Origin of the sequence: Streptococcus equinus, from assembly GCF_049393735.1 — a bacterium.
GTDB lineage: Bacteria > Bacillota > Bacilli > Lactobacillales > Streptococcaceae > Streptococcus > Streptococcus equinus_G.
Window position 1 is genome coordinate 288,358 of sequence record NZ_CP185946.1, and the last position, 115,343, is coordinate 403,700.

General features: G+C 37.6%; 110 protein-coding genes, 5 tRNA genes and 3 rRNA genes (1 of these 118 running past the window's edge). 102 read left to right on the forward strand and 16 right to left on the reverse strand.

Annotated elements, in window-relative coordinates; all coding sequences use genetic code 11:
- Positions 1-89: 89 nt before the first annotated feature.
- The 15 genes from ACNTMY_RS01560 (at position 90) to ACNTMY_RS01630 (ending at position 14,010) form a co-directional block, all read left to right on the forward strand.
- Positions 90-794, forward strand: a complete 705-nt coding sequence (locus ACNTMY_RS01560; RefSeq protein WP_423216408.1) for a histidine phosphatase family protein — start codon at positions 90-92, stop codon at positions 792-794.
- Complete coding sequence (locus ACNTMY_RS01565; RefSeq protein WP_423216409.1) at positions 778-1,551, forward strand: M15 family metallopeptidase; 774 nt, start codon at positions 778-780, stop codon at positions 1,549-1,551. Before ACNTMY_RS01560 ends, ACNTMY_RS01565 begins: the two co-directional genes overlap by 17 nt.
- Positions 1,548-2,138: a glycoside hydrolase family 73 protein gene (locus tag ACNTMY_RS01570; RefSeq protein ID WP_423216410.1), complete on the forward strand. Its 591-nt coding sequence runs from the start codon at positions 1,548-1,550 to the stop codon at positions 2,136-2,138. The genes ACNTMY_RS01565 and ACNTMY_RS01570 overlap by 4 nt, the downstream gene beginning before the upstream one ends.
- 132 nt (positions 2,139-2,270) lie before the next feature.
- Positions 2,271-3,305, forward strand: a complete 1,035-nt coding sequence (gene hrcA / locus ACNTMY_RS01575; RefSeq protein ID WP_423216411.1) for a heat-inducible transcriptional repressor HrcA — start codon at positions 2,271-2,273, stop codon at positions 3,303-3,305.
- A 45-nt stretch (positions 3,306-3,350) separates the two neighbouring features.
- The gene (gene grpE, locus ACNTMY_RS01580) at positions 3,351-3,890 is read left to right on the forward strand and encodes a nucleotide exchange factor GrpE (protein WP_423216412.1); all 540 of its coding nucleotides are present in this window, start codon (positions 3,351-3,353) and stop codon (positions 3,888-3,890) included.
- 78 nt (positions 3,891-3,968) lie between these two features.
- Positions 3,969-5,801 (forward strand): molecular chaperone DnaK, encoded by a 1,833-nt coding sequence (gene dnaK, locus ACNTMY_RS01585; RefSeq protein ID WP_423216413.1) that lies wholly within the window; start codon positions 3,969-3,971, stop codon positions 5,799-5,801.
- Between the two features lie 314 nt (positions 5,802-6,115).
- Positions 6,116-7,255, forward strand: a complete 1,140-nt coding sequence (gene dnaJ / locus ACNTMY_RS01590) for a molecular chaperone DnaJ (protein ID WP_021141639.1) — start codon at positions 6,116-6,118, stop codon at positions 7,253-7,255.
- Between the two features lie 62 nt (positions 7,256-7,317).
- Positions 7,318-8,088, forward strand: a complete 771-nt coding sequence (locus ACNTMY_RS01595; RefSeq protein ID WP_423216414.1) for an alpha/beta fold hydrolase — start codon at positions 7,318-7,320, stop codon at positions 8,086-8,088.
- Positions 8,089-8,302: 214 nt separating this feature from the next.
- A complete protein-coding gene (locus tag ACNTMY_RS01600) occupies positions 8,303-8,800 on the forward strand; it encodes a hypothetical protein (RefSeq protein WP_420543761.1) in 498 nt (165 codons plus the stop codon).
- Positions 8,801-8,816: 16 nt separating this feature from the next.
- Complete coding sequence (locus tag ACNTMY_RS01605; protein WP_420543762.1) at positions 8,817-9,944, forward strand: hypothetical protein; 1,128 nt, start codon at positions 8,817-8,819, stop codon at positions 9,942-9,944.
- 108 nt (positions 9,945-10,052) lie between these two features.
- Complete coding sequence (locus ACNTMY_RS01610; RefSeq protein ID WP_420543763.1) at positions 10,053-11,321, forward strand: hypothetical protein; 1,269 nt, start codon at positions 10,053-10,055, stop codon at positions 11,319-11,321.
- A 149-nt stretch (positions 11,322-11,470) separates the two neighbouring features.
- Positions 11,471-12,220: a tRNA pseudouridine(38-40) synthase TruA gene (gene truA, locus ACNTMY_RS01615; protein WP_423216415.1), complete on the forward strand. Its 750-nt coding sequence runs from the start codon at positions 11,471-11,473 to the stop codon at positions 12,218-12,220.
- Positions 12,210-12,977 carry a bifunctional hydroxymethylpyrimidine kinase/phosphomethylpyrimidine kinase gene (locus tag ACNTMY_RS01620; RefSeq protein WP_423216416.1) on the forward strand — a complete coding sequence of 256 codons (768 nt, stop codon included), beginning with the start codon at positions 12,210-12,212 and terminating at the stop codon, positions 12,975-12,977. The genes truA and ACNTMY_RS01620 overlap by 11 nt, the downstream gene beginning before the upstream one ends.
- On the forward strand, positions 12,964-13,431 hold the full coding sequence (locus ACNTMY_RS01625) for an ECF transporter S component (RefSeq protein WP_423216417.1): 468 nt from the start codon (positions 12,964-12,966) through the stop codon (positions 13,429-13,431). Before ACNTMY_RS01620 ends, ACNTMY_RS01625 begins: the two co-directional genes overlap by 14 nt.
- A gap of 15 nt (positions 13,432-13,446) precedes the next feature.
- A complete protein-coding gene (locus tag ACNTMY_RS01630) occupies positions 13,447-14,010 on the forward strand; it encodes a TIGR01440 family protein (protein ID WP_423216418.1) in 564 nt (187 codons plus the stop codon).
- Between the two features lie 46 nt (positions 14,011-14,056).
- Here the strand turns inward: ACNTMY_RS01630 and ACNTMY_RS01635 are convergent, their stop codons facing one another.
- The gene (locus ACNTMY_RS01635; RefSeq protein ID WP_027968232.1) at positions 14,057-14,899 is read right to left on the reverse strand and encodes a mechanosensitive ion channel family protein; all 843 of its coding nucleotides are present in this window, start codon (positions 14,897-14,899) and stop codon (positions 14,057-14,059) included.
- 202 nt (positions 14,900-15,101) lie between these two features.
- Between ACNTMY_RS01635 and tig the strand changes: the two genes are divergently transcribed.
- The 16 genes from tig to ACNTMY_RS01715 all read left to right on the forward strand — a co-directional run bounded on the left by tig (position 15,102) and on the right by ACNTMY_RS01715 (position 31,736).
- Positions 15,102-16,385, forward strand: a complete 1,284-nt coding sequence (tig, locus tag ACNTMY_RS01640) for a trigger factor (RefSeq protein WP_021141646.1) — start codon at positions 15,102-15,104, stop codon at positions 16,383-16,385.
- A 193-nt stretch (positions 16,386-16,578) separates the two neighbouring features.
- Positions 16,579-17,151 carry a DNA-directed RNA polymerase subunit delta gene (gene rpoE, locus ACNTMY_RS01645; protein WP_003067620.1) on the forward strand — a complete coding sequence of 191 codons (573 nt, stop codon included), beginning with the start codon at positions 16,579-16,581 and terminating at the stop codon, positions 17,149-17,151.
- A 276-nt stretch (positions 17,152-17,427) separates the two neighbouring features.
- Positions 17,428-19,032: a CTP synthase gene (locus tag ACNTMY_RS01650; RefSeq protein WP_423216419.1), complete on the forward strand. Its 1,605-nt coding sequence runs from the start codon at positions 17,428-17,430 to the stop codon at positions 19,030-19,032.
- A gap of 124 nt (positions 19,033-19,156) precedes the next feature.
- On the forward strand, positions 19,157-20,080 hold the full coding sequence (locus ACNTMY_RS01655) for an alpha/beta hydrolase (protein ID WP_423216850.1): 924 nt from the start codon (positions 19,157-19,159) through the stop codon (positions 20,078-20,080).
- A 59-nt stretch (positions 20,081-20,139) separates the two neighbouring features.
- Positions 20,140-20,225, forward strand: a tRNA-Leu gene (locus tag ACNTMY_RS01660).
- A 199-nt stretch (positions 20,226-20,424) separates the two neighbouring features.
- Positions 20,425-21,306 carry a class II fructose-bisphosphate aldolase gene (locus tag ACNTMY_RS01665; RefSeq protein ID WP_024344752.1) on the forward strand — a complete coding sequence of 294 codons (882 nt, stop codon included), beginning with the start codon at positions 20,425-20,427 and terminating at the stop codon, positions 21,304-21,306.
- Positions 21,307-21,418: 112 nt separating this feature from the next.
- A tRNA-Thr gene (locus ACNTMY_RS01670) sits at positions 21,419-21,491 on the forward strand.
- Positions 21,492-21,696: 205 nt separating this feature from the next.
- The gene (rpmB, locus tag ACNTMY_RS01675) at positions 21,697-21,885 is read left to right on the forward strand and encodes a 50S ribosomal protein L28 (RefSeq protein WP_021141651.1); all 189 of its coding nucleotides are present in this window, start codon (positions 21,697-21,699) and stop codon (positions 21,883-21,885) included.
- A gap of 116 nt (positions 21,886-22,001) precedes the next feature.
- Positions 22,002-22,367: an Asp23/Gls24 family envelope stress response protein gene (locus tag ACNTMY_RS01680; RefSeq protein ID WP_003063261.1), complete on the forward strand. Its 366-nt coding sequence runs from the start codon at positions 22,002-22,004 to the stop codon at positions 22,365-22,367.
- Positions 22,367-24,037: a DAK2 domain-containing protein gene (locus ACNTMY_RS01685; RefSeq protein WP_033152084.1), complete on the forward strand. Its 1,671-nt coding sequence runs from the start codon at positions 22,367-22,369 to the stop codon at positions 24,035-24,037. The genes ACNTMY_RS01680 and ACNTMY_RS01685 overlap by 1 nt, the downstream gene beginning before the upstream one ends.
- A 189-nt stretch (positions 24,038-24,226) precedes the next feature.
- A complete protein-coding gene (ilvD, locus tag ACNTMY_RS01690) occupies positions 24,227-25,948 on the forward strand; it encodes a dihydroxy-acid dehydratase (protein ID WP_074639779.1) in 1,722 nt (573 codons plus the stop codon).
- Between the two features lie 132 nt (positions 25,949-26,080).
- On the forward strand, positions 26,081-27,784 hold the full coding sequence (locus ACNTMY_RS01695) for an acetolactate synthase large subunit (RefSeq protein ID WP_423216420.1): 1,704 nt from the start codon (positions 26,081-26,083) through the stop codon (positions 27,782-27,784).
- On the forward strand, positions 27,777-28,262 hold the full coding sequence (ilvN, locus tag ACNTMY_RS01700; RefSeq protein ID WP_423216421.1) for an acetolactate synthase small subunit: 486 nt from the start codon (positions 27,777-27,779) through the stop codon (positions 28,260-28,262). Before ACNTMY_RS01695 ends, ilvN begins: the two co-directional genes overlap by 8 nt.
- 69 nt (positions 28,263-28,331) lie before the next feature.
- Positions 28,332-29,354, forward strand: coding sequence for a ketol-acid reductoisomerase (ilvC, locus tag ACNTMY_RS01705; RefSeq protein WP_003067603.1), 1,023 nt, complete (start codon positions 28,332-28,334; stop codon positions 29,352-29,354).
- Positions 29,355-29,460: 106 nt separating this feature from the next.
- On the forward strand, positions 29,461-30,711 hold the full coding sequence (gene ilvA, locus ACNTMY_RS01710) for a threonine ammonia-lyase IlvA (protein WP_423215215.1): 1,251 nt from the start codon (positions 29,461-29,463) through the stop codon (positions 30,709-30,711).
- Between the two features lie 140 nt (positions 30,712-30,851).
- On the forward strand, positions 30,852-31,736 hold the full coding sequence (locus tag ACNTMY_RS01715) for an SPFH domain-containing protein (RefSeq protein WP_423215216.1): 885 nt from the start codon (positions 30,852-30,854) through the stop codon (positions 31,734-31,736).
- Positions 31,737-31,780: 44 nt separating this feature from the next.
- Here ACNTMY_RS01715 and ACNTMY_RS01720 read toward each other — a convergent pair whose 3' ends face one another.
- Both ACNTMY_RS01720 and ACNTMY_RS01725 read right to left on the reverse strand, forming a co-directional pair.
- Positions 31,781-32,521 (reverse strand): amino acid ABC transporter ATP-binding protein, encoded by a 741-nt coding sequence (locus tag ACNTMY_RS01720; RefSeq protein ID WP_003067598.1) that lies wholly within the window; start codon positions 32,519-32,521, stop codon positions 31,781-31,783.
- Complete coding sequence (locus ACNTMY_RS01725; protein WP_423215217.1) at positions 32,521-34,092, reverse strand: ABC transporter permease subunit; 1,572 nt, start codon at positions 34,090-34,092, stop codon at positions 32,521-32,523. Before ACNTMY_RS01725 ends, ACNTMY_RS01720 begins: the two co-directional genes overlap by 1 nt.
- Positions 34,093-34,228: 136 nt before the next feature.
- Here ACNTMY_RS01725 and ACNTMY_RS01730 point away from each other — a divergent pair, with 136 nt between their 5' ends.
- The 9 genes from ACNTMY_RS01730 (at position 34,229) to sufB (ending at position 44,363) form a co-directional block, all read left to right on the forward strand.
- A complete protein-coding gene (locus ACNTMY_RS01730) occupies positions 34,229-36,121 on the forward strand; it encodes a DUF2207 family protein (RefSeq protein WP_423216422.1) in 1,893 nt (630 codons plus the stop codon).
- A 51-nt stretch (positions 36,122-36,172) separates the two neighbouring features.
- Positions 36,173-37,012 (forward strand): undecaprenyl-diphosphate phosphatase, encoded by an 840-nt coding sequence (locus ACNTMY_RS01735; protein ID WP_423216423.1) that lies wholly within the window; start codon positions 36,173-36,175, stop codon positions 37,010-37,012.
- 102 nt (positions 37,013-37,114) lie between these two features.
- Positions 37,115-37,876 carry an adaptor protein MecA gene (mecA, locus tag ACNTMY_RS01740; RefSeq protein ID WP_423215219.1) on the forward strand — a complete coding sequence of 254 codons (762 nt, stop codon included), beginning with the start codon at positions 37,115-37,117 and terminating at the stop codon, positions 37,874-37,876.
- Between the two features lies 1 nt (position 37,877).
- Positions 37,878-39,041: a glycosyltransferase family 4 protein gene (locus tag ACNTMY_RS01745; protein ID WP_423216424.1), complete on the forward strand. Its 1,164-nt coding sequence runs from the start codon at positions 37,878-37,880 to the stop codon at positions 39,039-39,041.
- 121 nt (positions 39,042-39,162) lie between these two features.
- Positions 39,163-39,933, forward strand: a complete 771-nt coding sequence (gene sufC / locus ACNTMY_RS01750; RefSeq protein ID WP_423216425.1) for a Fe-S cluster assembly ATPase SufC — start codon at positions 39,163-39,165, stop codon at positions 39,931-39,933.
- Between the two features lie 77 nt (positions 39,934-40,010).
- A complete protein-coding gene (gene sufD, locus ACNTMY_RS01755; protein ID WP_423215222.1) occupies positions 40,011-41,273 on the forward strand; it encodes a Fe-S cluster assembly protein SufD in 1,263 nt (420 codons plus the stop codon).
- 1 nt (position 41,274) lies between these two features.
- Positions 41,275-42,507 (forward strand): cysteine desulfurase, encoded by a 1,233-nt coding sequence (locus ACNTMY_RS01760; protein WP_423216426.1) that lies wholly within the window; start codon positions 41,275-41,277, stop codon positions 42,505-42,507.
- Positions 42,494-42,940, forward strand: coding sequence for a Fe-S cluster assembly sulfur transfer protein SufU (gene sufU / locus ACNTMY_RS01765; protein WP_003067579.1), 447 nt, complete (start codon positions 42,494-42,496; stop codon positions 42,938-42,940). The genes ACNTMY_RS01760 and sufU overlap by 14 nt, the downstream gene beginning before the upstream one ends.
- Positions 42,941-42,944: 4 nt before the next feature.
- Complete coding sequence (sufB, locus tag ACNTMY_RS01770; RefSeq protein WP_003067578.1) at positions 42,945-44,363, forward strand: Fe-S cluster assembly protein SufB; 1,419 nt, start codon at positions 42,945-42,947, stop codon at positions 44,361-44,363.
- Between the two features lie 76 nt (positions 44,364-44,439).
- On the opposite strand, the gene pbp3 is transcribed toward sufB, so the two are convergent.
- Positions 44,440-45,669: a D-alanyl-D-alanine carboxypeptidase PBP3 gene (gene pbp3 / locus ACNTMY_RS01775; protein WP_423216427.1), complete on the reverse strand. Its 1,230-nt coding sequence runs from the start codon at positions 45,667-45,669 to the stop codon at positions 44,440-44,442.
- Positions 45,670-45,868: 199 nt separating this feature from the next.
- On the opposite strand from pbp3, the gene ACNTMY_RS01780 reads away from it, so the two are divergent.
- From ACNTMY_RS01780 to ACNTMY_RS01830, 11 genes are all read left to right on the forward strand, one after another.
- Positions 45,869-47,521 (forward strand): peptide ABC transporter substrate-binding protein, encoded by a 1,653-nt coding sequence (locus tag ACNTMY_RS01780; RefSeq protein WP_423216428.1) that lies wholly within the window; start codon positions 45,869-45,871, stop codon positions 47,519-47,521.
- A 111-nt stretch (positions 47,522-47,632) separates the two neighbouring features.
- Positions 47,633-48,547, forward strand: a complete 915-nt coding sequence (locus tag ACNTMY_RS01785; RefSeq protein ID WP_021141673.1) for an ABC transporter permease — start codon at positions 47,633-47,635, stop codon at positions 48,545-48,547.
- An 11-nt stretch (positions 48,548-48,558) separates the two neighbouring features.
- A complete protein-coding gene (locus ACNTMY_RS01790; protein ID WP_423216429.1) occupies positions 48,559-49,590 on the forward strand; it encodes an ABC transporter permease in 1,032 nt (343 codons plus the stop codon).
- 11 nt (positions 49,591-49,601) lie between these two features.
- Positions 49,602-50,648, forward strand: a complete 1,047-nt coding sequence (locus ACNTMY_RS01795; RefSeq protein ID WP_024344767.1) for an ABC transporter ATP-binding protein — start codon at positions 49,602-49,604, stop codon at positions 50,646-50,648.
- The gene (locus ACNTMY_RS01800; RefSeq protein ID WP_423216430.1) at positions 50,648-51,580 is read left to right on the forward strand and encodes an ABC transporter ATP-binding protein; all 933 of its coding nucleotides are present in this window, start codon (positions 50,648-50,650) and stop codon (positions 51,578-51,580) included. Before ACNTMY_RS01795 ends, ACNTMY_RS01800 begins: the two co-directional genes overlap by 1 nt.
- Positions 51,581-52,059: 479 nt before the next feature.
- Positions 52,060-53,607: ribosomal RNA gene (locus ACNTMY_RS01805) — 16S ribosomal RNA — on the forward strand.
- A gap of 54 nt (positions 53,608-53,661) precedes the next feature.
- Positions 53,662-53,734: transfer RNA gene (locus ACNTMY_RS01810), tRNA-Ala, on the forward strand.
- A gap of 146 nt (positions 53,735-53,880) precedes the next feature.
- A 23S ribosomal RNA gene (locus tag ACNTMY_RS01815) occupies positions 53,881-56,780 on the forward strand.
- Positions 56,781-56,865: 85 nt separating this feature from the next.
- Positions 56,866-56,981 (forward strand): 5S ribosomal RNA (rrf, locus tag ACNTMY_RS01820).
- Together the 16S, 23S and 5S rRNA genes with 2 tRNA genes alongside form the textbook arrangement of a ribosomal RNA operon.
- Before the next feature lie 5 nt (positions 56,982-56,986).
- Positions 56,987-57,060, forward strand: a tRNA-Asn gene (locus ACNTMY_RS01825).
- Positions 57,061-57,207: 147 nt separating this feature from the next.
- On the forward strand, positions 57,208-57,684 hold the full coding sequence (locus ACNTMY_RS01830) for a sigma-70 family RNA polymerase sigma factor (protein WP_423216406.1): 477 nt from the start codon (positions 57,208-57,210) through the stop codon (positions 57,682-57,684).
- A gap of 47 nt (positions 57,685-57,731) precedes the next feature.
- Here the strand turns inward: ACNTMY_RS01830 and ACNTMY_RS01835 are convergent, their stop codons facing one another.
- Complete coding sequence (locus ACNTMY_RS01835) at positions 57,732-59,090, reverse strand: aspartate kinase (protein ID WP_423216431.1); 1,359 nt, start codon at positions 59,088-59,090, stop codon at positions 57,732-57,734.
- A 100-nt stretch (positions 59,091-59,190) separates the two neighbouring features.
- Between ACNTMY_RS01835 and ACNTMY_RS01840 the strand changes: the two genes are divergently transcribed.
- The 14 genes from ACNTMY_RS01840 (at position 59,191) to ACNTMY_RS01905 (ending at position 70,752) form a co-directional block, all read left to right on the forward strand.
- On the forward strand, positions 59,191-59,847 hold the full coding sequence (locus ACNTMY_RS01840; protein ID WP_423216432.1) for an HAD family hydrolase: 657 nt from the start codon (positions 59,191-59,193) through the stop codon (positions 59,845-59,847).
- Between the two features lie 182 nt (positions 59,848-60,029).
- A complete protein-coding gene (locus tag ACNTMY_RS01845) occupies positions 60,030-60,818 on the forward strand; it encodes an enoyl-CoA hydratase (RefSeq protein ID WP_423216433.1) in 789 nt (262 codons plus the stop codon).
- A 115-nt stretch (positions 60,819-60,933) separates the two neighbouring features.
- A complete protein-coding gene (locus tag ACNTMY_RS01850; protein WP_423216434.1) occupies positions 60,934-61,368 on the forward strand; it encodes a MarR family winged helix-turn-helix transcriptional regulator in 435 nt (144 codons plus the stop codon).
- A gap of 2 nt (positions 61,369-61,370) precedes the next feature.
- Positions 61,371-62,345, forward strand: coding sequence for a beta-ketoacyl-ACP synthase III (locus ACNTMY_RS01855; RefSeq protein WP_423216435.1), 975 nt, complete (start codon positions 61,371-61,373; stop codon positions 62,343-62,345).
- A 58-nt stretch (positions 62,346-62,403) separates the two neighbouring features.
- The gene (locus ACNTMY_RS01860) at positions 62,404-62,628 is read left to right on the forward strand and encodes an acyl carrier protein (protein WP_003067534.1); all 225 of its coding nucleotides are present in this window, start codon (positions 62,404-62,406) and stop codon (positions 62,626-62,628) included.
- A gap of 163 nt (positions 62,629-62,791) precedes the next feature.
- Positions 62,792-63,760: an enoyl-[acyl-carrier-protein] reductase FabK gene (gene fabK / locus ACNTMY_RS01865; RefSeq protein ID WP_024344591.1), complete on the forward strand. Its 969-nt coding sequence runs from the start codon at positions 62,792-62,794 to the stop codon at positions 63,758-63,760.
- Positions 63,761-63,800: 40 nt separating this feature from the next.
- Positions 63,801-64,721, forward strand: a complete 921-nt coding sequence (gene fabD / locus ACNTMY_RS01870) for an ACP S-malonyltransferase (RefSeq protein ID WP_134775897.1) — start codon at positions 63,801-63,803, stop codon at positions 64,719-64,721.
- A 9-nt stretch (positions 64,722-64,730) separates the two neighbouring features.
- On the forward strand, positions 64,731-65,462 hold the full coding sequence (fabG, locus tag ACNTMY_RS01875) for a 3-oxoacyl-[acyl-carrier-protein] reductase (RefSeq protein ID WP_423216436.1): 732 nt from the start codon (positions 64,731-64,733) through the stop codon (positions 65,460-65,462).
- A 65-nt stretch (positions 65,463-65,527) separates the two neighbouring features.
- Positions 65,528-66,760, forward strand: a complete 1,233-nt coding sequence (gene fabF, locus ACNTMY_RS01880) for a beta-ketoacyl-ACP synthase II (RefSeq protein WP_021141690.1) — start codon at positions 65,528-65,530, stop codon at positions 66,758-66,760.
- Positions 66,761-66,762: 2 nt separating this feature from the next.
- Positions 66,763-67,239: an acetyl-CoA carboxylase biotin carboxyl carrier protein gene (accB, locus tag ACNTMY_RS01885; RefSeq protein ID WP_423216437.1), complete on the forward strand. Its 477-nt coding sequence runs from the start codon at positions 66,763-66,765 to the stop codon at positions 67,237-67,239.
- Positions 67,236-67,658 (forward strand): 3-hydroxyacyl-ACP dehydratase FabZ, encoded by a 423-nt coding sequence (fabZ, locus tag ACNTMY_RS01890; protein ID WP_420543773.1) that lies wholly within the window; start codon positions 67,236-67,238, stop codon positions 67,656-67,658. Before accB ends, fabZ begins: the two co-directional genes overlap by 4 nt.
- Before the next feature lie 81 nt (positions 67,659-67,739).
- A complete protein-coding gene (locus ACNTMY_RS01895; RefSeq protein ID WP_024344594.1) occupies positions 67,740-69,110 on the forward strand; it encodes an acetyl-CoA carboxylase biotin carboxylase subunit in 1,371 nt (456 codons plus the stop codon).
- Positions 69,111-69,118: 8 nt separating this feature from the next.
- A complete protein-coding gene (gene accD / locus ACNTMY_RS01900) occupies positions 69,119-69,985 on the forward strand; it encodes an acetyl-CoA carboxylase, carboxyltransferase subunit beta (protein WP_423216438.1) in 867 nt (288 codons plus the stop codon).
- Positions 69,982-70,752 carry an acetyl-CoA carboxylase carboxyl transferase subunit alpha gene (locus ACNTMY_RS01905; protein ID WP_423216439.1) on the forward strand — a complete coding sequence of 257 codons (771 nt, stop codon included), beginning with the start codon at positions 69,982-69,984 and terminating at the stop codon, positions 70,750-70,752. Before accD ends, ACNTMY_RS01905 begins: the two co-directional genes overlap by 4 nt.
- A 118-nt stretch (positions 70,753-70,870) precedes the next feature.
- Here ACNTMY_RS01905 and serS read toward each other — a convergent pair whose 3' ends face one another.
- The 6 genes from serS to ACNTMY_RS01935 form a co-directional block, all read right to left on the reverse strand.
- Positions 70,871-72,148: a serine--tRNA ligase gene (gene serS / locus ACNTMY_RS01910; RefSeq protein ID WP_423216440.1), complete on the reverse strand. Its 1,278-nt coding sequence runs from the start codon at positions 72,146-72,148 to the stop codon at positions 70,871-70,873.
- A 246-nt stretch (positions 72,149-72,394) separates the two neighbouring features.
- Positions 72,395-72,766 carry a DUF956 family protein gene (locus tag ACNTMY_RS01915; RefSeq protein WP_024344595.1) on the reverse strand — a complete coding sequence of 124 codons (372 nt, stop codon included), beginning with the start codon at positions 72,764-72,766 and terminating at the stop codon, positions 72,395-72,397.
- Between the two features lie 77 nt (positions 72,767-72,843).
- Positions 72,844-73,755 carry a PTS system mannose/fructose/sorbose family transporter subunit IID gene (locus tag ACNTMY_RS01920; RefSeq protein ID WP_074480759.1) on the reverse strand — a complete coding sequence of 304 codons (912 nt, stop codon included), beginning with the start codon at positions 73,753-73,755 and terminating at the stop codon, positions 72,844-72,846.
- Positions 73,756-73,770: 15 nt separating this feature from the next.
- Positions 73,771-74,574 carry a PTS mannose/fructose/sorbose transporter subunit IIC gene (locus ACNTMY_RS01925; protein WP_423216441.1) on the reverse strand — a complete coding sequence of 268 codons (804 nt, stop codon included), beginning with the start codon at positions 74,572-74,574 and terminating at the stop codon, positions 73,771-73,773.
- Between the two features lie 166 nt (positions 74,575-74,740).
- On the reverse strand, positions 74,741-75,730 hold the full coding sequence (locus ACNTMY_RS01930) for a PTS sugar transporter subunit IIB (protein ID WP_423216442.1): 990 nt from the start codon (positions 75,728-75,730) through the stop codon (positions 74,741-74,743).
- Between the two features lie 328 nt (positions 75,731-76,058).
- Positions 76,059-76,874, reverse strand: coding sequence for an HAD family hydrolase (locus ACNTMY_RS01935; RefSeq protein WP_423216443.1), 816 nt, complete (start codon positions 76,872-76,874; stop codon positions 76,059-76,061).
- 88 nt (positions 76,875-76,962) lie between these two features.
- On the opposite strand from ACNTMY_RS01935, the gene ACNTMY_RS01940 reads away from it, so the two are divergent.
- From ACNTMY_RS01940 to brpA, 6 genes are all read left to right on the forward strand, one after another.
- Positions 76,963-77,547 carry a hypothetical protein gene (locus ACNTMY_RS01940; protein WP_423216444.1) on the forward strand — a complete coding sequence of 195 codons (585 nt, stop codon included), beginning with the start codon at positions 76,963-76,965 and terminating at the stop codon, positions 77,545-77,547.
- A gap of 105 nt (positions 77,548-77,652) precedes the next feature.
- Positions 77,653-78,252, forward strand: coding sequence for a DUF1361 domain-containing protein (locus ACNTMY_RS01945; RefSeq protein ID WP_423216445.1), 600 nt, complete (start codon positions 77,653-77,655; stop codon positions 78,250-78,252).
- Positions 78,253-78,356: 104 nt separating this feature from the next.
- Complete coding sequence (locus ACNTMY_RS01950; protein WP_423216446.1) at positions 78,357-79,778, forward strand: NCS2 family permease; 1,422 nt, start codon at positions 78,357-78,359, stop codon at positions 79,776-79,778.
- A gap of 172 nt (positions 79,779-79,950) precedes the next feature.
- The gene (gene tsaE, locus ACNTMY_RS01955; protein ID WP_423216447.1) at positions 79,951-80,394 is read left to right on the forward strand and encodes a tRNA (adenosine(37)-N6)-threonylcarbamoyltransferase complex ATPase subunit type 1 TsaE; all 444 of its coding nucleotides are present in this window, start codon (positions 79,951-79,953) and stop codon (positions 80,392-80,394) included.
- Positions 80,387-80,899 carry a GNAT family N-acetyltransferase gene (locus tag ACNTMY_RS01960; RefSeq protein WP_423216448.1) on the forward strand — a complete coding sequence of 171 codons (513 nt, stop codon included), beginning with the start codon at positions 80,387-80,389 and terminating at the stop codon, positions 80,897-80,899. The genes tsaE and ACNTMY_RS01960 overlap by 8 nt, the downstream gene beginning before the upstream one ends.
- Before the next feature lie 10 nt (positions 80,900-80,909).
- Positions 80,910-82,076, forward strand: a complete 1,167-nt coding sequence (gene brpA / locus ACNTMY_RS01965) for a biofilm formation/cell division transcriptional regulator BrpA (protein WP_423216449.1) — start codon at positions 80,910-80,912, stop codon at positions 82,074-82,076.
- A 75-nt stretch (positions 82,077-82,151) separates the two neighbouring features.
- Here the strand turns inward: brpA and ACNTMY_RS01970 are convergent, their stop codons facing one another.
- Together ACNTMY_RS01970 and ACNTMY_RS01975 are read right to left on the reverse strand one after the other, a co-directional pair.
- Positions 82,152-82,466 (reverse strand): hypothetical protein, encoded by a 315-nt coding sequence (locus ACNTMY_RS01970; RefSeq protein ID WP_423216450.1) that lies wholly within the window; start codon positions 82,464-82,466, stop codon positions 82,152-82,154.
- Positions 82,463-82,882, reverse strand: coding sequence for an HIT family protein (locus tag ACNTMY_RS01975; protein ID WP_423216451.1), 420 nt, complete (start codon positions 82,880-82,882; stop codon positions 82,463-82,465). Before ACNTMY_RS01975 ends, ACNTMY_RS01970 begins: the two co-directional genes overlap by 4 nt.
- 63 nt (positions 82,883-82,945) lie before the next feature.
- Here ACNTMY_RS01975 and ACNTMY_RS01980 point away from each other — a divergent pair, with 63 nt between their 5' ends.
- The 26 genes from ACNTMY_RS01980 (at position 82,946) to ACNTMY_RS02105 (ending at position 108,076) form a co-directional block, all read left to right on the forward strand.
- Positions 82,946-83,671 carry an ABC transporter ATP-binding protein gene (locus ACNTMY_RS01980; protein ID WP_423216452.1) on the forward strand — a complete coding sequence of 242 codons (726 nt, stop codon included), beginning with the start codon at positions 82,946-82,948 and terminating at the stop codon, positions 83,669-83,671.
- Positions 83,672-83,673: 2 nt separating this feature from the next.
- Positions 83,674-84,708, forward strand: a complete 1,035-nt coding sequence (locus ACNTMY_RS01985; RefSeq protein ID WP_423216453.1) for an ABC transporter permease — start codon at positions 83,674-83,676, stop codon at positions 84,706-84,708.
- A 33-nt stretch (positions 84,709-84,741) separates the two neighbouring features.
- Entirely contained in the window at positions 84,742-85,575 is an 834-nt protein-coding gene (ccrZ, locus tag ACNTMY_RS01990; protein WP_423215237.1) for a cell cycle regulator CcrZ, read from the forward strand.
- A complete protein-coding gene (trmB, locus tag ACNTMY_RS01995; RefSeq protein WP_021141720.1) occupies positions 85,575-86,213 on the forward strand; it encodes a tRNA (guanosine(46)-N7)-methyltransferase TrmB in 639 nt (212 codons plus the stop codon). The genes ccrZ and trmB overlap by 1 nt, the downstream gene beginning before the upstream one ends.
- 39 nt (positions 86,214-86,252) lie before the next feature.
- Positions 86,253-86,317 (forward strand) — tRNA-OTHER (locus ACNTMY_RS02000).
- Between the two features lie 209 nt (positions 86,318-86,526).
- A complete protein-coding gene (locus ACNTMY_RS02005) occupies positions 86,527-87,552 on the forward strand; it encodes a diguanylate cyclase domain-containing protein (RefSeq protein ID WP_423216454.1) in 1,026 nt (341 codons plus the stop codon).
- Positions 87,553-87,557: 5 nt separating this feature from the next.
- The gene (locus tag ACNTMY_RS02010) at positions 87,558-88,625 is read left to right on the forward strand and encodes a glycosyltransferase (protein WP_423216455.1); all 1,068 of its coding nucleotides are present in this window, start codon (positions 87,558-87,560) and stop codon (positions 88,623-88,625) included.
- Positions 88,612-90,843: a glycosyltransferase family 2 protein gene (locus ACNTMY_RS02015; protein WP_423216456.1), complete on the forward strand. Its 2,232-nt coding sequence runs from the start codon at positions 88,612-88,614 to the stop codon at positions 90,841-90,843. The genes ACNTMY_RS02010 and ACNTMY_RS02015 overlap by 14 nt, the downstream gene beginning before the upstream one ends.
- Positions 90,840-92,780 (forward strand): hypothetical protein, encoded by a 1,941-nt coding sequence (locus tag ACNTMY_RS02020; RefSeq protein WP_423216457.1) that lies wholly within the window; start codon positions 90,840-90,842, stop codon positions 92,778-92,780. The genes ACNTMY_RS02015 and ACNTMY_RS02020 overlap by 4 nt, the downstream gene beginning before the upstream one ends.
- Before the next feature lie 205 nt (positions 92,781-92,985).
- A complete protein-coding gene (rimP, locus tag ACNTMY_RS02025) occupies positions 92,986-93,483 on the forward strand; it encodes a ribosome maturation factor RimP (protein ID WP_024344612.1) in 498 nt (165 codons plus the stop codon).
- Between the two features lie 83 nt (positions 93,484-93,566).
- On the forward strand, positions 93,567-94,739 hold the full coding sequence (nusA, locus tag ACNTMY_RS02030; RefSeq protein WP_423216458.1) for a transcription termination factor NusA: 1,173 nt from the start codon (positions 93,567-93,569) through the stop codon (positions 94,737-94,739).
- An 18-nt stretch (positions 94,740-94,757) separates the two neighbouring features.
- Positions 94,758-95,054: an RNase P modulator RnpM gene (gene rnpM, locus ACNTMY_RS02035; protein ID WP_423216459.1), complete on the forward strand. Its 297-nt coding sequence runs from the start codon at positions 94,758-94,760 to the stop codon at positions 95,052-95,054.
- Positions 95,047-95,349: a YlxQ-related RNA-binding protein gene (locus tag ACNTMY_RS02040; RefSeq protein WP_423216460.1), complete on the forward strand. Its 303-nt coding sequence runs from the start codon at positions 95,047-95,049 to the stop codon at positions 95,347-95,349. The genes rnpM and ACNTMY_RS02040 overlap by 8 nt, the downstream gene beginning before the upstream one ends.
- Before the next feature lie 19 nt (positions 95,350-95,368).
- Complete coding sequence (gene infB / locus ACNTMY_RS02045) at positions 95,369-98,095, forward strand: translation initiation factor IF-2 (RefSeq protein WP_423216461.1); 2,727 nt, start codon at positions 95,369-95,371, stop codon at positions 98,093-98,095.
- Between the two features lie 103 nt (positions 98,096-98,198).
- Positions 98,199-98,549 carry a 30S ribosome-binding factor RbfA gene (rbfA, locus tag ACNTMY_RS02050; protein ID WP_003067449.1) on the forward strand — a complete coding sequence of 117 codons (351 nt, stop codon included), beginning with the start codon at positions 98,199-98,201 and terminating at the stop codon, positions 98,547-98,549.
- 166 nt (positions 98,550-98,715) lie between these two features.
- Entirely contained in the window at positions 98,716-99,576 is an 861-nt protein-coding gene (locus tag ACNTMY_RS02055; protein ID WP_423216462.1) for an ABC transporter ATP-binding protein, read from the forward strand.
- A gap of 3 nt (positions 99,577-99,579) precedes the next feature.
- On the forward strand, positions 99,580-100,332 hold the full coding sequence (locus ACNTMY_RS02060) for a hypothetical protein (RefSeq protein WP_423216463.1): 753 nt from the start codon (positions 99,580-99,582) through the stop codon (positions 100,330-100,332).
- 33 nt (positions 100,333-100,365) lie between these two features.
- Positions 100,366-101,094 (forward strand): LytR/AlgR family response regulator transcription factor, encoded by a 729-nt coding sequence (locus ACNTMY_RS02065; protein WP_423216464.1) that lies wholly within the window; start codon positions 100,366-100,368, stop codon positions 101,092-101,094.
- A gap of 5 nt (positions 101,095-101,099) precedes the next feature.
- Positions 101,100-102,353, forward strand: a complete 1,254-nt coding sequence (locus ACNTMY_RS02070; protein WP_423216465.1) for a GHKL domain-containing protein — start codon at positions 101,100-101,102, stop codon at positions 102,351-102,353.
- 69 nt (positions 102,354-102,422) lie between these two features.
- Positions 102,423-102,953, forward strand: a complete 531-nt coding sequence (locus tag ACNTMY_RS02075; RefSeq protein ID WP_423216466.1) for a TIGR00730 family Rossman fold protein — start codon at positions 102,423-102,425, stop codon at positions 102,951-102,953.
- Between the two features lie 11 nt (positions 102,954-102,964).
- A complete protein-coding gene (locus ACNTMY_RS02080) occupies positions 102,965-103,510 on the forward strand; it encodes a nucleotidyltransferase family protein (RefSeq protein WP_423216467.1) in 546 nt (181 codons plus the stop codon).
- Between the two features lie 105 nt (positions 103,511-103,615).
- Positions 103,616-104,047, forward strand: a complete 432-nt coding sequence (locus ACNTMY_RS02085; protein WP_423216468.1) for a CopY/TcrY family copper transport repressor — start codon at positions 103,616-103,618, stop codon at positions 104,045-104,047.
- 36 nt (positions 104,048-104,083) lie between these two features.
- Positions 104,084-106,321, forward strand: coding sequence for a heavy metal translocating P-type ATPase (locus tag ACNTMY_RS02090; RefSeq protein ID WP_423216469.1), 2,238 nt, complete (start codon positions 104,084-104,086; stop codon positions 106,319-106,321).
- An 11-nt stretch (positions 106,322-106,332) separates the two neighbouring features.
- Positions 106,333-106,539 carry a heavy-metal-associated domain-containing protein gene (locus ACNTMY_RS02095; protein ID WP_423216470.1) on the forward strand — a complete coding sequence of 69 codons (207 nt, stop codon included), beginning with the start codon at positions 106,333-106,335 and terminating at the stop codon, positions 106,537-106,539.
- Between the two features lie 102 nt (positions 106,540-106,641).
- The gene (locus ACNTMY_RS02100; RefSeq protein ID WP_423216471.1) at positions 106,642-107,268 is read left to right on the forward strand and encodes a trimeric intracellular cation channel family protein; all 627 of its coding nucleotides are present in this window, start codon (positions 106,642-106,644) and stop codon (positions 107,266-107,268) included.
- A complete protein-coding gene (locus ACNTMY_RS02105; RefSeq protein WP_423216472.1) occupies positions 107,261-108,076 on the forward strand; it encodes a Cof-type HAD-IIB family hydrolase in 816 nt (271 codons plus the stop codon). The genes ACNTMY_RS02100 and ACNTMY_RS02105 overlap by 8 nt, the downstream gene beginning before the upstream one ends.
- A 33-nt stretch (positions 108,077-108,109) precedes the next feature.
- Here ACNTMY_RS02105 and ACNTMY_RS02110 read toward each other — a convergent pair whose 3' ends face one another.
- Complete coding sequence (locus ACNTMY_RS02110; RefSeq protein ID WP_423216473.1) at positions 108,110-108,667, reverse strand: TetR/AcrR family transcriptional regulator; 558 nt, start codon at positions 108,665-108,667, stop codon at positions 108,110-108,112.
- Between the two features lie 132 nt (positions 108,668-108,799).
- On the opposite strand from ACNTMY_RS02110, the gene ACNTMY_RS02115 reads away from it, so the two are divergent.
- Positions 108,800-109,645 (forward strand): DegV family protein, encoded by an 846-nt coding sequence (locus ACNTMY_RS02115; protein ID WP_423216474.1) that lies wholly within the window; start codon positions 108,800-108,802, stop codon positions 109,643-109,645.
- A 23-nt stretch (positions 109,646-109,668) separates the two neighbouring features.
- Here the strand turns inward: ACNTMY_RS02115 and ACNTMY_RS02120 are convergent, their stop codons facing one another.
- Positions 109,669-110,181 (reverse strand): YgjV family protein, encoded by a 513-nt coding sequence (locus ACNTMY_RS02120; protein ID WP_423216851.1) that lies wholly within the window; start codon positions 110,179-110,181, stop codon positions 109,669-109,671.
- A gap of 2 nt (positions 110,182-110,183) precedes the next feature.
- Complete coding sequence (locus tag ACNTMY_RS02125) at positions 110,184-110,795, reverse strand: GA-like domain-containing protein (RefSeq protein WP_423216475.1); 612 nt, start codon at positions 110,793-110,795, stop codon at positions 110,184-110,186.
- 361 nt (positions 110,796-111,156) lie between these two features.
- Between ACNTMY_RS02125 and ACNTMY_RS02130 the strand changes: the two genes are divergently transcribed.
- The 4 genes from ACNTMY_RS02130 to glyS all read left to right on the forward strand — a co-directional run.
- The gene (locus tag ACNTMY_RS02130) at positions 111,157-112,788 is read left to right on the forward strand and encodes a Na/Pi cotransporter family protein (protein ID WP_423216476.1); all 1,632 of its coding nucleotides are present in this window, start codon (positions 111,157-111,159) and stop codon (positions 112,786-112,788) included.
- 133 nt (positions 112,789-112,921) lie between these two features.
- A complete protein-coding gene (gene nagA, locus ACNTMY_RS02135; protein WP_423216477.1) occupies positions 112,922-114,070 on the forward strand; it encodes an N-acetylglucosamine-6-phosphate deacetylase in 1,149 nt (382 codons plus the stop codon).
- A gap of 348 nt (positions 114,071-114,418) precedes the next feature.
- Positions 114,419-115,336: a glycine--tRNA ligase subunit alpha gene (gene glyQ, locus ACNTMY_RS02140; protein WP_006531137.1), complete on the forward strand. Its 918-nt coding sequence runs from the start codon at positions 114,419-114,421 to the stop codon at positions 115,334-115,336.
- Positions 115,336-115,343, forward strand: partial view of a glycine--tRNA ligase subunit beta gene (glyS, locus tag ACNTMY_RS02145; RefSeq protein ID WP_423216478.1) — the beginning only. 2,032 nt of this gene lie beyond the right edge of the window; 8 of the gene's 2,040 nt are visible here — the first part of the coding sequence; it begins with the start codon at positions 115,336-115,338; the stop codon falls past the right edge of the window. Before glyQ ends, glyS begins: the two co-directional genes overlap by 1 nt.

A 115,343-nucleotide genomic window follows, 5' to 3' on the forward strand; every position in this document is an offset into this window, starting at 1 on the left:
ATATAATAAAATGGCATTATAGTCTAAAAACTAATGTTTATTTTGTTAAAGCTATTTCTGTTTGTTTCTGGATTTTTAGGAGGAAGCCAATGGTAAAAACAAGATTGTATATTGCTCGTCATGGTAAGACTATGTTCAACACAATTGGTCGTGCTCAAGGTTGGAGTGATACTCCTTTGACTGATGAAGGTGAACAAGGTATTAAGGAACTTGGTGTTGGCTTGAAAGATGCTGGTTTGGTTTTTAAAGAAGCTTTTTCAAGTGATAGTGGTCGAACTCTGCAGACAATGGAAATCATATTGCGAGAGTGTCAGCAAGAAAATATTCCTTACACTCGTGATAAGCGCATTAGAGAGTGGTGCTTTGGTAGTCTAGATGGAGGCTACGATGGTGAGTTATTCAACGGTGTCTTGCCTCGAGTATTTGATAAGGATATGACAAAGCTAACCTATGAAGAATTGGCTGAAGGAATTTATAAGGTAGATACTGCTGGTTGGGCTGAAACTTGGCCTGTTTTGAGTAAGCGTATTTTAGAGGGATTCACAGCAATTGCTAAAAAGATTGAAGCATCAGGTGGTGGTAATGCCATTGTTGTTAGTCATGGGATGACAATCGGAACTTTCTTGTGGTTAATCGATTCAACTACTCCGCGTGGCTTGGGACTAGATAACGGCAGTATGACAGTTGTTAGCTTTGAAAAGGGAAAATTTACTATTGAGTCTATCGGAGATGTTAGTTACCGTCTTCGTGGTAGACAATTATTAGAAGAAAGAAAAGATGAGAAAAAAGCGTAGTTTACCAACCTTAATTGTAGGGTTACTGATTATTATAATTTTTATTTTTGGAATATTTATTTTTGTCCAAGGCGACCATTTTTCATTGGAAGGAAAAGCTAAGGACGTTTCGGTGAGAAAAGAAACTTCAACAAGTGTTTCTTCATCTGAAAAGACTAAGGCAAAAAATTTGAATTTACCTGATGTTTCAACGAAGGATTGGGAGTTGGTTTTGGTCAATCGTGATAATGTCACTCCAGAAATGAATCCTGATTTGACTCAAATTGATAATATTACTGTAGATTCTCGTATTGCTGATAATGCTCGTAATTTTTTAGCTGCAGCGCAGGCTATTGATGCTAGTGAACATTTAATCTCAGGTTACCGCAGTGTAGCTTACCAAGAAGAGTTATTTAATTCATATGTTTCTCAAGAAATGGCAGCTGATTCAAGCTTGACGCAATCGCAAGCAGAAGACTTGGTAAAAACATATTCACAGCCTGCGGGAGCTAGTGAACATCAGACTGGTTTAGCTATGGATATGAGTACTGTGAATTATCTTAATCAAAGTGATGCTGATGTTGTCGAAAAAGTGTCAGCAATCGCTCCAGAGTACGGATTTGTTCTTCGTTTTCCAAAAGGAAAAATAGATTCAACTGGTGTTGATTATGAAGATTGGCATTTCCGCTATGTTGGTAAGGAATCTGCAAAATATATGACTGAAAACAATTTAAGCCTTGAAGAATATATTGCATTGTTGAAGGAGAACAAGCGATGAAATCTCGATTTTCTCTAGTTCAATTTCTGATTTTTCTTGCTGTTTTGGTATTTGGAATTTTTTCACCACTGTATGCTCATCGTGCTATACCGAATGCTGATAAAGTTGAAAAAGTTTCTTATACTAAGAAAGAATTTTTTGACACAATCGCTCCAAGTGTTCAGGAAGTGGCGAGTGCATATGGTGTTAAACCATCTATAGTGATGGCACAAGCTGCTCTGGAGTCTAATTATGGTCGCTATTTATTAGCGTCAAAGTATCATAATTTATTTGCAGTTGCTGCTCAGCCAGGAGATAAGATAATCACTCTTAAATATAAGCGATATTTTGTCAATGAATGGCAGACTGAAATCGGACAATTTGCGGTTTATAAATCATGGGATGATGCGATTTATGATTACTTTGCTCTTCTAAAGGATGAAAAAATTAGCAATAGCAAAGGGGCTTATGAGCTGATGGTCTCAGATAAAGGGGATAAGAAATTAGCACAGGCATTGCAAGATATGTCCTTCAGTACGGACCCTGATTATGCGGATAAATTGGTTAAAATCATTGAAGAAAACAGCTTAACTTCATATGATAAATAACGAATTAGCACTCTATTTAAAAGAGTGCTAATTTTTTACGCTTTTTCCTTGACACTGTTTTTTAGAGGAGTATAATAGAATTATAAATTAGCAGTCGATGTATATGAGTGCTAAAATGAAAGGGGCGAGGTTATGATAACACAACGTCAAAGTGATATTCTAAACTTAATTGTTGAATTATTTACGCAGACGCATGAACCTATTGGCTCTAAAACTTTGCAAGCGACGATTGATTCAAGTAGTGCAACTATTCGAAATGATATGGCGAAACTTGAAAAACTAGGATTGCTTGAAAAGGCACATACATCAAGTGGGCGTATGCCAAGCGCTGCTGGATTTAAATATTTTGTTGAACATTCATTGACTCTTGATAGTATTGATGAACGTGATATTTATCAGGTTGTTAAGGCTTTTGATTTTGAAGCTTTCAAGCTTGATGATATTTTGCAAAAAGCAAGTCAAGTTTTAGCGGATATGACTGGTTATACATCGGTGATTTTAGATGTTGAGCCAGCTCGACAAAAATTGACAGCTTTTGATATTGTTCAATTATCAAGTCATGATGCTTTAGGTGTTTTAACTTTAGATGAATCAAAACCAGCAACGATTCAGTTTGCTATTCCAAAAAACTTTATGTTGAAGGATTTAGTGACATTGAAGGAAATCGTTGACGAGCGTTTGCTCGGTCGCACGGTGATGGATATTCATTATAAGTTACGAACTGAAATTCCTCAGGTTTTGCAAAAGTATTTTACTGTTACAGACAATGTTTTGGATTTGTTTGATTATATTTTTGCAGAATTGTTTAGAGAACTGGTTTTCGTAGCTGGTAAAGTTAACTCACTTGATTATGCTGATTTGGAAACTTATCGTTTCCTAGATAATGACCAGAGAGTTGCAGTAGCTCTTCGTTCTTCTATGAAAGAAAATGAGGTTGCAAATGTTCAGGTCGCAGATAGTCAAGAACCAGCCTTAGCAGATGTGACTGTTTTGACACATAAGTTTTTGATTCCTTATCGTGGATTTGGGCTTCTTAGCTTGATTGGTCCGATTGATATGGATTATCGCAGAAGTGTTAGCTTGGTTAATGTTATCGGGCGAGTCTTAGCGATGAAACTTGGTGATTACTACCGTTATCTTAATAGTAATCATTACGAAGTCAACTAAGTTTAGTAATTAATTTAATTTGATAAAAAGATAGGGAGGGACACAGTGTCAGAAGAAACTAAAAACGAAGAACTTCAAGAAGAAGTTGAAGCCACTGATGTTGTGACTGAAGAAGAAACAAAAGAACAGCCTCAAGAAGAGGCTCAAAACGAAGAATTGCAAAAAGCACTTGAACGTGCTGAAGATTTTGAAAATAAATATCTTCGAGCACATGCTGAAATGCAAAATATTCAACGTCGTGCTAACGAAGAACGTCAACAATTGCAAAAATATCGTTCACAAGATTTAGCAAAAGCTATCTTGCCAAGTTTAGATAATTTGGAACGTGCACTTGCTGTTGAAGGTTTGACTGATGATGTGAAAAAAGGTCTTGAAATGACACGTGATAGCTTGGTTCGCGCGCTTAACGAAGAGGGTGTTGAAGAAGTTGTCGCTGAAAACTTTGACCACAACTTGCACATGGCTGTTCAAACACTTCCTGCAGATGATGAACATCCAGCAGATAGCATTGCACAAGTTCTTCAAAAAGGTTATAAACTTCACGAACGTCTCTTGCGTCCAGCAATGGTCGTTGTTTACAACTAATTGGCTTGACCGCAATGTCATTAAACTATAACTGAAAGCAAATAAAAGATAAATTCATAATAAAAAGAGGGATAGAACATGTCTAAAATTATTGGTATTGACTTAGGTACAACAAACTCAGCTGTTGCAGTTCTTGAAGGAACTGAATCAAAAATCATTGCTAACCCAGAAGGTAACCGTACAACTCCATCAGTTGTTTCATTCAAAAATGGTGAAATCATTGTTGGTGATGCTGCAAAACGTCAAGCAGTAACAAACCCAGATACAGTTATCTCTATCAAATCTAAAATGGGTACTTCTGAAAAAGTATCTGCAAACGGTAAAGAATACACTCCACAAGAAATCTCAGCAATGATTCTTCAATACCTTAAAGGTTACGCTGAAGATTACCTTGGTGAAAAAGTGACAAAAGCAGTTATCACTGTTCCTGCATACTTCAACGATGCTCAACGTCAAGCAACTAAAGACGCTGGTAAAATCGCTGGTCTTGAAGTAGAACGTATCGTCAACGAACCAACTGCAGCTGCTCTTGCATATGGTCTTGATAAAACTGATAAAGATGAAAAAATCTTGGTATTCGACCTTGGTGGTGGTACATTCGACGTATCAATCCTTGAACTTGGTGATGGTGTCTTCGACGTACTTGCTACAGCAGGTGATAACAAACTTGGTGGTGACGACTTCGACCAAAAAATTATTGATTGGTTAGTTGCTGAATTCAAGAACGAAAACGGTATTGACCTTAGTCAAGATAAAATGGCTCTTCAACGTTTGAAAGATGCTGCTGAAAAAGCTAAAAAAGATCTTTCTGGTGTTACTCAAACACAAATCTCACTTCCATTCATCACTGCAGGAGCTGCTGGACCTCTTCACTTGGAAACAAGCCTTTCACGTGCTAAATTTGATGATTTGACTCGTGACCTTATCGAACGTACTAAAACACCAGTTCGTCAAGCACTTTCAGATGCTGGCCTTTCAATCTCAGAAATTGACGAAGTAATCCTTGTTGGTGGTTCAACTCGTATTCCTGCCGTTGTTGAAGCTGTTAAAGCTGAAACTGGTAAAGAACCAAACAAATCAGTTAACCCTGATGAAGTAGTTGCTATGGGTGCTGCTATCCAAGGTGGTGTCATCACTGGTGATGTTAAAGACGTTGTTCTTCTTGATGTTACTCCATTGTCACTTGGTATTGAAACTATGGGTGGTGTATTTACAAAACTTATTGACCGTAACACTACAATCCCAACTTCTAAATCACAAGTCTTCTCAACAGCTGCTGATAACCAACCAGCTGTAGATATTCACGTTCTTCAAGGTGAACGTCCAATGGCTGCAGATAACAAAACTCTTGGTCGTTTCCAATTGACTGATATCCCAGCTGCACCTCGTGGTATCCCACAAATCGAAGTAACATTTGATATCGATAAAAACGGTATTGTATCTGTTAAAGCTAAAGATCTTGGAACTCAAAAAGAACAACACATCGTTATTCAATCTAACTCAGGCTTGACTGATGAAGAAATTGAAAAAATGATGAAAGATGCAGAAGCTAACGCAGAAGCTGATGCTAAACGTAAAGAAGAAGTTGATCTTCGTAACGAAGTTGACCAAGCAATCTTTGCAACAGAAAAAACAATCAAAGAAACTGAAGGTAAAGGCTTTGATACAGAACGTGACGCTGCTCAATCAGCTCTTGATGAATTGAAAGCAGCTCAAGAAGCTAACAACCTTGAAGATATGAAAGCTAAACTTGAAGCTCTTAATGAAAAAGCTCAAGCACTTGCAGTGAAAATGTATGAACAAGCTGCTGCAGCACAACAAGCAGCACAAGGTGCTGAAGGTGCTCAATCAACTGACTCATCTAAAAACAATGGTGACGACGTTGTAGACGGTGAATTCACTGAAAAATAATTTAGTCTTCTAGACAAATGACATTGGGTTGAAACTCAAAAGTTGAAAACATAAATCTAAATGCAGAGGTTGCAACCCAGCCTCTGCTTTTGGGTAAATAGACAAAGTCAACGATTATTTTAATAACCTTCTAAATGATGTAGAAAGGAAAAGTGTTCAGAAGTGAACACAGGCTGAAAAAGGCGTAAAATTTATTTTATATATTTGAATACGCCTACGACTCTGTGAAAAAAGATAAACTTTACCTAGATGCAAGCATCGTCGGACAGTTTCCTATTTTTCTTTGAGTCGCTTAACGGCTTAATATCATAATTATGAACAATACAGAATTTTACGATCGTTTGGGTGTATCTAAAGACGCTTCGCAAGCTGAAATTAAAAAAGCATACCGCAAAATGTCTAAAAAATATCACCCAGATATTAATAAAGAACCTGGTGCGGAAGAACAGTACAAAAAGGTTCAAGAAGCCTATGAAACGCTAGGTGATGAGCAAAAACGTGCAGCCTACGACCAATACGGTCCTGCTGGAGCTAACGGTGGCTTTAATGGCGGAGCTGGTGGTTTTGGTGGTTTCGATGGAGCTGGCTTTGGTGGCTTTGAAGATATTTTCTCAAGTTTCTTTGGTGGTGGCGGAGGAATGCGCAATCCTAATGCGCCTCGCCAAGGTGATGACCTTCAATACCGTGTTAACTTGACATTCGAAGAAGCAGTCTTTGGTGTTGAGAAAGAAGTGGCTTATAACCGTGAATCAACATGTTCAACATGTTCAGGTTCAGGTGCGAAACCTGGAACTAGCCCTGTAACATGTAGTCGCTGTCATGGTTCAGGTGTGATCAACGTTGATACACAAACACCTCTTGGTATGATGCGTCGCCAAGTAACTTGTGATGTCTGTCATGGTACAGGTAAAGAAATCAAAGAACCATGTCATACTTGTCATGGAACTGGACACGAAAAGAAAACTCATAAAGTGTCTGTTAAAATTCCAGCAGGTGTTGAAACAGGTCAACAAATTCGCTTGCAAGGTCAAGGTGAAGCTGGCTTTAACGGTGGACCTTATGGTGACCTCTTTGTTATCATCAATGTTTTACCAAGTAATAAATTTGAACGTAACGGCTCAACAATTTACTACACAATGAATATCAGCTTTGTTCAAGCAGCTCTTGGTGACACTGTCGAAGTACCAACTGTCCATGGTGATGTTGAAATGACAATTCCAGCTGGTACTCAAACTGGTAAGACTTTCCGACTTCGTGGTAAAGGTGCTCCAAAATTACGTGGTGGCGGTCAAGGTGACCAACACGTTACTGTTAATATTGTGACACCAACAAAACTTAACGATGCACAAGTTGAAGCTCTTAAACAATTTGCGCAAGCAGGTGGCGACAAAGTTGGAAATCCTAAGAAAAAAGGTTTCTTCAACAAAGTAAAAGATGCCTTTGATGGTGAATAATTGAAAACTAAAAAGAGACTGGAATCTATTTTCCGGTCTCTTTTTTTATAGAAGGAGAGATTATGAAAGAATACTTTATTGACGACCAAAATGCTTATATGCGCTATCAAGATTTTCCAGGTGAAGGTAGTCCAATTTTATTTATACATGGTTTAGGGTGTGCAGGGTCTTTTGACTACGGAGAAGTTGTTTCTCAGGAGTGTTTAAAAAATCATCGTTGCATACTTATTGATTTATTGGGGGCTGGATACAGTGATAAGCCGGAAGACTTTGATTATCGTGTCAGTTCTCATGCTGCTTATTTGAAATCTTTTGTTGAATCATTGGAATTAACAAATCTTACGATTTTTGGTCATAGCTTAGGTGGACCAATTGCTATTGAATTAGTCAAGCTTTGTCTAGACAGAGTTGAACATTTAATTTTAAGTGAACCTAATCTAGATGCGAGCGTTTCTGGAAGTTCGAGTTTTGAAATAGCTGCTTTTTCAGAAAAAGAATTTGTTGATTATGGATTCCGTAAGGTTTTAACAGAAAGCCAAACTTCTGGAAATACGATGTGGGCAGCAACCTTGTCTAATTGGTCACCGTATGCTGTACATCGATTATCAGTTAATGCTGTTCAGGGTGGGGAAGTATCTTGGAGGAAGTTGTTATATGATTTAAAGATTCCTAAGACCGTCATTTTCGGAAGAAAATCTTTGCCAGATGATGATTATGAAAGTTTAGACAGAGATGGGATTCCTTTAAAAGTTATTGAAAATGTAGGACATTCAATGGCATGGGAAAATACAAATGGACTTGCTAAAGCTATATCTTCTTGTCTGAAGAAATAAGATAGTAGTTAATCTTTTTTTCATATTTTTGTTTGTTGGAATATTTAGGATATTGATGTTGCAAATAAAATGTGAATGACATCTCCTTTGATATTTTATCTTTTTGCTAATTTTAATATAAAAATTCTTTTCAAAAAATTAGAAAAAAGGCTTGACATTATATATATATATATATATATATAATGAGTACCGAATGAATTATGGAGGAGTTATTATGAAACAATCATTTATCACATCTTATTTGACTTTTTATTTAAAAGCTTCTGTTGCACTGGAAAATAATTTTATTAAAGTATCAAATCCTAATACTGTCTTGAAGGTTATTCCATTGGGAGCGCAAAATAAGACAATTCCAGTAGAACAGATATCAAGTGTTGATGATTCATTTAGTTTGGACTTTAAATCATTTGTTTGGGGAATTGTTTTTGCGGTTATCGGATTTAATATGCTAGGCTCTTCATTTATTGGTGGTTTAATTTTGGCAGCGTACGGTGTTCTTACAGTTTTAAGTTCTTTCCAAACTGTTCTGTCTCTTAATTTGACATCAGGAGGACAACATACAATTAGCGTTGTTGTATTTGAAAAGTCAAAATTATCAATGTGTAAAGAAACTATTGAATCACTTATTCAAAGACGCTATGATAATACTAATGTTGCAAAACATACTGAAAATCAAACGACAGCTTTGGTGGATGCTATAAATAATAAGTAGTGAGGAAATAGATATTATGATTGAAAAAGAAAAGATTATTTCTAAGCTTAAATCACCTGTGTTGATGAAACATAAGAAAGTGATTATTTCTTTACTTGCTATATTAATAATTGTTGCTGGTGGTTGGCTTTGGTATTCATCACAGCCAAAAAGTATTATGAATATAGTGATTCCTAAATTTAAAGGATATGATGGAGATGGGAGACTAGAATATAATTCTGAAGAAGTTAGTAAGGAAATCGCTAAGATTTCTTATCGAAAGGTAGGCTTTTCAAAAACTCAATCAGAGGATTTAGCTAATGGAGATTTTTTGGCTATTTCTGAAGTTTCTCTAAACTCAAAGTCTAATAGAAAGTATAGACAAGCACAAGCGATGATATCAGGAATATCATACGAGTTCAGTAAGGTATCTCATTTGAGTAATGGTGAAAAAGTTGTCTTAAAGGTTAGCTCAACGTCAAGTAAATCTCCAATAAAAAATGAAACCAAAACTTTTACAGTTAAAGGTTTGAAGAATGTTGAAAAAGTTTCAGCTCAAGAATTATTAAAAGATTATCCAGCATCTTTCAAGGGATTTAATGGATATGGAGTTCTTGTTTTGAAAGAGGATTCAGATGGTAATACTATTTTTGAATCATCAACTGATGGACATTTGAAAAATGGTGACACTGTCAAACTTAATGTATATTCTTCTTACGCTGATAAGTTGAAAAGAGAAGGAAAATCTTTAAAATCGAAAAAAGTAGATGTGAAGGTCTCTGGATTAAAAGAGTTAACAGAAATTAGTAATCTATCAGATGGATTAGCTAAAAATGATAAATTAATCAAATCTCATTATGAAAATTCAGATGGGATAACTTACACTATTGAAAAAGATAAAGATTATATTTCTTACGATACCTATTCAGATGATTCTTCTTCCGGAGAAGTTAAGTTGATAACAGTTTATAAAATTACTGAAAATAGTGATCTCTTTGGTACAACTGTAGAATATAATTATTATGGCTATAGTTATTATCTTAATAAGGATAATACCCTTGATTTGGATAACTCGAACAGCATTCAAGGAAATAGCACTAAAGATTTAGATATGTTAAGCGCCGACTTAGAAACAGACGGATACAAAGAATATAAAGCTGAGTAGTATATTCAAATTCCCCCCTACTTAATAAAGGGGGGAATAATTTTGATTAATTATTGTGTGGTGCAACTTTTGTGTAGAAATAATGATTAAAGTTTTAGAGGTTTTTATATGAAAAAATATGGTCGATTCAGTTTCCTATTAACATTTTCTATCATGTTATTACTACTATCTGGCAATACTGTATTAGCTAAGAGTAAAAAATCAAAAATGATTACTAGTACAGCAAATTACAGTCAGGATTCAGTTAAGGCGATTGACAAGGCTTTTGGTAAGTGGTTATATAACAGTTCTTATGGTAAAGATAATACAGTTGTCCAAGGAGAAGTGTACGATATTTACTATAATACATGTTATCGTGAAGGGGATGTTGGAATCTTTAGAGCAAATACAGAAGATGGACTGTTATTTGGCCGTTTTTCTGGTTTTCCACAAGACGGAGGAAGTTTATCCGAGTTAGTATATGGAACTGATAATTTTAACCCTTCGTTGTATTCTGGTTTTATGCCAGATATGTCGCTCCGCTATGTGATTGGTGATGAAGTTGATGCACCAACTTTCTTAAGTGATAAAAATAGTTTCAAATTAGCACCATTAGGAGTTGATTTAAGCAGTGATAATCTATCTGATTATGATTCACAAAGCTCTTTTCGTGTTTATCAGTTAAATAGTGGAGATAGAAAAAATATTACCTTTGATCAGGAGCGTCAAATGGTAGATGATACAATTCCTCTTGAAGAATATACAAAACCGAATTTCATGGGATATTCTTCTTATTATGAAAGTTTTGTGAATCAAGATAAGCCTAGTTATGAGATTATTTTAGCGAATAATGGTAAAGTTTACTGGGTAAAAGATTACTTCTTGAAAAATTATTCATTTGATGAAGAGTACAAGCTTGCTCCTAAAGCAATGCAAAAGCAATATCAAAAATTATTGAAGAAATATAAAAAATCCTCAAAACAGAAAACTTCTACTCAAAAGACAACTGAAAGTAGTTCAGCTGTTGAAGAATCTTCAATTATTCCTAAAGAAATGATTGGCACATGGGAAGCTGATGTTAATAATCAAGGCCATCAGGTAATAACTTATCAAAGCGATGGTTCTGTGACTCTAGATACTGAATGTGGAGAAGAAAGTGGTATAGTTAGAAGTATGGAGAATGTTTCGGGTAATATTTATCACTTTGTTGATCCTAATTATGAAGCGGTACTTCCAATGTTTGGTATGGGGGGTGCAGGATCTAAGGTTGAATATGGTGTTAAATTAGGAGATAATACAATTACATTTGTACAATGGGTAGGAGAATTAGATACAGATTTTGATCCTTCAACGTACTATTACAGTGAGCTTCAAACGTTTTATAAAGTTCAAAGTTAATTGTTGTGAATTTTAAGAGGAAAAGTATTATTCTAAAAACAGAGATTGGAACCTATTTTCCGGTCTCTTTTTTTATGGTAAAATCTGTATGGGGACAGCTTGTTCGAAATTTTCTGGAAAGTCTCTTAGGAAGGTGATAAAATACTCACATGGTAAGATATAAAGCAACAATTTCATATGATGGTAGGCTTTTTGCTGGTTTTCAGCGTCAGCCGAGTGAACGTTCGGTGCAAGAAGAACTTGAAAAGACGCTGCAGAAGTTAAACAGTGGTACTCCTGTCAAAGTACACGGTGCTGGTCGTACGGATTCTGGTGTTCATGCTTATGGTCAGGTTGTTCATTTTGATTTGCCTCAAGCGCGTGATGTTGAGAAATTGCGTTTTGGATTGGACACGCAATCCCCAGAAGACATTGACGTGGTGAAGGTTGAATTAGTCAATGATGACTTTCACTCTCGCTATAATAAACACAGTAAAACTTACGAATTTTTAGTTGATGCTGGTCGTCCTAAGAATCCGATGATGCGCCATTATGCGACGCATTACCCATATCCGTTAGATTTGGCTTTAATGCAGGAAGCTATCAAGGATTTGGTGGGAACACATGATTTTACAGGATTTACAGCTTCAGGAACATCTGTAGAAAATAAAGTTCGCACGATTACACGAGCAACAGTTGACATTGACGAAAAAACTGGTTTCTTTGTCTTTACCTTCAGTGGAAATGGTTTTCTTTATAAACAAGTCCGCAATATGGTTGGGACTTTGCTTAAAATTGGTAATGGTCGTATGCCAGTTAGTCAGATTAAGACGGTTTTGGAGTCTAAAAATCGTGACTTAGCTGGACCTACGGCTGCGGGTAACGGTCTTTATTTGAAGGAGATTATTTATGACGAATAAGTACATTTTGGCAATTTCTGGAAATGATATTTTTAGTGGTGGCGGTCTGTATGCTGATTTAGCCACTTATACGACAAATCATCTGCATGGTTTTTTAGCGGTAACTTGTTTGACAGCGGTGACTGATAAAGGTTTTGAAGTTTTTGCGACAGATAATGACGTTTTTGAGCATCAATTAAACAGCCTCAAGGATGTTCCGTTTTCAGGTATCAAGCTTGGGCTTTTACCGAATGTAGCTGTTGCTGACTTAGCACTTGGATTTGTTAAATCTCATACAGGAATTCCAATTGTACTTGACCCAGTTTTAGTTTGTAAGGAAAAACACGATGTTGAAGTATCAGCTCTGCGTGATGAACTTTTGAAATTTTTCCCATATGTTACAATCATCACTCCTAATTTGGTAGAAGCAGAGCTATTGTCACAAATGTCTATTAAAACCTTGGATGACATGAAAGCTGCAGCTAAGCGTTTGTATGATTTGGGTGCAAAAAATGTGGTCATCAAAGGTGGAAATCGCTTAAGTAAAGAAAAAGCTATCGATATCTTTTATGATGGTAGTGAGTTTTCAGTCTTTGAAACTGACATTCTTGACACAAATAATATTGGTGCTGGTTGTACATTGGCATCAAGTATTGCAAGTCAGCTAGTACTTGGAAAATCACCTAAAGAAGCAGTTGCTGAATCAAAAGAGTTTGTTTTTCAAGCGATTCGCCACTCAGATCAATATGGAGTAAAACAAAATTATGAGCAGGACTAAGACATATAATTTAACCTTAATGGCTGTCTTGGCTGCCTTGAGTGTTGTTTTGGCGTTTATTCATGTCCCAACGCCGACGGGGTATTTAACCTTGTTAGATGTTGGCATTTATTTTACAGCTTATTATTTAGGTTCGAAATCTGGAGCGGTTGTTGGTGGCTTATCTGGCTTTCTCATCGACCTGTTGTTAGGTTATCCACAATACATGTTTCACAGTTTAATCGCTCATGGAGCGCAAGGGTATTTTGCAGGATGGACTGGGAAAAAACGTATTTTAGGGCTTATTCTGGCTAGTATTTTGATGGTTGGCTGGTATTTCTTAGCGGCTCTTCTTTTAGGTTATGGTCTAGGAGGAGCTCTGGCTGGTATTCCTGGAAATCTTTTGCAAAATCTTTTTGGAATGTTAGTTGGTTACCTCGCTTATCTGGCTTATCAACGTTTTGAAAATAAATAGGTACGGAGGTTTAGTATGGATTTAAAGGCTTTAGCGGATCAAACACGAGTGATTGTCGTTGATATTATTGAACGCTCTGCCATTAAAAAAGGACAAATTTTTGTCCTTGGATTATCATCTAGTGAAGTAGCTGGAGGTTTGATTGGAAAAAATAGCAGCGCTGAAATCGGTGAAGTGATTGTAACAACACTTCTTGAAGAATTGAGTGAGCGTGGCATTTATCTGGCAGTTCAAGGGTGTGAGCATTTAAATCGTGCTTTGACAGTAGAGCGTGAGTTAGCTGAGAAAAAAGATTTGGAAATCGTTAATGTCATTCCAAATCTGCACGCTGGAGGAAGTGGTCAAGTTGCTGCTTTTAAATTTATGCAAGATCCTGTAGAAGTAGAAGAAATTGTGGCACATGCTGGTCTTGATATTGGTGATACATTTATTGGAATGCATGTCAAGCGTGTGCAGGTGCCATTAATTCCAGTGCAGCGTGAGTTAGGCGGAGCACATGTTACGGCTCTAGCTAGTCGTCCAAAATTAATTGGTGGTGCGCGTGCGACTTATGCCGCTGACCCAATTCGTAAATTTTAAAAAATAAAAGGTTGAAGCGTTAAACTTCAACCTTTTTGGTATCTTATTATTTTGAAAGTGTTGGGTTAGCGTACATGGTTGGTAGTGAGATATCATTTTCCAAAAGTGCCTCTTGGTAAAGACGATAAAAATTAGAATAGATATAGTTTTGTTTACCGTTTTGTACGAAAATATCAACACGGAAAACCAACTGAGCAGTACTGTTTGTACGTGGGCCGAGGATTGTCGGACTACCAACGATTTCAGGGTAAGCAGGCAACTGTTCTTTGTTGATGGTTTTAATGATATTTGATACTTTCTCTAAGTCTGTGTGAGCATAGATTGGAATATCAATCTGAACACGCATATCGCCGCGTGATTTGTTAGAAACAACGGTGATGTTGCGGTTAGGAATAAAATGTAATGTTCCATCAAAGCCACGGATTTGTGTTGTGCGAATACCAACGCTTGAAATATTTCCTTCGACAGAACCGATGACAACTGAATCCCCAACTTCAAATTGATTTTCAAGCAAGATAAAGAAACCATTAACAACATCAGTTAAGAAACCTTGCGCTCCAAGACCAAGAGCAACCCCAGCAAGTCCAGCCCCAGCAAGTAGACTAGAGACAGGAACACCAAGAATGCTTAGCACCCAGTAAATAAAGAAGAAATAAAGGGTGTAATTCATGATGTTGTGAAGCAATTTAACGATGGTTTTTTTGCGAGCTTCAGTCTGTCGAGAAAGTGAAATTGATTTTGCAATAGCGTGTGTGAAAATGAAATTTAACACGCGTTTTGCGATTAAAAATACGATAAGAAGAAGGAGAAGTGATACGATTTTTGAGATGATATCAACTGCAATTTCTTCTACCTGAAGACGTTCGATATATTTTGAAATAATGTTCATACCCATAGTTTATTAAAAAAATACACGTCAAGCAAGTCTTTATTGAGTTGTTTTTTGAAACAAAAATTGACAGTGAAAAAATGCTGAAATCAGGCGAAAAAACTTAACGTCTAAAACCCTTGATATAGCACTATTCTTTGACAAAAAAGCCTGAAATATGTTAAACTAAACTGTATATAAAATTTTAAGGAGAAATGACTTCATGTCTGTATCATTTGAAAACAAAGCTACTAACCGTGGCGTGATTACATTCACAATCGGTCAAGATAAAATCAAACCAGCTCTTGATCAAGCATTCAACAAAGTTAAGAAAAATTTGAACGCACCTGGATTCCGTAAAGGTCACATGCCACGTGCCGTATTCAACCAACAATTTGGTGAAGAAGCTCTTTACGAAGATGCATTGAACGCTCTTCTTCCTGCAGCTTACCAAGCAGCAGTTGCTGAACTTAGCCTTGATGTTGTTGCACAACCAAAAATTGATATCAAATCAATGGAAAAAGGTCAAGAATGGACTTTGACTGCTGAAGTTGTTACAAAACCAGAAGTTAAACTTGGTGACTACAAAAACCTTGAAGTTTCAGTAGAAGCTACTAAAGAAGTAACTGACGCTGAAGTTGACGAAAAAGTAGAACGCGAACGCAACAACCTTGCAGAACTTATCGTTAAAGAAGGTGCTGCAGAACTTGGTGACACTGTTGTTATCGACTTCGTTGGTTCAGTTGACGGTGTTGAATTCGACGGTGGTAAAGGTGAAAACTTCTCACTTGAACTTGGTTCAGGTCAATTCATCCCTGGCTTCGAAGACCAATTAGTTGGTGCTAAAGCTGGTGAAACTGTAGAAGTTAACGTAACATTCCCAGAACAATACCAAGCAGAAGATCTTGCTGGTAAAGATGCTAAATTCGTTACAACTGTTCACGAAGTTAAAGCTAAAGAAGTTCCAGCTCTTGACGATGAACTTGCAAAAGACATCGACGAAGAAGTTGAAACTCTTGACGAATTGAAAGCTAAATACCGTAAAGAACTTGAATCAGCTAAAGAAATCGCATTTGACGATGCTGTTGAAGGTGCTGCACTTGAATTGGCTGTTGCTAACGCTGAAATCGTTGAATTGCCAGAAGAAATGGTTCACGACGAAGTTCACCGCGCTATGAACGAATTCATGGGCAACATGCAACGTCAAGGTATCTCTCCAGAAATGTACTTCCAATTGACTGGTACAACTGAAGAAGACCTTCACAAACAATACGAAGCTGACGCTGACAAACGTGTTAAAACTAACCTTGTTATCGAAGCTATCGCTAAAGCAGAAGGATTCGAAGCTTCTGACGAAGAAATTGAAAAAGAAATCAACGACCTTGCTTCAGAATACAACATGGAAGTTGAACAAGTTCGTAACCTTCTTTCAGCAGACATGCTTAAACACGACATCGCTATGAAGAAAGCTGTTGAAGTGGTAACAAGCACTGCTAAAGTAAAATAATTTATCTACGATAAATGATTTTAAAAGTCAGGTAATCGCATGATTGCTTGGCTTTTTATGCTCTTTCCAGGAATTTTGATAAATCTTTTGACGAATTGACAAAATTAGCGTAAAATAGAGAGTAACGAAAATTAAGATAATAGGTTTTTTGTGGCTATTTGCTCACATCCTAAGATTAATAAGGAGAACTACCTTGGAATTAGAAGTATTTGCTGGACAAGAAAAAAGCGAACTTTCAATGATTGAAGTTGCACGTGCTATCCTTGAAGAACGTGGACGCGATCATGAAATGTATTTCAGCGATCTTGTAAATGAGATCCAAAATTACCTTGAAAAATCAGACGCAGAAATTCGTGAAGCTTTACCATATTTTTATTCTGCATTGAACGTTGATGGAAGCTTTATTCCACTTGGCGACAATAAATGGGGACTTCGTTCATGGTATGCTATCGATGAAATCGACGAAGAAATCATTACACTTGAAGATGATGAAAATGGAGCACCTAAACGTAAACGCAAACGTGTAAATGCGTTTATGGACGGTGATGAAGATGCTATCGATTATTCAGATGATGATCCAGAAGATGACGATTATTCTGCAAAATCTTCAGACATGGAATACGATGATGAAAACCCAGATGATGAAAAATCTGAAGTTGAATCATACGATTCTGAAATCAACGAAATTATTCCAGATGAAGACTTGGATGAAGACGTTGAAATCAACGAAGAAGATGACGAAGACGACGATTTAGACGAAGAATAATATCTAAATCAAAAAAGTTTAATTAAAAAAACTTTGTCTTATCATTTGACAAAAGTTTCTGGATAGTTTATAGTATTATTCGGGCACCTCTTTTTTAGAGGTCGGAGAAAAGCTCCCTAACTTTTTAGGGAGCTATTTTTGTTTTCCTAAAAGTAATTGGCCATTTACTTTTCATCTGTCAAATAATGTTGCTGATTATTTGATGTTCTTTTGTTTTTTAATTTTCAAGCACTTATCGTTTGCTATCATTTTTTTATTTTAAAGGAGTTTTATTTAATGACTAAGTATATTTTTGTTACTGGTGGTGTTGTTTCTTCTATCGGTAAGGGAATCGTTGCTGCAAGTCTTGGTCGTCTTTTGAAAAATCGTGGTCTTAAAGTGACTATCCAAAAATTTGACCCATACATCAACATTGACCCAGGTACAATGAGTCCTTATCAACACGGTGAAGTTTATGTAACAGACGATGGTGCTGAAACAGACCTTGACCTTGGTCACTACGAACGTTTCATCGACATCAACCTTAACAAATATTCAAACGTTACAACTGGTAAAATTTACAGTGAAGTTCTTCGTAAAGAACGTAAAGGTGAATACCTTGGTGCAACTGTCCAAGTTATCCCACACATCACTGATGCGTTGAAAGAAAAAATCAAACGTGCTGCTACAACAACTGATTCAGATGTTATCATCACAGAAGTTGGTGGTACAGTTGGTGATATCGAAAGTCTTCCATTCCTTGAAGCTCTTCGTCAAATGAAAGCAGATGTAGGTTCAGACAATGTTATGTACATTCACACAACACTTCTACCATACCTTAAAGCTGCTGGTGAAATGAAAACTAAACCAACACAACACTCAGTTAAAGAATTGCGTGGACTTGGTATCCAACCAAATATGTTGGTTATTCGTACTGAAAAACCTGCTGGTCAAAGCATTAAAAATAAATTGGCACAATTCTGTGACGTTGCTCCAGAAGCTGTTATTGAGTCACTTGATGTTGATCACATTTACCAAATTCCACTTAATATGCAAGCTCAAAACATGGACCAAATCGTTTGTGACCACTTGAAACTTGATGTGCCAAAAGCTGATATGTCAGAATGGTCAGCAATGGTTGATAAGATTATGAATCTTAAAAAATCAACTAAAATTGCTCTTGTTGGTAAATACGTTGAGTTGCCAGATGCATACCTTTCAGTTGTTGAAGCACTTAAACACTCAGGTTATGTTAACGATGCAGCTATCGACCTTAAATGGGTTAATGCTAATGATTTGAACGCTGACAACGTTGATGAAATGCTTGGTGATGCTGACGGTATCATCGTTCCTGGTGGATTCGGTCAACGTGGTACTGAAGGTAAGATTGAAGCAATTCGTTATGCGCGTGAAAAAGACGTTCCAATGCTTGGTATCTGTCTTGGTATGCAATTGACATGTGTTGAGTTTGCTCGCCACGTCTTGAACATGGAAGGTGCTAACTCTACAGAGCTTGACCCAGATACTAAATACCCAATCATCGATATCATGCGTGATCAAATCGACATCGAAGACATGGGTGGAACACTTCGTTTGGGTCTTTACCCATGTAAATTGAAAGCTGGCTCACGTGCAGCAAAAGCTTACAACAACCAAGAAGTTGTTCAACGTCGTCACCGTCACCGCTATGAATTTAACACTAAATTCCGTGAACAATTTGAAGCAGCTGGTTTTGTCTTCTCAGGTGTCTCTCCAGATAACCGTTTGATGGAAGTTGTTGAATTGCCAGAGAAAAAATTCTTTGTTGCTGCTCAATATCACCCAGAACTTCAAAGCCGTCCAAACCGTCCAGAAGAGCTTTACACAGCCTTTGTTACAGCGGCAATTGAAAATAGTAAATAATAGATAACAATGCTCGTCAAACCTTTATGGCTTGACGGGTATTTTTTTGAAAACACTTTATAATAAAGGAAGTATTCACATTTTTAGAAAAAATAGTATAATAGTGAGCATGAGAAAAATGAGAATTAGAAAGATAAGAAAACGTATTGTTTTGTTATGGATTGTTGCACTATTATTTGTCACAAGTGTTGGGGCAAGTTTTTATTTTTTCCATGTTGCACAAATTCGTGAAGAAAAATCATTTATCAGCCATAAGGCGCGTTCAAAAGATAATGCATTATATACTTTTGAACAAAATTTTGATCACTTATCAAAAGAAACACGCTGGATGACTAATCAGGGGCTAAAACAAGATGCTTGGTATGTTCCTGCAGCAAATGAAACGAACAAGACTATCATTGTAGTACACGGATTTAATAGTAAAAAAGAGGATATGAAGCCTTACGCATGGATGTTCCATGAGATGGGCTATAATGTCCTTATGCCAGATAATATGTCTCACGGTGAAAGTGAAGGACGAATTATTGGTTTTGGATGGAATGATCGTCTGAATGTTATTAAATGGGCTGAACTACTCGCTTTGGAGAATTCTAATAGCCAAATCACTCTATTTGGAGTTTCAATGGGAGCTGCGACTGTTATGATGGCTTCTGGAGAAGAGTCTTTGCCTAAACAAGTGGTTAATATTATTGAAGATTGCGGATATAGTAGCGTCTGGGACGAAATCAAATATCAAGCAAAAGAAATGTACAGATTACCTTCATTCCCATTGGTTTATGAAGTTTCAGTTGTTTCGAAAATTAGAGCGGGATTTTCATATGGACAAGCAAGCTGTGTTAATCAGTTGAAGAAAAATGAAAGACCAACTCTTTTTATCCACGGTAGTAAGGATGTATTTGTTCCAACAAGTATGGTTTATAAAAACTATCGTGCTTCAAAAGGTGAAAAAGACCTTTATATAGCCAAAGGTGCGGGTCATGCTAAATCGTTTGAAACTGATCCAACAACATATTTTGAAAAAATTTCAGCTTTTTTGCAAAAAAATTGAAAAATAGTGTTGACAGAAACATGAATCACTGATATAATTATTTATGTTGTTAAGGAACAGCGGAAATGGCGGAATTGGCAGACGCGCAGGACTAAGGATCCTGTGATCGCTTTAGATCGTGAGGGTTCAAGTCCCTCTTTCCGCAGAGTAGACAAGCCAGAGAGTGCTTGTCTTTTTTTGTTTTAAAATCAATATTGAAAAGTAATGAAAATTTTTTCGTTTTCATTGCTTTTTTTACATAAAATCAGCCAAATTGTAAGTTAAGCTAGCAATCTTTTTTAATTTGTGATAGAATGTACATATAAAAAGGGTATATCCCAAAAAATAAATAGGAGGCCTATATAATGGCAATCGTTTCAGCGGAAAAATTTATCAAAGCTGCCCGTGAAAACGGATATGCGGTTGGTGGATTTAACACAAACAACCTTGAATGGACTCAAGCAATCTTGCGTGCAGCAGAAGCTAAAAAAGCTCCAATTCTTATCCAAACTTCTATGGGTGCTGCAAAATACATGGGTGGTTACAAACTTTGTAAAACACTTATCGAAAACCTTGTAGAATCAATGGGTATCACTGTACCAGTTGCTATTCACCTTGACCACGGTCACTTTGAAGATGCATTGGAATGTATCGAAGTTGGTTACACTTCAGTTATGTTCGACGGTTCACACCTTCCACTTGAAGAAAACCTTGAAAAAGCTAAAGAAGTTGTAGCTAAAGCTCACGCTAAAGGCGTTTCAGTTGAAGCTGAAGTTGGTACTATCGGTGGTGAAGAAGACGGTATCGTTGGTGGCGGTGAATTGGCACCAATCGAAGATGCTAAAGCTATGGTTGCTACAGGAATCGACTTCCTTGCAGCAGGTATCGGTAACATCCACGGTCCTTACCCAGCTAACTGGCAAGGTCTTCACCTTGACCACCTTGAAAAATTGACTGCTGCTGTACCAGGATTCCCAATCGTATTGCACGGTGGTTCAGGTATCCCTGATGATCAAATCAAAGCAGCTATCAAACTTGGTGTAGCTAAAGTTAACGTTAACACTGAATGCCAAATCGCATTCGCTAAAGCTACTCGTAAATTTGTTGCTGAATACGAAGCAAACGAAGAAGAATACGATAAGAAAAAACTCTTCGACCCACGTAAATTCTTGAAACCAGGTTTCGAAGCTATTACTGAAGCTGTTGAAGAACGTATCGACGTATTTGGTTCAGCTAACAAAGCTTAATCAGACTTCGTTTCGTAAAAAAACTTCCCATCTGGGAAGTTTTTTTATTTTTTCTTTAGAAATCATCTCTTTTGTTGACATTATTTTAGCGAGTGCTATAATGAACCTGTTAGCCGATTTAGCTCAGTCGGTAGAGCAACGCACTCGTAACGCGTAGGTCGTAGGTTCAATTCCTGCAATCGGCAAAAGAAAGAAAAGTCCCGATATTTGGGGCTTTTTTATTTACAAAACTCTCTTATTTTTCGGGCAGCTTTAGAAATTATATACCTTTTTCTAAAACTTTTTTAATGATTATTGACTAAAATACTTGCTAAATTAGGTCCAATATGTTATCATTTTATGGTATGTGGTGTAAAACACCTATAATCTAAGTAGGAGGACGCAGATAAAATGGCTAAAGTTTGTTATTTCACAGGTCGTAAGACTGTATCAGGAAACAACCGTTCACACTCAATGAACAAAACTAAACGTGCAGTTAAACCAAATCTTCAAAAAGTTACTATTCTTGTAGATGGAAAACCTAAAAAAGTTTGGGCATCAGCTCGTGCGCTTAAATCTGGTAAAGTTGAACGCGTATAAAATAAAAGCCGAAAGGCTTTTTTCTTTGTTTTGTAAACGGTATTTTTTCCATTATTTTTTACAATACGGCTAATATATGGTAAAATAAACTGATTAAAACTTTTGAGGTAGTAAATATGACTGTGAAAATTAATACAAAAGATGGCCAAATTGAGTTATCTGACGACGTAATTGCAACTGTTGTTGGCGGTTCAGCAACAGAAATTTTTGGTGTTGTTGGTATGGCAAGTAAAAGTGCTCTTAAGGATAATTTTCAAGCGCTTCTGCGTAAAGAAAACTACGCAAAAGGTGTTGTTGTCAAATCAACAGAAAGTGGTATTTCAGTCGATGTTTACACAGTAATGTCATATGGTGTAAAAATTTCTGAAGTATCTAAGAACATTCAAGAACGTGTCAAGTTTAATCTTGAAAATCAACTTGGCCTCTCAGCAGACATGGTGAATGTTTACGTACAAAATATTAAAGTTGTAGGAGAAGATTAGTGTCAAATATTACAACAAGTTTATTCCAAGAAATGGTTCAAGCTGCTAGCACTCGTCTTGGAAATCAAGCAGAATATGTAAACTCCCTTAATGTTTTTCCTGTACCAGATGGTGACACAGGAACAAACATGGGAATGACAATTGAAAATGGTGCCAAAGAAGTTGCAGACAAACCTGCATCTACAGTTGGAGAAGTTGGACAAATCCTTTCAAAAGGTCTTTTGATGGGTGCACGTGGTAACTCAGGTGTTATCACATCTCAATTATTCCGTGGTTTTGGTCAAGCAATCAAAGATAAAGAAGAATTGACTGGTAAAGACCTTGCTCATGCTTTCCAATCAGGTGTTGAAGTAGCTTATAAAGCTGTTATGAAACCTGTTGAAGGTACTATTTTGACTGTTTCTCGTGGCGCTGCTACAGCTGCTCTTAAAAAAGCAGAAGAAACTGACGACGCTGTTGAAGTTATGCGTGCTGCACTTGAAGGTGCAAAAGGTGCGCTTGCTAAAACACCAGAAATGCTTCCTGTTTTGAAAGAAGTTGGTGTTGTCGATTCAGGTGGTCAAGGTTTAGTCTTCATTTATGAAGGTTTCTTATCTGCTTTGACTGGTGAATACATTGCTTCTGAAGATTTCAAAGCGACTCCAGCGGTTATGACAGAAATGATTAACGCTGAACACCACAAATCTGTAGCTGAACACGTTGCAACTGAAGATATCAAATACGGTTACTGTACTGAAATCATGGTTGCTCTTAAACAAGGTCCTACTTACGTAAAAGAATTTAACTACGATGAATTCCAAGGATTCTTGGGTGGTCTAGGTGATTCACTTATCCTTGTTAACGACGATGAAATTGCTAAAGTTCACGTCCACACAGAAGATCCAGGTTTAGTCCTTCAAGAAGGTCTTAAATATGGTGCTCTTAAAAAAGTTAAAGTTGATAACATGCGTAACCAACACGATGCTGTTCTTGAAAAAGACCAAGCTCAAGCTGCAGCTGCTAGCAAAGAAGTAAAAGACTTTGCAATTGTTGCTGTATGTGCTGGTGATGGCTTAGCTGATATCTTCAAATCACAAGGTGTTGACTACGTTATCTCAGGTGGCCAAACAATGAACCCATCTACAGAAGATATCGTTAAAGCAATTGAAGCTGTTAATGCTAAAAATGTTATCATCTTGCCAAACAACAAAAACATCTTCATGGCTGCACAATCAGCAGCAGAAGTGTCTGAAGTACCAGCCGCAGTTGTTGAAACACGTACTGTACCTCAAGGATTTACAAGCTTGCTAGCTTTCAACCCAACTCAATCATTGGAAGAAAACGTTGAAGCTATGACAGCTAGTCTTTCAGATGTTGTTAGTGGTAGTGTAACACTTGCTGTTCGTGATACTTCTATCGATGGTCTTGAAATCCACAAAGATGACAACCTTGGTATGGTTGATGGTAAAATCGTGGTTTCTAACCCAGACATGACAGCTACTTTGAAAGAAACATTTGCTAAAATGATTGACGAAGATAGCGAAATTGTCACTATCTACGTTGGTGAAGAAGGAAATCAAGAATTGGCTGAAGAAATGGCTGATTACCTTGAATCAACTTACGAAGACGTTGAAGTTGAAATTCACGAAGGTAAACAACCAGTTTATCCATACTTGATGAGTGTTGAATAATATATTATTTGATAAAAGATAAAGGAAGCACTTCGGTGCTTTCTTTTTTTGTCTTCACAAAGAAAAAGTGTCAATTAAACATCTAATAGAAAGAAAATTGTTAACTAACAAAATTTTCTGAAAATTACTTGACTTTATTTTTTAAAGTGTTAACATGGTGTGTAAGATTTAATTGATAGGAGAAAACAGATGAGAAGTGACATGATTAAGGTAGGTGTGGATAAAGCACCAGCCCGTGGTCTTCTTTATGCAACCGGGCAAGTAAAATCTGCTAAAGACATGCAAAAACCATTTATCGCAATTTGTAATTCTTATATTGATATTGTCCCTGGACATGTTCATTTGCGTGAATTGGCAGATGTCGCCAAGGAAGCTATCCGTGAAATGGGTGGTATTCCTTTTGAGTTCAATACCATTGGTGTAGACGACGGAATTGCTATGGGGCATATTGGGATGCGTTATAGTCTTCCATCTCGTGAAATCATTGCAGATGCTGCTGAAACAGTTATCAATGCACACTGGTTTGACGGTGTTTTCTATATTCCTAACTGCGATAAAATCACACCAGGTATGATTTTAGCTGCGCTTCGTACCAATGTTCCTGCAGTCTTTTGTTCAGGTGGTCCGATGAAAGGTGGCGTTGATATGACAGGTCACCAAGCAACGCTGTCAAGTCTTTTTGAAGCTGTCGGAACTTATCAAGCTGGTGATATGTCTAAAAAAGAATTAGATTATTTGGAACAAAATGCTTGTCCAACGTGTGGTTCTTGTGCAGGGATGTTCACAGCTAACTCAATGAACTCTCTTATGGAAGTTCTTGGTCTTGCTCTTCCAGGAAATGGTACAGTTCTTGCTGTATCAGATCAACGTCGTGAATTGGTAAGACAAGCAGCAAAACACTTGATGGACAATGTTAAAAATAATTTGCGTCCACGAGATATTATTACAAAAGAAGCTATCGACGATGCCTTTGCACTTGATATGGCTATGGGTGGGTCAACTAACACAGTTCTTCACACACTTGCTATTGCGCGTGAGGCAGGTATTGACTATGACCTTACTGATATCAATGAAATTGCTAAGAAGACACCATATCTTTCTAAAATTGCACCATCAAGCATTTATACAATGCACGATGTTCAAGAAGCTGGTGGTATTTCAGCGATTATTAATCAATTGATTAAAAAAGGAACAATCAAGGGTGATCGTATTACGGTTACTGGTAAGACTCTGAAAGAAAATGTAGCTGGTGCAGAAATTAAGAACGAAGAAATCATTCACCCAATTGAACACCCAATTTCTCCGGTAGGTGGTTTGTCAGTTCTATATGGAAATATTGCACAAGACGGAGCGGTTATCAAAGTCGGTGGTGTTGACCCTTCTGTTAAGACCTTCCGAGGGAAAGCTATCTGCTGTGATTCTCAAGATGAAGCGCTCGAATTGATTGATAATGGAACCGTTAAAAAAGGTCATGTTGTCGTGATTCGCTATGAAGGACCTCAAGGTGGTCCTGGTATGCCTGAAATGCTTGCGCCAACGTCTAAAATTGTTGGGCGTGGTCTAGGTAAAGATGTTGCCCTTATTACAGATGGACGTTTTTCTGGAGCTACACGTGGTATTGCAATTGGTCACGTATCGCCAGAAGCAGCAGAAGGTGGAAATATCGCACTTATTGAAGATGGTGATGAAATCTATATTGATTTGACTAATCGCACGATTGATTTGATTGTTGATGATGATACTTTAGCAGAACGCCGTAAACATTTGAAACCATTTAAATCAAAAATTTCTAGTGGTTGGTTGCGCCGTTATACAGCCTTTGCTTCATCTGCAAACTTTGGTGGGTCAATGATGACTCAAGAAGAGTTTGAAGAACGTAAAGCAGAACGCGAAAGCCAAGATAAAAAGTAAAGTTAAAAATAATTTGTGAAAGTTAGTATTTTATTGCTACTTTCACTTGCTTTATTTTTTTTAAATGTTATCATAGATATAACTTGTTTGAATTTTTAGATAATTCAAAATATATAGAAAAAGGAGGAGCTCGTGAATCAGATTAGATTAGAAGAACCCAAAAATGGATCAGAGTTATTATTGGAAACCTTGGCTAGTCTAGGAATTGATACAATTTTTGGCTACCCAGGTGGGGCAGTCTTACCACTTTATGATGCGATTTATAATTTTGAGGGTATCCGTCATATTCTGTCACGTCATGAGCAAGGTGCCCTCCATGAAGCGGAAGGTTATGCCAAATCAACTGGTAAGCTTGGTGTTGCGATTGTAACAAGTGGACCTGGTGCAACAAATGCCATCACTGGAATTGCTGACGCGATGAGTGATAGTGTTCCATTGCTTGTTTTCACTGGTCAAGTTGGTATGCCAGGTATCGGTAAAGATGCTTTCCAAGAAGCTGATATTATCGGTATTACAATGCCGATTACAAAATATAATTATCAGATACGTGATGTGGCAGATGTTCCACGCATTGTGACGGAAGCAGTTCACATTGCGACAACTGGCCGACCTGGACCGGTTGTGATAGACCTTCCAAAAAATATTTCGGCAACTAAAACATCATTTTATTATGATTCGACGGTTAACCTTCCAAGTTATCAACCGACAATTGAACCAAATCTTTTGCAGGTTAAGAAGATTTTAACGCAGTTGAAGAAGGCAAAACGTCCGCTGATTATTGCTGGTGGCGGAGTGAATTACTCTGGTGCATCTGAAGAGTTAATTGCTTTTGCAGAGCGTTATAACATTCCTGTTGTTTCAACTTTACTGAGTTTGGGTGTTATGCCAATCAATCATCCACTTTCTTTGGGAATGGGTGGTATGCATGGATCATATGCATCAAATATGGCTCTGACACAGTGTGATTTCATGATAAATTTTGGGTCTCGCTTTGCTGATCGCTTAACAGGAAATCCCAAAACATTTGCTAAAAAAGCAGTTGTTGCTCATGTTGATATTGATCCAGCAGAGATTGGAAAAGTGGTCAAAACACAGATTCCGATTGTTGGTGATGCCAAGCGCACTTTACAAATTCTTCTTGATGAAGATGAGGTCAAGACGCGTCATGATAATTGGACTGAATCTGTTCTTGCTAATAAAGCAAAAGCACCATTTAGTTATGATTTTGATGAGTCGGTGATTAAGCCACAACATGCTATTGCAACGATTGGTAAAGTCACTGATGGTGATGCGATTGTTGTTACAGACGTTGGTCAACACCAAATGTGGACAGCACAATTTTACCCTTACAAAAATGAAAGACAGTTGATTACATCTGGAGGGCTCGGCACAATGGGATTTGGTATCCCAGCTGCAATTGGTGCTAAGTTAGCTAATCCTGATAAGGAAGTCATTCTTTTTGTTGGTGATGGTGGTTTCCAAATGACAAACCAAGAACTCGCTTTGCTAAATGGCTACGGTGTTCCGATTAAAGTAGTTTTGGTCAACAATCATTCACTTGGCATGGTTCGCCAATGGCAAGAGTCGTTTTACGATGAGCATCGAAGTGAGTCAACCTTTGATGATGAGCCAAACTTCCAAATGATGGCTGAAGCCTATGGTGTTGCGCATTACAAGTTCACTAATCCAAACACATTAGAAGAGGACTTGAAGGTCATTACCGAAAATAAACCAATGCTAATTGAACTAGCAATTTCAAATCGTGAGCAAGTTTATCCGATGGTACCATCAGGGAAATCAAATAGTGAGATGTTGGGGGTGAGGTTTAATGCGTAGAATGTTAACAGCTAAACTTCAAAATTCAACAGGTGTTCTCAATCGCTTTACCGGCGTCCTGTCACGCAGGCAGGTTAATATTGAGTCTATATCAGTTGGGCAGACAATGGAGCCAAATATTTCTCGCATTACAATCATTATTGATGTTGAGAATTTGGAAGAAGTTGAGCAAATCATTAAACAACTTAATCGTTTGATTGATGTGCTTCGCATTCGTGATATCACTGATATTCCGCATTTGGAACGTGAAGTAATCTTGGTTAAGGTGACAGCTCCGACAAGTAAACGTGCTGAAATCTTAGCTGTTATTCAACCATTCCGAGCGAGTGTTGTTGATGTGGCACCAAAATCAATTACCATTCAAGTAACAGGTGATGGTGATAAGATTGATGCTTTACTTCGTGTCGTTAAGCCTTATGGCATTCAAAATCTTGCTCGCACAGGTGCAACAGGATTTTCAAGAGATTTTTCTTGTTAAAATATTTAAATTAGTTAACATTTGCCTTACTCAGGCAGTTAAAATAAAAATAGAAAAGAGATATTTATTATGGCAGTAACAATGGAATACGAAAAAGACGTAAAAGTAGCAGCTCTTGATGGTAAAAAAATTGCCGTTATCGGTTATGGATCACAAGGTCATGCTCATGCTCAAAACTTGCGTGACTCAGGTCACGATGTTATCATTGGGGTTCGCCATGGTAAATCATTCGACAAAGCAAAAGAAGATGGTTTTGAAACATATGAAGTAGCTGAAGCAACAAAACTAGCTGATGTTATCATGGTTTTGGCACCAGATGAAATCCAAGCAAAACTTTATGCTGAAGAAATTGCACCAAACCTTGAAGCAGGTAATGCACTTGGTTTTGCTCATGGTTTCAATATCCGTTTTGAATACATTAAAGCTCCAGAAACAGTAGATGTTTTCATGTGTGCACCTAAAGGTCCAGGTCACCTTGTACGCCGTACTTACACTGAAGGATTTGGTGTACCAGCACTTTACGCTGTTTACCAAGATGCTACTGGTCACGCTAAAGATATCGCAATGGACTGGTCTAAAGGTATCGGTGCTGCGCGTGTTGGACTTCTTGAAACTACATTCAAAGAAGAAACTGAAGAGGATTTGTTCGGTGAACAAGCAGTTCTTTGTGGTGGTTTGACTGCTCTTATCGAAGCTGGTTTTGAAGTTCTTACTGAAGCTGGCTATGCTCCAGAATTGGCTTACTTCGAAGTTCTTCATGAAATGAAACTTATCGTTGACCTTATTTACGAAGGTGGATTCAAGAAAATGCGTCAATCAATTTCAAATACAGCTGAATTTGGTGACTACGTTTCAGGTCCACGTGTCATCACTAAAGATGTTAAAGAAAACATGAAAGCTGTTCTTGCTGATATTCAATCTGGTAAATTTGCTGAAGAATTTGTTAGCGATTATAAAGCTGGTCGTCCAAAACTTGAAGCTTATCGTAAAGAAGCTGCAGAACTTGAAATTGAAAAAGTTGGTGCAGAACTTCGTAAAGCAATGCCTTTTGTTAACCAAAATGATGACGATGCATTCAAAATTTATAACTAATTTTTGAAGAAATCTACTTATAAAAGGCCGATGTTAGTCATCGGTTTTTTATCTATTAATCAGCCATTTGTCATATAAAATATTTAAATATTAGAAGAGGTAGTTTATGATCTTAGCTAAGGATGTTGTTGACGCCTACGACGTCTTAAAAGATGTTGTTGAGCGTACACCCCTAGATTTTGACCGTTATTTATCGGAAAAATATGGTGCAACTGTTTATCTTAAACGAGAAAATATGCAGAAAGTGCGTTCGTTTAAAATTCGTGGAGCTTATTATGCTATTCATCAGTTGTCAGATGAAGATAAGGAACGTGGAGTTGTCTGTGCTTCAGCAGGTAACCACGCTCAAGGTGTGGCATTTACTTGTCATGAAATGAAAATTCCAGCAACAATTTTTATGCCTGTAACAACTCCTCAGCAAAAAATTGGGCAAGTTAAGTTCTTCGGTGGTCCTTACGTGACAATCAAATTGGTTGGTGATACTTTTGATGCTTCTGCTCAAGCTGCTCAAGAATTTACGAAGTCAGAAGGAATGACTTTTATTGATCCATTTGATGATGATGATGTCCAAGCAGGACAAGGAACTGTAGCATATGAGATTTATGAACAAGCTCAAGAAGAAGGCGTAACGTTTGATAATATTTTTGTTCCAGTTGGTGGCGGCGGATTAATTTCAGGTGTTGCAACCTACATTAAAGACGCTTCGCCAGAGATTGAAGTAGTTGGTGTTGAGGCATCAGGTGCAAGAAGTATGCGCGCAGCATTTGATAAAGGTCATCCTGTAAAGTTGGAAGAAATTGATAAATTCGCTGATGGGATTGCAGTGCAAAAAGTTGGTGAAAAAACTTTTGAAATTGCTCGAAAATACGTAGATAAATTAGTCGGTGTTGATGAGGGCTTGATCTCAGAGACACTGATTGATATGTACTCAAAACAAGGAATCATCGCTGAACCAGCGGGAGCTTCTTCAATTGCTGCACTTGAAGTTATGAAAGATGATATCAAAGGTAAGACAGTCGTTTGTATCATTTCTGGCGGTAATAATGACATCAATCGTATGCAAGAAATGGAAGAACGTGCTCTCATCTATGACGGAGTCAAACATTATTTTGTGGTTAATTTTCCACAACGTCCAGGAGCTTTACGTGAATTTGTCAATAATATCTTGGGTCCAAATGATGATATCACGCGATTTGAATACATCAAACGTGCTAATAAAGGTAGAGGCCCAGTTCTCATTGGCATAACTTTAGGAGATAAAAATGATTATTCGGCTTTTATTGATCGATTATCTGGTTTTGATCCTTCATATATCAACCTTCACGGAAATGAAAGTCTCTATAATCTACTAGTCTGATAAGATGTTTTTTAGAATAATTTTAATAAGCTAAATAAGCTGGGTCTTATGACTCAGCTTGTTTTTATGATTTTCCTTGACTTTTTAGAGAAATAAAATATAATTGTATTAACCTATGGGTACAAGAAAGGGGATTTATCATGTTTTTGATTATTTTTGTACTTGTGCTGCTACTTATTTTGAGTATTGTTGCAAGTACGCTTTATGTTGTTCGTCAACAAACTGTTGCTATCATCGAACGTTTTGGAAAATATCAAACAACGTCTACTAGTGGGATTCATGTTCGCTTGCCATTTGGCATTGATAAAATTGCTGCGCGTATTCAATTGCGTCTTTTGCAATCTGAAATTGTTGTAGAAACTAAGACTAAAGATAATGTTTTTGTCACTTTAAACGTTGCTACACAGTACCGTGTTAATGAGCAAAATGTCACTGATGCATACTATAAACTTATGAGTCCTGAAGCTCAAATTAAATCATACATCGAAGATGCTCTTCGTTCATCTGTTCCAAAATTGACTTTAGATGAATTGTTTGAGAAAAAAGATGAAATTGCTCTTGAAGTTCAACATCAAGTTGCTGAAGAAATGTCTACATATGGCTATATTATCGTGAAAACATTGATTACTAAAGTTGAACCTGATGCTGAGGTTAAACAATCAATGAACGAAATCAATGCAGCCCAACGTAAACGTGTTGCTGCTCAAGAATTAGCTAATGCTGATAAAATTAAAATTGTAACTGCTGCGGAAGCTGAAGCAGAAAAAGATCGTCTTCATGGTGTTGGTATCGCTCAACAACGTAAAGCCATTGTTGATGGTTTAGCCGAATCTATTCAAGAATTAAAAGATGCCAATGTAGGTATGACTGAAGAACAAATCATGTCAATCTTGCTAACTAACCAATATCTTGATACTTTGAATACTTTTGCTGCTAAAGGTAATCAAACACTCTTCTTGCCAAATCATCCAGAAGGTATTGAAGATATTCGCACTCAAATTTTGTCATCGTTAAAGGCAAAATAATTGAGTATAAAAAAGAATCTCCTTATAAAGGAGATTCTTTTTTATCATTTCAAGAAACGTTGTAAGAATACTTTTGTACGATCTTGTTGTGGATTTTCAAAGATTTGTTGAGGTGTACCTTCTTCAGCAATAACCCCTTTATCCATGAAGATAACACGGTCTGAAACTTCTTTAGCGAATTCCATTTCGTGTGTTACGATAATCATTGTTAGACCTGATTTAGCAAGGTCTTGCATTGTTTTAAGAACTTCACCAACCATTTCTGGGTCAAGGGCTGAAGTAGGTTCGTCAAATAACATTGCTTCAGGATTGACAGACAATGCGCGTGCGATAGCCACACGTTGTTTTTGTCCACCAGAAAGTTGTTTTGGTTTTGCTTTCCAGTATTGCTCAGTCATACCAACTTTTGTAAGGTTTTCTTTAGCGATTTTTTCAGCTTCGCTGCGAGAACGTTTCAAAACAGTTGTTTGTGCAACAATGGCATTTTCAAGAACGTTTAAGTTTTCAAAAAGGTTAAATGATTGGAAAACCATTCCGAGTTTTTCACGGTATTCTGTCAAGTTGTAATCTTTTTCGAGAACGTTTTGACCGTGGAAAAGAATTTCTCCAGCAGTTGGGTCTTCTAAAAGATTGATAGAACGTAGGAATGTTGATTTTCCTGAACCTGATGAACCAATGATAGAAATAACTTCACCTTTATTAACAGAAAGTGAAATATCTTTTAGGACTTCATTTTGTCCGTAAGATTTTTTTAGGTGTTTAATTTCAATGATAGGTTGAGACATTATTTCACCTCTTTCGTTTGGTTTTGGTTAGCACCAGTTGTGTAAGTGTCAGCATCGAAGCGACGTTCGATGAAACGCAAGATGCGTGTCACTGTAAAGGTGAGAACAAAATAGATAATCGCGATAATAGTGAATGTTTGGAAGTATTGATATGTTTGTGTTGCAACAGTATTACCTGAGAAGTAAAGTTCGACAACTGAGATAACATTCAATACTGAAGTATCTTTAATATTGATGACAAATTCGTTACCAGTTGCTGGCAAGATGTTGCGTACAACTTGAGGAAGAACGATTTTGCGCATTGTTTGACCGTGTGTGAATCCAAGTGCAGTAGCAGCTTCAAACTGACCTTTATCAACAGCGAAGATACCACCACGAACGATTTCACTCATGTAAGCACCAGTGTTGATTGATACGATGAAGATGGCTGCGATTGTACGGTCGATTGAAATACCGAAGGCTTGAGCAGTACCGTAGTAGATAACCATAGCTTGTACAATCATCGGTGTGCCACGGAAGATTTCGATATAAACACTAAGTAACCAGCCAAATGCTTTTTGAAGACCAGCAAGGAATTTGTTGGCAGCTTTTGGAGCTGTGCGGAAGACACCAATCAAAAGACCGATGAAAAGACCAACAACTGTACCAATGATAGAGATGAGAAGTGTGACTCCTGCACCACGTAGGAATTGGCTCCAGTTTTTCTTGAAGATACTCCACATATCTGAGAAGAAGTTGCTGTTAGTATTGTCCGAAGAGTTGTCAGCTGGTTGTTTTTCAATCATGTCATCCATGAGAGCTAGGCGGTCATCGTCAGAAATACTAGCTAAAACAGCATTTACTTTTGCAAGGGTTTCAGTATCATTTTTGCGAAGTCCAACTGCGATAGCAGTGTCAGCTTTAGATGTTGCAAAACCTTTACCATCTTCAAATGCTACCATCTTGAAGTCACTGTTAGCATTTTCGGCAGAGATAGCATCAGGACGTTCAGAAACATAACCATCGATGATACCAGATTCAAGTGCTTGACGCATTTGGTTGAAGTCACCCATGGCTGTTTCTTTTGAAGCGTCTTTGATTTGGTCAATCAAGTTGTAAAGGTAAACACCTTGTTGAGATGTTAATTTTGCACCGGCAAAGTCTTTAAGTGAAGTGGCTTGTGCAAAATCACCTTTTTTAGAAACAACGATAACTGGTGAACTTGTATAGTAACTATCTGAGAATGCAATTTCTTTCTTACGTTCAGCTGTAGGACTCATTCCGGCAGCAATCATGTCAATCTTTCCGGAAGTAAGCGCTGGAATTAGTCCTGTCCAAGTAGTTTTGACAACGAGGAGTTCCTTGCCTAAGCTATCTGCTATTTTCTTAGCTATTTGGACATCGTATCCGTTAGCGTACTGGCTAGTTCCTTCGATAGGAACAGCTCCATTAGAATCATCATCTTGTGTCCAGTTAAATGGAGCGTAGGCTGCTTCCATCCCGACACGAAGATATTCGTCAGCGTGTATGCTAGTCATTCCTCCAAAGAGAAGAAGAAGGGCTGCAAAACAACTTAAAAGTAACTTTTTCATTTAAGACTCCTGTCTATTCTTGTACCTTACCATTTTACATGAAATGGGGCTTGATTTCAACATGATAAGCCTTAAAATAGAATATTTATACAATATATTATGATAAAATAGTGTTATGAGAAAGGAGTAGGAGATCATGAAAAAATTAAGATTATTTTTGATTGCCATCGTCGCATTTTTTGGACTGGCTATACCTGTCATTGCTGATAGTGATGTCGACTATAGTGTTAGCGATTACGATGGAGTTCTGACAATTCATGACGATAATACGGCTGATTTTTATCAGACGATTACTTATGATTTTGATTCATCGTACAATGGGCAGATTGTGACACTTGGTGAGGCTGGGCATATGCCAGATGGTTTTACTGTTGATAAGAACCCAGAAATCTCTGCGCAAGTTAACGGTGTTGATAAGACTGTTCGTTCTGAAATTAAAGACCTTGGTGATGGTTATCAGGTAAAAATCTATAATTCAGGAAGGAGCGGCGATATTGTCGTTGTTAAATTGCATTGGAAGTTGGCAAATCTGTTATTCCCGTATCAGGATGTTGCTGAGCTAAACTGGGTGCCAATCAGTGATTGGGATGAAACTTTAAAACATGTAACTTTTACAGTGACAACAGATAAGCTAACTTCTAACCGCAAGCTTTGGGCACATAGAGGTTACTTAAAATCAATTCTTGTAAAAAAACAAGCTGATGGTTACCAAATTACAGCTAGCCATGTAGATGGTAAGTTAGAATTGCATGCTTATTGGGATAAAGATATTTTGGCTACCCCTGCGACTTTAGCAGGCAAGAAAAAAGCAGCAATTATTAAGCAAGAGCAAAAGATTGCTAGAAAAACTCAATTGTTGAAAACGACTTTATTTTATATCGTTCCATCAATTATTGGAGTTCTGATAGTTGTAGCTTATGTTTTGTTTGTTATGGGAAATCAAACAGCTAAAGCACATGAGAAATTTAGTCGAGAAACTCGCTCTTATGAGGCTCCTGAAGATTGGTCACCGTTATTAGTGATGCAGTATATCTATGATGCGGATTTAGAAGATACGGATACTAAGGGAAGCTCAATTCCACAGAAATTTAAATTTGAAACAGCTATGCAGGCAACTTTGCTTGATTTGATTGACCGTAAAATCATTACAGCTGAGAATCAAGAATTGACTTGTCACCCAGATAAACCAATGACAAAATATGAGGCTGAAGTTCTTGATATGGCATTTGGTAAGAGAAAAACGGTAAAAATTGAAGATTTGTTCTCGGATTATCGTTTTGATGATGATTTGGTTGACAGTTACAAGAAGAAATACAAAGGTCACACTTTAGAAACAAAACTAAACAAGCTCGGTGATGATTTTAACGACCGTTATCTAGGAAAACTTGAGAAAATCACTGGCTTAGTTGATAAAGAAATTTCGCAAAAAGCTTTACCAGCGATTCGTGAAGATTTGCCTGACGTCGCAGCAAAGAAATTTGAATACGCAAAAGGTCTTTTGTTTATTTCATTACTACCAATTGTTGTTGGCTTAGTCTATCTAATCTTTAACTTAAACATTGCCTTTCTTGGCTACGGATTCTTATTGCTTTTGGTAATCTTGAGTTTAGTTGTAGTTATAAGAAAAGCTGATTATTATGATGTTCACGGAGCGATAACAGCTGAAGGGCAAGAACGTATCCAATCTTGGATTAGTTTTACTAACATGATGCGTGATATTAATAAATTCGACAAAGTTGATTGGCAAGGAGTCATTGTTTGGAATCGAATCTTAGTGTATGCGACATTGTTTGGCTACGCTAAGCAAGTTCAAAAATATCTTGCAATTCATGATATTAAACTCGCAAGCGAAGCAGCTTATATGGTCGACTCTGAACTTGGTTATCTAATCGGTATGCAAACACATCAACTAGGACTTGCTAGTCATAGCGCTGATTCAGCATCGAATTTCTCTGTTTCATCTGGTAGTTCAGGAACTAGTGGCGGCTTCTCCGGCGGTGGAGGCGGCGGAGGCGGCGGAGCGTTTTAAAATGCAGCCAAATCTGCTATAATTGAGGAGATATTAAATTAAGGAGAGCTTATGTTATTTTTCGAACTACTAAAGGCTATCTTTTTGGGGATAGTTGAGGGAATTACAGAGTGGTTGCCTGTGTCAAGTACAGGACACTTGATTTTGGTTCAAGAGTTTATCAAATTGAATCAAGATAAGGCATTTTTGGATATGTTCAACATTGTTATCCAATTGGGAGCAATCTTGGCTGTTATTGTGATTTACTTTAAGCGTTTGAATCCATTTCAACCTGGAAAAACATCGCGTGAAGTTCAGTTAACTTGGCAGCTTTGGTTGAAGGTTGTGATTGCATGTATTCCATCGATTTTGATTGCAGTGCCATTTGATGACTGGTTTGAAGCGCATTTCAATTACATGATTCCAATTGCGATTGCTTTGATTGTTTACGGGATTGCATTCATCTGGATTGAAAAACGTAATGCAAATGTTGAGCCTGAAGTGACTGACCTTGCTCGTATGCCTTATTTGACAGCGTTTTGGATTGGTTGCTTCCAAGTTCTTAGTATCGTACCGGGAACAAGCCGCTCAGGTGCAACTATCTTAGGTGCTATTATTGTGGGAACAAGCCGTTCAGTTGCTGCTGATTTTACATTCTTCCTTGCAATTCCAACTATGTTTGGTTACAGTGGTTTGAAAGCTGTTAAGTTCTTTTTAGATGGTAACGTACTTAACTTCAGTCAATTCTTGATTTTAATGGTAGCAAGTGTGACAGCATTCCTTGTTAGCTTGTATGTTATCCGCTTCTTGACTGATTATGTTAAAAAACATGACTTCACTGTCTTTGGTAAATATCGTATCGTTTTGGGTACGATTCTTATCCTCTACAGTATTGTTAAATTTATCTTTTAAAATAGCAGCAGTCCGTGTCAGGACTGCTTTTTGTGACCAATAAATTGAAAAAACATGACTTTTCTTGTATAATAAAATGACTACTCGTGCGAGGTATATAGTATGGAAATGAAACAGATTAGCGAGACAACGCTAAAAATAACGATTAGTATGGAAGATTTAGAAGAACGAGGAATGGAGTTAAAAGACTTTTTGATTCCGCAAGAAAAGACAGAAGAGTTCTTCTATTCAGTAATGGATGAGTTAGATTTACCAGATAATTTCAAAGATAGCGGCATGCTTAGCTTTCGTGTGACACCACGTAAGGACCGTCTTGATGTGTTTGTTACAAAATCAGAAATCAACAAAGATATCAATTTTGAGGATTTAGCTGCGTTCGACGATGTGTCTAACATGTCACCAGAAGAATTCTTTAAAACGTTAGAACAAACGATGATGGCTAAAGGTGACACTGAAGCTCATGAAAAATTAGGTAAAATCGAAGAAATGATGGAAGGTGCTGTTGAAGAAGTGTTGACAGAGCATGCCAAACAAGCAGATACAGAACCTGAAGAAGATGTAAATCCATCTGATTATGTTCATTACGTGTTAGATTTCCCAAGTTTAGAAGCAGCAGTTGCTTTTTCTAAAGCAATTGATTTTCCTGTAGAAGCTTCTGAACTTTACAAAATGGACGGCGCTTATTACATGACAATTTTGCTCGATTTGCAGAACCAACCTTCTTATTATGCAAATTTGATGTATGCTCGTATGTTAGAATACGCTGGCGCTGGAACAAAAACTCGTGCTTACTTACAAGAGCATGCGGTTGAATTGTTAACGGATGATGCCGTTGCAAAATTAAAAATGATTGAGTTGGTATAGTATGGCACCTTTTACAATTGAATATGTCTTAGTTTTAATTGGCGCATTTTTGTTATCACTTTTCTTAACGCCGATTGTTCGTTTTATTGCTTTTCGTGTTGGTGCCGTAGATAAACCAAATGCTCGTAGGGTTAATGAAGTCCCGATGCCAAGTAGTGGTGGAGTTGCGATTTTTCTGTCTTTCTTGGTTTCTTCGTTGATCTTTATGCCAATGGTATTAAAAGAGCCGATTTGGACGATTTCGTACTTTAATTATGTTTTACCAGTTGTCATTGGTGGATTCATTATTACGGCGACTGGATTTATTGATGATATTTATGAATTAAAACCCAAAACAAAAATGCTAGGTATCATTCTTGGCGCTGTTATAGTTTGGGCATTTACAGATTTCCGCTTTGATAGTTTTAAAATTCCATTTGGTGGACCACTGTTAGAATTTAATTCTGTTGTGACCTTCTTTTTAACAGTCTTTTGGATTATTGCTATCACTAATGCGATGAATCTGATTGATGGTTTAGATGGTTTGGTGAGTGGTGTCTCAATCATTAGCCTTATCACAATGGCTTTGGTATCTTATTTCTTTTTACCACAAACTGATTTTTATCTAACATTAACAATCCTACTGTTGATTGCTTGTATTGCAGGATTTTTCCCATATAACTACAATCCAGCGATTATTTATCTTGGTGATGCAGGAGCTCTTTTCATTGGATTTATGATTGGAGTCTTGTCTCTTCAAGGGTTGAAAAATTCAACAGCAGTTGCAGTAGTGACACCAGTGATTATTCTTGGTGTGCCGATTCTAGATACGACCGTTGCAATTATTCGTCGTAAATTATCTGGACGTCCTGTAACTGAAGCAGATAAGATGCATTTGCACCATCGTCTGTTGGCTATGGGATTCACACACCGTGGCGCTGTTTTAGTTGTTTACGGTATTGCGATTCTCTTCTCATTGATTGCTCTTTTACTTAACGTTTCTAGCCGTTTAGGCGGAGTACTTTTGATGGTTGGTTTAGCATTTGCCTTAGAGGTCTTTATTGAAGGACTTGAAATTTGGGGAGTTGGGCGTACACCGCTTTTTGATACACTGAAATTTATCGGAAATAGTGATTATCGCCAAGCAACCATGCTAAAATGGAAAAAACGTAAAAATAGCAAATAATAAGTGATTGAAAAGCCTAATATGGCTTTTTTTTGTTATAATGATTAGTAACCCTATAGAACTGCGGTAATTTTCAGAAAAAAGTTACTGCCGCATTTATTTAAATTGGAGGAATGTACACATGTCTGTACTTGAGATAAAAGATCTTCATGTTTCAATTGAAGATAAAGAAATTCTTAAGGGTGTTAACTTAACTCTTAAGACAGGAGAAATTGCTGCGATTATGGGTCCTAACGGGACTGGTAAATCAACGCTTTCAGCTGCTATCATGGGAAATCCTAACTATGAGATTACTCAGGGTGAAATTTTGCTAGATGGCGAAAATATTCTTGACCTCGAAGTCGATGAACGTGCTCGTCTTGGACTGTTTCTTGCTATGCAATACCCAGCTGAAATTCCTGGAATTACGAATGCTGAGTTTATTCGCGCAGCTATGAATGCCGGAAAAGAAGATGACGAAAAAATTTCTGTCATGGACTTCATCACAAAATTGGATGAAAAAATGGAATTTCTCGGCATGAAAGAAGAAATGGCAGAGCGTTACCTTAACGAAGGTTTCTCAGGTGGTGAAAAGAAACGTAATGAAATTCTTCAACTGTTGATGTTGGAACCTAAATTTGCTCTTCTTGATGAAATCGATTCAGGACTTGATATCGATGCTCTTAAAGTGGTGTCAAAAGGTGTTAATGCCATGCGTGGTGAAAATTTTGGTGCCATGATTATCACTCACTACCAACGTCTTCTTAACTACATTAAACCAGATGTTGTCCATATTATGATGGACGGACGTGTTGTCCTTTCAGGCGGTGAAGAACTTGCTGCTCGTCTTGAAAAAGAAGGATATGCAAAAATTGCCGAAGAACTCGGTATTAAATACGAAGAAGAAGTGTAATTGATGATGTCAAAGTCTATGGTCTTAACCTAGACGATACTCGTATGTAGGATATAAAAAGGAGTAAACATCAAATTATGACGAAAGAATCAGTTTTGAATTTTTCACAAGCAAAGGCAGAGCCATTGTGGTTGCAAGAACGACGTCTGGCTGCTTTTGATAATATAGATAAATTACCGTTACCAGAAATCAACCGTGTGAAATTTCACCGTTGGAATCTTGGCGATGGAACAATTTCAGAGGATGTAGCACTTGCTAATGTTCCTGATTTTACAGCTCTTGGAGATAACCCTAAGCTTGTTCAAGTTGGGACACAGACTGTTCTTGAGCAGTTGCCAATGGACTTGATGGAAAAAGGTGTTATTTTCACAGACTTTTACAGCGCTTTGGAAGAGATTCCAGAAGTGATTGAAAAATATTTTGGGTCTGCGCGTGGAGATAAAGAAGATAAGTTAGCTGCCTATCACACTGCTTACTTTAATAGTGCAGCAGTGCTTTATGTTCCAGATAATGTGGACATTGAAGAACCAATCGAAGGTCTTTTCTTCCAAGATAAGGCAAGTGATGTTCCGTTTAACAAACATATTCTCATTGTAGTTGGAAAAAATAGTCACATTAGCTACTTGGAACGTTTTGAATCAATCGGTGAAGGAGAAGCGACAGCAACTGCAAATATTTCTGTTGAAGTCATTGCCTTAGATGGAAGTCATGTAAAATTTTCAGCTATTGACCGTTTGGGCGAAAATGTTACGACTTATATTAGCCGTAGAGCTCGTCATGGTAAAGATGCAGTAGTGGATTGGGCGCTTGGTGTTATGAATGAAGGCAATGTCATTGCTGATTTCGATTCAGATTTGTATGGCGATGGTAGTCAAGCCAATCTTAAAGTAGTAGCTGCTTCATCTGGACGCCAAGTTCAAGGTGTTGATACACGTGTCACAAACTATGGTAGTCATACTGTTGGTCACATTCTACAACATGGTGTTATTCTTGAACGCGGTACTTTGACTTTTAACGGAGTTGGACATATCGTCAAAGGAGCCAAGGGAGCAGATGCTCAACAAGAAAGCCGAGTTCTCATGCTTTCAGATAAAGCTCGTTCAGATGCAAATCCAATTCTATTGATTGATGAAAATGATGTCACAGCAGGTCACGCAGCATCAATTGGACAAGTTGACCCAGATGATATGTACTATTTGATGAGTCGCGGTATTGATAAGGAAACAGCAGAACGCCTAGTTATTCGTGGTTTCTTAGGTACTGTTATTACTGAAATTCCTGTCAAAGAAGTACGTGACGAAATGATTACTGTGCTAGATAATAAATTGGAGCAACGCTGATATGAAAAAATTAGATGCTCACAAAATTGCTCAAGACTTTGCGATACTTGACCAAATTGTAAACGACGAACCCTTGGTTTATCTTGACAATGCGGCAACAACTCAGAAACCACAAAAAGTTCTTGATGTCCTTAATGATTATTATCACACAATTAATGCTAATGTTCACCGTGGTGTTCACACACTTGCTGAACGAGCAACAGCAGCTTATGAAGCAAGCCGTGAAAAAGCGCGTCAATTTATTAATGCAAAATCAACTAAAGAAGTCTTGTTTACACGTGGAACAACGACAGGACTTAATTGGGTTGCGCACTTTGCGCAAGAAGTACTTCAAAAAGACGATGAAGTGCTTATCTCAGTTTTAGAACACCATGCTAATGTTGTCCCTTGGCAGCAAGTTTGCCAAAAAACAGGTGCGAAATTAGTTTATGTCTATTTAAAAGACGGGCAGTTGGATATGGACGATTTGCGTAGCAAACTTTCAAATAAAACAAAATTTGTCAGCATTGCTCACGTTTCAAATGTTCTAGGTTCAATTCAACCAGTTAAAGAAATTGCTAAATTAGCTCACCAAGTTGGAGCTTACATGGTTGTTGATGGCGCGCAATCTGCTCCGCATATGACAATTGATGTTCAAGATTTAGATTGTGATTTCTTTGCATTTTCAGGACACAAAATGCTTGGACCTACAGGTATCGGTGTCCTTTATGGCAAAGAAGAGATTCTAAATCAAATGTCACCAGTCGAATTTGGTGGTGAAATGATTGATTTTGTTTACGAACAAGAAGCGACTTGGACAGAGCTGCCTTGGAAGTTTGAGGCAGGAACGCCAAACATTGCTGGCGCTATTGCTTTAGGTGCTGCAATTGATTATTTGAGCGACCTTGGTTTAGATGCTGTTCATGCACATGAACAAGAACTTGTTGATTATGTTCTTCCTAAATTACAAGCAATTGAAGGGTTAACAGTTTATGGCCCTAAGGATCCTAGCCAGCACACTGGGGTAATTTCATTTAATCTTGATGGATTGCATCCACATGATGTAGCGACAGCACTCGATTATGAAGGTGTTGCGGTTCGCGCTGGACATCATTGTGCGCAACCTTTGATTACTTATTTAGGAGTTCATTCGGCAGTGCGTGCAAGCTTTTATATCTATAATACGAAAGAAGATTGTGATAAACTAATAGAAGCAATTCTTAAAACAAAGGAGTTTTTCAATGGCACTTTCTAGATTAGATAGTCTTTATATGGCAGTTGTTTCAGATCATTCAAAAAATCCACACCATCACGGAAAATTAGAAGATGTTAATCAAGTTAATCTTAACAATCCGACTTGTGGTGATGTTATTTCACTTTCAGTGAAATTTGATGGTGATCGCATTTCAGACATTGCTTTTGCTGGTGATGGTTGTACAATTTCAACAGCTTCATCTAGCATGATGACCGATGCAGTTCTCGGTAAAACAAAAGAAGAAGCACTTGAACTTGCTGAGATTTTCTCAAAAATGGTTCAAGGTGAAAAAGACGATGCTCAAAAAAGATTAGGTGAGGCTAGTTTCTTAGCAGGAGTTTCAAAATTTCCACAACGTATTAAATGTTCAACTCTAGCTTGGAATGCCTTGAAGAAAGCTATTGAAAACGACGATAAAGATACAGAAAGGTAATTAGATGCCTGAAAAAAATGAAAAAGTAACACCAAAACCAATTGACCTTGGTGATTATCAATATGGCTTTCATGATGATGTGACACCGGTCTTTTCAACAGAAAAAGGAATCAGCGAAGAAGTTGTTCGTGAATTATCTGCTGAAAAAGGTGAGCCTGAGTGGATGCTTGAGTTCCGTTTGAAATCATTGGAAATTTTTAATAAAATGCCAATGCAAGATTGGGGACCAGATTTGTCAGATATTGATTTTGATGAAATCACTTATTACCAAAAAGCTTCTGATAAACCTGCTCGTTCATGGGAAGATGTCCCAGAAAAAATAAAAGAAACTTTTGAACGTATCGGAATTCCAGAAGCTGAACGAGCTTACTTGGCTGGAGCTTCAGCACAATATGAATCTGAAGTTGTTTACCATAACATGAAAGATGAATATGATAAGTTGGGAATTATTTTTACAGATACAGATTCAGCTTTGAAAGAATACCCAGAGCTATTTAAAAAATATTTCTCAAAATTAGTTCCACCTACAGATAATAAATTGGCAGCCCTGAATTCAGCATTTTGGTCAGGTGGAACTTTTATCTACGTACCAAAAGGTGTTAAGGTTGACATTCCTTTGCAGACTTATTTCCGAATCAATCGTGAATCAATGGGACAATTTGAACGTACTTTGATTATCGTTGATGAAGGAGCAAGTGTTCACTACGTTGAAGGATGTACAGCACCGAATTATTCATCTGCTAGTCTTCATGCGGCAATTGTTGAAATTTTTGCACTTGAAGGAAGCTATATGCGTTACTCAACTATCCAAAACTGGTCAGATAATGTTTATAATTTGGTCACAAAACGTGCTACAGCTAAGAAAAATGCTACAGTTGAATGGATTGATGGTAACCTTGGTGCCAAAACAACTATGAAATATCCATCTGTATATCTTGATGGTGAAGGTGCGCGTGGTACTATGCTTTCAATTGCTTTTGCAAATAAAGGGCAACATCAAGATACTGGTGCTAAAATGATTCACAATGCACCACATACTTCATCATCGATTGTTTCAAAATCAATCGCTAAAGGTGGAGGTAAGGTTGACTATCGTGGTCAAGTAACTTTCAATAAAAATTCTAAGAAATCTGTCAGTCATATTGAATGTGATACCATTTTGATGGATGATATATCAAGTTCAGATACAATTCCATTTAACGAAATTCATAATTCACAAGTTGCTCTTGAACATGAAGCGAAGGTTTCAAAAATTTCTGAAGAACAGCTTTATTATTTGATGAGTCGTGGATTATCAGAACAAGAAGCAACTGAAATGATTGTTATGGGATTTGTTGAACCATTTACAAAAGAACTTCCAATGGAATATGCTGTTGAACTTAATCGTTTAATCAGTTATGAAATGGAAGGATCAGTTGGATAAATCAAAAGAGACGAGTTTTTAAACTCGTCTCTTTTTACGTATATTATGTATATTATATAGAAGAAAATTGATAATTTTAAAGTTTTTCGTTGACGTAAGTTACGAAGTGGTTCCACCAGACTTTAAGAAAAATGCTTTTTTTTACCTCTTTTTTAGCAAGAGCAGGGACGCTAGGTTTGGAATCAAGATAACCAGTTCCTACAATTTGGTTATCATTATACTCAAAGCTTCCAACTTTGTCACCTTTGTTAATAGTTGCCTCGTAACCTTTAGCTTTTGATGAGAATTTAGCAGAAACATCAGTGCCAATGTGATGCACCGCATTCAAATCTTGAGCAGCAACAACGGGAACTGTTTTTTCTTTTCCGTCCTTAACTTTAGCTTTGCTGTTTTTATAAGACTGACCAGCTTCGATGATAGTAGTCATTTCATAGTTCGATTTGACATAATCAAGGAGCTCGTTAGTAGCTTCGAAACGAGCAAAATCATTTTCTTCCCAACCATCAGCATTCATTACTACTGAGATAATACGCATACCGTTTTCAGTTGAAGTAGCAACAAATGAAGCACCTGCAAGTTCAGTTGTACCAGTTTTTAGACCGTCAACACCGTCTCGTTCATAAGGCATATCTTTAAGCATATAATTGTAAGTGTTCATTGTTGAACCATCAAAATCAGCTGTCGTTTGACTACTGATTTTTAAGACATCAGGATATTCTGTGACGAGATGGCGGGCAATTATAGCAATGTCTCGAGCACTTAGCATATTTTCATCTGTAGAACTAGATCCTGGGTAAATGTTATCGCCGAGGTAACTGTTATTTAAACCAGATGCGTTGACTAATTTAGCATCAGTAATTCCCCATTCATTGAGTTGTGCTTTCATCATGTCAACAAAATTGCTTTCGCTACCACCGATTTGTTCAGCTAATGCGATTGCAGCGCTGTTAGCACTGGCGACCATAGCGGCATTGACTAGTTGTTCAACAGTGTATTCACGAGCTTCCATAGGCACGTTACTTGCATCTGAGTTAGCTGTTAAATCGTAAGCATAATCAGAAATTGGAACTTTAGTATCCCAAGAAAGATTTCCTTTATCGATTTCTTTATAAGTTAAATAAACAGTTAATATTTTTGTCATAGAAGCGACACCAGCAGGTGTAGTAGCATCTTTTTCATAAAGAACTTTACCTGTAGTAGCTTCGACAGCAATTGCGTGCTTAGCAGCGACATCGAAATCATCTGCGTAAACACTACTTCCAAGAAAAGCCAAGAGCATGGCTAGAGCAGCAATAACCTTTTTCATTGTTCCATCCTTTGTTAAAAAATTCAACAAGATAATTATACCATATTAATAGCATATAAATAGTGTGTTAGATAATCTGACAAAAAATTCAGAAAAAACTACTTTCTTCAGAAAAAACTATTTTCTTTAAAGAAACTTTATGATATAATTCTACTTGTCAAATAATATAATTTAGAGAGAACAACTAGGAGGGCGTCACATGTCACTAGAAAGTAAAACATGGAAACGCATTGGCTTAGGAGCTGTTACTTTGCTCTCAACTGCTGTATTGGCAGCTTGTGGAGGAAAAAGCTCATCAACTTCTTCAAGTGATGAGATTAATTGGTACACTCCTACTGAAATTAGCACTTTGGATGTTTCAAAAGTTACAGATACTTATTCTTCAATTGCAATCGGTAACTCAGGTAGTAATCTTCTTCGTCGTAACGAAGATGGCGAGTTAAAACCTGATTTGGCAGAGAAAGTTGAAGTATCTGAAGATGGATTGACGTATACTGCAACATTACGTGATGGTCTAAAATGGTCTGATGGTAGTGATTTGACTGCAGATGATTTTGTCTACACATGGCAACGTATTGTTGATCCAGCGACAGCTTCTGAGTATGCATATCTTGCATCAGATGCGCATGTTTTAAATGCTGAAGAAGTTATTAGCGGTACTAAGAGCGTTGATGAATTAGGAGTAAAAGCAGATGGTAATAAAGTTATCTTTACATTATCTAGTCCATCTCCTCAATTTATGAGTCTTCTATCGTTTGCTAACTTCGTTCCTCAAAACAAAGCTTTTGTGGAAAAAGCAGGTAGTGATTATGGTACAACTTCTGAAAAAGCACTTTATTCAGGTCCATACACAGTAACAAAATGGAACGGTTCTAATGGTACATTTACACTTGTGAAGAACAAATACTATTGGGACGCTAAAAACGTAAAACTTAAAAAAGTTAATATCCAAGCTGTTAAAAAACCTGATACTGCAGTGCAAATGTACAAAGATGGTCAGCTTGACACAGCGAACATCTCAGGTACAGAGGCTATTTATAAAGCAAATAAAAATAGTAAAGACGTTGTAGATTCACCAGAAGCTACAACAGCATACCTAAATTACAATGAGTCAGGTTCTGTTAAAGCTTTGACAAATACTAAGATTCGTCAAGCACTTAACCTTGCTACAGATCGTGAAGGAATTGTAAAAGCAGCTATTGATACTGGTTCAAAAGCAGCATCAGCTCTAGTTCCAACAGGACTTGAAACTTTGGAAGATGGAACTGATTTATCTAAATACGTATCACAAAATTACACTTATGATGCAAAACAAGCAGCAAAACTCTTCAAAGAAGGACTTGCTGAACTCGGTGAAAAATCAATCACATTGACAATTACAGCCGATTCAGACACACCTGTTGCGAAAGCATCAGTAGACTACATTAAACAAACATGGGAAGATGTTCTTCCAGGATTAAAAGTAGAAGAAAAATTCGTAACATTCAAACAACGTTTGCAAGATTCTAAAACACAAAACTTTGATGTAGTTCTATCACTTTGGGGTGGTGACTATCCAGAAGGTTCTACATTCTACGGATTGTTCACATCAGATTCAGCTTACAACTATGGTAAGTTTAGTGATGCGACTTATGATGCTGCTTACCAAAAAGCATTAACAACTGATGCTTTGGATCCTGCAGCTGCAGCAGATGATTATAAAGCTGCTGAAAAAGCACTTTATGATAACGCACACTACAATCCACTTTACTTCCGTAGCACACAAGCACTTCAAAATTCATCAATCAAAGGACTTGTTCGTAACTCAACTGGTTTGCAAGTTGACTTTACATATGCCTATAAAGACAAATAATCTTTAATAAGTATGGATATGGGCAAGAATTGGTTGCTACCAATTCTTGCTTTTGTTGACAGGTAAAAGTTTTCTCCTGCCAACAAAAGCAAATACAGAGAAGGAAATATTATGGTAAAATACATTCTTAAACGTGTTGCTATTCTTCTTGTAACACTCTGGGTAGTTGTTACCCTGTCGTTTTTCCTCATGCAAGTTATGCCGGGTACACCTTACAATAACCCAAAATTAACTGATGAGATGATTGCTTTAATGAACAAACAATATGGTTTGGATAAACCAGTTTGGCAGCAATACCTTACTTACCTATGGAATATTCTTCATGGTGATTTCGGTACAAGTTACCAATCTATTAACCAACCTGTTGGACGTTTGATTTCTCAACGTTTAGGTGTATCAATTCAATTGGGTGTTCAAGCTTTAATCGTTGGACTTCTTTCAGGTATTGTTGTTGGTGCGGCTTCAGCACGTAACAAAAATAACTGGATTGATGGTGTTCTTAGTGTTATTTCTACACTTGGTATTTCAGTACCATCATTCATTATTGGTCTATTCCTATTAGTTACACTTGGTTTCAAATGGAGCTTGTTCCCACTTGCTGGTTGGGGTTCATTTGAACAAACTATTATGCCATCAATCGCCTTGGCAATTCCAGTATTTGCTCAAGTAACACGTTTCTTCCGTGGACAAATGATTGAAACTTTGAGTTCTGATTATATTCAATTAGCGACAGCTAAAGGTTTGAATAAACGTCAAGTTGCTCGTAAGCACGCGTATCGTAACTCAATGATTCCAGTTTTGACTTTGGTTGGTCCAATGGCTGCTAACTTATTGACGGGTTCAGCTTTAATTGAACAAATTTTCTCAATTCCCGGAATTGGTCAACAATTTGTTACATCAATCCCAGCTAAAGACTATCCAGTAATTATGGGGACAACAATTGTTTATGCAATGATGTTGATGGTTGCCATCTTGGTAACAGATATTGCAACAAGTATTGTTGATCCACGTGTACGCTTGCAATAAGGAGATTATTCATGGCAGATAAAACTAGAGAATTTAAACTTGTTGGTGTTGGTTCAGCCAGCTCACAAGAAAAAATTGAAAAGCCTGCTCTTTCTTTTATGCAAGATGCATGGCGCCGTTTGAAAAAAAATAAATTGGCAGTTGTTTCAATGTGGTTCTTGGGAATCCTGTTAGTATTTTCAATGATTTCAGTAATCTTGGTTCCACGTGATGATGCAAATGCCTTTAATACAAAAGAAGTTACAACATACCGTAACCTTCCACCAAAAATCAGTGATAATCTTCCTTTCTGGAACGGTACAATCACATATTCAGGTAGTACAGAAGCCACTGATGCATATGCAGATCAAGGAGTGCCAGAAGGAACTAAATTTATCCTTGGTACAGATAACTTAGGACGTAGTGTTGCAAAACGTATCATTGTTGGTGTGCGTATCTCACTTCTTATTGCAATTGTTGCTACATTGATTGACCTTTTGATTGGTGTAACTTATGGTTTGATTTCAGGTTATGTTGGCGGACGTGTCGACATGATTATGCAACGTATTATCGAAGTTATTTCTTCAATCCCTAACTTGGTAATCGTAACAATGCTTGGTTTGTTACTTGGTAATGGTGTTACATCAATCATCATTTCAATTGCCATCGTTGGTTGGACTTCAATGGCACGTCAAGTACGTAACTTGACACTTTCATATCGTGAACAAGAGTTTGTTCTTGCAGCTCGTTCACTCGGTGAAAGTGCACCAAAAATTGCATTCAAACATATCCTTCCAAATATTTCAGGTATTATTATTGTTCAAATCATGATGACAGTTCCAAGTGCTATCATGTATGAAGCTGTACTTTCAGCTATTAACCTTGGGGTTAAACCACCAACAGCATCACTTGGTTCATTGATTACTGATGCACAAGAATATTTACAATATTACCCTTATCAAGTTACTCTACCAGCCCTTGCTTTGGTACTAATCTCACTTGCTTTCATCTTGCTAGGTGATGGTCTTCGTGATGCATTTGATCCAAAATCTGGTGATCGTTAGGAGGAAAAATTATGAGTGAAGAAACAATTTTACAAGTTAAAAACCTCCATGTAGATTTCCATACCTACGCTGGAGAAATTAAAGCTATCCGTGATGTTAATTTTGACTTGAAGAAAGGTGAAACCCTTGCAATCGTAGGTGAATCTGGATCAGGTAAATCTGTAACAACTAAAACATTGATGGGGCTATCAGCTTCAAATGCAACTATTACAGGTGAAATTGACTTTAAAGGTAAAAAACTGACAGAACTAAAAGAAGATGAATGGATTAAAGTACGTGGAAATGAAATTGCTATGATTTTCCAAGATCCAATGACAAGTCTTGACCCAACAATGAAAATTGGTCAGCAGATTGCTGAACCAATTATGATTCATGAAAAAGTTTCAAAACAAGAAGCATGGGCTCGTGCACTAGATTTGATGAAAAATGTTGGTATTCCAAATGCGGAAGAACACATTAATGATTACCCACATCAATGGTCAGGTGGTATGCGTCAACGTGCGGTTATCGCGATTGCACTTGCAGCTAATCCAGATGTTTTGATTGCAGATGAACCAACAACTGCCTTGGATGTTACTATTCAAGCGCAAATCCTTAACTTGATGAAGAAAATTCAAAAAGAAAGTGGTTCATCAATTATCTTCATTACCCACGACCTTGGTGTTGTTGCTGGTATGGCTGATCGTGTAGCAGTTATGTATGCTGGTAAAGTGATTGAATATGGTTCAGTGGACGAAGTATTCTACAATCCTCAACATCCATATACTTGGGGCTTGTTAAACTCAATGCCAACGACTGATACAGAAGCAGGTAGCCTACAATCAATTCCAGGTACTCCACCAGATCTTCTTAATCCGCCAAAAGGTGATGCGTTTGCTCCACGTAATGAATTTGCATTAGACATTGATTACGAAGAAGAACCACCAATGTTTAAAGTTAGCGACACACACTATGCAGCAACATGGTTGCTAGATGAACGTGCACCTAAAGTAACACCACCATTACCAATTCAAAAACGTTGGGCAAAATGGAAAGAACTTGAAGGGAGAAAAGCTTAATGACTGAAAATAGAAAAAAGCTTGTTGAACTTAAAAATGTATCTTTGACTTTTAATGAAGGTAAAAAGAACGAAGTAAAAGCAATCAACAACGTTAGCTTTGACATCTACGAAGGTGAAGTATTTGGTCTAGTTGGTGAATCAGGTTCTGGTAAAACAACTGTTGGACGTGCTATTTTAAAACTTTACGATATCAATGGTGGTGAAATTGATTTTGACGGTGAAACAGTTTCTAACCTTAAAGGTAAAGAATTGCACGAATTCCGTAAAAATGTTCAAATGATTTTCCAAGACCCTCAAGCAAGTCTTAACGGACGTATGAAAATCCGTGACATCGTTGCAGAAGGTCTTGATATCCATAAATTGGTTAATAGCAAAGAAGAGCGTGATGAAAAAGTTCAAGAACTACTTTCATTAGTTGGTTTGAACAAAGATCACATGACACGTTACCCACATGAATTTTCAGGTGGTCAACGTCAACGTATTGGTATTGCTCGAGCACTTGCAGTTCAACCAAAATTTATCATTGCTGATGAACCAATTTCAGCTCTTGACGTATCAATCCAAGCTCAAGTTGTAAACTTGATGCAAAAACTTCAACGTGAACGTGGTTTAACATACTTATTCATCGCTCACGATTTATCTATGGTGAAATACATTTCAGACCGTATTGGTGTTATGCACTGGGGTAAAATGCTTGAAATTGGAACATCTGATGATGTTTATAATAATCCAATCCACCCATACACTAAGAGTCTGTTGTCTGCTATTCCAGAACCAGACCCAGAATCTGAACGTGAACGTGTACACCAAGTGTACGATCCCACTGCAGAACTTGATGGCCAAGAACGTGAAATGCGAGAAATTACTCCAGGACACTTTGTACTTTCAACAGAAGCAGAAGCAGAAGAATACAAAAAAGCATTACAATAAAAAGAGAGTTTACCACTCTCTTTTTTTTATTCTGCTAGAATTTTTAATTAGGATAACAACTTAAAAATAACCAAAATTTAACGCTTGAAAACAAAATGTAAATAAGTTGAAAAAAGATTTCAAAAAAGTGTTGACAGTGTAAGTTAAGTTTAGTATACTAATATAGCTGTCGCATGAGACAGCAAGAGTTTCTAAGAGGTTTTGAAAAACTTGAAAAAAGTTCTTGACAAATCCGTTTAGAAATGTTAAACTAATATAGCTGTTGTTTGAGAGAGAACGATGGCAATCAGATTTGAAACTTGTTTGAAAAAAACTTTGAAAAAAGTGTTGACAACGAGAATTAAATTTGATAGAATATAGAAGTTGTCTCGAGTGAGACAAAGACCTTTGAAAACTGAACAATACGAACCAAACGTGCGGGTTACGAAAGTAACCTGTCAAAAAACGATAAATCTGTCAGTGACAGAATGAGAACAAGATTAAATGAGAGTTTGATCCTGGCTCAGGACGAACGCTGGCGGCGTGCCTAATACATGCAAGTAGAACGCTGAAGACTTTAGCTTGCTAAAGTTGGAAGAGTTGCGAACGGGTGAGTAACGCGTAGGTAACCTGCCTACTAGCGGGGGATAACTATTGGAAACGATAGCTAATACCGCATAACAGCATTTAACACATGTTAGATGCTTGAAAGGAGCAATTGCTTCACTAGTAGATGGACCTGCGTTGTATTAGCTAGTTGGTGAGGTAACGGCTCACCAAGGCGACGATACATAGCCGACCTGAGAGGGTGATCGGCCACACTGGGACTGAGACACGGCCCAGACTCCTACGGGAGGCAGCAGTAGGGAATCTTCGGCAATGGGGGCAACCCTGACCGAGCAACGCCGCGTGAGTGAAGAAGGTTTTCGGATCGTAAAGCTCTGTTGTAAGAGAAGAACGTGTGTGAGAGTGGAAAGTTCACACAGTGACGGTAACTTACCAGAAAGGGACGGCTAACTACGTGCCAGCAGCCGCGGTAATACGTAGGTCCCGAGCGTTGTCCGGATTTATTGGGCGTAAAGCGAGCGCAGGCGGTTTAATAAGTCTGAAGTTAAAGGCAGTGGCTTAACCATTGTTCGCTTTGGAAACTGTTAGACTTGAGTGCAGAAGGGGAGAGTGGAATTCCATGTGTAGCGGTGAAATGCGTAGATATATGGAGGAACACCGGTGGCGAAAGCGGCTCTCTGGTCTGTAACTGACGCTGAGGCTCGAAAGCGTGGGGAGCAAACAGGATTAGATACCCTGGTAGTCCACGCCGTAAACGATGAGTGCTAGGTGTTAGGCCCTTTCCGGGGCTTAGTGCCGCAGCTAACGCATTAAGCACTCCGCCTGGGGAGTACGACCGCAAGGTTGAAACTCAAAGGAATTGACGGGGGCCCGCACAAGCGGTGGAGCATGTGGTTTAATTCGAAGCAACGCGAAGAACCTTACCAGGTCTTGACATCCCGATGCTATTCCTAGAGATAGGAAGTTTCTTCGGAACATCGGTGACAGGTGGTGCATGGTTGTCGTCAGCTCGTGTCGTGAGATGTTGGGTTAAGTCCCGCAACGAGCGCAACCCCTATTGTTAGTTGCCATCATTAAGTTGGGCACTCTAGCGAGACTGCCGGTAATAAACCGGAGGAAGGTGGGGATGACGTCAAATCATCATGCCCCTTATGACCTGGGCTACACACGTGCTACAATGGTTGGTACAACGAGTCGCGAGTCGGTGACGGCAAGCAAATCTCTTAAAGCCAATCTCAGTTCGGATTGTAGGCTGCAACTCGCCTACATGAAGTCGGAATCGCTAGTAATCGCGGATCAGCACGCCGCGGTGAATACGTTCCCGGGCCTTGTACACACCGCCCGTCACACCACGAGAGTTTGTAACACCCGAAGTCGGTGAGGTAACCTTTTGGAGCCAGCCGCCTAAGGTGGGATAGATGATTGGGGTGAAGTCGTAACAAGGTAGCCGTATCGGAAGGTGCGGCTGGATCACCTCCTTTCTAAGGATAAACGGAAGCACGTTTGGAGTATTGTTTAGTTTTGAGAGGTCTTGTGGGGCCTTAGCTCAGCTGGGAGAGCGCCTGCTTTGCACGCAGGAGGTCAGCGGTTCGATCCCGCTAGGCTCCATTGAATCGAAAGATTCAAAGATTGTCCATTGAAAATTGAATATCTATATCAAATTCCACGATTCAAGAAATTGAATTGTAGATAGTAACAAGAAATAAACCGAAACGCTGTGATTTAATGAGTTTAAGGTCAACAGACCAAAATAAGGTTAAGTTAATAAGGGCGCACGGTGGATGCCTTGGCACTAGAAGCCGATGAAGGACGTGACTAACGACGAAATGCTTTGGGGAGTTGTAAGTAAACATTGATCCAGAGATGTCCGAATGGGGGAACCCGGCATGTAATGCATGTCACTCATTACTGTTAAGGTAATGTAGAGGAAGACGCAGTGAACTGAAACATCTAAGTAGCTGCAGGAAGAGAAAGCAAACGCGATTGCCTTAGTAGCGGCGAGCGAAAAGGTAAGAGGGCAAACCGATGTGTTTACACATCGGGGTTGTAGGACTGCGTTGTGGGACGACAAGATTATAGAAGAATTACCTGGGAAGGTAAGCCAAAGAGAGTAACAGCCTCGTATTCGAAATAGTCTTTAACCCTAGCAGTATCCTGAGTACGGCGAGACACGAGAAATCTCGTCGGAATCTGGGAGGACCATCTCCTAACCCTAAATACTCTCTAGTGACCGATAGTGAACCAGTACCGTGAGGGAAAGGTGAAAAGCACCCCGGGAGGGGAGTGAAATAGAACCTGAAACCGTGTGCCTACAACAAGTTCGAGCCCGTTAATGGGTGAGAGCGTGCCTTTTGTAGAATGAACCGGCGAGTTACGATATGATGCGAGGTTAAGTTGAAGAGACGGAGCCGTAGGGAAACCGAGTCTTAATAGGGCGACTTAGTATCATGTCGTAGACCCGAAACCATGTGACCTACCCATGAGCAGGGTGAAGGTGAGGTAAAACTCACTGGAGGCCCGAACCAGGGCACGTTGAAAAGTGCTTGGATGACTTGTGGGTAGCGGAGAAATTCCAAACGAACTTGGAGATAGCTGGTTCTCTCCGAAATAGCTTTAGGGCTAGCGTCGATGTTAAGTCTCTTGGAGGTAGAGCACTGTTTGATTGAGGGGTCCATCCCGGATTACCAATATCAGATAAACTCCGAATGCCAACGAGATATAATCGGCAGTCAGACTGCGAGTGCTAAGATCCGTAGTCGAAAGGGAAACAGCCCAGACCACCAGCTAAGGTCCCAAAATATATGTTAAGTGGAAAAGGATGTGGGGTTGCACAGACAACTAGGATGTTAGCTTAGAAGCAGCTATTCATTCAAAGAGTGCGTAATAGCTCACTAGTCGAGTGACCCTGCGCCGAAAATGTACCGGGGCTAAAACATATTACCGAAGCTGTGGATACCTTTTAGGTATGGTAGGAGAGCGTTCTATGTGTGATGAAGGTGTACCGTGAGGAGCGCTGGAACGCATAGAAGTGAGAATGCCGGTATGAGTAGCGAAAGACAGGTGAGAATCCTGTCCACCGTATGACTAAGGTTTCCAGGGGAAGGCTCGTCCTCCCTGGGTTAGTCGGGACCTAAGGAGAGACCGAAAGGTGTATCCGATGGACAACAGGTTGATATTCCTGTACTAGAGTATATAGTGATGGAGGGACGCAGTAGGCTAACTAAAGCGTGCGATTGGAAGTGCACGTCTAAGCAGTGAGGTGTGATATGAGTCAAATGCTTATATCTATAACATTGAGCTGTGATGGGGAGCGAAGTTAAGTAGCGAAGTTAGTGATGTCACACTGCCAAGAAAAGCTTCTAGCGTTAATTATACTCTACCCGTACCGCAAACCGACACAGGTAGTCGAGGCGAGTAGCCTCAGGTGAGCGAGAGAACTCTCGTTAAGGAACTCGGCAAAATGGCCCCGTAACTTCGGGAGAAGGGGCGCTGGCTTTAAGTCAGCCGCAGTGAATAGGCCCAAGCAACTGTTTATCAAAAACACAGCTCTCTGCTAAATCGTAAGATGATGTATAGGGGGTGACGCCTGCCCGGTGCTGGAAGGTTAAGAGGAGCGCTTAGCATTAGCGAAGGTGTGAATTGAAGCCCCAGTAAACGGCGGCCGTAACTATAACGGTCCTAAGGTAGCGAAATTCCTTGTCGGGTAAGTTCCGACCCGCACGAAAGGCGTAATGATTTGGGCACTGTCTCAACGAGAGACTCGGTGAAATTTTAGTACCTGTGAAGATGCAGGTTACCCGCGACAGGACGGAAAGACCCCATGGAGCTTTACTGCAGTTTGATATTGAGTATCTGTACCACATGTACAGGATAGGTAGGAGCCTATGAAATCGGGACGCTAGTTTCGGTGGAGGCGTTGTTGGGATACTACCCTTGTGTTATGGCTACTCTAACCCAGATAGGTTATCCCTATCGGAGACAGTGTCTGACGGGCAGTTTGACTGGGGCGGTCGCCTCCTAAAAGGTAACGGAGGCGCCCAAAGGTTCCCTCAGAATGGTTGGAAATCATTCGCAGAGTGTAAAGGTATAAGGGAGCTTGACTGCGAGAGCTACAACTCGAGCAGGGACGAAAGTCGGGCTTAGTGATCCGGTGGTTCCGCATGGAAGGGCCATCGCTCAACGGATAAAAGCTACCCTGGGGATAACAGGCTTATCTCCCCCAAGAGTTCACATCGACGGGGAGGTTTGGCACCTCGATGTCGGCTCGTCGCATCCTGGGGCTGTAGTCGGTCCCAAGGGTTGGGCTGTTCGCCCATTAAAGCGGCACGCGAGCTGGGTTCAGAACGTCGTGAGACAGTTCGGTCCCTATCCGTCGCGGGCGTAGGAAATTTGAGAGGATCTGCTCCTAGTACGAGAGGACCAGAGTGGACTTACCGCTGGTGTACCAGTTGTCTTGCCAAAGGCATCGCTGGGTAGCTATGTAGGGAAGGGATAAACGCTGAAAGCATCTAAGTGTGAAGCCCACCTCAAGATGAGATTTCCCATGATTTTATATCAGTAAGAGCCCTGAGAGATGATCAGGTAGATAGGTTAGAAGTGTAAGTGTGGTGACACATGTAGCGGACTAATACTAATAGCTCGAGGACTTATCCAAAAAAGAAACGAGTCAATATTGACAGCGAGTCGGTTTCTTGTTAGAATATATAGGTATTCAATTTTGATTGGATAATCAATCATAGTTAAGTGACGATAGCCTAGGAGATACACCTGTTCCCATGCCGAACACAGAAGTTAAGCCCTAGCACGCCTGATGTAGTTGGGGGTTGCCCCCTGTTAGATATGGTAGTCGCTTAGCATTTATCCGCCATAGCTCAGTTGGTAGTAGCGCATGACTGTTAATCATGATGTCGTAGGTTCGAGTCCTACTGGCGGAGTCGTAAAGCGGTAGAGAAAGCAGCCTTCGGGTTGCTTTTTTTGTGCTTCTAAATCGTTCATTTGGACATTTTTGTCATGTTCCTTTTTCGCTTTCACTTTTATAATAAAATTACTTTCAATAAAAAGAGAAGAAGGAGTTTTATTAGATGAACTTTGAAAGCTATTTTGAAACGGTAAAACCAATTATTTTAAAATTAAGACGTCATTACTTTGTGAAATTATGGGATTATGATGACTGGATTCAGGAAGGGCGTATTGTCTTTTTCAAACTACTACAAGAGCGTCCTGAGATTATCATCAATGAGGCGAGACGATATGCCTACTTTAAAACAAAGTTTTCTAATCATGTGAAAGATGTTATTCGACATCAGGAATCCTTTAAACGTAAATTTAATCGTATGCCTTATGAAGAAATAGGTGAGATTAGTCATTGTGTCCCTCAGGTTTGTTTCCTTGAGGTGGCTGATTTTATTGCCTATCGAGATAGTTTATCTCAATTAAAAACCACTTTAAGCTCAGAAGAGCAAGAAAAGCTAGCAAAAGTGGTCAGAGGGGAACGATTTGAAGGAAAGAAAGCTTTCTTACGCCAAATTGAACCCTACTTTTCAGACTTTAAGCACTGAGAATTTGGTATTAAAAAAGAATCAGATATAACTCTGATTCTTTTTGTTTATTCACCTGCACGGAAGAAGGTTTGATATAGTGCTCTTACGGCTTCTTTTTCGTGTTCTGTTTGTGTTACAAACATGACTGAAACCTCACTTGATCCTTGTGAAATCATCTCAAGGTTGATGTGTTTTTCTGAAAGAGCTCTTGTTGCGGTAGCTGTAACCCCAATGTGGTTCTTCATATCTTCACCAACAATCATGATAATTGAAAGATTGTGTTCAATTTCAACTTCATCAACTGCAAGTTCTCGTGTAAGGTATGAAATAATTTCTTGCTCTTTAATAGGAGTTAGTTCACGTTCTCGTACGATGACTGACATGTCATCAATTCCTGTTGGAATGTGTTCCCAGCGGATATTGAGGTCTTCTAAAATTTGAAGAACTTTTCGCCCGAATCCGACTTCCCTGTTCATGAGGTATTTTGACATGTTGATACTTGCAAATTTGTCATCAGCAGCAATTCCAATAACTGGTACAGTTGGTCCGCTATGTTTAAGTGTGATTCGTGTTCCTGGGTGCTCAGGGTTGTTTGTATTTTTGATAACGAGAGGGATTTTTCCACGATAGGCTGGAATAAGAGCCTCATCATGAAGTACAGAAAATCCTGCATAAGCAAGTTCACGCATTTCTCTGTATGTCAGTTCTTGAATTGTGTGTGGTTTGTGAACAACGCCTGGGTGTGCAGCAAAAATACCATTAACATCTGTAAAGTTTTCGTACAAATCAGCTTTGACACCTGCTGCAACGATTGAGCCTGAGATGTCAGATCCTCCACGTGAGAAAGTACAAACTTGACCATCAGTTGTTACACCAAAGAATCCTGGAATCACGAGAACTTCATCAGAGTCTCGGAGTTCTTCTAGTTTATCGTAACTAGATGGGAGAATTCGTGCGTTTCCAGGTTCACTTGAAACGATAATTCCAGCTTCTTTTGGGTGAACGTAGCGTGCATTAATTCCATTTTTTCGGAAAAATTCAGCGACAAGTTTTGCATTATTATCTTCACCAGCAGCAAGGAATGTGTCATACAAGAACTTATTACATTCAATAGGGAGAGTGGCAAGATTTGTAATTGCTCCAGCAATCTTACTCATGACTGATGAGTTTAGCTCTAGTTCGTCAGCAATAGCTTGGTATCGGTTGATAATCCATTCTTGAGATGCTGTGACATCATCTCCTGAGGTATATTTTTTGTAGTATTTTATAAGAGCGTCAGTTACTTTTGTATCTTCTGAGTTTCGTTTTCCTGGTGCTGAAACAACAACAAAACGTCGTTCACTATCAGATTTCACAATATTCAAAACTTTTTTTAACTGCTCAGCCGAAGCCAGTGAACTACCACCAAATTTGATTACTTTCATGACATTCTCCACTTTTCTAAAATTTGTATACAATTATAGCAAAATTCTGAAAATTTGTCAGCAGTTTTTCAAATAAAAAGAAAGATAGTATAATAGAGGAATGGAAAATTATAAAGCAATTATTTTTGATATGGACGGGGTCTTGTTTGACACTGAGACTTTTTATTATCGACGTCGTGAAAAGTTTTTAGCAGATAAGGGAATCAGCATAAAGCACTTGCCACCAAGTTTCTTCATTGGTGGAAATATGAAGCAAATTTGGCCAGATATTCTGAGAGATGATTTTGATAAGTGGGATACAGATCAGCTACAAGTAGAATATTCTGCTTACAAAAAAGCTCATCCGCTACCTTATAAAGACTTAATCTTCGAGGATACATTTGAGGTAGTTAAAGGGTTGTTTGAAAAAGGCTACAGTTTAGGACTCGCTTCAAGCTCAACAAAGCATGACATTTTAAAAGCTCTTGAAGAAACAAATCTAAAAAATTATTTTTCAGTGATTTTATCAGGAGAAGAATTTGAAAAAGGAAAACCTCATCCTGCTATTTATCAAGAGGCAAGAAGACAATTAGGTTTTTGTAATGATGAGACTTTGGTTATTGAAGATAGTGAAAAAGGGATTCAGGCTGGAGTTTCTGCGGATTTAACTGTTTGGGCAATCGAAGATAATCTTTTTGATATGAATCAAAGGAAGGCCAGTCGATTGGTAAAAAATTTGACTCAAATTGTTGAGATTTTAGAAGAAAAAACATATTAAAAGTAGGAGTTATCCTACTTTTTTTAGATAATACTTTGATAATTTAAATATTTAAAAATCAAATTATTTTTTGAAAAAATCCTATTTTTGCTTGATTTATTGCCACATGGTGTGCTAAAATACATCTTACAAAATAGTTTTACAATCAAACTAATTTTATCGTATCCGACGGAGGTGGGGAGATGTCTTTCGATAATGTCATTTATGAAAATGGGGAAGTTGCAACTTTAACTTTGAATCGCCCTGATATTTCAAATGGGTTTAATATTCCAACATGTCAAGAAATTCTTGAAGTTTTAGAACTTGTTAAGGCAGATGATTCTGTTAAAATTCTAGTAATCAAAGCGGTTGGAAAAGTATTTTCAATTGGTGGAGACTTAGCTGAGATGCAACGTGCTGTTGAGTCTGATAATGTTGAATCTTTAGTTGAAATTGCTAGTCTTGTTAATAAAATTTCTTTTTCAATGAAAAAAATGCCGAAACCAATTATTATGAGTGTAGATGGAGCAGTTGCTGGAGCAGCGGCAAACATGGCAGTTGCAGCCGATTTTGTTGTTGCTAGTGAAAAAGCTAAATTTATTCAAGCCTTTGTTGGGGTAGGACTAGCACCTGATGCTGGTGGACTTTTCCTAATGAGCCGAGCTATTGGAACAACACGTGCTGTTCAGCTGGCAATGACTGGCGAAGGTGTTAATGCTGAAAAGGCATTTGAATACGGCATTGTTTATCGCCTCTGTGAATCAGAAAAATTAGAACGTACAACCAATCAGTTGACTAAACGTTTGCTTCGTGGCTCGATTAATTCTTATCGTGCTATCAAAGAAATGTCTTGGAAAGCACAATTTGAAGGTTGGGAGGATTATACAAAACTTGAATTACAACTTCAAGAAGAATTAGCCTTTAAGGAAGACTTCAAGGAAGGTGTTCGAGCATTTGCTGAAAAGCGTCGCCCGAAATTTTCTGGAAATTAGTGTAAATAATTGTTTGATTTTCAAATTATTTTTTCAGATTAGTTCGAAATTCCTTGCAAAATATTTTGATGTTTGATATACTTTGATTGTCAAAGTTTATTTAGGAGGTGAAATCTTGGATTATAATAGAATCAATGAGTATCTAGTAGATATTTTTAATCGTGTACAGGTTATTGAAGAGACGAGTTTGAGAACTAGTCAGTTCAGCGACGTTTCGTTAAAGGAAATGCACACCATTGAGATTATTGGTAAAAATTCTAATGTGACTCCAAGTGATATTGCACGTGAGTTGATGTTGACACTCGGTACAATAACCACTAGTTTAAATAAACTTGAGGCAAAAGGTTATATTGAAAGAAGACGTTCAAAATTAGACCGTCGTGTGGTTCATTTAACTTTAACAAAAAAAGGAAGATTATTAGATAGACTTCATCATAAGTTTCATAAGAATATGGTTTCTCATATTGCTGAAGATATGAATGAAGAAGAACTAGAAGCTCTTTTACGAGGTTTAAAAAATCTTCACAAGTTTCTTGAGGAGTTAATGTAATAATGGTATTTGCAAGAATTGCTCAGGCAGCAGCCTATGCCCCTGAACAAGTGATTACAAACGATGATTTGTCTGAAATTATGGACACCAGCGATGAATGGATTTCATCTCGCACTGGAATTAAAAGACGACATATCACTCGAGATGAAACAACTAGTGATTTAGGGACACAAGTTGCTAAGCAACTACTTTCAAAAGCTGGTTTATCAGCTGAAGACATTGATTTCATCATTGTTGCAACAATTACACCTGATAGTTTTATGCCCTCGACAGCAGCACGTATTCAAGCTAATATTGGCGCTGTTAATGCTTTTGCATTTGATATGACAGCGGCATGCAGTGGTTTTGTCTTTGCTCTTGCGACTGCAGATAAATTTATTCAATCAGGAACCTACAAAAAAGGTATCGTAATTGGTGCTGAAACCCTATCAAAAACATTAGATTGGTCAGATCGTAGTACTTCTGTGTTATTTGGAGATGGTGCAGGTGGTGTTTTACTTGAAGCATCAGATACGAAACATTTTCTAGCGGAATCTTTAAATACAGATGGTAGTCGCGGTCAAAGCTTAACTTCTGGAAAAGTTGGTTTGTCATCGCCGTTTTCTGAAAAAGAAGCCGATGATAAATTCCTTAAAATGGAAGGAAGAGCTATCTTTGATTTTGCTATCAGAGATGTGGCTAAAAGTATTAAAGCTCTTATTGATGAATCAGAGGTTTCATCAGAGGATATTGATTATTTGTTGCTTCACCAAGCTAATATTCGTATTCTAGATAAAATGGCTCGAAAAATGGATATTGATCGAGATAAGTTTTTAGCGAATATGATGGAATATGGTAATACAAGTGCGGCAAGTATCCCAATTCTTTTGGCAGAATCTGTTGATAAGGGAATTATTAAATTAGACGGCTCTCAAACAGTGCTTCTATCAGGCTTTGGTGGAGGTTTGACATGGGGAAGTCTAATTGTTAAAATCTAGTTACAAACTTGTGCATTAGCATGAGATAATTATATATATTTATTAAGGAGAATTAATCATGGCAGTATTTGAAAAAGTACAAGAAATTATCGTTGAAGAACTTGGTAAAGAAGTTGACGAAGTTAAAATGGAAACAACTTTTGATGAACTTGATGCTGATTCACTTGACGTTTTCCAAGTAATCTCAGAAATTGAAGATGCATTTGATATTCAAATCGAAACTGAAGAAGGTCTTAACACTGTAGGTGACTTGGTTGCTTACGTTGAAGAAAAAACAAAATAATAACATGGCTGGAGTTGGGATTAAAAAACTAACTCCACTATATTTAGTAGGAAGGGCTGTGGGATAAGTTGCTAATTAACGAGAACTTATCTTACTCCCTCTCTTCTTATTATGATAGTTTGACTATCAAATTATTGTTTGGTAAAGACTAAGAAGGTTTAACATGAAAACACGTATTACAGAATTATTAAATATCAAATATCCAATTTTTCAAGGTGGTATGGCATGGGTTGCCGATGGTGACTTGGCTGGTGCTGTTTCAAACGCTGGTGGTTTAGGTATTATCGGTGGTGGTAATGCACCGAAGGAAGTTGTTAAAGCGAATATTGACAAGGTTAAAAAAATTACAGACAAACCTTTTGGTGTTAATATTATGCTTTTGTCTCCATTTGTTGATGACATTGTTGATCTTGTTATTGAAGAAGGGGTTAAAGTTGTCACAACTGGTGCTGGTAATCCTGGAAAATACATGGAACGTTTCCATGAAGCAGGTATTACAGTTATTCCAGTTGTTCCTAGTGTTGCTCTTGCAAAACGTATGGAAAAACTAGGTGCTGATGCTGTTATTGCAGAAGGTATGGAAGCTGGTGGACATATTGGTAAATTGACAACAATGACTCTTGTTCGTCAAGTTGTTGATGCAGTCAATATTCCTGTTATTGGCGCAGGTGGTGTTGCTGACGGACATGGGGCAGCAGCTATCTTTATGTTAGGTGCGGAAGCTGTCCAAGTAGGAACTCGTTTTGTAGTTGCTAAAGAATCTAACGCTCACCAAAACTTTAAAGATAAAATTTTGAAAGCTAAAGACATCGATACAGTGATTTCTGCCTCTGTTGTTGGACATCCTGTTCGATCACTAAAAAATAAATTAACAACATCATATGCGCATGCTGAAAAAGATTTCTTGGCTGGTAAGAAAGCTAAAGAAGATATCGAAGTTTTGGGAGCAGGTGCATTGCGTAATGCTGTTGTTGACGGTGATGTTGTGACTGGTTCAGTCATGGCTGGCCAAATCGCAGGCTTGATTCGTAAAGAAGAAACTTGTGAAGAAATCTTAAAAGATATCTATTATGGTGCTCAAGAAGTGATTTTAGCAGAAGCTAAACGTTGGGCTGATATTGAAAAAGATTAATATTTCTATTTAAAAATCAAATTCCGTTTGGGAGGATTTAATGACAAAAACTGCCTTTTTATTTGCTGGTCAAGGGGCTCAAAAGCTTGGAATGGCAAGTGATTTATATGAAAAATACCCGATTGTTCGTGAGACTTTTGACCAAGCTAGTTCTATTCTTGGCTACAATCTTCGTGATTTAATTGATAAGGAAGAAGATAAGTTAAATCAAACACGTTATACACAACCAGCTATTTTGACAACTTCAGTTGCAATTTATCGATTGCTTCAGGAAAAAGGATTTAAAGCTGACATGGTTGCTGGGCTTTCATTAGGGGAGTATTCAGCTTTAGTGGCATCAGGGGCTTTGAGCTTTGAAGATGCTGTTGCTTTGGTAGCTAAACGTGGTGAATTTATGGAGACTGCAGCTCCAGCAGGAACTGGAAAAATGGTCGCTGTCATGAATACGGAAGCCTCATTGATTGAAGAAATTTGTCAAAAAGCTTCTATTAAAGGTGTGGTGACACCAGCTAACTATAACACACCAGCACAAATTGTGATTGGTGGTGAAACGGAAGCAGTAAATTACGCTGTTGAACTTCTTAAAGAAGCAGGTGTAAAACGCTTGATTCCGTTGAAAGTATCTGGGCCTTTCCACACAGCTTTGTTAGCGCCAGCTAGCAAACGACTTTCAGAGGTTCTTGATAAAGTAACATTTTCTGATTTTAAGGTTCCTTTGATTGGCAATACTGAAGCTAAAGTTATGGAATACAGTGATATTAAAGCTTTGCTTGCAAGACAAGTAAAAGAACCAGTCCGTTTTTACGATTCTATTGAAACAATGCGCAGACTTGGAATGACAGAAGTGATTGAAATTGGTCCAGGTAAAGTTTTGAGTGGATTTCTTCGTAAAATTGATAAAAGTATTCCAACATCATCAGTTGAGGATGAAGCAAGCTTGAGTGTTTTGCTAGAAAAATAGGAGATAGTTATGGATATCAAAGATAAAAATGTTTTTGTAACAGGATCAACCCGCGGAATTGGTTTGGCTATTGCACACCGTTTTGCAAGTCTTGGTGCCAATGTTGTTTTGAACGGACGTTCAGAAATTTCAAAAGACCTTATCGATAGTTTTAACGATTATGGTGTGAAAGTTATTGCAATTTCTGGTGACGTGTCACAATTTGATGATGCTAAACGTATGGTTGATGAAGCCATCGCAGGACTTGGTTCTGTTGATATTTTGGTTAACAATGCTGGTATTACAAATGATAAATTGATGTTGAAAATGACTGAAGCAGATTTTGAATCAGTATTAAAAGTGAATTTGACTGGTGCATTTAACATGACTCAATCAGTCTTAAAACCGATGACACGTGCTCGTCAAGGTGCTATCATCAATCTATCAAGTGTCGTTGGTTTACGAGGCAATGTAGGACAAGCAAACTACGCTGCTTCAAAAGCTGGTTTAATTGGTTTTACAAAATCAGTGGCTCGTGAAGTTGCTTCACGTGGTATTCGAGTTAATGCGATTGCTCCCGGTTTTATTGAATCAGATATGACAGATGCTATTCCTGAAAAAATGCAGGAAGCGATTTTAGCTGGCATTCCAATGAAACGTATCGGAAAAGCTGAAGAAGTGGCAACAGTAGCTAGTTTCTTAGCAGAACAAGAATACTTGACTGGGCAAGTCATTGCAATTGATGGTGGTATGGCAATGTAAACTGTTGTTTGCTTTGCTGTAATAGTTTAAAATTAGAATATACATTCTCTTAAAAGGAGACAAAAATGACATTAAATAGAGTAGTAGTAACAGGTTATGGTTTAACTTCTCCAATCGGAAATACTCCAGAAGAATTCTGGAATAATCTTCACGATGGAAAAATTGGTATCGGACCAATTACTAAATTTGATAATTCTGAAATCAAAGTTCACAACGCAGGTGAAATTCATGATTTTCCATTTGATAAATATTTTGTTCGCAAAGATAAAAATCGTATGGATCAATATTCTCTATATGCGATTTATGCAACTTTAGAAGCGCTCGAAAATGCTAAACTTGATATGGATACAGTTGACCGTGACCGTACTGGTGTTATCGTGTCATCTGGTATTGGTGGTTTGCAAGAAATGCAAGAGCAAATCATTCGTATGCACGAAAAAGGAATCAAACGTATCCAACCAATGTTCATTCCAAAAGCTTTGTCAAATATGGCTGCTGGTAATATTGCTTTGCGTATTGGTGCGCGTGGTGTATGTAAATCAATTACAACAGCTTGTGCCTCATCTAATGATGCTATTGGTGAAGCATTCCGCGAAATTAAATTTGGTTACCATGATGTTATCTTAGCTGGTGGTGCTGAATCTACAATCAACGAAATCGGTATTGGTGGTTTCAATGCGTTGACTGCTCTTTCAACAACTGAAGATCCAGCTCGTTCTGCTATTCCATTTGATAAAGATCGTAATGGTTTTGTTATGGGTGAAGGTGCCGGTGTCCTTGTTCTTGAAAGTCTAGAACATGCTCAAAAACGTGGTGCAACAATCCTAGCTGAAGTTGTTGGTTATGGTAGCAATTGTGATGCTTATCACCAAACAACTCCAACACCAGATGGATCAGGTGCTGCAAAAGCTATTGAATTGGCAATTAAAGAAGCTGGTATTTCTCCAGAAGATGTTGACTATGTTAATGCCCATGGTACTTCTACTCAAGCTAATGAAAAAGGTGAAAGTAAAGCTATCGTAACAGTTCTTGGTAAAGATGTTCCAGTTTCTTCAACAAAATCATTCACTGGTCACCTTCTTGGTGCAGCTGGTGCTGTTGAAGCTGTTGCGACAATTGAAGCAATCCGTCACAACTACATTCCAATGACTGCAGGTACACGTGAATTGTCAGAAGACATTGAAGCTAATGTAGTTTATGGACAAGGTCAAGAAGCAGAGTTGACTTACGCTATTTCAAATACATTCGGATTTGGTGGTCATAACTCTGTACTAGCATTTAAACGTTGGGAGGCGTAAGCGTGAATATTTCTGAAGTAAAAGATTTGATGGCTCAATTTGACCAGTCAAGCCTACGTGAATTTTCATTTAAAACTGCTGAATCTGAATTAACATTTAGTAAAAATGAATACACAGCACCAGTAGTGCCAGCCGCAGCTCCTGCAGCACCGGCTCCAGCTGTTTCAGTTGAAACAACTCCAGTTACTCCAGCATCTCCAGTAACAAGTGATGTTGAAGAAGCTGATACGAATATTTTTGCAGAAGGTGAAGAAGTTCCAAGTCCACTTGTGGGTGTTGCTTATCTTGCCCCTGCACCTGATAAACCAGCTTTTGTATCTGTTGGTGATGCAGTTAAAAAAGGCCAAACTTTGCTAATTATTGAAGCGATGAAAGTCATGAATGAAATCCCAGCTCCAAAAGATGGTATCGTGACTGAAATTATGGTAAATAACGAAGAAGTTGTTGAATTTGGACAAGGATTGGTACGTATTAAATGATTGATATTAAACAAATTCGTGAAGCTTTGCCACACCGTTACCCAATGCTTTTGGTTGACCGTGTGCTTGAAGTAAGTGATGATGAAATTGTTGCGGTGAAAAACGTGACAATTAATGAACCATTTTTCAATGGACATTTTCCAGAATATCCAGTCATGCCAGGTGTTCTTATCATGGAGGCACTTGCTCAAACAGCTGGTGTTTTAGAACTTTCAAAAGAAGAAAATAAAGGTAAATTGGTTTTTTATGCTGGCATGGACAAAGTGCGTTTCAAAAAACAAGTTATCCCTGGTGACCAATTAATCATGACAGCGAAATTTGTTAAACGCCGCGGTACTATTGCCGTGGTTGAGGCAAAGGCAGAAGTTGATGGTAAACTAGCAGCTTCTGGGACATTGACGTTTGCTATTGGTAGTTAAGAAAATAGTTAATACAAACTGTGACAAAAGAATTTTGATTGAAATGCTAAAGTATTTCAAATAGGAGGAAAAAGCAGACGTATGTTTAAAAAAATATTAATTGCCAATCGTGGTGAAATTGCGGTGCGAATTATTCGTGCGGCACGTGAATTGGGGATCAATACGGTAGCTGTCTATTCTGAAGCTGATAAAAATTCTTTGCATACGAATTTGGCTGATGAAGCAATTTGTATCGGTCCAGCTCGTTCGACAGATTCTTATCTTAATATGAATGCTGTCTTATCAGCAGCTATTGTAACAGGAGCTGAAGCGATTCACCCAGGATTTGGTTTTTTGAGTGAAAACTCAAAATTTGCAACCATGTGTGAGGAAATGCACATTAAATTTATCGGACCTAGCGCCGAAATTATGGATAAAATGGGTGACAAAATCAATGCGCGTGCAGAAATGATTGCAGCAAATGTTCCAGTCATTCCTGGTTCAGACGGTGAAGTCTTTACAGCGGACGAAGCGCTTGAAGTTGCTGAAAGACTTGGTTACCCTGTTATGTTGAAAGCTTCTGCTGGAGGCGGCGGAAAAGGTATTCGTAAGGTTGAATCTGCTGAAGAACTGGTACCAGCCTTTGAGTCAGCTTCACAAGAAGCATTAGCAGCATTTGGTAATGGTGCCATGTACATTGAAAAAGTCATTTACCCAGCGCGTCACATCGAAGTTCAAATCTTAGGAGACTCTCACGGAAATGTCATTCACCTTGGTGAACGTGATTGCTCTCTTCAACGTAATAACCAAAAAGTTCTTGAAGAAAGTCCGTCAATTGCAATTGGTAAGACACTACGTACTAAGATTGGTCAAGCTGCCGTTCGTGCAGCGAGTGCTGTTCATTATGAAAATGCAGGTACTATTGAGTTCTTACTTGATGAGAAAACATCTCAGTTTTATTTCATGGAAATGAACACTCGTGTTCAAGTAGAACATCCTGTAACAGAATTTGTTACTGGTGTTGATATTGTCAAAGAACAGATTCGTATTGCTGCTGGACAAGAATTATCAGTGACACAAGACGATATCACAATCACTGGTCATGCCATTGAATGTCGTATCAATGCTGAAAATCCAAAATTTAACTTTGCACCAAGTCCTGGTAAGATTACAGATTTGTACTTGCCAAGTGGTGGAGTTGGTTTGCGTGTGGATTCAGCAGTTTATCCTGGTTATACAATTCCACCGTACTATGATAGTATGATTGCAAAAATCATTGTTCATGGTGAAAATCGTTTTGATGCTTTGATGAAAATGCAACGTGCTCTTTATGAATTGGAAATTGAGGGTGTTACAACAAATGCTGAGTTTCAAATGGACTTAATTTCTGATGAGCATGTGATTGCAGGAGACTACGACACATCATTCTTAATGGAAACATTCTTGCCAAACTACAATAAGGAAAATGATTAGGAGATTTCATGGCTTTATTTAGTAAAAAAGATAAGTACATTCGAATTACTCCCAACAACTCTTTAAATCAAGGCGCACCGCGTGAGGTTCCAGAAGTCCCTGATGAATTATTTGCTAAATGTCCTGCGTGTAAGCACATGATTTATCAAAAAGATTTAGGTGTTGCTAAGATTTGTCCATCTTGTTCTTACAATTTCCGTATTTCTGCAAAAGAGCGTCTAGCTATCACGGTAGATGAAGGAAGTTTCGAAGAATTATTTACAGGACTTGAAACAAAAGACCCGCTTAAATTCCCAGGTTATCAAGAAAAACTGGCTAAGATGCGTGAAAAAACAGGTCTTGAAGAAGCTGTTTTAACAGGTAAAGCCTTGATTAAAGGTGAAAAAGTTGCTCTTGCCATCATGGATTCGAATTTTATCATGGCTTCAATGGGAACGGTTGTTGGTGAAAAAATCACACGTTTGTTTGAATTAGCGATTGAAGAAAAATTGCCAGTTGTTATTTTCACAGCATCAGGTGGTGCTCGTATGCAAGAAGGTATTATGAGCTTGATGCAAATGGCAAAAATTTCAGCGGCAGTTAAACGCCATTCTGAAGCTGGTTTGTTTTATTTGACAATCTTGACTGATCCTACAACAGGAGGGGTGACAGCAAGTTTTGCAATGGAAGGTGATATTATTTTAGCAGAGCCTCAAGCTTTGGTCGGCTTTGCAGGTCGCCGTGTGATCGAAACAACAGTACGAGAAAACTTACCTGAGGACTTCCAAAGAGCTGAATTCCTTTTGGAACATGGTTTTGTCGATGCTATTGTTAAACGTACTGAAATGCCTGAAACTATTGCAAAATTAGTCGCATTCCATGGAGGTGCCAAATGAGTGACGTATCAAGAATTTTGAAAGAAGCGCGTGATCAAGGACGTTTGACAACCTTAGAATATGCGGATTTAATTTTTGATGATTTCATGGAACTTCATGGAGATCGTCATTTCGCAGACGATGGTGCAATCGTTGGGGGAATTGCTCGTCTTGCAGGTCGTCCCGTGACAGTGATTGGTATTCAAAAAGGGAAAAATTTACAGGAGAATTTAAAACGCAATTTCGGTCAGCCAAATCCTGAAGGTTATCGTAAAGCTCTTCGTTTGATGAAGCAAGCTGAAAAATTCGGCCGTCCAGTCGTTACTTTTATTAATACTGCTGGTGCTTATCCAGGTGTTGGTGCAGAAGAACGCGGACAAGGTGAGGCGATTGCACGTAATTTACTTGAAATGAGTGACCTTAAAGTACCGATTATTGCTATTATTATTGGTGAAGGTGGTTCTGGAGGCGCTCTTGCACTTGCTGTGGCCGATAAGGTATGGATGCTTGAACATAGCATGTACGCTATTTTGAGCCCAGAAGGTTTTGCATCAATTCTTTGGAAAGATGGTTCACGAGCAACTGAGGCTGCAGAATTGATGAAAATTACTGCTGGAGAACTTTACAACATGGATGTTGTTGATAAAGTCATTCCAGAGCACGGTTATTTTTCAAGTGAAATCGTTGAAATGATTAAAACAAATCTGATTACTGAATTAGATGAGCTTAGCAAGTTGCCATTAGAAGTGCTTCTTGAAAATCGTTATCAACGTTTTAGAAAATTTTAAAAATCCCACATTGTACTAACCTCAAGTCAAAGAAATATTTTCCTTGATTTTGAGGATGGTCCAAAGGGGATTTTTTCTTATTAAAAAACTGCTAATCATTGATTAGCAGTTTTTATTATTATTTAGGTGAGATAACGTCAACGCCACCCATGTATGGACGAAGAACTTCTGGGATTGTTACAGAACCATCTTCGTTTTGGTAGTTTTCAAGGATTGCAGCGACCGTACGTCCAACAGCAAGACCTGAACCGTTAAGAGTGTGAAGAAGTTTAACTTTTCCATCAGCTTCATCACGGTAGCGGATTTGAGCACGACGTGCTTGGAAGTCTTCTGTGTTTGAGCAGCTTGAGATTTCACGGTAAGTGTTTTGTGCTGGAATCCAAACTTCTAGGTCGTAAGTTTTAGCAGCTGAGAATCCCATATCTCCAGTACATAGTGTGATAACACGGTATGGAAGACCAAGTTTTTGAAGGATGTTTTCAGCATTGACAACCATTTTTTCCAATTCATCGTATGAAGTTTCTGGTTTAGAGAATTTAACCATTTCAACTTTGTGGAATTGGTGAAGACGAATCAAACCACGAGTGTCACGACCAGCAGAACCAGCTTCTGAACGGAATGATGGGCTCATTGCTGTGAAGTAAACTGGAAGTTCTTTACCGTCAAGGATTTCACCACGGTAGTAGTTTGTAAGAGGAACTTCAGCAGTTGGGATAAGAACGTAGTCAGAATCAGCTAATTCAAATGTGTCTTCTTTGAATTTTGGATATTGACCAGTACCAAACATTGAGTCATGGTTTACCATGTATGGAGGAATAACTTCTGTGTAACCTTCCTTAGCGTGTTCATCCAACATGAAGTTGTAGATGGCACGTTCTAGGCGAGCTCCAAGTCCTTTGTAGAATAGGAAGCGAGAACCAGTAACTTTTGCACCACGTTCCCAGTCAAGGATGTCAAGATCTTCACCAAGATCCCAGTGAGCTTTAATGTCAAAGTTGAATTCACGAGGTGTGCCCCAACGACGTACTTCAACGTTTTCATCTTCGTCAGCACCGACAGGAACATCAGCAGCTGGGATGTTTGGAAGTGTTGCTGTGAATTCAGATAATTTTTCATCGATTTCAGCAAGTTCAGCGTCAGTAGCTTTGATGTCTGCTGACAATTTTTGCATTGCAGCGATTTGTTCAGAAGCGTCTTCTTTGTTGCGTTTTGCTTGTGCAATAGCTGCAGAAGTTGTGTTACGTTCAGCTTTAGCTGATTCTGATTTGATTAGCAATTCACGACGTTTGTCGTCAAGTTCTTTAAGTTCAGCAAGTTTTTCAGCAGCAACGCCACGTGTAGCCAATTTTTTAGCTACTTCATCGAAATCGTTGCGGATGCGTTTGATGTCTAACATAAATTTCCTCCAAGTGTTTTTGGTGTTCACATGACTTGATAATCAAGATGAACAAAAAGCACAGCATGTTAACTGCTGGAGCGCAAATGCGCGGTTCCATCCAGCTTCACATACTGTGCACTTAATTTTCTATTTAATTGAATTAACGGTAGAATTTCAGAATTATCACTCTATCTGCTCGCAGCAACCGCAGACTTTCTGGAAAAGCTCAATTCCTACTTATCCGTACTAACTATTATACTAGATTTATTTCTTTTTGACAAATCTTGATAGCCTTTTTAAGATAACTTGAACAAGAGTCAACATGCGAACAACTTTGTCATTTCCAATGTGTTTGCGAGCCACTTTTAGGATTTTTCCTGAGTCTTTTGAGGCAAAAAGAAATTTTCCTTTATCAGTGAAAACTTCAAAGTGACGGCTGACTTTGTTGTGAGATACGTTAGCACCGATTTTTTCGATGTTTTCCCAAGGAATTTGAATATAGTCCTCAACGTTAGCATCACTGTAAAATTCAAGACCTTTATCGCCAAGAAGGAACTTTCCGACTTTTCCTCCCATGCCAAGATAAGAAACGCCAGTAGTTGTTAATTCAACGGTAGAATTAATTGATTGTGCCATGTAATCTCCTCTGAGTTTGCTTTTAGTTTATTATAACATAATAAAAAAAGAAGGACCGAAATCCTTCCTTTCTTTTATTACATGATTCCGAAGAAGCGAGCTACGATACCCACAACGAACAATGCAATAATGATTGTAATTGGTGAAACTTTTTTCTTAAGCAACCACATGCAAAGGAATGTAAGAAGAAGTCCCATCAAACCAGGAATCAATGAATCCAATTGAGCTTGAAGTGTGTTAGTTTTTTCAGCTGATAGGCTAAGTCCATCGGCCACTTTACCAAGAATACCTTGTAGTTCAGTACCAGTTACATTTCCTTTAGGGAATTCGATGTAAGCACCTTCTGAAAGTTTAGTTGAAGGAAGTTGTACAGCGAAAGTAATTGATACCCAACGTTCAACAAGAACGGCTAGGATGAACATACCAAGGATTGAAGCACCTTTAGTGATTTTTTGGATGATACCACCTGAAAGGTCTTTAGTGATTTCAGAACCAGCACGGTAACCAAGTTCTTGAGTGTACCACAAGAATGCCATACGGATGATGTTCCATCCAAAGAAGAATAGAAGTGGACCTACGATGTTACCTGCCATAGCAAGTGAAGCACCAAGAGCACCAAGAATAGGACGAACTGTAAACCAGAAGACTGGGTCACCAACACCAGCAAGAGGTCCCATCATACCGATTTTAACCCCTTGGATAGCTGTGTCATCAATTTCAGCACCATTTGCACGTTCTTCTTCAAGTGCAAGTGTTACCCCCATGATAGGAGCAGCAACGTATGGGTGAGTATTGAAGAATTCCAAGTGACGTTCAAGAGCAGCAGCTCGGTCTTCTTTAGTTGTATAAAGTTTTTTGATGGCAGGAATCAAAGCATATGCCCAACCTAAGTTTTGCATACGTTCGTAGTTCCAAGAACCTTGAAGGAAAGTAGAACGCCACCAAACTTTTTGACGATCAGATTTTGATAATTGAAGTTTTTCAGCCATGTTTGTACCCCTTTCTTAGTAGTCTTCCAAGATATCGCCGATTGGGTCGCCAGAACCTGAAATAGTTCCACCACCGTTACCACCTTTTTCAGAAAGGTTAAGGTAGATGAATGCAAGAGCAACACCAATTGTACCAAGGGCGATAAGAGTAAGGTCAGAGATAGCAGCTACGGCAAAACCGATAGCGAAGAATGGCCATACTTCACTTGTAGCCATCATGTTGATAACCATAGCGTAACCTACGGCAACAACCATACCACCACCGACAGCCATACCACCTGACAACCAGTCTGGCATAGCGTTAAGTACAGCTTGTACTGCTGAAGTTGGAACTGCAAGAAGAAGAGCAGCAGGAACAGCAATACGAAGACCTTGAAGGAATAGAGCAATCAAGTGAGTACGTTCAACTGCAGCGATGTTACCATCTTTAGCGGCAGCGTCAGCACCGTGAACAAGGGCAACAGAAGCAGTACGAACAAGCATAGTAAGGAAAAGACCCGCTACGGCAAGAGGAATAGCTGTTGCTGTTGCAACTGCGATACCTTTAGTTGTGAAGTCTCCACCTTTAACCATGATAATGGCAGCCGCTACAGAAGCAAGAGCAGCATCTGGTGCAACAGCGGCACCGATGTTAGCCCAACCAAGAGCGATCATTTGAAGAGAACCACCAAGGATGATACCTGCTTCAAGGTTACCAGTTACAAGACCGATAAGAGTACAAGCAACTAGTGGTTGGTGGAATTGGAATTCGTCAAGGATACCTTCAAGTCCAGCGAAGAAGGCAACTACAACGACTAAAATCATAGAAATAACTGACATTATTCTAGTTCCTTTCGTTTATAAAAGTTTTCAATGTGCAATTGTAAGCCAGAAACCACGGCTTACGTTTTTGGATAAAAACAGGAATTTAAATCGTCTAACGGCAGATGAAAGCCCTTTATAGAAACGCTTTCTTTTTGTTGCTGCCGAAAGCTCGATTTAAAAATTATTGAACGTTTGCTTTTTTAATCAAGTCAAACAAGTCTTTTTTAGAATCATTAGGGACTTTACGAACATCGAATGTTACGCCAAGATCACGTAATTTTTCAAATGTGGCAACATCATCTTTGTCCATTGACAATACGTTGTTAACCATTGTTTTACCTGTTGAGTGAGCCATTGAACCAACGTTAAGTTCTTTAATTGGCACACCGCCTTCGATAGCTTGGAGAGCTTCTTGAGGTGTTTCAAACAAGATAAGTGCGTGTGTGTTACCAAAACGAGGGTCTTTAGCTGCTTCAATCAATTTTCTGATTGGAACAACATTTGCTTTAACACCGTTTGGTGCAGCTTGTTTGATCAAGCCTTTACGCAATTCGTCTTTAGATACTGTATCAGATGCAACGATGATACGGTCAGCTTTAGAAGCTGGTGTCCAGTTTGTTGCAACTTGTCCGTGAAGAAGACGTGTGTCAATACGAGCGAGGTTAATTTTGAGTTTACCATCACCGATGACAGTTCCTTCAGGGATAGCACCTTGAGGAGCAGCTTGTGCGGCAGGCGCAGCAGCTGTTTCAGCTGGGTTGAGTTCTTCAGGAAGTGCTTTAACACCATCTTTAGACTCTTTAATGATATTTGCGGCAACTTGTTCAACACCTGCATTAGCGTCCATCATGCGCTCAGTGTAGGCTTGGATAAGCATTGGCAAATTAAGACCTGTAATGATAGCCATCTTGCGGTCTGGGTTTTCACCCATAACGCGACTAGCTTGGTTAAATGGAGAACCACTCCAAAGGTCAGCTAGTACGAGGATTTCATCATCAGCATCAAATTGTGCGATAGCATCGTTGAAGTGTGCGTATAAATCATCTGGTCCTTCACTTGGCATGAAAGTGACAACTTGAACTTTCTCTTGGTCACCAAAGATCATAGAACCTGATTGATGAATACCTTCAGCGAATTTACCATGGCTGGCAATAATAATACCGATACCCATTCTTGTTCTTCCTCCTTATGATTATTTTTCGTTGAAACAAAAAAGAATAATCTCCTTCCAAGCAAGCTTGGCAATTCTTTTCCGTTCCAAGGAAATTTTAAGAACGATATTATTGTAAAACGTTTTCACAAAAAAAGCAATAGCTTTTTGAGAAAAAATAACACAAATCATGAAAAATTTTCAGAAACTCGCAAAATAAAGCGATTAAATTGTGCTAAATACAAAATAATGTTCGGGTAAAACGGTCTATTTTTTGTAAAATTAATGAAAATGTTTTGAAAACGATGAAAAAAAGAAAAAACTTCTCAAAAAGAAGTTTTTCAGAAATTTATAGAAAAATTTTCGCTAATTCTTTTGCAACACCGTCTTCTTCGTTTGAAAATTCGGTTTGTTTATCAGCAAATGGAAGTAAGATGTCACTTGCATTTTTCATAGCATAGCCAGTTCCTGCAAAAGATAACATCTCAGTATCATTATGTTCGTCACCAAAGGCAATCAAATCATCGCTGTCCATGTTCATTGTTTTTAGAAGATACTTTAGTGCATATGCTTTATTGATACCTTTAGGCGAGAATTCTAAGATGTTAAGTGGCCCACCCCAAGAATCAATTTCAATTTCATTCTTGAAGAATTTTCGCATTTCATCAGCAAGCAGATACTTGTCATCGTGACGTGTTTGCATCAAGAGTCCATTTGGATTTTTGGTGATTTTGGTAATGTCAAGCGACATTTTGTCTGTAATTTTTTCAACACCAAAAAGTTTAGGGTTAATAATGTCTTGATTTTCAGCACTAATGTAGAATTTTTTACGATATTCGCTTGCGATAAAATCAGCTTGAACACTTTTTTGAAGGTCAAGAACATCAAGAAGATATTTTTTATCGATGGTTACGCTATGCTCGAAGTCCCATTTTTGCTCTGGAAGGTGAGTGAGCGACCCATTGAAAGAAATCATAGGTGTTTCTAGTTCAAGACGTTTATAATGCTCAAGTGCCATACGGTAAGGACGACCAGTCGCAATAACAACTTTGTGTCCTTTTTCTTGGATTTTTTTAAGAGTTTCAACTGTATAATCTGAAATGGTATTATCACTACGCAGTAGGGTTCCATCCAAATCAAGTGCAATCATTTTTTTCTTTGTCATAGGTGCTATTATAACAAAAAAGACTAGCAAAGAAAAAGAAAAGTAGGTATGATATAATAGTTTTAATAAAAAATGAGGTTACGCATTAATGTATAAAATTTTTTGGAGTCATTTATTTGCTTTAGGAATCATTTTGAGCATTACATTTTTTCATGTCAATACTGATGGTTTAATGAACAATGTCCTTTTTTCCTTGTTAGCAGTAGAAATGGGATTTTTCTTCTATTACTTTAAACACATTGTTTTACGAGTGGCTGCCCTTGTTTTGTGGTGCTTTTTCTATCCTAATAATCTAAATGTGCTATTTAGTGTAGCAGATAGATCATGGGCAACGACAGTTTTATGGACGACAGATGGGATGACATCATTCATGATTTACTTAGCTGTTCTTGTCTTTTCGCTAGTTGCAGGTACATTGAGCTTACGAATGATTTTAAAACCGTTGAATTTGAATCAGTACATCCAAGTGTTTTTTGTCATGGGAGTGGCATTTGCAGCTAGTTTGATGTTTCAAATATTACGAACGTTAGGAATTACTTGGAAAGTTATTGTCAATCAGCACCTAAATATTTTTGAACAAGTGACAAATGCTTTAACAACTATCAACATGCCATTTATCCTTGGATTAATGGTTGTTCAAGTAATGATGTTTGTTGTTCTTGATAATGATTAATTTATAATGAAAAGTCTGGTGGAGTGACTAGGCTTTTTTGTTACCTATTAAAGGCTTTTTATAGGAAAATTTGCTATAATTTTGTGGTAAGAAAGGGGAAATTTTATGGTTAAAAAAATCACAATAATCCATTTCTTTTTTGGAGTTATTTCTCTAGGAATTTACCATTATCATCTTGAAGGACCAGACTTGGTTTGGAATATGTTCCTGGCTTTGCTAGCTCTTGATTTTTCTTTTATTCCATATTTTATAAAGAATAAAGTGGTGAAAATTGTAGCAGCTTTCTTGTGGTTGTTTTTTTATCCGAATACTTTCTACATGCTGACAGATATTGTGCATATGAATTTTACAAGTTCGGTTTTGTGGGATAAATCAAGTTTGATTTTATATATGCTCTACGTATCTAGTATTTTATTTGGTGTTTTGTGTGGAATTGAAAGTGTTAAGAACATTGTGGTGACATTTAAAGTCAAAAATTATTATATCCGAATGTTTTTTATAGCTGTTTTATCTTTCGTTTCGAGTTTTGCCATCCATATTGGACGTTATGCTCGATTAAATTCGTGGGATATTTTTACAAGACCGAATGTGGTCATAGATGAACTCCTAGATGTAGTTAGCTGGAATGCCCTTCATTTCGTGCTTGGTTTCACTTTTTTACAACTTTTATGTCTTATTTTTTTAGATAGGGAAAATTTTAAATAAAGCTATTGAAAACTGAACAATCTTTTGGTAGAATATATAAGTCGTTCGGAAATAGAAGAAAAAGCGACTATTATTAACCTTTTAAAAGGAGAAACCATTTAAAAATGGAAAAGTTTTTTAAACTTAAAGAACATGGTACAAATGTTCGTAGAGAAGTAACTGCTGGTTTAACAACATTCTTTGCAATGTCATACGTATTGTTTGTTAACCCATCAATCCTTTCACAAGCTGGAATGCCTACACAAGGTGTGTTCCTTGCTACAATTATTGGTGCTGTTGTTGGTACATTGATGATGGCCTTCTACGCAAATCTTCCATATGCACAAGCACCAGGTATGGGACTTAACGCCTTCTTCACATATACTGTTGTTTTTGCCCTCGGATATACTTGGCAAGAAGCACTTGCTATGGTTTTCATCTGTGGTCTTATTTCACTATTTATTACAGTAACTAAAATTCGTCGATTGATTATTGAATCAATCCCAGCAGCGTTGAAATCAGCTATTTCAGCTGGTATCGGTATTTTCCTTGCTTATGTCGGAATTAAAAATGCTGGATTCTTGAAATTCTCTATCGACGCTGGAACATATACAGTAGCTGGTTCAGGAGCTGATAAAGGTCTTGCCTCAATCACAGCAAATGCATCTGCTACACCAGGTTTGGTCGCTTTTGATAATCCAGGTGTTATCCTTGCTTTGATTGGACTTGCAATTTCAATCTTACTTATTGTTAAAGGAGTTCGCGGTGGAGTTATTCTTTCAATCGCTGCAACTACAATTATTGGTATTTTGATTGGCGTTGTAGATCTTGGTTCAGTCGATTGGGAAGCAACTAATCTATCTGCATCAATCAATGATTTGAAAAAAATCTTTGGTGTTGCCCTAGGTAGCCAAGGTTTAGGTTCACTATTCTCAGATGCTTCACGTATTCCTGGTGTCTTGATGGCAATCCTTGCATTCTCATTGACAGATATCTTTGATACAATCGGTACACTTGTTGGTACTGGTGCAAAAGTTGGTATCATTACTACAACTGGTGGTAATAAAGAATCTAAAAAACTTGACCGTGCCCTTTACTCTGACCTAGTTGGTACAACACTAGGTGCCATCGCAGGTACTTCAAACGTTACTACTTATGTAGAATCTGCTGCAGGTATCGGAGCTGGTGGTCGTACAGGTTTGACTGCTCTTACAGTTGCTGTACTTTTTGCCATCTCAAGTTTCTTTAGCCCACTTGTTTCAATCGTTCCTACACAAGCAACTGCTCCAATTCTTATCATTGTTGGTATCATGATGCTTTCAAATCTTAAAAATGTAAAATGGAATGATCTTGGAGAAGCAGTGCCAGCATTCTTTACATCAATCTTTATGGGATTCAGCTACAGCATTACTTATGGTATCGCTGCTGGATTCATCACTTATACACTTGTTAAAATTGTAAGAGGTCAAGCAAAAGAAATTCACGCTGTTATGTGGATTTTAGATATTTTGTTCATTCTTAACTTTGTAAGTTTGGCAATCTTATAAAAAATAGTTCTATTTGATAAAGCTGAAGGCATTGTTCTCTCGCCTTCGGCTTTTTCTTTTTAAAAACGAATAATAGGTGAAAATTTTTAGTATTTGTTAATTTTTAATAAAAGATTTAGCGAAAAAACTGGCGAGACTTGGAAGGAAAGCAGATTTTTGATATAATGGACACATGTTTTATAGTCATAACGAAGATGAGCTGATGGCTTATGGCTATCGGCTAGGTCAAAATTTACAAGCAGGGGATGTCCTTGTGCTAACTGGAAATCTTGGCGCTGGTAAAACGACTTTAACCAAAGGAATTGCAAAAGGGCTTGATATTACTCAAATGATTAAAAGCCCTACTTATACGATTGTTAGGGAATATGAGGGACGTTTGCCACTTTATCATTTAGATGTTTATCGAATTGGAAATGATCCTGATTCTATTGATTTAGATGATTTCTTGTATGGTGATGGTGTGTCTGTAATTGAATGGGGTGAACTTTTAGAAGAAGATTTACTCGGTGATTACCTGGAAGTGGTTATCACTCCATCAGGGGATGGACGCCAAATTGAGTTACGAACTAATGGCTCACGAAGTGAAGAACTTGCGGAGGCTATGACTTGTGACTGAGCAAGAAGTAATCATCGAAGAAGCACAGCTAGATGATGCAGCAGCCTTGAGTAATCTTCTTGAGCAAGTTAGCAAAGAGACAGATTTTATTGTTGCGGACACTATTTTGTCACAAGATGATATGGCAATTTTCTTAGATCATCATTTGGCAGCTGTCAATGAAATTTGTCTAGTTGTGCGAGTTGGTAAAGAGTTAGCTGGTGTTTTAAATGTATCCAGCAGTGATTCGCCTCAGACAAATCATATTGGTGATATTTTTATTGCCGTGCGTAAAAAATATTGGGGATACGGCCTCGGTTCACTTCTCATGGAAGTTGCTCTTGATTGGGCGTGTCATACTCCAATGATTCGTCGTTTGGAGTTAACAGTTCAAGCAAGAAATAGCAGAGCTGTTCACCTTTATGAAAAGTTCGGTTTTGAGATTGAAGCTACTAAGGAACGTGGCGCAAAAACTAAAGATGGAGAATTTCTTAATGTCTACTTGATGAGTAGGCTGATAGACTAAAAGTAAACAAATGAAACTTGGAAAAAAAATTCTGTTGATGGTAGCAGCAATCATAGTGACGACAATTGTTGCACTTGGTGCTTATGTTACGACTGCTTATAATTTTTCAACAAATGAGCTAGCAAAAACCTTTAAAGATTTTAAAACGTCTGGGTCAAGCAGTAATGCTATTGAACAGACAAAACCTTTCTCAATTCTATTGATGGGGGTTGATACAGGGGATTCTGAACGTCAATCAACTTGGGAAGGTAACAGTGACTCTATGATTTTGGTGACTGTTAATCCTAAGACTAAGAAGACGACTATGACAAGTCTTGAACGTGATGTTTTGACTGAATTAACAGGTCCTGAAGATAATGATATGAATGGTGTTCAAGCGAAACTGAACGCAGCCTACGCTTCAGGTGGTGCACAGATGGCTATTATGACCATTCAAGATTTATTAGATATTAACATTGATTATTATATGCAAATCAATATGCAAGGATTGGTTGATTTGGTTGATGCTGTAGGCGGTATTACGGTGACAAATGATTTTGATTTTCCAATCTCAATTTCAGAAAATGAGCCTGAGTATACAGCTACAGTTGAGCCAGGAACTCATAAAATCAATGGTGAACAAGCTCTAGTTTATGCACGTATGCGTTACGATGACCCAGAAGGTGATTATGGTCGTCAAAAACGTCAACGTGAAGTTATTCAAAAAGTTCTTAAGAAGATTTTAGCGCTTGATAGTGTATCTTCATATAAGAAGATTCTTTCAGCAGTCAGCAACAACATGCAGACTAATATTGAAATTTCATCAAATACAATTCCAAGTTTGTTAGGTTATACAGATGCTTTGAAGACAATTGAAACTTACCAACTTAAAGGTGAAGGACAAATGATTGATGGGGCGTCCTATCAAGTTGTTAGTTCAGACCACTTGCTTGAAATTCAAAATACTATTAAAAAACAACTTGATTTAGAAGAAAGTACTGAACTTAAGACGAGTGCCGTTCTTTTGGATAATGTTTACGGTAGCGATTATAGTGACTACAGTTATAGCGACTATGGTTACAGTGATTATGACAGCAGCTATGGTTACGATAGTGGTTATAGTGATTACAATACAGGCGGTTATAGCGACTACGCAACTGACACTTATTATTCACAAGATGAAGCATATGCTTATTAAATTAAAAAGCTCGACCAGATGGTCGGCTTTTTTTTACTATATGAGAATACAAAATAAAAAGTCTAGGATTTAACCCTAGACTTCGTCATTAGTGGCTTCTTGATATTTTCCAAGAATTTGTCCAATCTGATTAAGACGGCCGTTAGTTTCTTGTTCGAAAAGTCGTCGTTTGTAATCTAAATCTTTGCTGATGCTTTCTAATTTTGGTAATTGTTGATTGATATCTTCAATTGAGCGGTTAATCTTTTTGATATCGTTAATGATTTTATCGCTGATTTCATCGGCATCAGAAAATTCTTGAGCGTATTGTTCACGCTTTTGGTAGGCTTGATAGGCTGCAAAACCAGCACAGCTTGCCACACCAAATGCGACAAGATGTGTTAATTTCATTTTTCTACCTCTACAGCGATTTGCTCTGCTAATTTGCCAAGTGCTTCAAAATCTGGTTCATGTTCTGTGAAGTTGATAGCAAATTCATCATCAGATGAATAACGTGGAATAAGATGAACGTGTGCGTGGAAGACAGTTTGTCCAGCGACTTCTTCGTTGTTGTTTACGATGTTCATACCAACAGCACCAGTTGCTTTTTGGACAGCACGCGCAATTTTTGGTAAACGAGCAAAGAGTTCTTGTGATGTTTCTTCTGACATAGCAAGAACATTGCGAACATGTTCTTTCGGAATGACTAAAGTGTGACCTTTAGTTGTTTGTGAGATATCTAGAAAGGCTAAGACTTTATCGTCTTCATAAACTTTTGATGAGGGAATTTCACCAGAGATAATTTTACAAAAGATGCAATTTTCCATTTGAATCACCTATATTCCTTTGATTTTGTTATAATTATTATATCAAAAAAATGTGGGTAGCTTATGTTAAAAATTGAAAATCTTACAGGTGGATATGTCAATATCCCAGTTTTAAAAAATATTTCTTTTGAAGTAAATGATGGTGAGCTTGTTGGATTAATTGGCCTAAATGGTGCTGGAAAATCAACAACCATCAATGAAATTATTGGACTTTTGACGCCTTATCAAGGTCAAATTACGCTAGATGGATTGACTCTGGCTAATAATCAAGCTGATTATCGTAAAAAAATTGGATTTATCCCTGAAACACCAAGTCTTTACGAAGAATTGACTTTGCGTGAGCATTTGGAAACTGTTGCTATGGCTTATGATCTTGATTTTGAAGCTGCCATGGCGCGTGCAAAAGAGCTGTTAAAACTTTTTCGTCTGTCTGATAAGCTTGACTGGTTCCCGATTAATTTTTCAAAAGGGATGAAGCAAAAGGTCATGATTATTTGTGCTTTCATGGTTAATCCAAGTCTGTTTATTGTCGATGAACCGTTTTTAGGATTGGATCCGTTGGCTATTTCTGATTTGACAGATTTGCTTGCGCAAGAAAAAGCTAAAGGTAAGGCTATCTTGATGTCAACACACGTGCTAGACGCTGCTGAAAAAATGTGTGACCGTTTTGTGATTTTGCATCATGGTCAGGTAAGAGCTGTAGGAAATTTGGCTGAACTGCGAGAAGATTTCGGTCAGGAAGATGCTAGCCTAAATGATATCTACATAGCTTTGACTAAAGAGGGATGAGAATGAAAGAAGTTTTTCAAAAACGACGTCGCCTCTTTTTAGGGCAATGTCTAAAGTATTTGCGATATGTCTTAAATGACCATTTTGTTTTAGTGTTGTTTTTCTTGCTCGGATTTTTGATGTTTCAGTACGGAAAATTACTGCAGCATTTTCCTAAAAATGTCATTTGGCTAGAAATTATTTTAGCTCTTGTGACACTTGCTATGCTTAGTCTTGGGAAAATTGCGACTTACATTGAGGCACCTGATAAGCTATTTTATCTCCCCAAGGAAGAAGAAGTTGTAAGCACGATTCATCAAGCTCGCATTCGTTCGTTTGGCATTTGGACAGTGATTCAGACAATTGTGATGATTTTGCTAGCGCCGATTTTCTTTAAATTGGGAATGTCACTAGTCATTTTTATTGTATTGGTGATTGTTCTAGCGATTCTGAAATGGTTTGTGATGACAGAAAAGGAGAAAGTCTTTTTTAAAGATGGACATTTTTCATGGGAAGCAGCTATCAATTACGAGTCAAAACGTCGTCAAGGAATTTTGAAGTTTTTTGCTCTCTTTACAACTGTTAAGGGAAATTCAGCTAGTGTGAAACGTCGTGCTTATTTGGATAAATTGCTTGGATTAGTGAAGAAAACACATGCTAAGACATGGTCAAATTTGTACCTTCGTGCTTTTCTTCGCAGCTCAGATTACTTAGCATTAACTTTGCGATTATCTTTATTAAGTATCCTAGCTTTGCTATTTATTCCAAATCATTTAGTAGCAGCAGCTCTTGCACTTGTTTTTAACTATCTTTTACTCTTTCAGTTATTGAGTTTAGCCCAACATTTTGATTATCAATATTTAACACGTTTATACCCAACATCAGAAACACAGAAAAAGGCTAATCTAAAGGCATTTTTGAGATATTTATCGTATTTAATTAGTTTAATTGAGCTTGTTTTGTGCTTTTCATTGAAAGCAGCAGGTCTTATCATTTTAGTGACTGTAATTGTTACAGAATGGTATCTTCCTTACAAAATCGCGAAGATGATTGACTAGCTGATGTAAAACAAGTAAAATAAAAGTGAAGAAATGTATAGTAATAGAATAGAAAAGGAGGGCAGACAGGTGACAACAGTATCAGATCAGGAATTGACAATGACACCTCTTCGAGGAAAAAGTGGCAAAGCCTTTATTGGTCAATATCCAAATGGTGAAAAAATCTTTATCAAGTTTAACACAACACCAATTTTGCCAGCTCTTGCAAAAGAACAAATTGCACCGCAATTATTGTGGGTACGTCGAACTGGTAACGGCGATACAATGAGTGCACAGGAATGGCTTGATGGAAGAATTTTGACTAAGGAGGATATGGGTAGTAAACAAATTGTCCATATTCTTTTGCGTTTACACAAGTCACGTCCATTGGTTAATCAATTATTGCAGTTGAACTATAAGATTGAAAATCCATATGATTTGTTGGTTGACTGGGAAAAGAATGCACCATTACAAATTCGTGAAAATACTTATTTGCAAAGTATTGTAAAAGAATTAAAACGCAGCTTGCCAGAGTTTCGCTCAGAAGTTGCGACAATTGTGCATGGTGATATTAAACACAGTAACTGGGTAATCACAACAAGTGGTATGATTTATCTAGTTGACTGGGATTCAGTTCGTTTAACAGACAGAATGTATGATGTAGCCTTTCTTTTGAGTCACTACATTCCTTACACACGTTGGGGTGAGTGGTTGAATTATTATGGCTATAAAGACAATGAAAAAGTACGCAGTAAAGTTGAATGGTACGGACAGTTTTCATATCTATCACAAATTTTGAAATGTTTTGATAAACGTGATATGGAACATGTAAACCAAGAAATTTACGGCTTACGAAAATTTAGGGAGTTAGTTAGTAAAAAGAAATAATGCGAGTTAGAAAACGTAAGGGTGCTGAGGAGCACTTAGAAAATAACCCACACTATGTTATCTTAAATCCAGAAGAAGCAAAAGGTCATTGGCGCGAAGTTTTTGGTAATGATAACCCAATCCACATCGAAGTTGGTTCAGGAAAAGGAGCATTCATCACAGGAATGGCTTTGCAAAATCCTGATATTAACTATATCGGAATCGATATTCAAGTATCAGTATTAAGTTACGCTTTGGATAAAGTTCTAGATAGCCAAGCACCAAATGTTCGTTTGCTACTAGTTGATGGTTCAGATTTGACCAATTATTTTGAAGACGGCGAAATTGATTTGATGTACTTGAATTTCTCAGATCCATGGCCTAAGAAACGTCATGAAAAACGACGCTTGACTTATAAGACATTTTTGGATACTTACCGTCAGATTTTACCTGAACATGGTGAAATTCACTTCAAGACTGATAACCGAGGCTTGTTTGAATATAGCTTAGCAAGTTTCTCACAATACGGCATGATTTTGAAACAAGTTTGGTTGGATTTGCATGCTAGTGATTTTGAAGGAAATGTCATGACAGAATATGAAGAGAAGTTCTCTAAAAAAGGCCAAGTCATTTACCGTGTGGAAGCACAATTTCAGTAATTAGCTGAAACTATCAAAGAAGTGATGAGCACTTCTGTTGGAGAGGTTGCATAGTGGAGGAATGTTGTTACAACATTTTGAGGGTTCGAGTCCCTTCCTCTCCTTATACAATTAAATACAACGAGAAAACGTCCTTTGATTTTTTAACAATTTAAAATATCGAGGACGTTTTTTGCAATTTTTAGACAATACAACTGTTATGAAGAAGAAATTCTCACTAGGATTGTAATATTGAGTTTAAAAACCATTTATTGATGGTTTTCGACAGGAAGCATGTAAAAGTGATGTAGCCTGTCTAGTTTAGTGAGGCAATATGTTTGTTAGAAAAGTAAAGGTACTTTTAGTAAAGTACCAAGGATTGTTAACGTATTTTGGGGCTATTACAGCTTTAAATTTACTATTGAAACTAGCTTATGATGAAATAATGATTAAGCATAAAAGCCCCGCAGAATTGCTGCTTTCAATTATTATTTTAGGTGCGACAATTTTTGCATCTTATTTGACGCGGCGAAGAAACATGTTATCTTACTTTATCCTAGAGAGTTCAGATGCAATCAATATGTACGCTCTTGATTTAAATTATCGACTTATATCGTTTAATCGTAATGATGTTCGGTTGATGCAGGAGGTTTTTGGTTTTACACCTAAAATCGGAGAATCACCGCTGAAATATTTAGGTGAAGAGAGAGCGATAATCTTAAAAGAAAAAATTGAACGAGCAAAAAATGGTGAAAATTTTACCTTTCTAGATACAATTCATCATAAAGATGAGACGTATTATTGGCAAAATATGTTCTCGCCAATATATAACCGTAAAGGAAAAATTATTGGTGTTTTCTCTCTTGTGGTCGATGTCACTGAACAACGTAAGAAAGAACTAGAGATACAAAAGATGGCTTACGAGGATGCTCTGACAAAAGTTCATAATCGTAGGTATATTGAATATGCTTTTGAAAAATGCATCACTGATAAAGAAGAAAGCATTACGGTTATTATGTCAGATTTGAATAAATTCAAAGAGGCAAATGATACGTATGGTCATGCAGTTGGAGATCAGATTTTAGTAGATTTTGGTAAAATTCTCACAAAGATAATGCCAAAAGACGCAATTGTTGCTCGTCTTGGTGGTGATGAATTTGCGGTTTTATTACCGGGATTCACAGAAAGACAAATTGGCTTTTTGATTAATTTAATCAGGATTGAAATGATAGTTAAGCAACTGCCAGTTACAGCTTCATTCGGATTTTATATTGATTCTTATAAATCGCAAAAGTCGTTTAGTGATTTTTGTATTCGCGCTGATGAGAGAATGTACCGTGATAAAAATCAGAAAGGATAACGCTTATGATGTACCAAGATGTTGTTATTGTAATTCCTGCCTTTGAACCAGATCATCGCATGCTTGAATTGTTAGGAGATATTCGAGCACGAGAAAATAAGCCTTTTGAGATTATCCTTGTTGATGATGGTAGTGGTCCTGATTATAAAACTTTATTTGATAAAGCTCAGAAAAACTATGCTTGTCATTTATTAACTCATTCGGAGAATAAGGGGAAAGGGCGAGCGTTGAAGACAGCGATTTCTTATATCCTTGAAAAACTTCCACAAGCTAAAGGAATTGTAACGATTGATTCTGATGGTCAGCACACTTATGAAGACACATTAAAATGTTTGGATGAATTTTTGCGTCATCCTGATAGCTTAGTTCTTGGTGTGAGAAAATTTGAAAATTCTGTTCCACTTCGCAGCCGTTTTGGTAATGTATTGACTCGTGATGTTTTGGATGCTTTTACTGGAATGAAAGTTTCTGATACTCAAACAGGTCTTCGTGTTTTGCCAGCAAGTTGGCTCAAAGAACTGCTTGATGTTGAAGGTGAACGCTACGAATTTGAAATGAATATGCTCTTGAAAGCAAAAGAAGATGCTATTCCAATTCGTGAAGTTGGTATTGCGACGATTTATCTCGATGAAAATCAATCATCACACTTTGATGTGGTGCGCGATTCACTTCGCATTTATAAAGTCTTCTTCAAGTATATTTTTTCATCACTATTCTCATTCTTAGTTGATATCGTTGCTTTTACTATTCTGATTTCATTGTTTAATGGACTTAGTTTTAGTGCAGTTACTCTTGCATCCGTTTTAGCACGCGCGATTTCATCAGTGGTGAATTATTTCTTGAACCATAAAGTTGTCTTCAAAAAAGGAAAAGCAAGTTCTGCTGTCAAGTACTTTACTTTGGTTGTAGTGCAAATCATGGTATCAAGTCTTTTGGTAACTGTCGTTGGAAATGCCTTGACAGCTGTTCCAATCTCAATTGTAAAAATTGTAGTGGATGGTGTGCTTTTCTTCGTTAGCTACTTTGTTCAAAAACACTTGGTGTTTAATGGAGGTGAAAATGAAGAAAGTTAAAAATTTATTATACGTTGCAGCCTTCATTACGACAGTCTTCTATCTAAGTTGGCGCTTAGTGGCTACGATTCCTTGGCATGATTCTTGGTTTGCTTTGATTTTTGGTCTGCTGTTGTGGCTAAGTGAACTAGTTTCTGCGGTTACTGGCTACATTCTCATTTTGAATAAACAAAAGAATTTTCAACTTGAAAAGCCTGAGATTTCTTATGACCGTTATCCTGATGTGGATGTTTTGATTGCGACTCACAATGAAGATCCAGATTTACTTTATAAAACCATCAATGCCTGCACTTTTATGGAATATCCTGATAAGTCAAAGGTTCGTATCTATGTCTGTGATGATACCAATCGTCCAGAAGTAGCAAAGATTGCAGATGAGCTTGGAGTGGGGTATTTTGGCTTGTCTGATAACAAGGATGCAAAATCAGGTAACTACAATAATGCTCTTAGCAAAACATCAGCTCCACTTGTAGCGACATTTGATGCAGATATGATTCCTTATCGTGAATTCTTGATGGAAGCTGTGCCGTATTTTATTGAGCAGGTCGAAGCTTATGAAAAGGGTGAAGAGTATACTAAGCCAAAAATTGGTTTGATTCAAACACCGCAAAGTTTTTACAATGCTGATATTTTTCAATACAATCTATTTTCAGAAGGAACACTTCCTAATGAGCAAGATTTCTTTTCAAAAGAAATTAATGTTTTTAATAATGCACGTGGTGCAGCGGTTTACACTGGTTCAAATACCGTGATATTCCGTAAGGCAATTGAAGATGCAGGAGGATTCCCAACAGGAACAATTACTGAAGATTTCGAGTTAGGTGTTCGAATGAATGCGGCTGGCTATGTGAATTACTCAACTAAAAATCCTATGGCAAGTGGCTTGACGCCGACAGATTTGAAAAGTGTTATTAAACAGCGTGTTCGTTGGGGACGTGGTGTTATCAAAAGTAGCTATAACATGAACGTCTTCTTCAATCCGAAATTGACCAAAGGGCAACGTCTTGTGTACACTAATGGTTACCTTTATTGGTGGTCATTCTTTAGACGATTGTTGTATATTTTGGCACCGATTTTGTACACTGTTTTTCATGTGCGTGTGGTTGTCTCAAATATTTGGTTACTTTTCTTCTTCTGGTTACCAAGTTACGCTTTGACACGGATTTCAATGCGAGAGGTTTCAAAAGAATATCGTACACAGGTATGGGGTGAAATTGTTGAAACCATTTTTGCACCCTACTTAGTTATTCCCTTGATGATGGAATCATTTGGGATTAGCGAAAAGAAATTTAAAGTTACTCGTAAAGGAAATGATTCTTCATGGACTTTATATCTCTATGCCATTCCTTATGCCATTCTTTGGGGATTAGCCATGTATGGATTGATAACTTTTAACTACGGAAAATTTGGTTCTGAACTTTTCTATGGTAGTATCATTAGTTTTTGGTTAATGTATCACATTATCAATTTGACGTTTGCTATTTTCTGTGCAGTTGGTCGTCCGATTTATCGCAATAGTGAACGGTTTGTTGTGGATGAACCAATGGTCATTGATGTGGACGGAGAATCTTATAATGTCAGAGTTTGTGATATTTCAGAAACAGGTATTTCATTTACGTCAACTTTGCCATTGTACTTACCAAAGACTAAAGAGTTGACTCTTCACTTGCAGTCACGAAATTATAGCGCTCTTGCAAAAGGGCACGTCGTTCGTGTTATGGTAAATGATGAGGTTAATGGATGGCGTTATGGTGTTCAGTTCACAGATGTTGCGAAAGATGATATTCGTCAATTCTACCAATACATTTATGACCGTATTAATCATAATTTGCCAACGACGAAAGATTCTTGGATGACAACTTGGGATGATTTACTTGAAAACTTTAATCAACGATTCCAAAGTAATGAACGCCAAGAATCACCTTATGACAAGATTGCCTTGCCAAAGGTTAGATTGAATGAAAAAGTAGACTATGGTGGACAAGCTCGTGAACTCAGAAAGACAAATTATTATTACATGACTTTCTCTGGACGTTTAGAAAATCCACGTAGAAAACCAATTGTTGATTTTATCTATCATGACATCTTCTTTAAATTGGCTTTTGTGTCATATGACCCTGATAGGGACGAATCAATTTATCAAGTTATTAATCTCCCATCGGTGGAAAATTTGCCTACTTTTAAGGCGTTAGCAAATGAATGGAGGGAAAAGGTATGATTACTATTCTTAGATTACTTTTGTTCTTTGCTATTACTATGGGATACGATGCATTTTTCCGAAATGCCTTGAAAATGAATCGTCGCTTGACTTGGGTATTTACTTTTTCAGCGATTACTCTAGTTTTACATATTGGTAGCTTGCTTGGTTTGATGCTACCGACGGTTTATGCTATATCTGTTGGTGGTTGTCTGTTTAGTATTTATTATTTATGGGCAGTTTGGAAGAAACGAGTCAAATTTCGAAAGTTAGACTATATTGCGATTGGAATGATGTTTTATCTTTTGTTGTTTGGCTTGACGCTTTGGAAATCTCCGATTCTGCATTATGATAACTTTACACACTGGGCAACGATTGTAAAATTTTTCCACATTAATAACGCACTTCCGACACAGTATGATACGATTATCAGCTATTATACTTATCCTGTTGGTAGTTCGTTGTTCATCTATTTCTTTACAACGATTGTTGGTTTCTCAGAAGGTAGTATGCTGGTCGGGCAATTCTTCCTAATTGCATCAGCTCTTTATGCCATGTTTGGCGCTCTTCGTGATGACCGTCGTGTATTGATGGTTGCCATGATTTTCGCATCTTTTGCAGTTTTCAATACTTTCAATGTTGCCATTCGTTTGAATAATCTTTTGGTTGATTTCTTGTTACCAGCTCTGGCTCTAGCGGCGATAGCAGGATGCTTTGCTTATCGCAATCGTTTCTGGATGCTTTCAATTCACATGGCAGTTGTGCTTGGTTTGCTAAGCATTGTTAAGGTCAGTGGTTTGTTCTTCGTGTTGCTTGCCTTGATTTCATATATTGTATGCATGATGCGCTTGCTTATCCAAAAAAGAGCACGATTCCAAGCGCTTGGCCTGATGATTGTGACTTTACTTGCTAGTTTTTTACCATTTCTTATTTGGCAAAAACACGTTTCAAATAATTTCCCAGATGTAGCTAATGCGAGACATGCTGTTTCAATGGCTGATTTAGGAAAAATCTTATCTGGTCATGTTTCAGGCGTTCCAGAAAAAATCATCAATTTATTTGTGAAATCAATTTTTGATGTTAGTAGTTTAGCGACACAAGGATTTATTCTCATTAATGTGATAATGCTGGTTGCTTTTGTTGTTATTGGCATTCGCTTGAAACATAAGAAGGGAATTTTTGGGACTTGGTTTTTCATCGATGTGTCGTTTGTGACTTATTATATCAGCATTCTATTGATGTATTTGACAGCCATGCCGACAGAAGAAGCTTTGCAATTAGCTGGATTTGAACGCTATGCGTCAAGTATGGTTATCTTCACTTTTGGCTATATGGTTATGGCTCTCACTTGGGAGATGGATAAGTGTCTGTATGAACAAACGTTTAGTCGTCGAAATGCAAAGTCTTATAAGAGTTTGTTTAATAAGCGATTGTACCAATATGCGACTTTGCTTTTGTCGATTTATACAGTTGGTATGCTTTTATCAGAAAATAACAGTATTGTCTTTAATAATAATCAAGAAACTAATAAAGTTTCCAAGGAACTTCATCAACTTGTTGGAAATAAGATGGATGATTCTAAAGAAAGAATCTTGGTTGTTACGACAGACAAAGGAAGTGTTGATAGTTTCTTTATCCAATATGCTAGTCGTTATTATCTTTGGGATGTTAACGTTGATGCCAGAGAAAACTTTGTTTCAGCTGACAAAGAGTTCTTGGAATTGATGAAATCCTATAATGGCAGTGCGACAAGCTATTATCTTTGGAATGAAAATATTGATACCAGAGATGATTTTACATTTTCAGATAAAGATTTTATCGCGCTTTTGAAGGCTTATGATAAGGTATTGATTCTAGAAGACCACTATACATTCAATGCTTTAACGAAAAAACTGTTTGGTAGAACTTATCCGCCAGGACTTTATAAGACTTCAGATATTCTAAATGGAAAAGGTTGAGGTTTATTGATGGATAAGCTTTTAACTTGTCAAAGCTGTAGAAATATGGTATGATGATATAAAATAAGTAGAAGGAGGCGGAGTTTGTTACTTCGCCTCTTGTGTGTGCTTAACACTAGTTGAGTTAAAGCAATTTCTACGAGTAGCATTGAGGTGGCTTGAAAAGTCAGCCGATGTGATTGAACTTTCTATTTTATTTTAATAGATAAAGGAGGGGATTCTTATCGCAAACGCAAATACAATCATTGAATTGGTTACAGAAGCTGTTGCACCTGCTATTAAAGAACCGTTTGAATTGGTTGATGTTGAGTACGGTAAAATGGGCAGTGATTATGTTCTTAGTATCTTAATCGACAAACCAGGTGGTATTACAGTAAATGATACAGCTGATTTAACTGAAATTATTAGTCCTCTACTTGATGCTATCAAACCAGATCCGTTCCCAGAACAATACATGCTAGAAGTTTCTAGCCCTGGTTTAGAGCGTCCATTGAAGACTAAAGAAGCTCTTGAAAAAGCTGTAGGATCTTATGTCAATGTGAGTCTTTACAAAGCTATCGACAAAGTTAAGGTATTCCAAGGAGACCTTGTTGCTTTTGATGGTGAAACATTGACAATTGATTATTTGGACAAAACACGCAAGAAAACTGTTGAAATTCCATATTCGACTGTTGCAAAAGCGCGTTTGGCAGTGAAATTGTAGTCGACTGTTATAAACTACAATCTGATTTTATTTAGATATAAACGAAAGGATAATGCTCTGCTTATTGCGGAGCAACGAAAAAAATGAGCAAAGAAATGCTAGAAGCCTTCCGTATTTTGGAAGAAGAAAAACACATTAACAAAGACGATATCATCGACGCTGTAAAAGAATCATTGAAATCAGCTTACAAACGTCGTTATGGTCAATCTGAATCATGTGTTATTGAATTCGACGACAAAAAAGGTGACTTTAAAGTCTACACTGTTCGTGAAGTTGTTGAAGAAGTTTTTGATAGCCGTCTAGAAATCAGTTTGTCAGATGCATTGAAAATCAGCTCAGCTTACGAACTAGGTGACAAAATTCGCTTTGAAGAATCTGTTGCTGAATTTGGTCGTGTTGCTGCTCAATCAGCTAAACAAACTATCATGGAAAAAATGCGTCGTCAAATCCGTGAAGTAACTTACAACGAGTACAAACAACACGAAGGCGAAATCATGACTGGTACAGTTGAACGCTTTGACCAACGTTTCATCTATGTTAACCTTGGTTCTCTTGAAGCACAATTGTCACACCAAGATCAAATTCCTGGTGAAACATGGAAATCACACGATCGTATCGAAGTTTACGTATACAAAGTTGAAAACAATCCAAAAGGTGTTAACGTCTTTGTAAGTCGTAGCCATCCACAATTCATCAAACGTATCATGGAACAAGAAATTCCTGAAGTATTTGACGGAACTGTTGAAATCATGAGCGTTTCTCGTGAAGCTGGAGACCGTACAAAAGTTGCTGTACGTAGCCACAATCCAAACGTTGATGCTATCGGTACAATCGTTGGTCGCGGTGGAAGCAACATCAAAAAAGTTATCAGCAAATTCCATCCAAAACGTTATGATGCAAAAGCTGGTGTTGAAGTTCCTGTTGAAGAAAACATTGATGTTATTCAATGGGTTGAAGATCCAGCAGAATTCATCTATAACGCTATTGCACCAGCTGAAGTAGATATGGTTCTTTTCGATGAAGAAGACAGCAAACGTGCTACAGTTGTTGTTCCTGACAACAAATTGTCACTTGCTATCGGTCGTCGTGGTCAAAACGTTCGTTTGGCTGCACATTTGACTGGCTACCGTATTGACATCAAATCAGCTTCAGAATACGAAGCTCTAGAAGCTGAACGTGCAGAGCAAGCAGCTGCTCCAGCTGAAGAAGTTGCTGAGGCTGTTGAAACAGAAGTTGTAGCAAACGACGCAGAATAAGAAAGATAGAGGTGTTTCATGGCTAAAACACGTAAAATACCTTTAAGAAAATCAGTTGTTTCAGGTGAAGTTATTGATAAACGTGATTTACTTCGCATTGTTAAGAATAAAGAAGGAGAGATTTTTATCGATCCAACTGGTAAGCAAAACGGTCGTGGCGCTTACATCAAACTTGATAACGCAGAAGCTCAACAAGCCAAAGAAAAACGCGTCTTTAATCGTAGCTTTTCAATGGAAGTGCCTGAATCATTTTATGATGAATTGATTGCTTACGTAGATCACAAAGTCAAAAGAAGAGAGTTAGGTCTTGAATAACCGCGAAAGATTGTCAAATTTAATTGGGCTAGCACAGCGTGCTGGAAAAGTGATTTCTGGAGAAGAACTGGTCATTAAGGCTATCCAATCTAGAAAAGCTAAACTTGTCTTTCTGGCAAATGATGCTGGTGATAATTTGACAAAGAAAACAACTGATAAAAGTCATTATTACAAAGTAGAAGTCTCCACAGTGTTTAACACACTGGAATTAAGTGCTGCGCTTGGTAAACCACGTAAAGTAGTTGCCATAGCAGACGCTGGATTTTCAAAGAAAATGAGGACTCTTATGAACTAACAGAATAGGAGGACATCAATTGTCAAAGAAAAGATTATATGAAATCGCTAAAGAATTGGGCAAATCAAGCAAAGAAATTGTTGACTATGCTCAAGAATTAGGACTTGATGTGAAGAGCCATTCTTCTAGCGTTGACGAATCTGATGCCAAACGAATTGCGGCAAAATTCTCAGGCAATGCAAAACCTGCTGCGGCGAAAGTTAAAGTAGAAAAGGCAGCTGAGAAAGCAGTTGTGGAAGCTCCTAAAGCAGCTCCTGCAAAACCTCAGAGTCGTAATTTTAAGGCAGAACGTGAAGCGCGTGCTAAAGCCGAAGCTGAAAAACGAGCTAAAGGTGGCGATAAAAAGCGCAACAACAATCAAGGACGCGACAATCGTTCTAATCGTGACAGACAAGAGAATGCCCAAAACAATCGCAAACAACGCGATCGCAATTCTCAAAATCATAATCGAAGAGATCAACAGCGTGATAATCACCAAAGAGATCAGCGAAATGATCGCAATCAATCAGCTAAACCACGTATCGATTTCAAGGCACGTGCAGCTGCATTGAAAGCAGAACAAAATGCTGAGTATTCTCGTCAAAGCGAAAATCGTATCCACGAAAAAGAAGCTGCTAAGCGTAAAGCAAAAGCAACTAAAGAACAAGAGCACAAAGCTCGTGTGGATGCTAAAGCTAAGGCTGAAGAACACAAAGTAAAAACAGCAAAATCTGCAACTTCTGCTCCTAAACATGTCGTAGCAGAACAAGCAGCACCTGCTGTGGATAAACGTCGTAAGAAACAAGCTCGTCCTGAAAAATCACGTGATTATGAACGTGATAATGAAGATGGACCACGCAAGAATAGAAAAAACTGGAATAATCAAAACCAAGTGAGAAATCAAAGAAATAGTAACTGGAATAATAACAAGAAAAACAAAAAAGGTAAACATAATAACAATCGTAACAACGCTCCAAAACCTGTAACAGAGCGTAAGTTCCACGAATTACCTAAAGAATTTGAATACACTGAAGGCATGACTGTTGCTGAAATCGCAAAACGTATCAAACGCGAACCAGCAGAAATCGTCAAAAAACTCTTCATGATGGGTGTTATGGCAACTCAAAACCAATCCCTCGACAGCGATACAATCGAATTGTTGATGGTTGATTATGGTATTGAAGCTCATAAAAAAGTTGAAGTTGATGAAGCTGATATCGAACGCTTCTTCGTAGATGATGATTACCTCAACCCTGATAAATTGGTTGAACGTGCTCCTGTCGTAACAATCATGGGTCACGTTGACCACGGTAAAACTACCCTTCTTGATACCCTTCGTAATTCACGTGTCGCAACAGGCGAAGCTGGTGGTATCACTCAACATATCGGTGCTTACCAAATCGTTGAAAATGGTAAGAAAATTACCTTCCTTGATACACCAGGTCACGCGGCTTTCACATCAATGCGTGCACGTGGTGCCTCAATCACAGATATCACTATCTTGATTGTTGCCGCTGATGACGGTGTTATGCCTCAAACAATTGAAGCCATTAACCACTCTAAAGCTGCTGGTGTCCCAATCATCGTTGCTATCAACAAGATTGATAAACCAGGTGCTAACCCAGAACGCGTTATCGGTGAATTGGCAGAACACGGAATCATCTCAACTTCATGGGGTGGTGATTGTGAATTTGTTGAAATTTCAGCTAAATTCGGCAAAAACATTGATGAATTGCTAGAAACAGTTCTTCTTGTTGCTGAAATGGAAGAATTGAAAGCTGACCCAACAGTTCGTGCAATCGGTACTGTTATCGAAGCTCGTCTTGATAAAGGTAAAGGACCTGTTGCTACACTTCTTGTACAACAAGGTACACTTCATGTTCAAGACCCAATCGTTGTTGGTAACACATTTGGTCGTGTTCGTGCCATGGTTAATGACCGTGGACGTCGTGTTAAAGTGGCTGAACCATCAACTCCAGTATCAATTACTGGTTTGAATGATGTCCCAATGGCTGGTGACCACTTCGCAGTTTATGAAGATGAAAAAGCTGCGCGTGCTGCTGGTGAAGAACGTGCAAAACGTGCTCTTATGAAACAACGTCAAGTTACTCACCGTGTCAGCCTTGAAAACCTATTTGATACTCTTAAAGCAGGTGAAGTTAAAACTGTTAACGTCATCATCAAAGCAGACGTACAAGGTTCTGTTGAAGCCCTTGCTGCATCACTTCTTAAGATTGATGTTGAAGGTGTGAAAGTGTCAGTTGTTCACTCAGCTGTAGGTGCTATCAACGAATCAGACGTTACTCTTGCTGAAGCATCAAATGCCTTCATCATCGGATTTAACGTTCGCCCTACACCACAAGCGCGCGAACAAGCAGAAGCTGATGAAGTAGATATTCGTCTTCACTCAATCATCTACAAAGTTATCGAAGAAGTTGAAGATGCCATGAAAGGTATGCTTGATCCTGAATACAAAGAAAAAATCATTGGTGAAGCAATCATCCGTGAAACATTTAAAGTATCTAAAGTTGGTACAATCGGTGGATTCATGGTTTCAAATGGTAAAATTACTCGTGATGCTAGCGCACGTGTCATCCGTGACGGTGTCGTTATCTTCGACGGTAAACTTGCTAGCCTTAAACACTTCAAAGATGACGTTAAAGAAATCGGTAACGGTCAAGAAGGTGGTTTGATGATTGAAAACTACAACGACATTAAAGTTGATGACGTTATTGAAGCTTACGTAATGGAAGAAATTAAACGTTAATTCCCATTGAGACTAAAGTCTTAAACGTTACAATTTATAAATGAATAAGAAGCTAGGCGTGCTTAGCCTAGCTTTTTTCAAAAAAGATTAGAAAGGAAAAATTATGGCTAATCATCGTGTCGACCGTGTTGGTATGGAAATCAAACGTGAAGTAAACGAAATTTTGCACAAAAAAGTTCGTGACCCACGTGTTCAAGATGTCACAATTACTGATGTTCAAATGCTTGGAGACCTTTCAATGGCTAAAGTGTACTACACAATTCATTCTGAACTTGCTTCAGATAACCAAAAAGCACAAATTGGTCTTGAAAAAGCTAAAGGAACTATCAAACGCGAACTTGGTCGCAACTTAACAATGTACAAAATTCCAGATTTGACATTCATCAAAGATGAATCAATCGAATACGGAAATAAAATTGACCAAATGCTTCGTGATTTGGAAGCTAAAAAATAAAACAAATGAAAGCTCGCCACAGGCGGGCTTTTTTTGTGCCTTTAAATGGCTGTTAAATTTTCGGTGACAATTTACAACATATTGATGTACAGAATAATACAAGGAATGAAAATGAGAATACTATTTTTTTATACTAGATAATATACATGAAGAATTGAGGTCAAAAATGGTTAGCTTATTAAAAGTAAAAAATGTTTATAAATCATTTGATAATCAGGAGATACTATCAGATGTTAATTTTGATATTAAGTCAGGGGATATAGTTGGTTTAATAGGCAAAAATGGTAGTGGAAAAACGACACTGATGAAAATGATTTTAGGTTTTACACCTATAACAAAGGGAGAAATTATTTTCAATGAACAAAAAGAGTACACTAAAAATGGGAGCTTGAATAAGATTGGTTTCTTATTGGATTGCAAATTATTTGAAGATTTTTCAGCCTATGACAATTTAAAACTTTTTTCGATGTATTTAAACTGTGGTATTGAGAATGTTGAACAGCGTATTGTAGAGTTGCTGAAATTTGTTGGTTTAGATAATAATACTAAAACTGTTAAAACATATTCATTTGGGATGAAACAACGCTTAGGCTTGGCACTTGCCTTGTTAGACGAGCCAGAATTTCTCATACTTGATGAACCTTTTGTAGGATTAGATCCTGTAGGAGTAAGGGTATTGATGAATTATATTGTGAAGGTTCGACGTGAAAAGGGAGTGACAGTTCTTATATCTTCACATCAGCTTCACGAAATAGAGGAAATATGTGATTATTTTTTAATTGTTCAGAATAAGCATGTAAGGTTACTTAATGGCGGTGACGAAAGTAAAATAATTATTGAATTAGAAAGTCAAAATGAACAATTAAAAGTTAAGTTAAGTGACTTAACTGATATAGACGGTGATAAAATAATTCTTCCCTATAACATGGCGTTATTAAACGTCGTATTAAAAAATATTTATTTACTAAATGGAGAGATTAAAAAAATCGAAATGATTGATACAATTAAGGAATTATTTAAGGAGTAAAAAATGAAAAGACTAGTTAAAGTAGAATTAACAAAATTGATTAAACGTAAAGTTTTCATAATACTTTTAGTGTTATCCTCTTGGTCATTGATTTATGGATTGGGTATATTCTTTCATTGGAATTTTATTTCGATAGGTGCGAGATTAGATTTAATAACATTTGTTACAACTATGTGGATTTTTCTACTAATGTTAGCAATTCCACTTCTTTTAATACTTTACAATTCTTCCTTTATTTTAGGTGGGGAAATCCAAGGTGGTCAAATCTTATTAGAAATTAATAGAGTTTTTAAAAGAAAATCTCTGATTGTTGCAAAATATATAACTGCAAACCTGTCAATATTGTTTTTATATTTGGTCAATGTTATGGTGTCATCAATTGTCTATATTGTATTTATCGCTAAAAGTAGATATGGTTTTGATAATTATTTAGAATTTACAAAAGGAAATATAGAGTCTGTGGTAGTTAGTATTATCAATTTACTTTTTATTATCTTTTTGATTAGTGTTGCATTTTATTTATCATTACACTATTCTGCAATTGTATCAGCTTTTATTAGTTTTGGGGTTTATATTATTTGCCAATTATTTTGTTATATTAATGCTATTGCATTTTTTGTTCCAGGCTATTTTTTCATTGTATCAGATTATAAATTTTCTATTGGCTTAGTTATTTTTCAATCTTTAAGTAATATAGTATTAAGTTATTTATTTTTGGTATTAACAATAAAAGAATTTGAAAGCAAAGGTTTCTAAGTGCTATAATTGAGAACATAAAAGGTGATGAAAATGTATAAAATTGCAATTTGTGACAATGAAGTATCTCAAGTAAACAGTTTGGAATCACGACTTTCAGAGTATTTTAATGATGCTGATATTCAGTGTGAAATTGATAGTTATGGTAAAGGTGAAAGGTTAATAAAATCAGTCTTAAATCAGTCTACTGAGTATCAGATTGTTTTTTTAGACATTGAGATGCAAGAACTTAATGGAATCGAAACAGCTCGGATTCTGAGAAAGGTGGATAAGGATTTTATACTCATCTATGTGACCAGTTATGAGCAATATACATTAGAAAGTTTTGAAGTCTCTCCGTTCAGATATCTTATTAAACCTGTTGCAGATAAAAAATTACAGGAGGTTTTAAAATCTGCGCTTGTTGAGTTAGCGACAAGAAAGAATTATTTGTTTTATAATGTTGGTTCAAGACATTTTCAAATAAGAACTGATGAAATTTTGATGCTGTACTCTGAATTTGGTAGGAAAATACACGTTGAATTAAATAACAAAGAAGATATTTCTTTTTACGGTAAGATTTCTCTTATTGAAGAACAGCTACCAGATTCTAATTTTGTAAAGGTAAACAGCGGCACAATTGTGAATATGCATTATATCGCTACTTTTAGCCAAAATGTAATTACCTTAATAAATGGTAAAAATGTTAGTGTCAGCCGTAGTCGAAGAAAAACAGTAAGATTTTTATACAATCAATTTATCGAAAGGAATTTTGGTATATGAGTTCGATGATGACTTTAGTTGAGCTTCTTTCCTTGTTTATTTTTCAATCTTTTGTTATTTGTTTATATTTAAAACAGTTTTTTGTTTTAAGTATTTCTTATCCTAAATTTTATTTTGTGATTTTCTTTATATACTTAGTAGGGAGAATGAGTATTACGCTCAATCAAGTGAACGTCATTAGTTTTAAATACCTATCACTTTTTTTAACACTTTTTATTATTGTTCATTTTTTAACGGGATCTCTGTTTAAAAAATTATTTCATTATTTCTTTTTGCTGTTCTTTTTAGTCATTCAAGAGAAGATATTAGCTTTGATATTTCGATATACTATATCAAATCAGTTGCTCTTTTTCTTTATATTTCATCTTTTGATATCGCTGATATTTTTGTGTGTAATTTTAGGACTTAGGCAATTTAAAATCAATAATCTTACTGGCCTAAACAAGGTTGAATACATTATTTTGACAATAACTCCGATTATTTCAATCCTATTATCACTAGAAAATTTTAAACTTTCCTTTATTCAAGGACTTCTATTCTATGGTAGTTTATTCATTATTAATATAATAATTCTTGTACTGTACAATTATTTAAGTGAAAAAAGTCAGGAGATTAGTGAAAGTCAATTAAGTCTAAAAACAAGTAATTATGCTGCTGAACTACTTGAACAAGAAGAGAAAGTTGCTACTTTGAGACATGATTTAAAAAATATTATTTCTTCACTAGCATTTTATGCTGATAAACAAGATTATCAAAATATAAAGAAAATAACGAGAGATATTCTTAATCAGGATTTTTTAAAACGTAAAATTACAGGTTGCTTACCAATTGATGCAGTTTTGAATCAAAAAATAGATGAGATGAAACGTAAAAATATTATTTATGATTTAGACTTGCAGGTTCCATACAATTTAGATTTAACTTCGTTTGCAGTTGATATTTGTGCTATTTTGGGTAACATTTTAGACAATGCAATGGAAGAAGTTTGTCGAAATCATTTGGATGAGCCAATCAAAATTATTTTACGCTTTAAAAATGAAAAATTAGTTATTAAAGTCACTAATCCAGTGGAGAATACTAATTTAAAAATTAACTATGACTACATGCCTTCCTCTAAAAAAGCTGGTAGGTATGGTGTTGGTATAAAAAGTATAAATCAGAGAGTTAGTAAGTTAAATGGATTTTTCAATATACAACTTAATCGTGAGCGGAAACTTTTTCAGACTATGGTTGTAATTCCTATTAGAAATATAAAGTAAAGAATGTCTGCCACAGGCGGGCTTTTTTTGTGCTATAATGAAACTAATTTAGCGAGGTATGAAGAGATTATGAAAATTACAGTTTATTTAGGTTCAAGTTTTGGAAATGATCCGATTTATAAGGAAGTGGTTGTAAAACTAGGTCACTGGTTGGTAAGTCAAAAACATCAATTGGTTTATGGTGGAAGTAAGGATGGTTTGATGGGTTGTCTTGCTGACACAGTTTTAGCTGATGGTGGTGAGGTGTATGGGATTATTCCGCTTGATTTTCAAAAACGTGAAAAAGCGCACCTGCACTTGACTGAGTTAACTTTAGTGTCTGACCTGGATGAGCGTAAGCGACTGTTGATGGATGAGGGAGATGCCTTGATGGCTTTGCCAGGTGGACCTGGCACACTTGAGGAGATTGTTCAGGCATTTTCTTGGGCGCGTGTTGGACTGCATCACAAACCTTGCCTTTTTCTAAATATCAACGGCTATTATAATCCTTTGATTGAGCTATTTGACAAAATGGTATCAGCTGATTTTATCAGTCAAGAAGTTCGTGACAATGCAATTTTTGTTAACAACTTAAAAGAGCTTGAGGCATTTTTAAAATAAGGGAGAGATTTATGGACATTGAGGCACTCTTTTTAAAAGATGATGAGCTTGTAGGGATTTTAAAAGTAATAGCAGAGCTTAAGTTGAAGGACGCTTGGTTAGCAGCAGGGACTTTGCGAAATTATATTTGGAATGTCTTATCAGGAAAGCCAGGTCTATCAGATGCAAGTGACATTGATGTTGTCTTTTTTGACCCTGAGGTAACTTATGAGAAGACTCAAGTTATTCAAGAGCAGCTGCAAGCAAATTATCCCAATTATCAATGGGAAGTTAAAAATCAAGTTCTCATGCACCAGCATAGTCCTCACACGGCTCCCTATCAAAGTGCAAGAGATGCAGTTAGCAAGTATCCAGAACGTTGCACAGCAATTGCTGCAAGACTACAAGATGATGAACTTGAACTTTATTTGCCATATGGCGATGAGGATATTCTTGATTTTATTGTTCAGCCAACACCTCATTTTTTGGATGATAGCGAGCGGATGCGTGTTTATCGTGAGCGATTAAAAAAGAAAAATTGGCAAGAAAAATGGCCTTGCTTAAAAATTTCTATCTAAATTTTTTACAGAGCACCGAAGTGCTCTGTTTTTGTTGACAAATGTAGACGATAAAATTATAATGGATTTACAAATGTAAACTAAAAGGTTTTAGAAAGGAATAAGATGTCAATTTCAAAAGCAGAATGGGAAATCATGCGAGTGGTTTGGACGAAAGAGGAAACAACGAGTAGTCAGATTCTTGCCATTTTGGGTGAAAAAAATGATTGGACAGCTTCAACCATTAAGACGCTTTTAAAACGTCTAGTAGATAAAGGATTTTTAACACGACAAAAACTCGGAAAAGGATTTCTTTACTCAAGTAAGGTCTCTGAGCAGGAAGCCATGAACCAGCAAGCAGATGATTTATTTTCAAAGTTTTGTCAGCGCAAGCACGTGGCTATTTTGAAACACTTGTTAAAAGAAGTTCCAATGACTGATTCTGATGTTGATGACTTGCAAGCTCTGCTATTGTCTAAAAGAGAAGAAACTGTAGATAAAGTACCTTGTAACTGTATTCCTGGACAATGTCGCTGTAAAGAACATCTAGAACTCTAATGGTTAGTTTGTGATATTTAGACAGGAAGGTGTCTTATGGAAAAAGAAGAAGTCTTTGTCATTGACGGTATGACTTGTGCAGCCTGTGCTGTGACTGTCGAAAATGCTGTCAATAAAATAGATAATGTTGATTCAGCAGTTGTTAATCTGACAACCGAGAAAATGACTGTTCGGTATAATCCTGACTTAGTCAGCGAAGAGGAGATTGAAAAAGCAGTTATTGATGCTGGATATGGAGCAAGTGTTTTTGATCCTACGACCGCAAAAAGTCAGTCTGAGCGCCAGAGCGAAGCTACTCAAAATATGTGGCATAAATTTCTTTTGTCAGCCTTGTTTGCAGTACCGCTTTTATATCTGTCAATGGGAAGCATGATGGGACTGTGGGTACCAGACGTTGTGAGCATGGATAGTCATCCGCTCGTTTTTGCTTTTGTTCAGCTAGTTTTGACTCTGCCGGTTATGTATTCTGGTCGTCGCTTTTATGTCAATGGATTTCGTTCATTGATAAAAGGGCATCCTAATATGGATTCTTTAGTGGCTTTGGCAACTAGTGCTGCCTTTGTTTATAGCCTTTACGGAGTTTATCATATTATCCTTGGGCATGTTCATCATGTGCACATGTTGTATTTTGAATCAGTCGCAGTGATTTTAACCTTGATTACGCTTGGAAAGTATTTTGAAACTTTATCAAAAGGTCGCACGTCTGATGCTATTCAAAAATTAGTGAAATTGTCCGCTAAATCTGCAACAGTCATTCGAGACGGTGTAGAAGAATCAGTCCCAATTGAGAATGTGGTTATTGGCGATATCCTTCTGGTAAAACCTGGTGAAAAAATCCCAGTCGATGGTCGTGTGGTTTCAGGACATTCAGCTATTGATGAATCGATGTTGACTGGTGAAAGCATTCCAGTCGAGAAAGTAGTTGATGACAAGGTGTTTGGTGCTTCAATTAATGGTCAAGGTTTTCTGACGATTCAGGCTGAAAAAGTCGGCGATGAGACGCTTCTAGCTCAAATCATCAAATTGGTAGAAGATGCACAACAGACCAAAGCGCCAATTGCAAAAATCGCTGATAGAGTCGCGGGTGTCTTTGTTCCCATTGTGATTACGATTGCGCTAGTTACGTTTGCTTTTTGGTATTTTGTCATGGGGGAAAGTTTTGTTTTCGCTCTCCAAGTTGCTATTGCGGTACTCGTTATTGCCTGTCCTTGTGCACTTGGTCTTGCCACACCAACAGCCATTATGGTTGGAACAGGACGTGGTGCTGAAAATGGCATCCTCTACAAACGTGGTGACGTTTTGGAAAATGCACATCACATTGACACCATGGTTTTTGATAAGACAGGAACTATCACCCAAGGAAAACCACAAGTCGTTGATATTATCTCTTATCATGATGATGAAAACTCTCTACTTAGCAAGGTTGTTTCCGTTGAAAAATATTCTGAGCATCCACTTAGCCAGGCTATTGTGGAAAAAGCAGTCGCTGAAAAACTTGCTTTTTCAGAAGTTGAGAATTTCACTTCTTTAACAGGACGAGGATTGCAAGGTGATTTAGCTGGGCAGACTTTCTATATTGGTAATCGCAGATTGATGGAAGAGTTGCAGGTTGACTTGGGTGCGAGTGAGGCTGCAGTGCTGGCTGCGACACAAAAAGGTCAGACTCCAATTTACATTTCGGCAAATCACCAACTGCTAGGTGTGATAACCGTGGCGGATTTGTTAAAAGTAGACAGTAAAGAGACCGTCTCAAAATTACAAAACAAGGGCATTGATGTGGTTTTGTTAACAGGGGATAATAACAAAACAGCGCAAGCTATTGCCAAACAAGCAGGTATCAAAACAGTCATTAGCGAAGTCCTTCCAGACCAAAAAACGCAAGCTATCAGGAATTTGCAGAGCCAAGGAAAAGTGGTTGCGATGGTTGGTGACGGGATTAACGATGCGCCAGCATTAGCAGTAGCTGATATTGGGATTGCGGTAGGTTCAGGAACTGACATTGCCATTGAATCCGCTGATATTATTTTGATGAAACCAGAAATTTCTGATGTTCTCAAGGCTCTAAACATCAGCCGTTTGACGATAAAAGTAGTTAAAGAAAATCTTTTCTGGGCATTTATCTACAACATTCTAGCTATTCCAGTTGCGATGGGAGTCTTGTATCTTTTTGGTGGACCTTTACTCAATCCGATGATTGCGGGACTTGCTATGGGATTTAGCTCAGTTTCTGTTGTATTAAACGCTCTTCGCTTGAAATATATTAAACTAAAATAAAGGAGTTTCTCATGGAAAAAACATATGAAGTTACAGGTATGAAATGCCAAGGTTGTGTCACAAAAGTGACTGAAAAATTGTCAGCTGTTCCAGGTGTTAAAGCTGTTAAAGTTGATTTGGAAAAAAAACAAGCAACCATCACAGGTCGACCTTTTAAATTTCTCCTAAAACGTGCTCTTAAAGGGACAAAATTCACACTTGGTCAAGAAATCAAATAAATGATTTTGGGAAATTTTTGAAAAACAGAGCTTGCTCTGTTTTTTTGTTTGCCCAAAAATGATAAACTAGTCTAGTAAGAAAAAAATTAGTGTGGAATAAAAATGACAGTGAATGTTTGGGATTTATTAAGTATCATAGGATCTATCGCTTTTGCACTTTCTGGAGCAATTGTTGCGATGGATGAAGACTTTGATATACTTGGGATTTTTATCTTAGGTTTTGTGACAGCTTTTGGAGGCGGTGCCATTCGTAATCTTTTGATTGGTCTGCCGATTAGCGCTCTTTGGTCACAAAGTCAGTGCTTTTATTTTGCGCTCGCAGCAATGCTATTTATCATGATTTTTCCAAATATCATTACCCACAAAGGTTGGAAAAAGGCAGAAGTTTTGACAGATGCGATAGGTCTTGCAGCATTTAGTGTTCAAGGAGCCATGTATGCTGTAAAACTTCATCAGCCTTTGAGTGCTGTGATTGTTGCAGCAGTTCTGACTGGTGCTGGTGGTGGTATTGTTCGTGACATTTTAGCTGGTCGAAAACCAAGTGTTTTGCGTAGTGAAGTCTATGCAGGTTGGTCTATTGTAGCAGCGCTAGCCATTTTCTTTAAAATCGTCCATAATGATCCAGGCTATTATTTGCTCGTTTTAGTTCTGACAATCTTACGTATGATAGGCTACTGGCGTCAGTGGCATTTGCCAAAAATAAAACGGAAGGTCACTAAAAATGATTAAATTAATTGCAATCGATTTAGACGGAACATTGCTCAATTCTGATAAAAAAATTCCTGAAGAAAATGTAAAAGCGATTCAAGCAGCAGCAAAAGCTGGCGTAAAAATCGTGCTTTGTACAGGACGTCCAAAATCAGGTATTCTTCCATTTTTTGAAAAATTGGGCTTAGATGATGAAGAATATATCATCATGAATAATGGTTGCACAATTTACAATACAAAAAATTGGGAACTTGTTTTTCATGCTCAAGTCACAAATGAAGAACTTGATACGTTGAACGAAGCTATTGCTGACTATCCTGATGTGTGTCTAACTTTGACTGGTGAAAAGCATTATTATGCTGTAGGTAGCGAAGTTCCAGAATTGGTTCAATACGATGCAAGTCTTGTTTTTGACACAGCTATTGCTAAAAGTTTGGATGAGATGAAAGCACTTGATGAAACTATTTTCCAAGCTATGTACATGGCAAAAGCGCCACAGCTCGATCCTTTCCAAGCAGCAAAAGAAGAAGAGTTGGCAAAAGATTTTAGTGTCGTTCGTAGCCAAGAATACATCTTTGAAGCAATGCCTAAAGGCTATACAAAAGCAACAGCGCTTAAAGCTTTGGCAGAAAAACTTGGCTTGTCACAAGCAGAAGTTATGGCACTTGGTGATGCGGCTAATGACCTTGAAATGTTAGAATTCGCTGATCACAGCGTTGCTATGGGAAATGCGACTGACGAAGTCAAAGCAATTTGTCGCTATGAAACAACAACTAATAATGAAGCCGGCGTTGCAAAAGCCATTTATGATTATGTGTTGAATAAATAAAAAATCCGACCAGTTTGGTCGGATTTTGTCTTCTTATAAGAAAAGCGGTAAACCAATTGCTGCAACTTCTTCAGCAGGTGTGCGCATATCATCAGCCACCCAATTAGATAGAACTGAGATAATGGCATTGCTCCAAAATGAGTTAGTGTAGTTTGAGTTACGTTTTTTCTTGAACCTTTGATAAGCTTTTAAGCGTTTAGAGACAATTCCTGTCAAGAGTTTTTCAAGGTGTTGTTCAAAGATGGTACAAAGGACTTGTGCCTCTTTTTTAGCTTCGTTCAAAATGAAAAGCCAAGCTTGGGAGAGTTGACTTTTCAAATCAAATGCTTTGAGACCACGAAAAATTCGTCGAACGATTTGGGTTAGAATTGACTCTAATATAGCTTCTTTTGATTTGTAATTACGGTAGAAGGCGTTGCGTGAGACTCCTGCTTTTGCAACAAGTTCTGAGATAGTAATTTGGTCCAAGGTTTTCTTTTCAAGAAGTAGCAAAAGTGCTGTTTCAAGGGACTCACGAGTCAATTTTCGTGATTCCTTATTTGAAACTTTTAAATTTTGCAAGGAATTTTTTGAAATTGTCTTTTCCGTCATGACAAAAACCTCGTACTTGTGACATCTGATTGTTTTTAATGGCTAATGTAAGGGCATTAATGATATAATTTTAGGTGAAAATACTTTGTTTGTCAAATAAATTTTACTCTCAATGGATTGGAGGATATAGATATGACTTGGAAAATTGTTACAGATTCTGGATGTGATATTCGACAAATTGAAGGACTTGCTGAACATGTTGAATACCAAAATGTCCCACTTACAATTCAAATCGGTTCAGAAATCTTTGTAGATGATGAAGGCTTAGATGTTGCTAATATGATGAAAACGATGTACGAAAGCCCAGTTTCATCAAAATCAAGTTGCCCAAGCCCAGATGCTTTCTTACAAGCCTATCAAGGTGCTGAAAATGTTATTGCTATCACAATCACTGGTAATCTTTCAGGAAGCCAAAATAGTGCCCAAGTTGCAAAACATATGCTTTTAGAAGAACACCCAAATGTGAATGTTCACGTTATTGATTCTTTGTCAGCAGGTGGTGAAATCGATTTGATTGTTCTTGAATTGAGCCGCTTGATTGCAAAAGGACTAAGTTTTGACGAAGTGGTTGAGGCAATTACAGCTTACCAAGCTAAAACAAGACTCCTTTTTGTCCTTGCTCGTGTGGATAATCTTGTTAAAAATGGTCGCTTGAGTAAACTTGTCGGAAAAGTTGTTGGGCTTTTGAACATTCGTATGGTTGGTAAAGCAAGCGATGAAGGTAAGTTGGAACTTCTTCACAAAGCGCGTGGACAGAAAAAAGCTGTTCAAGCAACTATCGATGAAATGCTCAAAGAAGGCTATCAAGGTGGTAAAGTTATGATTGCCCATGCCAATAACGAAAAAGCATGTCAGCAATTGACTGAAAAAATTAGAGAAAAATACCCACAAGCTGATGTCACATGCGTACCTGCATCAGGTCTATGTAGTTTCTACGGAGAAGACGGTGGTATTTTATTAGGGTACGAAACAGTGTAAGTCAATATAAAAGAGCATGAGTATCACTCATGCTCTTTTTTCGTTTGATTAAAGGAACTATATTTAGCAATAGCAATCAATGTGGTGATTGTAATGAAAACATCCATAACTAAAGCAGGGTAAGCTTTAATAGTGAAGTCATAAAATGCCCAAAGTATCATATTTTCAACAGTAACCCAGCGTAGCCACTGCACCTTATCAGTTGCAAAGGAAACGATAGTATATGATACCGAGGAAATTAACGGAAGTAGTCCAATTAAACCAAGGTTATTAAAGTAAGTTCCAGCTGAAATCTGTATTATCACCAAAAGGATGGTTGAGTAGATTGAGTCCCAATTTTTAATCATAAGTGTATTTCGTATGATTGATACACTAATAGAAATGGCTCCTGTGTAGCCGCCAAGTAAAAAATTAGCAATCATCGTGAAGAAGTAATCCGATAATTGCCAAGTTAACATGTGTTTTTTAGTTTTAGCAAAAGATGCGGCTGCTAAACATGTCGCACCAATCGCAGAAAAAATAAATCCAATCGACATCATTAATAGCTGTAATAAGTGTAATTACCATCAGTTACAACTGAAGAAGGAGTTCGAGTTGTGTTATTTGGATTAATAGTAGAACTGTCTGAGTTGTCTGAGCTATCTGATGCTGCTGTTGTATCTTCAGTTTTGTTAACAGCAGCTGCAATAGCATTAGAAACAGCATCAAGACGTGCTTGAAGCTGATCTTTAGTTGTTTGGTCACCTACGGCGTCGATTGCAGCTTGGGCTGCCTCAACATTTTGGCTTGTTTGTTCAGATTCTGCAGTTGCGACAGCAGATTCTGCGTTATTTCTATTAGTAAGCTCTGCAGAAACAGCATCTAATTGTGATTGCAAATCAGTCTTTTTAGCTTCGTCAGAAAGTTTATTAATAGCTTCTTGTGCATTAGAAATGGCTTCGGCTGATGGATTAGCTTGAGCTTCGGCTAGGAGTGCTTGTGCGTTAGCTTCTAAATCAGTTTGGCTAGAAGTAGAGCTAATTGATGTCTTAGGTTGTGAACTTGATGTGCTTGTATGTGTGTTTCCAAAGATAAAGTAAATTCCGCCTGCTAGGGCAATTAAAATAATGCTTAGAATAAAATAAGTAACTTCACTTTTTGTTGCTTTCATGAGAGCTCCTTTTTTTGAATTATTTAATATTATGTAATGATGAAGTCGCCATCACACTGAAAAGTAGACTAGATTAGTAGTATTTATTGAGACACAGCGTCTTTTCCTATTATAACATATAAATGGCAGCGCATTAATCTTTTTCCTAAAAACTCCTCGAATTTTTAGTTTTTTATCATTTAAGCATATAAAAAATTTGAAAAATAGTTTTGGACTAGCCTTCTTAAAAGAAAGAGATTGTTTCAAATCGTTATCAATTTAGAAAAAGCTTAAAAAAATACTTGTCTGTTTACGTTGAATACATTAAAATGGAAGTATCGGGTTTTTTCTCGGTAAAATTATAGTATTTGAGGATAAGACTGTGTCAGTAAATTGGCAAGAAATTGCTTTTGGTTTTTTTGGAGGTCTAGGACTCTTTCTCTTTAGTATTAAATACATGGGAGACGGTCTGCAACAAGCAGCAGGAGATAGACTTCGTTTTTATATCGACAAATATACGAGTAATCCTTTCTTAGGAATTCTTGTTGGTTTAGCCATGTCAGCTCTAATCCAATCAAGTTCAGGGGTAACAGTTATTACTGTTGGTTTGGTATCAGCAGGACTGTTAACCTTGAGACAAGCGATTGGTATTGTCATGGGAGCCAATATCGGGACGACTGTTACGTCTTTTCTGATTGGTTTTAATTTGGGTGATTATGCCCTTCCGATGATTTTTATCGGTGCTGCTTTGTTGTTCTTTACGTCAAATCGACGTTTAAACAATATTGGACGTATCATTTTTGGTGTTGGAGGAATTTTCTTCTCACTAAACATTATGGGTGATGCGATGGCTCCATTAAAATCTGTTCCAGCCTTTCAGGATTATTTAGCGACTCTAGGTGATAAACCAGTTATGGGTGTTTTGATTGGGACTGGCTTGACCATGCTTATCCAATCATCAGCCGCCATTATCGGGATTTTGCAAGGATTGTATGCAGGGCATCTTCTTGATCTTCAAGGGTCAATTCCAATTCTTCTAGGAAGTAATATCGGTACTTGTATTACAGCCGTGCTTGCAGCAATCGGATCTAATGTTGCAGCAAAACGAGTTGCAGGAGCGCACGTACTTTTCAATGTTATCGGAACTGTCTTGTTTATGGTTCTATTGGTGCCGTTTACTAGCTTAATGCAGTGGATGGAACTTCACTTTAAATTGACTCCAGCGATGACAGTTGCTTTTGCACATGGTACTTTTAACATTACAAATACCATTTTGCTCTTCCCATTCATTGGAACTTTGGCATTTGTAGTTACAAAATTAATTCCTGGTGAAGATGAAGCTACTAAGTACAAAGCTATTTATCTTGATAAGATTATTCTTAAACAAGCGCCAGCTATTGCCCTTGGGAATGCCAAAAAACAATTGATTCACTTAGGTGCCTTTGCGACTCAAGCCTTTGAAGCAGCTTTCTTGTTTGTGGAAACAAGAAATGAAAAATATGCTGAAAAGACACAAAAATTTGAGGACACTATCAATAATGTCGATGAAGAATTGACAAAATATTTGATTGATCTTTCAAGTGAACAATTAAGTCAACACGAAAGTGAAATTTTATCAAGTGTTCTTGATTCATCACGTGACCTTGAACGTATTGGTGACCACAGTATCAGCTTGGTTCATTTGATGGAACATAATATTTCAAAAGACATCACTTTCTCACAAGCTGCTGTTAAAGAAATTGACAACCTATATCACGAAACACATCGCATGATTCTTGATTCACTTAAAGTTGTCATTGATAATGACCTACCGCTAGCAAACGAGTTGGTTGATCGTCATAAAGAAATCGCACATTTGGAACGTCGCATTCGTAAAAATCATATTAAACGTATGAACAATGGTGAATGTACGCCACTTGCTGGTGTTAACTTTATCGATCTTATTACACCATGTACACGTATTACCGACCACGCTTTAAACTTGGTTGAAAAAGTTCTTGAAAATCAAATTTAATCATAAATCTAATACCTTTGAGAAATTTCTCAAAGGTATTTTTTAATACCAATTTTGAATTGGTATAAATTTGGTATATACCATTTACAAAAAAGCGCTTTTATTTTATAATGTAGTCATGGAGGCAATTCAAATGACAAAATACATAAAAGCAGATGAATTTTACTATCCTTACCATGTAAAAGGTGCTGGTTATCTTGCTATTGAAAATGGTCACTTCGGTGATTGGCAAGAAGAAGCACCACATGGCGCAGAAATTATAGATTATTCAGGTTTTAGTGTGGCGCCTGGTTTAGTTGATACACACATTCATGGCTTTGCTGGGCTTGATGTTATGGATAACACTCACGAAGCTTTTGAAACAATGAGTGAAGCTCTTTTAGGTGCTGGTGTGACAAGTTTCTTACCGACAGCCTTGACGGCTTCATTTGATACGCTTGACGATATTTGTCGCACAGCAGCAGATGTTGCAGGTCAAGAAAAAGGAGCACGCATTCAAGGACTTTTCTTTGAGGGACCTTATTTTACTGAAAAATATAAAGGTGCTCAAAATCCTTCTTATATGAAAAATCCTTCAATTACTGAACTTGATCAATGGTTGGACAGCTCAAAAGGACTTTTGAAAAAAATCGCTCTAGCTCCTGAACGAGATGAAGTGGAAGACTTTATTTCTTATGCTAATGACAAAAATGTGATTGTGGCACTTGGGCACTCTGATGCGACATATAATCAAGCAGCAAAAGCAGTGGAAGCAGGGGCTTCTGTCTGGGTGCATGCCTATAATGGTATGCGTGGACTTAATCACCGTGAACCTGGTATGGTTGGAGCGGTTTACGAATTACCAAATACTTATGCTGAGTTGATTTGTGATGGGCACCATGTTCATCCGTCAGCTTGTGACATTTTGATGCATCAAAAAGATCATGAACATGTGGTTCTGATTACAGACTGTATGAGTGCTGGTGGTCTTAAAGATGGTGACTATATGCTTGGAGAATTTCCTGTAACTGTTGAAAAAGGAACTGCTCGTTTGAAATCAAATGGAGCACTCGCTGGATCAATTCTTCAGTTGAAAGATGCCGTTAAAAATGTGGTTAATTGGGGAATTGCTTCAAAAGCGCAAGCTATTAATATGGCAAGTCTCACAGCAGCAATTTCTGTTGGGATTGATGATAAATGTGGACAAATTAAAAAAGGTCGTTTAGCAGACTTCATTGTCTTAGATAAGGATCTTGATTTGCGAGCAACTTATCTTGGCGGACAAGAAGCTTGGAAAGCTTAGAAGATACAAAAAGTTGGATTTACAGTAGTAGATTCAGCTTTTTTGATATTTACTAGACACTCAAATACATTTGTGCTAAAATAACTGGTGAAGAGAGAGGGCCTCATGGTGTTTCTTAGCGAGTCCGAGGTGGTGGAAGTCGGATGAAACTGAAATGAGTCGCTGGCGCTTTCGCTTAGCTAGTCTAAGTTAAAATCAGATAAATGAAGTAATAAAATAGGGTGGAACCGCGTTTTAACGCCCCTTATGAGGTATCATATGGGTGTGTTGGCGGTTCTTTTATTATGGAAACGTCTGATTCCAGATGATACTTCGCCAAACTAAGTTAAAAAAATAAGGAGTAGATGTATGTCTAAAAAATTGACTTTCCAAGAGATTATTTTGACTTTGCAACAATTTTGGAATGACCAAGGTTGTATGTTAATGCAAGCTTACGATAATGAAAAAGGTGCTGGTACAATGAGCCCTTACACATTCCTTCGTGCTATTGGTCCAGAACCATGGAATGCAGCTTACGTAGAACCATCACGTCGTCCAGCCGATGGTCGTTACGGTGAAAACCCTAACCGTCTTTACCAACACCACCAATTCCAAGTTGTTATGAAACCATCTCCATCAAATATTCAAGAACTTTACCTTGAATCATTGGAACGTTTGGGAATCAACACTTTGGAACACGATATTCGTTTCGTTGAAGATAACTGGGAAAACCCATCAACTGGTTCAGCTGGTCTTGGTTGGGAAGTTTGGCTTGACGGTATGGAAATCACTCAATTCACTTACTTCCAACAAGTTGGTGGTTTGCAAACTGGTCCTGTAACATCAGAAGTTACTTACGGCCTTGAACGTTTGGCATCTTACATCCAAGAAGTTGATTCTGTTTATGACATTGAATGGGCTCCAGGTGTTAAATACGGGGAAATCTTCCTTCAACCAGAATTTGAACATTCAAAATACTCATTTGAAATTTCTAACCAAGATATGCTTCTTGAAAACTTTGAAAAATTTGAAACAGAAGCAAAACGTTGCTTGGAAGAAAACTTGGTTCACCCAGCATACGACTACGTTTTGAAATGTTCACACACATTCAACTTACTTGATGCGCGTGGTGCAGTTTCTGTAACAGAACGTGCAGGTTACATTGCTCGTATCCGTAACTTGGCTCGTGTCGTTGCGAAAACATTTGTTGCTGAACGTAAACGTCTAGGTTACCCACTACTTGACGAAGCAACACGTGAAAAACTTTTGAAGGAGGATGCTGAATAATGGCTAA

Bases quoted from the DNA above. Each gene is read 5' to 3' on its own strand.
- ACNTMY_RS01560 (WP_423216408.1), top strand. From the start codon at position 90: ATGGTAAAAACAAGATTGTATATTGCTCGTCATGGTAAGACTATGTTC.
- ACNTMY_RS01565 (WP_423216409.1), top strand. From the start codon at position 778: ATGAGAAAAAAGCGTAGTTTACCAACCTTAATTGTAGGGTTACTGATT.
- ACNTMY_RS01570 (WP_423216410.1), top strand. From the start codon at position 1,548: ATGAAATCTCGATTTTCTCTAGTTCAATTTCTGATTTTTCTTGCTGTT.
- hrcA (WP_423216411.1), top strand. From the start codon at position 2,271: ATGATAACACAACGTCAAAGTGATATTCTAAACTTAATTGTTGAATTA.
- dnaK (WP_423216413.1), top strand. From the start codon at position 3,969: ATGTCTAAAATTATTGGTATTGACTTAGGTACAACAAACTCAGCTGTT.
- dnaJ (WP_021141639.1), top strand. From the start codon at position 6,116: ATGAACAATACAGAATTTTACGATCGTTTGGGTGTATCTAAAGACGCT.
- ACNTMY_RS01595 (WP_423216414.1), top strand. From the start codon at position 7,318: ATGAAAGAATACTTTATTGACGACCAAAATGCTTATATGCGCTATCAA.
- ACNTMY_RS01600 (WP_420543761.1), top strand. From the start codon at position 8,303: ATGAAACAATCATTTATCACATCTTATTTGACTTTTTATTTAAAAGCT.
- ACNTMY_RS01605 (WP_420543762.1), top strand. From the start codon at position 8,817: ATGATTGAAAAAGAAAAGATTATTTCTAAGCTTAAATCACCTGTGTTG.
- ACNTMY_RS01610 (WP_420543763.1), top strand. From the start codon at position 10,053: ATGAAAAAATATGGTCGATTCAGTTTCCTATTAACATTTTCTATCATG.
- truA (WP_423216415.1), top strand. From the start codon at position 11,471: ATGGTAAGATATAAAGCAACAATTTCATATGATGGTAGGCTTTTTGCT.
- ACNTMY_RS01620 (WP_423216416.1), top strand. From the start codon at position 12,210: ATGACGAATAAGTACATTTTGGCAATTTCTGGAAATGATATTTTTAGT.
- ACNTMY_RS01625 (WP_423216417.1), top strand. From the start codon at position 12,964: ATGAGCAGGACTAAGACATATAATTTAACCTTAATGGCTGTCTTGGCT.
- ACNTMY_RS01630 (WP_423216418.1), top strand. From the start codon at position 13,447: ATGGATTTAAAGGCTTTAGCGGATCAAACACGAGTGATTGTCGTTGAT.
- ACNTMY_RS01635 (WP_027968232.1), bottom strand. From the start codon at position 14,899: ATGAACATTATTTCAAAATATATCGAACGTCTTCAGGTAGAAGAAATT.
- tig (WP_021141646.1), top strand. From the start codon at position 15,102: ATGTCTGTATCATTTGAAAACAAAGCTACTAACCGTGGCGTGATTACA.
- ACNTMY_RS01650 (WP_423216419.1), top strand. From the start codon at position 17,428: ATGACTAAGTATATTTTTGTTACTGGTGGTGTTGTTTCTTCTATCGGT.
- ACNTMY_RS01665 (WP_024344752.1), top strand. From the start codon at position 20,425: ATGGCAATCGTTTCAGCGGAAAAATTTATCAAAGCTGCCCGTGAAAAC.
- rpmB (WP_021141651.1), top strand. From the start codon at position 21,697: ATGGCTAAAGTTTGTTATTTCACAGGTCGTAAGACTGTATCAGGAAAC.
- ACNTMY_RS01680 (WP_003063261.1), top strand. From the start codon at position 22,002: ATGACTGTGAAAATTAATACAAAAGATGGCCAAATTGAGTTATCTGAC.
- ilvD (WP_074639779.1), top strand. From the start codon at position 24,227: ATGAGAAGTGACATGATTAAGGTAGGTGTGGATAAAGCACCAGCCCGT.
- ilvN (WP_423216421.1), top strand. From the start codon at position 27,777: ATGCGTAGAATGTTAACAGCTAAACTTCAAAATTCAACAGGTGTTCTC.
- ilvC (WP_003067603.1), top strand. From the start codon at position 28,332: ATGGCAGTAACAATGGAATACGAAAAAGACGTAAAAGTAGCAGCTCTT.
- ilvA (WP_423215215.1), top strand. From the start codon at position 29,461: ATGATCTTAGCTAAGGATGTTGTTGACGCCTACGACGTCTTAAAAGAT.
- ACNTMY_RS01715 (WP_423215216.1), top strand. From the start codon at position 30,852: ATGTTTTTGATTATTTTTGTACTTGTGCTGCTACTTATTTTGAGTATT.
- ACNTMY_RS01720 (WP_003067598.1), bottom strand. From the start codon at position 32,521: ATGTCTCAACCTATCATTGAAATTAAACACCTAAAAAAATCTTACGGA.
- ACNTMY_RS01725 (WP_423215217.1), bottom strand. From the start codon at position 34,092: ATGAAAAAGTTACTTTTAAGTTGTTTTGCAGCCCTTCTTCTTCTCTTT.
- ACNTMY_RS01730 (WP_423216422.1), top strand. From the start codon at position 34,229: ATGAAAAAATTAAGATTATTTTTGATTGCCATCGTCGCATTTTTTGGA.
- ACNTMY_RS01735 (WP_423216423.1), top strand. From the start codon at position 36,173: ATGTTATTTTTCGAACTACTAAAGGCTATCTTTTTGGGGATAGTTGAG.
- mecA (WP_423215219.1), top strand. From the start codon at position 37,115: ATGGAAATGAAACAGATTAGCGAGACAACGCTAAAAATAACGATTAGT.
- ACNTMY_RS01745 (WP_423216424.1), top strand. From the start codon at position 37,878: ATGGCACCTTTTACAATTGAATATGTCTTAGTTTTAATTGGCGCATTT.
- sufC (WP_423216425.1), top strand. From the start codon at position 39,163: ATGTCTGTACTTGAGATAAAAGATCTTCATGTTTCAATTGAAGATAAA.
- sufD (WP_423215222.1), top strand. From the start codon at position 40,011: ATGACGAAAGAATCAGTTTTGAATTTTTCACAAGCAAAGGCAGAGCCA.
- ACNTMY_RS01760 (WP_423216426.1), top strand. From the start codon at position 41,275: ATGAAAAAATTAGATGCTCACAAAATTGCTCAAGACTTTGCGATACTT.
- sufU (WP_003067579.1), top strand. From the start codon at position 42,494: ATGGCACTTTCTAGATTAGATAGTCTTTATATGGCAGTTGTTTCAGAT.
- sufB (WP_003067578.1), top strand. From the start codon at position 42,945: ATGCCTGAAAAAAATGAAAAAGTAACACCAAAACCAATTGACCTTGGT.
- pbp3 (WP_423216427.1), bottom strand. From the start codon at position 45,669: ATGAAAAAGGTTATTGCTGCTCTAGCCATGCTCTTGGCTTTTCTTGGA.
- ACNTMY_RS01780 (WP_423216428.1), top strand. From the start codon at position 45,869: ATGTCACTAGAAAGTAAAACATGGAAACGCATTGGCTTAGGAGCTGTT.
- ACNTMY_RS01785 (WP_021141673.1), top strand. From the start codon at position 47,633: ATGGTAAAATACATTCTTAAACGTGTTGCTATTCTTCTTGTAACACTC.
- ACNTMY_RS01790 (WP_423216429.1), top strand. From the start codon at position 48,559: ATGGCAGATAAAACTAGAGAATTTAAACTTGTTGGTGTTGGTTCAGCC.
- ACNTMY_RS01795 (WP_024344767.1), top strand. From the start codon at position 49,602: ATGAGTGAAGAAACAATTTTACAAGTTAAAAACCTCCATGTAGATTTC.
- ACNTMY_RS01800 (WP_423216430.1), top strand. From the start codon at position 50,648: ATGACTGAAAATAGAAAAAAGCTTGTTGAACTTAAAAATGTATCTTTG.
- ACNTMY_RS01830 (WP_423216406.1), top strand. From the start codon at position 57,208: ATGAACTTTGAAAGCTATTTTGAAACGGTAAAACCAATTATTTTAAAA.
- ACNTMY_RS01835 (WP_423216431.1), bottom strand. From the start codon at position 59,090: ATGAAAGTAATCAAATTTGGTGGTAGTTCACTGGCTTCGGCTGAGCAG.
- ACNTMY_RS01840 (WP_423216432.1), top strand. From the start codon at position 59,191: ATGGAAAATTATAAAGCAATTATTTTTGATATGGACGGGGTCTTGTTT.
- ACNTMY_RS01845 (WP_423216433.1), top strand. From the start codon at position 60,030: ATGTCTTTCGATAATGTCATTTATGAAAATGGGGAAGTTGCAACTTTA.
- ACNTMY_RS01855 (WP_423216435.1), top strand. From the start codon at position 61,371: ATGGTATTTGCAAGAATTGCTCAGGCAGCAGCCTATGCCCCTGAACAA.
- ACNTMY_RS01860 (WP_003067534.1), top strand. From the start codon at position 62,404: ATGGCAGTATTTGAAAAAGTACAAGAAATTATCGTTGAAGAACTTGGT.
- fabK (WP_024344591.1), top strand. From the start codon at position 62,792: ATGAAAACACGTATTACAGAATTATTAAATATCAAATATCCAATTTTT.
- fabD (WP_134775897.1), top strand. From the start codon at position 63,801: ATGACAAAAACTGCCTTTTTATTTGCTGGTCAAGGGGCTCAAAAGCTT.
- fabG (WP_423216436.1), top strand. From the start codon at position 64,731: ATGGATATCAAAGATAAAAATGTTTTTGTAACAGGATCAACCCGCGGA.
- fabF (WP_021141690.1), top strand. From the start codon at position 65,528: ATGACATTAAATAGAGTAGTAGTAACAGGTTATGGTTTAACTTCTCCA.
- fabZ (WP_420543773.1), top strand. From the start codon at position 67,236: ATGATTGATATTAAACAAATTCGTGAAGCTTTGCCACACCGTTACCCA.
- ACNTMY_RS01895 (WP_024344594.1), top strand. From the start codon at position 67,740: ATGTTTAAAAAAATATTAATTGCCAATCGTGGTGAAATTGCGGTGCGA.
- accD (WP_423216438.1), top strand. From the start codon at position 69,119: ATGGCTTTATTTAGTAAAAAAGATAAGTACATTCGAATTACTCCCAAC.
- ACNTMY_RS01905 (WP_423216439.1), top strand. From the start codon at position 69,982: ATGAGTGACGTATCAAGAATTTTGAAAGAAGCGCGTGATCAAGGACGT.
- serS (WP_423216440.1), bottom strand. From the start codon at position 72,148: ATGTTAGACATCAAACGCATCCGCAACGATTTCGATGAAGTAGCTAAA.
- ACNTMY_RS01915 (WP_024344595.1), bottom strand. From the start codon at position 72,766: ATGGCACAATCAATTAATTCTACCGTTGAATTAACAACTACTGGCGTT.
- ACNTMY_RS01920 (WP_074480759.1), bottom strand. From the start codon at position 73,755: ATGGCTGAAAAACTTCAATTATCAAAATCTGATCGTCAAAAAGTTTGG.
- ACNTMY_RS01925 (WP_423216441.1), bottom strand. From the start codon at position 74,574: ATGTCAGTTATTTCTATGATTTTAGTCGTTGTAGTTGCCTTCTTCGCT.
- ACNTMY_RS01930 (WP_423216442.1), bottom strand. From the start codon at position 75,730: ATGGGTATCGGTATTATTATTGCCAGCCATGGTAAATTCGCTGAAGGT.
- ACNTMY_RS01935 (WP_423216443.1), bottom strand. From the start codon at position 76,874: ATGACAAAGAAAAAAATGATTGCACTTGATTTGGATGGAACCCTACTG.
- ACNTMY_RS01940 (WP_423216444.1), top strand. From the start codon at position 76,963: ATGTATAAAATTTTTTGGAGTCATTTATTTGCTTTAGGAATCATTTTG.
- ACNTMY_RS01945 (WP_423216445.1), top strand. From the start codon at position 77,653: ATGGTTAAAAAAATCACAATAATCCATTTCTTTTTTGGAGTTATTTCT.
- ACNTMY_RS01950 (WP_423216446.1), top strand. From the start codon at position 78,357: ATGGAAAAGTTTTTTAAACTTAAAGAACATGGTACAAATGTTCGTAGA.
- tsaE (WP_423216447.1), top strand. From the start codon at position 79,951: ATGTTTTATAGTCATAACGAAGATGAGCTGATGGCTTATGGCTATCGG.
- brpA (WP_423216449.1), top strand. From the start codon at position 80,910: ATGAAACTTGGAAAAAAAATTCTGTTGATGGTAGCAGCAATCATAGTG.
- ACNTMY_RS01970 (WP_423216450.1), bottom strand. From the start codon at position 82,466: ATGAAATTAACACATCTTGTCGCATTTGGTGTGGCAAGCTGTGCTGGT.
- ACNTMY_RS01975 (WP_423216451.1), bottom strand. From the start codon at position 82,882: ATGGAAAATTGCATCTTTTGTAAAATTATCTCTGGTGAAATTCCCTCA.
- ACNTMY_RS01980 (WP_423216452.1), top strand. From the start codon at position 82,946: ATGTTAAAAATTGAAAATCTTACAGGTGGATATGTCAATATCCCAGTT.
- ACNTMY_RS01985 (WP_423216453.1), top strand. From the start codon at position 83,674: ATGAAAGAAGTTTTTCAAAAACGACGTCGCCTCTTTTTAGGGCAATGT.
- ccrZ (WP_423215237.1), top strand. From the start codon at position 84,742: ATGTATAGTAATAGAATAGAAAAGGAGGGCAGACAGGTGACAACAGTA.
- trmB (WP_021141720.1), top strand. From the start codon at position 85,575: ATGCGAGTTAGAAAACGTAAGGGTGCTGAGGAGCACTTAGAAAATAAC.
- ACNTMY_RS02005 (WP_423216454.1), top strand. From the start codon at position 86,527: ATGTTTGTTAGAAAAGTAAAGGTACTTTTAGTAAAGTACCAAGGATTG.
- ACNTMY_RS02010 (WP_423216455.1), top strand. From the start codon at position 87,558: ATGATGTACCAAGATGTTGTTATTGTAATTCCTGCCTTTGAACCAGAT.
- ACNTMY_RS02015 (WP_423216456.1), top strand. From the start codon at position 88,612: ATGAAGAAAGTTAAAAATTTATTATACGTTGCAGCCTTCATTACGACA.
- ACNTMY_RS02020 (WP_423216457.1), top strand. From the start codon at position 90,840: ATGATTACTATTCTTAGATTACTTTTGTTCTTTGCTATTACTATGGGA.
- nusA (WP_423216458.1), top strand. From the start codon at position 93,567: ATGAGCAAAGAAATGCTAGAAGCCTTCCGTATTTTGGAAGAAGAAAAA.
- rnpM (WP_423216459.1), top strand. From the start codon at position 94,758: ATGGCTAAAACACGTAAAATACCTTTAAGAAAATCAGTTGTTTCAGGT.
- rbfA (WP_003067449.1), top strand. From the start codon at position 98,199: ATGGCTAATCATCGTGTCGACCGTGTTGGTATGGAAATCAAACGTGAA.
- ACNTMY_RS02055 (WP_423216462.1), top strand. From the start codon at position 98,716: ATGGTTAGCTTATTAAAAGTAAAAAATGTTTATAAATCATTTGATAAT.
- ACNTMY_RS02060 (WP_423216463.1), top strand. From the start codon at position 99,580: ATGAAAAGACTAGTTAAAGTAGAATTAACAAAATTGATTAAACGTAAA.
- ACNTMY_RS02065 (WP_423216464.1), top strand. From the start codon at position 100,366: ATGTATAAAATTGCAATTTGTGACAATGAAGTATCTCAAGTAAACAGT.
- ACNTMY_RS02070 (WP_423216465.1), top strand. From the start codon at position 101,100: ATGATGACTTTAGTTGAGCTTCTTTCCTTGTTTATTTTTCAATCTTTT.
- ACNTMY_RS02075 (WP_423216466.1), top strand. From the start codon at position 102,423: ATGAAAATTACAGTTTATTTAGGTTCAAGTTTTGGAAATGATCCGATT.
- ACNTMY_RS02080 (WP_423216467.1), top strand. From the start codon at position 102,965: ATGGACATTGAGGCACTCTTTTTAAAAGATGATGAGCTTGTAGGGATT.
- ACNTMY_RS02085 (WP_423216468.1), top strand. From the start codon at position 103,616: ATGTCAATTTCAAAAGCAGAATGGGAAATCATGCGAGTGGTTTGGACG.
- ACNTMY_RS02090 (WP_423216469.1), top strand. From the start codon at position 104,084: ATGGAAAAAGAAGAAGTCTTTGTCATTGACGGTATGACTTGTGCAGCC.
- ACNTMY_RS02095 (WP_423216470.1), top strand. From the start codon at position 106,333: ATGGAAAAAACATATGAAGTTACAGGTATGAAATGCCAAGGTTGTGTC.
- ACNTMY_RS02100 (WP_423216471.1), top strand. From the start codon at position 106,642: ATGACAGTGAATGTTTGGGATTTATTAAGTATCATAGGATCTATCGCT.
- ACNTMY_RS02105 (WP_423216472.1), top strand. From the start codon at position 107,261: ATGATTAAATTAATTGCAATCGATTTAGACGGAACATTGCTCAATTCT.
- ACNTMY_RS02110 (WP_423216473.1), bottom strand. From the start codon at position 108,667: ATGACGGAAAAGACAATTTCAAAAAATTCCTTGCAAAATTTAAAAGTT.
- ACNTMY_RS02115 (WP_423216474.1), top strand. From the start codon at position 108,800: ATGACTTGGAAAATTGTTACAGATTCTGGATGTGATATTCGACAAATT.
- ACNTMY_RS02120 (WP_423216851.1), bottom strand. From the start codon at position 110,181: ATGTCGATTGGATTTATTTTTTCTGCGATTGGTGCGACATGTTTAGCA.
- ACNTMY_RS02125 (WP_423216475.1), bottom strand. From the start codon at position 110,795: ATGAAAGCAACAAAAAGTGAAGTTACTTATTTTATTCTAAGCATTATT.
- nagA (WP_423216477.1), top strand. From the start codon at position 112,922: ATGACAAAATACATAAAAGCAGATGAATTTTACTATCCTTACCATGTA.
- glyQ (WP_006531137.1), top strand. From the start codon at position 114,419: ATGTCTAAAAAATTGACTTTCCAAGAGATTATTTTGACTTTGCAACAA.